The sequence below is a fragment of the Pseudoalteromonas sp. SMS1 genome, from assembly GCF_021530565.1.
GTDB lineage: Bacteria > Pseudomonadota > Gammaproteobacteria > Enterobacterales > Alteromonadaceae > Pseudoalteromonas.
In genome coordinates, this window is sequence record NZ_JAKGBI010000003.1 from 230,295 (window position 1) to 345,637 (window position 115,343).

Below are 115,343 nucleotides of genomic sequence, written 5' to 3' on the forward strand. Positions count from 1 at the left end.
CTGCCGCCACGACGGGGGTGCCGACTTTAGCTGCATAGTCAATGCCTCTGTGTGGACGAACTTGTTTGGTAACTGGGTGAAGCCTGCGAGGATTAAAATTAGAACTAATGTACTTAAAGTTTACAGGGGCGCGTAGGAAGGCTTTTTTCATACTGCGGCCTTCAGGTGTGTAAAACTCGCCGTTGGTATGCCTGATTGCGGTATATGTGTCGCCTTGGTTGATGAACTGTGCTGCAATAATTTTACCATTGCCGATCTCTTCGCCATCGACATAGTGCGTCTCATAAACAAGTGTGAAGGCATCGCCTTCACGAATATCGTTGGCAAAGTCCACATCCCAGCCAAAAATATTTGCAAAGTTCATAATTTGTCTTTGCGTTAAACCCGCGGAAATACCTGCCGTCCAAAATGAAGAGCGAATTTTTCCGCCTGCTGTTGCTTCTCTGGTCTCAATTTCTTTGCTGGTTATTTGGGTTTCGTATTTATTGTCATCACTTCGTGTGACATACAGTGTATCCGTTTTAGACAGTACATATTTGAGCTGTGCAAGGTTACCTTCTGCGTCACTGGCAAAGCTAAGAACTTCACCTGGGTGAATTTTAGTCAACTTACGTGTTTCGGCATTGGTGTTGACAAGATTGTGAAGAGTTTGTGCAGAGTACCCTGCGCGTTTGAACAAGATAGCGAGACTGTCGCCAGATCTCACTTTATGATCTACATAGTCATAGTTCACAACATCCGTTTTTTCTTCAGACGGCGTATGCTCAGCGCTTAATTCGGTGATTTGTTCTTGTTGTTCTTCCACCTTGATAGGAAGTTCATAGCGTTTGCCCACTTCTAGTGCATCATCTTTGTGATCTCTAGAGGCAGTGGCCTTTTCTGAAGGTATCAAGGCTATCCCGATCATTGCTGCCAACAAGCCGCCAATAAGCATTTTGTGTTTTTTGGGTAGCTTCTTTACTGCAGGTACCATAACGTGCCTTTTTCGCTGTCAAGAATTTTTATGAATAATAGTGCAGCATATACGTAATAAAGCGTTAATACCAGTATTTTGTGCATTTAAACTCCGTGAAATATAGGCTAGAATCGGGCGATAAACTGAATTTTGTGTTGGAGTAATAATGGTGGACATTGAAACTGCATTTGCTGAGATAAAGCGTGGTGCAGAAGACATACTGGTTGAAGATGAGCTAAAAGAGAAATTAAAGTCAGGGAAAAAGCTGCGTATTAAAGCTGGATTCGATCCAACAGCACCTGATTTGCATTTAGGTCACACAGTACTAATTAATAAATTAAAAACTTTCCAAGATTTAGGCCATGAGGTCATTTTCCTAATTGGTGATTTCACTGGAATGATCGGTGACCCAACTGGCAAAAATGTTACGCGCAAGCCACTGACGCGTGAAGATGTACTGGCCAATGCAGAAACGTATAAAGAGCAAGTGTTTAAAATCTTAGACCCTGAGAAAACAACCGTTGCATTTAATTCTCAGTGGATGGAGAAATTGAGCAGTGCGGAGATGATTAAGCTCGCATCGCGTCAAACTGTTGCTCGAATGCTAGAGCGTGATGATTTTAAAAAGCGTTATGCCGGTGGCCAAGCAATTGCGATTCACGAGTTTCTTTATCCACTTGTTCAAGGGTGGGATTCAGTTGCATTAGAGGCGGATGTTGAACTGGGTGGTACCGATCAGCGTTTTAATTTATTGATGGGTCGTGAGCTGCAAAAAGAAGAAGGGCAAAAACCACAAACCGTATTAATGATGCCACTGTTAGAAGGGACTGATGGTGTACAAAAGATGTCTAAGTCTCTAGGCAACTACATTGGTATTACAGATGCGCCAACAGAGATGTTTGGTAAGGTAATGTCCATTTCGGATGATTTGATGTGGCGTTATTATGAGCTACTGAGCGCCAAGTCTCTAGCCGAGATAGAAGCACTAAAGGGCGAAGTGGCCGGTGGTCGTAACCCTCGAGATATTAAAATCGATTTTGCTAAAGAAATGATCGCGCGCTTCCATAGCGAAGACGATGCACAAGCTGCGCATCAAGATTTCATCAAGCGTTTCCAAAAAAATGCATTGCCAGATGATATTCCTGAAGTAGTAATTGAGATAGAAGGGGAAACAACTTTTATCGCGAACTTGTTAAAAGAAGCCGGTTTAGTGGCAAGTACGTCAGAAGCGATGCGCATGATCAAGCAAGGCGCAGTAAAGCTAAACGGTGAAGAGAAAGTGACTGACACCAAACTAGAAATCGCAAAGGGCAGCACTGAAATTTATCAAGTAGGTAAACGTAAGTTTGCAAAAGTGACGGTCAACTAAACAGCACCGAGGCCAAGTAATATTTTATTACTTGGCCTAAATTAAATTAATTCCAGCCCAAATTAAACCGCTTAACCCTAACCAAAACCACCGCATTGTAGCCTGTAACTTGAGCATCTGTGTAATATCGTCAACCTGGGGTTGTCTATCACTGCCAATACGAATATTGTCAAAACGTTGGCCATGATAAAAGCGGGGTCCTGCTAATTGAATATTGAGACTGGCTGCAAATAATGCCGTGATCCAGCCTGAATGGGTGTTGCTGTAATGCTGCGCGTAGTGTTTTAGGTAATGGCGTGTCTTAGCAAAGCTTTGTGTCACTGACATAACAAGGACGAAAGCACGCAGTGGCAACCATTCCAATACATATATTGTTTGTTGCACTGGCTTCAAAAAAGGGTGATCAGGACTCAGTTGCTGCCGCCAACTGTGATCACAAAGCATCATCAGTTTGTAAGTGAGCGCAAGGTATGGACCGCCAATCAGATAGAAAATGAGAATTAAATAAAATTGTCTAAGTGAGTTGAGCGCTAAAGAGTCTAAACAGGCTTTAATAATGCCAATTTCTGATAGAGATTGCGTATCTCGCGCAACCATGGTGTCCAATAATTGTTTCGCAGACCCTTTTTGACCGACCTTTAGTAATTTCGCTATCCTTTGCACACGTTTCTCATAGTGTGTGTCTAAACAAAGAAACAAAATAAGCCCACCGAACCACTGTGGATAAAACGAAATATACGACAGGGCGTAGAGTAAGACGAGCAGGGTAACGCTAGGTAGGATAAACGCCAATGTCCCACAAAGTAGGTGATGGCTTACAGCACTATTACTTTTGACTACGCGTTTTGCTAGATTGCCAGTAATAAGCGTGAACAGTGTATTTGGATGATAAAGGTTAGACGGCCTAAAGTAAAAAGCGCAAAATAGTGCGATGTAGAATATCAGCAAGCCCTCTTGGGCTTGCAATATTTGGAGTATCACTTACAGAGAGACCTGTTGAAGTTTTGCCAGTAAAGCAACAACTAATTTAGATGAGTTTACTGATGCCACTTCCAAGTATTCCTCAAAAGACTGAGGTGACTCTTTGCCTGCAATGTCAGACATTGAACGGATCACCACGAAAGGCGTCGTCAATACATGGCAGGCTTGTGCAATGGCGGCACCTTCCATCTCAACAGCCAACATGTTTGGAAAATCTTGGCGAGTTTTTTCGATTCTTACTGGATCACACATGAATGAATCACCAGTACAAATTTGGCCTACCATAGTCTGAATGCCCTCAACTGCATGGATGCTTTCTTTAGCAGCTTGAATAAGTGCTGGGTGGGCTGCAAACCCCGCTGGCATCTGTGGCACTTGTCCAATTTCATAACCAAATGCCGTCACATCGACATCGTGATGGCGTACTTCATCTGAAATCACAATATCGCCCACATTCAAAGATGGCTCAAAACCACCGGCAGACCCAGTATTGATGACGCAATCAGGCGTAAAGTTATCAATGAGCAGTGTCGTTGCGACCGTCGCCGCCACTTTGCCAATACCAGATTGAACCAAGGTGACTTCATGGCCACCTAATTGACCCGTATAGAAAGTGAACCCACCTTTTTGAAGTGTCTTGGGTGCTTGCATTGTGTCGCGAAGAATGGTGACTTCTTGCTCCATCGCACCGATAATGCCAATTTTCATAATTTGTCTCTTCAGATTTAATTACTGCTCATTATATACATTCTTATTTTGAAAGCATTATTTTAGCCATTCAAATCTGCAAAGATTACTGCCTGAGATACCAGGCAGTATTGGGAAATATTAGATCTCTGCAAGTTGTGTACTTGCTGCTTTTGCTTGAGAAGGTGACAGTACCGCAGGTTTGTAGTTGCGCTTGCGAACGGGTTTCGTTTGTTCAGGTTTTTGGCCTAGTTTAAACAAAATGGCGGCACGTACTTCTGGGCTTTTGTATCCTGATTTGATCTTCATACGGATGTGAGGAATACCCGCAGACTCCAATGCTCCACTGACAAACCAATCTTTTTGCGCCTTGTGGCCATTTTTGTTTGCATTGTTAACTAAGTCGACAGCGGCAACAATATTCAAGGTGCTCTTGTCGACTAAGACGTAATCAAGCTGTTTGTTTTGTGCCTTTGTAATGGCCGAACGTCGTGCTTTTTTTGATAAGCCAGGTTTGCATTCAATGACATCAACGAGTTTTACTCGGCTAACTATTTTAAATCTATCGCCAACTGCACGTTCTAAAAGCTGTAAAAAAGACGCTTCAACGGTTGTGAAGACGGAATCTTTGCGATTGAACGGATATGGGTTTCCGCCCGCGTCTGTATATTTTGAAATTACGATTGAGGCAACTACTACGAGCGCTAAAATAGCTAAAAGTGTAAGTTCCATAAATCACTCCACGACAACAATTTGACTTTGTTTTTACTAAGCAAGGAGTATGCCGAAAAGTGATTTATGACGACGCGAAGGTTAAAAACCTTCGCTGATCAGGTTAGGCTTGATAGCCGCCTTGTATACCTTTAACCGCATAGGCGACGGCATCATGGGCATGTAGAGATTCGTAATGGTTAATCTTGACGTAAAAATCAAGATAGTTCTGTGCGTTTAGGAGTGCTTTTAATTTTCGTGCTGCATCTTCGCAGAACATCAAGTTTTGGCCATTTAATCTTGCGAACTCTTGTTCGTCCTCTCTTTTTACTGCCGTTTGAACAGGCGTTTTAAGCTCTTGCTCTAGTGCATCAACAAGCCCGAGAATATCGAATTCAGTTTCATCATGTGGTAATTGAACTTTAATATTGGCAATTGAGCGCTGAGAATGTGGGGTTGCAACAATCCCTTCTGTTGTACCCAACCAGCCCATGACCGTTTCATGATCTAATTGTTGTCCTGCAAACTTTTCTTCAAAGGCGTTTTGGATCAATTGTCTTGCCAGTGCTGCAGAGCATGGGCAAGTTGAAGAGTAGGTCACATCAACAGCCAGTTCCAATTTAACTTGATTGTCTCTGAGTACGGCCGTGATGGTAACCGGGTAGTTTTTCCATCCATGTTTGCCGCTTAATAAAGAAGCACGTCTCAATGGTAGCTCAAAGGTAATAACGACTTTTGCAGCCTGACTTAAATCTTTATGCGTTGTCAAAAACTGGTCAAGTAATGCTGTTAGCGTAACGGGTGTCAAAGTCTGTTCGCAAGATAACTGATCCAGCGCTAAAAATAATCGTGACATATGGATGCCTTTGGCATCGGCTTTGTCTAAGCTGACAAAAGCATCTGCTTTTGCCGTGACGGGTGTATCATTTAATCCCTTACTACCGAATTGAAGGGGTAGCTCTATGTTTCCCATTCCTACCCAGTCTAAAGTTCCTGTTTTTAGCGCATCTGCACAGTGCGCAATGTCTGGCATTGAAGTTGGCATTTAAACTCTCTTAAATCACGACCTAAAACGCTCGCATATTACACTAAAACAAGACGCTTTGCTGTTGATATTCTGATTTTGCATAAAGAAAATATAGGCTACTGTGCAATTTTTGATACATTATCACATAAATTTTATGGGTATTTATAAGCGGGTTTGTAACTGGAATTTTAGATTTTTCAACAAAGTTACAGTGTTAGGTCACTCGCATATGTGTTCAGCTGAGGTATAATAGCTGCGTTAACAAGGTGACTATTATTATGCTTGATTCTTCATTTGGGTCATGGGCTCGAATTCTTTCCAATTTGGTTCGTAAATACGGTGAACATAAAGCCGGCGCGATAGCGTATGCATTGGTGCTTATCGCTTCGTTGGTTTTGTCCTGTATGTTCTTTTATGTTGCACTGGGCGCTGTGAGTTTAGTCAATGTGTTGTCTGTTGTGATCTTCGCGGCTGTGACTTCGCCTTTACTGATCTCTGTTGCAGTATTTGCAATTCGTCAACTGGAAAGCTCGAAAGAGTATTTAGAGTCAGCAACGCAGCAAGAAAAGCTATTAAACCAGACACTCAAAGATAATATTAATCGCCTTAACAACGAAATCGATGAAAGAAAAATGGCATTGCACGCTAAACATCGGGCTATCGCAGAGCTTCGCAATGAAATTACTGAGCGTCGCAAAGCGGAGCAAGAGCTTGCCCAGCAAAGTATGTTACTGCGTTCAATTGTCGACTCTTCACCAGATCTGTTCTACTACCGTGATGAACATGGTGTATTTGCCGGTTGCAATAAAAAATTCGAACAGGTCATTGGTATTGAAAGTGAAGGGCTGATTGGTAAAACGGCCGATGAAATTTTTGCTGAACATCTGATTCCAAAAGTATTAGAGACTGATGAGCAAGTGAGTGCTACTCAACAGACGCTCTCACTGGATGTCGAATACCCCGTAAAAGACGAAAACCGCTGGTTTGAAATGCGTAAGCTTCCTTTTATCAATAATGAAGGAGAATACATCGGTTTATTGGCCTTTGGGCGAGATATCACCAGCCGTAAAGAAGCCGAGCAAGCGTTAGAAACGGCATACAAAGACAAGGGGAAATTTATTGCCACCTTGAGCCATGAGTTACGCACTCCACTTAATGGTATTGTAGGCCTTACGCGCATGCTGCTTGATACTGAGCTGACACAGCAACAAAAAAGCTGGTGCAACACCGTATTCTCTAGTGCCGAGACGCTGGGTAATATTTTCAACGATATTATCGATTTAGATAAAATTGATAGAGAGCAGCTTGATATTGCAACAGACAGCATCAACGTGTCTGATTTTATCAATGATGTTGTCAACTTTTCAGACTTAATCGCCGGACAGAAAGGTTTAGAATTTAAGATTAAGCGAACTGGTGTGTTAGATATTTATGCGCTATTGGATCCAACTCGATTGCGACAGGTGCTTTGGAACTTAATCAACAATGCCGTGAAGTTTACTCACAGAGGTAGTGTAACGCTAGAGTGTCGCCGAGAGAATCGAGCTAATGGCCCTTGGCTGACCATGAGTATAATTGATACGGGGGTTGGGATCTCTGATGAACAACAAGACAAGATCTTCGATATGTATTACAAAGCGCCAGATGCAGAAGGTAACAATGCCATCGGTTCTGGTATCGGCTTGGCTGTAACAAAAGCCCTCGTATTGGCAATGAAAGGCAATATTGAAGTGCGCAGCGAAGCTGGGAAAGGCAGCCGTTTTGATGTCGAAATACCGCTAGAGCTGTGTAGTGCGCCAAATCAGCAAAGTTATGCTGGGCGTGGGCTGTATATCCTGCTTGTGGAGGATGTACCTTTGAATGCTGAGATAGCAACCAACTTGTTAGAACAGCGCGGACATGAAGTTATCTGGGCGGAAACTGGGGAAGACGCATTGTCTTTAGTACAAACAGAGGATGAGTTGGACTTAATCTTATTGGACATGCAGTTACCTGATCTAAATGGAGATGAGGTTGCAAGGCAAATTCGTGAGGACAGTCATTTCGATTCGTTACCAATCGTTGCCTTGACTGCAAATGTCCGTAGTGCGGAGCAAGAGCTGCAAGGTATCAGTATTCAAGGGGCGCTGGCGAAGCCCATTAACACAACGAAACTCGATAAAATGTTAGCCGAGCTGTTTGGCATTGATAATGCGAAAGAGGACTGTGGCACTAATAAGCATGACGCCATTGAAGTGCTTGAAGTGGAGCGAAACCTCTTAGATATAGAAACAATTACAGATTTTGTGTCATCAATGGGCGTGGATACGTTTAAACGCAGTTGTGAGTTATTTGGGAAGCTAAACCCAACGTATTGCGGAGAATTAAAAGCGGCGAATCAGGCTGATGATGAGGAGGAGTATGGTTCTGTTGCTCATAAGTTGAAAGGTGCAGCAGGTTCAGTTGGATTAAAACTAGTGCAGCAGCATGCTAAAGTCATGGAAACGAAATCTACAGACTCAAATAAGGTTATGCGTGAAGCGTGGATTGAGGAACTTGAAGAATTAATAAGAGAAGGGCAGATAGCCCTTCACTCATTAATTGCAAAACTCGCTGAAAACTCGTAGCGATTGATTACGGTTGAGTGTTATCGATTTTGCCTATGAAACGATAGCCCTCACCGTGAATAGTGCTAATAAGCTCAGGTGTGTTGCTGTCAGTTTCAAAGTGTTTACGAATACGACGTATCGTTACGTCAACCGTACGGTCGTTTGCACGAAGCTCACGGCCAGTCATGTGCTTTATTAATTGCTCACGGCTAAAGATGCGGCCCGGAGAATCTAGCATTAGACGCAGTGCTCTGTATTCACCTTTAGGAAGACGCTTTGATTCACCTGTTGGTGACGTCAAGCAGCGGCTATTCTCATCTAGTTCCCAACCATTGAACGTGATCACACCGTTGCTGTCGATAGTCGACTCTTCTGGTGTTGAGCCTGTACGTGAAATTAAGTTGCGTACACGAATAGTGAGCTCACGAGGGTTGAAAGGTTTAGTGACGTAATCATCTGCACCGATCTCTAAGCCCAAAATTCTATCGACATCGTTGTCACGACCCGTTAAGAAGATTAGGCCGACATTTTTTTTCTGGCGTAACTCACGAGCCAAGATTAAGCCATTTCTACCAGGAAGGTTTATATCCATGATTACACAGTTGACATCGTCATTTGCTGTCAATTTTTCATGCATATCATCGCCATCAATGGCTTCAATTACCTTATGACCTTCGGCTTCAAATAAACTAACGAGGTTCAGTCGAGTTACGTCTTCATCCTCAACAATTAGAATGACTGGCGTTTGCATTATTAATTAACCTTTTCGGAATGTTTTATTTACAAAAACTTCGGTGTTATATAATAAAACCGAATGTTAACGATTATAGGAGTATATTCAATTGTTAACAAGTAAAATCAGTCAGGATAGAACTTAGAAACAGCGAGGAGTCTAGAGAGCACTTTGAAATTATGTTGTGCAACTTCTTGTCTGTTAATATATAACCGAATTTTACTCCCTTCTTGGACCAAGGACGCAATCCCACCCCCTTCCAAAAATTCGATACTTTCACCCACAGTTACCATGTTCAATGCAATTGTATCGGTCCAAGCGGATAGTATATCATCTTCCTTTGTTTCATCAATGTATGTGATATCACAGCGCTTAGAAAGTTCCCTAAAGGGGTCAGAAATATCGATTTTAATTATCTCAATCGGTTTTCCACGTATTTTTAACTTGTTATTTTTATTTAAAATTGCGCCCGGTCCATGATTTAAATCATAAAAGCAGAAGCGTGTCGCATTTTTATTTTTTTGTTCCGGAAAATCGATCAACTTTGCCATTTGATATAAAAAAGCCGACCGTATTTCATGAGTCGATTTTGCGTCAACTTTTAAACTACAAAAAATAAAAATAAATGCAGCTATTAGGTACATTATTTTCATTAAATTACCCCTTTTAGAGGCAAAATTATAATAAACTTTGTTCCTACTTTATTCTCTTCGGAGAGCGTTATTGAGCCACCGAGTGCTTGCGTAATTAAGTTGTAAACTAGATGCATGCCTAAACCGCTGCCGCCTTCTCCCCGCTTAGTGGTGACAAACGGATCAAAGATGCGTTTTTTAATGGCTGTAGAGACGCCCACACCATTATCCATATAGATCACTTCAAGCGATTGATTTCGAAGTTCGACATTCACGGAGATTTGATTGTCTTTTAAATCTAAAAAGCCATGGAGCAGAGAGTTTGATAAAAGCTGTTCAAAAACTTGTTGTAATAACCCTGCCTTTGTTCGAATATTCAGTTGTTCAGAACAAGTTAACTGCCAAGTTACATTTTTTAAGTCCATCTCAGCACGCATACTACGCACAATTGCATTAAATAATTTACTGATATTTACTTCAGAGCTTACTTCTACATCTTGACTCACAGCCACCTTCTTAAAGCTGGATATCAATTCTGCGGCGCGATTCAAATTGCGATAAATTAGGTCTAAATTTTCAATCCCATCGTGAATAAATCGTTCTAATTGTTTTGAAGTAAGGGTCTTTTGTTCAAAAGCAGCACTAATATCCGCGAGTTTATCTCTGAGCAAAGTGGAGCCCGTCACACCCAGGCCGATTGGCGTGTTAACTTCATGGGCAACGCCCGCAACCATTTGGCCAAGCGACGCCATTTTTTCGTTTTCGACAATCTGGTTTTGGTATTGATGCATTCGTTCAAGCGTGTTCAATAGCTCTTGGTTAGCTTCTCTGAGTGCAATAGTGCGTTGGTTAACCTTTTCCTCAAGGTTCTGATTAAGCTGCTTAATTTCAAGTTTATCGGCTTGGTGCCTTGCCAATTGGTTTTGCGTACGCGCCAGCATGATGTTGAGATTATTTGCCAGCATGTTGAGCTCTTCAATGTCACTTTTCGTCGCCCTAGCGGAGTAATTGTGATTTTTAGACACATCTTGTAGTAACGAAGATAGAGAATCTATTGGGTTTGCAATCCGTTTTTGAATGGCCCTAGCAACCAAGAGTACCAGCAATAACACAAAGAGCGTTAAGGCGATATCGACCAATATCTTTTGATTAATGTACTGGGATAATCGCTCAAGCCCACCGCGCACATAAACGTAACCTTCTATTTTGCCTTCGTACTCAACTGGAATAATGAGTTCCACGTAATCGGCTGATATTTTTGGCTCTTTGAGAGATTCTATATCATTAACCTTTAACGGAACTGGAGGCGTTTTACTGGCGTTGTAACTGGTAAAAAAGACGGGTTTATTCGTAACGTCATCAATGGCGTAAATATGAATGTTTTTTACTAAGTCGACTTTATTGAACGACTTTAGACGTTTTTCTTCAGTTTTCCTATCATCAAATATCAGCGTTATCTGGGCGTTAAACGCAATGATTTCAGCAATCATTTCCAGCTTGTTTACGATGAGCTTCTTTTGCTCTTTAACATCTAAATAGGTAGAAATAGAGATGGATAGAGAGAGCGACAGCGCTGTGACCAGCATGACAGCACTGATTAAAACTTTTCTTATACTTGTTTTTGTTGCGTGTTTTCCCATTGTGAGCTCATAGTTGGACCTCTTAACAGCTAACCTTAGTTTAGCAGCTTAGTTAAGTAAGTTAACAAAAAAGCGGACAATAACGAAGAACCCGTACATTAGTTGTAGATTAGCAGCGGCGAGCAGGCCGCTTTGTGCCAATTTTTTAAACTTTATCTGCTCGATACACCGCAAATTTTGTATTTTTAATTACCGTGCTATAGGTGCCAAAATATTGCTCAATGATTGGTTGGTATTTCAAAAAGCTGTTTGCTACGATTTGTAAACTCGCACGCTTATTCATGCTGTGTTTGGCGTTTTTGATAAAAGACTCTGAAATTGTGTAATCAGTGCTTAAGCCGGTATGAAATGGTGGATTACTAATAATAGCATCGTATTTTTCAGTCACTTCTGATAAACCATCACTCAAAATAAAACAGCCATTGTGGCCATTGAGCTTTAATGTTTGTTCTGACGCGTATACTGCGAGGGCACTGACATCTAAGCAATGCATTGATAATTTGGGATGCGCATTTAGTATAAAAGTTGCAATGAGCCCTGCACCACAGCCAAAATCGAGCACTTGCCCGCTCTTGGGTAAATCGAGGTTATTGAGAAGGAGTTCTGTGCCAATATCGAGTTTGCCATGGTTAAAAACACCCGGCACGCTTATGGCTTCAAATGTTTGTCCTGCTGCTTCTACACTAAACTGCTGATGGTAATCAGTAATATTAAAACGCTCTTCAAGTGTTAACTGATTGAATTCATATAGGATGCAATGTTTTGCACTATCGAGTTTATAGCTGGCTTGAGCGTGGTCTTTGAGCTGCTTTTCGACCGATTTAACCCCGCCTTTGTTCTCACCAACCACGAGCAGTCGTGTTTCGGAGGAACAAATTGCACGTATGTTCGTTAGCGTCATCAGAGCTTCAGGCTTGGACTTTGGGTAGTAATAAATAACCAAGTCTACATCCCCTAGTTCTGGTAAACGGTGGTCGACATAGCTTGTTACCGAATTAACCTTAGAGGCTGCCTTATAATCCGCAAAGTTATAGCTAAAAGCATTGATTTGGGCGTGTGGATTGAGGTGTGCCAATTGAGATAAAAAACCATCGTTACTGTGATTTATCACCAGTATGTTGTTGCCTGATAGTTCCTCTTCATTACGAAGTAATAAAAGGCTTGGGTTAGATAGTTTTTGCATATTGTATCTCTAATTCAAGGGCCGATTTAATCACAAAATTTAAAGCTAAAAAGCGGTATTTGGGGACCAAAAGGTCCCAATATAGCGCTTATGCATTACGCTCAAACATGAGGTCCCAAACGCCATGTCCAAGTCTATGTCCACGTTGCTCAAATTTAGTTAAAGGTCTGAAATCTGGTCTCGGGACATAGTCGTTGTTCTGTGATTGGTTACCATACCCAGGCGCTTGCTGCATAACTTCAAGCATGTGTTCTGCGTAGTTCTCCCAGTCTGTTGCCATGTGGAATACGCCACCGATCTTCAATTTAGCTCTGATTTTTTGTACAAAGTCAGGTTGCACAATACGACGTTTGTGATGACGTTTCTTGTGCCAAGGATCTGGGAAAAACAATTGTAACTTACTAAGGCTGCCATCAGCGATACAATCAGCCAATACTTCAACAGCATCATGCTCAAATACGCGAAGGTTAGAGATACCTTGTTCGTCAGCCTCCATTAAGCATGCACCAACGCCAGGGCGGTGTACTTCAATTCCAATGAAGTTTTGATTCGGGTTGTTTTTGGCCATTTCTACGAGAGATTTACCCATACCAAAGCCAATTTCTACAACTACATCATTGTCGTTGCCGAATACATCATTGAAGTTGAGTAAGCCTTGGCTATGCTCAAGTCCAAGTGTTGGCCAGCACTTTTCAAGCGCCGCCGCTTGGCCTTTGGTAAGGCGACCTTCACGCTTCACAAAGCTGCGCACTTTACGGATGTATTTACCTTCTTGCTCAGCCTGCTCTAGGGCTTGTTTACTCGATTCGTTCATTGTCATCATCTGCGGTGTAAAAATTGGGCGCACATTATCCCTGTTCACGCCGATAAGTACAAGAGCTTGACGTTTTTAAAAAGGTTCTTACACTGGCGGCTTAAAGCAAGAATATTGAGAACAAAGATGTCTATTGACCGTCAAGACGCAGACTGGTTTGCAACACAAGTTGTAGATTGGTATCACCTTCATGGTAGAAAAACCTTGCCATGGCAGATAGATAAGACGCCTTATAAAGTGTGGGTTTCCGAAGTGATGCTTCAGCAAACACAAGTTGTGACTGTAATTCCATACTTCGAACGTTTTATGTCTCGTTTTCCCACTGTTATTGAGCTAGCCAATGCCGAAGAGGATGAAGTACTTCATCATTGGACTGGGTTAGGGTATTACGCCAGAGCTAGAAATTTACACAAAGCGGCAAAACACATTCGGGACAAATATGCTGGCCAATTTCCCGAGACGTTTGAAGAGGTTATTGACCTACCCGGGGTTGGGCGTTCCACTGCAGGGGCTATTTTATCTCTGGCACTTGGACAACACCATTCAATCTTAGATGGCAACGTAAAGCGAGTGTTAGCGCGATTTTTTATGGTTGAAGGTTGGTACGGAGTAAAAAAAGTAGAAAATCACCTTTGGGAGCTGACAAACGCAGTGACACCATCAGGCAATGTTCGCGAATTTAATCAAGCGATGATGGATTTAGGGGCGAGTCTATGCGCACGGTCTAAGTTTCAATGTGAACCTTGTCCTTTGGTTGAAAAGTGCCTTGCGCACAAAAATAATGTGGTTAAGTCTTTTCCAAACCCAAAGCCGAAGAAAGACAAGCCCAAGAAAAGTGCCTACCACTTAATGATCAAAGCGGATGATAAGGTATTAATGGAAAAGCGTCCCAGTAGTGGCATTTGGGGCGGGTTATTTGGCTTCTTTGAATTTACTGAATTAGCGCATTTAGAACAGTTTTTAGCTCAACAAGGGCTTTCATCGAAAACCCGAACGCTCGAATCATTCGTGCATATTTTTACGCATTTTGAATTAACGATTCATCCAATCTGTTTGGAATTGAATGCAGTTCCAGATTGCGTACATGACAATCAACTACTTTGGTATGATGTAAATGAACCGCCCGAAGTGGGCTTGGCTGCGCCAACGAAAAAGTTAGTTAAAGTATTAAGAGCGATAGGGTAAACTTGCCTTAATAAACAAGACAGAATATAGGTGATAAAATGGCACGTACAGTTTTTTGTCAGAAGCTAAACAAAGAAGCGCCAGGGTTAGACTTTCAGCTTTACCCAGGTGAAGTGGGTGAGCGCATTTTCAATAATATTTCAAAAGAAGCTTGGCAGCAATGGCAGCATAAGCAAACCATGCTGATCAATGAAAAGCACTTAAATATGATGGATCCAGATCATAGGCAGCTACTTGAAGAACAAATGGTCGGCTTTTTGTTTGAAAACAAAGACGTTGAGATTGAAGGCTATAGGCCTCCAGAAAAGTAAAGAAAAGCTGCCTAGGCAGCTTTTTTAATGTGATTAATACTCTCTATCTACAGAGAGTTTAGCTAATGCAATGAGCGCCGTTTTGTAAGGTGAATCCGCTATGCACGCTAACTGTGCTATGGCTTTCTCTGACTCGAGCTTCGCCTTGTCCATCGTTTGCTTTAAAGATTGGGTTTCTTCGAGGGTCGCCAAAATGTCGGTCAAATGATCCATACCATTGCCAGTCTCAATGGCTGTACGTATTTGATAAACCTGCTGCTCAGAGCCAGACTTCATCGCATAAATAAGTGGCAGGGTTGGTTTACCTTCTGCTAAATCGTCACCAATGTTTTTACCGAGTAATTCTGCATTAGCGCTGTAGTCTAGGACGTCGTCAACCAGTTGAAAGGCTGTACCTAAATGCATGCCGTAGAGCTTTAAAGCTTCTTTGGTTTCTTCTGATTGATTTGAAACAACCGCAGGAAGTAAAGTCGCAGCTTCAAATAGCTTTGCCGTTTTACTGTAAATGACCTGCATGTAGCTTTCTTCGGTCGTATCTGGGTCGTTACAGTTCATCAATTGCAATACTTCACCCTCAGCAATGATGTTTGTCGCGTCGGCTAATATCTGCATTACTTCCATATTATTGAGGCCAACCATCAGTTGAAAAGAGCGCGTGTAAATAAAATCACCCACCAAAACACTCGCTGCATTGCCAAACTCAGCATTGGCAGTAGGTTCGCCGCGTCTTAAGTTAGACTCATCAACGACATCATCGTGTAGTAGTGTTGCTGTGTGGATAAACTCTATGATAGTAGCCAGTGTGATGTGCTTATTTTGTTGGTCTACTTCCAATGCTTTAGCAGCAAGTAAAGTCAACATGGGTCGAACTCTTTTCCCGCCACTGTTAACAATGTAAAGACCCAATTGGTTTACTAATGCAACATCAGATTGCATTTGATCAGAAATAAGTTGATTCACAGAGAGCATATCTTGCTCAATCAATGATTGGATAGCTTTAATATCCATAGTATACCGTGCTAAAGCCTCAATTAGAGATAAACGCCGCAGATTGTACATTAAAATTTAGCCTTACTCGAATTTTATGCGTGACGAGGATAAAAAAAGTCACTTTTCGGCTAATTAATGATCTAGTGACTGGTGGGTTCTCAAAAAAAATGATTTTGTCAATAGACACATTAAGTTAGTTTTATGAACAAAAAACAGTTTGGCAAAACGAACTTTTTAGCTAGAATGGGCAAAAATGAATTAATGCTCTCAAACAAGCCAATTTTTATTCATTATTTTGTCTTTAGGGTATTGCGTGTGTTACGACATTAGCGTAAACTTCGCGCCCTATTGAAGAATATTAAGTTGCGTCGATTTGAGGGCGCACAACGGAGTTAAGTTATGTACGCGGTTTTCCAAAGTGGTGGTAAACAGCACCGTGTGACTGAAGGTCAAACAATTCGTCTAGAGAAGCTAGACGTTGAGACTGGTGCATCAATTGAATTTGATTCAGTACTTCTAGTTGCTGATGGTGAAAAAATCGAGATCGGTGCACCATTCGTAAATGGCGGTAAAGTGACAGCTGAGGTTGTTTCTCACGGTCGTGGCGAGAAAATTAAGATTGTTAAGTTTAGACGTCGTAAGCATTCTCGTAAGCAGATGGGCCACCGTCAGTGGTTCACTGAAGTTAAAATCACTGGCATTAGCGCTTAATTTTAGAGGTACAGAAAGATGGCACATAAGAAGGCAGCTGGTAGTACTCGTAACGGTCGTGATTCAGAAAGTAAACGCCTAGGTGTTAAGCGTTTCGGTGGTGAATCAGTATTAGCGGGTAACATCCTTGTTCGTCAACGTGGTACTAAGTTCCACGCAGGTTCTAACGCAGGTATCGGTAAAGACCACACTATCTTTGCAAAAGCAGATGGTAAAGTTGTTTTTGAAACAAAAGGTCCTTTAAACCGTAAGTACGTTAGCATCGTTGCTGAGTAATCGGTAAAGAATCTAAAAACCCCGCTTAGGCGGGGTTTTTTGTTTTTATAGCAACATATAATTGATCAGCAGCTAAGCGTACCTTGCTATAATAGCTGTTGCTGTTCCAATCCATTAAGAGAGTAACCATGAAGTTTGTCGATGAAGTAGAGATCCGTGCTGAAGCCGGAGATGGAGGAAGCGGTGTTGTTTCATTCCGTCGAGAGAAGTTTGTCCCAGATGGTGGTCCAGATGGTGGAGACGGTGGCGACGGCGGCAGCGTGTTTCTTGAAGCTGATGAAAACTTAAATACTCTGATTGATTATCAATTTGAACGTTTCCATCGTGCCGAGCGTGGTACTAATGGCCAAGGTCGCAACTGTACAGGTAAAAAAGGCACTGATTTGGTTCTGAAAGTGCCTGTGGGTACTCGTGTAACTGATGTTGATACGCAAGAGAGTCTAGGCGATTTAACTCGTCATGGTCAAAAGCTTTTGGTCGCGAAGGGCGGTTACCACGGCTTAGGTAACACACGCTTTAAGTCGAGCACGAACCGAGCGCCAAGACAAAAAACCTTAGGCACACCGGGTGAGGTGAGAAACCTAAAACTAGAACTTATGCTGTTGGCTGATGTCGGCTTATTAGGTTTACCTAATGCAGGTAAATCCACATTTATTCGCAGCGTGTCAGCGGCTAAGCCAAAAGTTGCCGATTATCCGTTTACTACTTTAGTGCCAAATCTCGGTGTGGTTAGACCTGAAGCAAACAAATCATTTGTCATTGCTGATATCCCTGGTCTTATTGAAGGTGCATCTGACGGTGCTGGGTTAGGTATTCGCTTTTTGAAGCATTTGGAGCGCTGTCGCGTTTTATTACATGTTGTTGACGTAATGCCAATAGATGGTACAGATCCTGTTGATAATGCCTTTGCTATTATCAATGAGTTGCACCAATACAGCCCTAAGCTAGCTGAGAAGCCGCGTTGGTTAGTACTCAATAAAATTGATTTATTGGCTGAAGATGAGCTGGACGAAGTGTGTGAACGTATTGCACAAGAGCTTGATGCATCAAAAGTATATCGTATATCCGCTGCTAATAAATTTAATACTCAGCAGCTATGCTACGATATTCAAGGTCTATTGGATACTTTACCAAGAGATAAGTTTGAAGAAGATCAACAAGAAGAAGTTGAATTCAAGTGGGATACCTACCATCGACAAGCAACCCAAGACAGTCAAGATGACTGGGATGATTGGGATGAAGATGATTATGACGTAGAAGTTATCTACGAACGCTAATAAGGGGCCAATAGGCCCTTTTTTAATACAAAATTATGATTGGAGTAAATTGTGGTTATATCAATGATAGCGGCTATGGCAAAGGATAGAGTGATCGGTGATGATAATAAAATGCCTTGGCACTTACCTGCGGATCTTCAGCATTTCAAAAAAGTGACTATGGGCAAGCCAGTTATTATGGGCCGCAAGACGTTCGAATCGATAGGGCGTCCACTGCCTGGTAGAAGAAATATAGTCATCACAAGAAACTCTGAATATAAACAGGAAGGCATTGAGGTCGCATCATCTACAGAAGCTGCTTTAGCTATGGTGGATAAAATAGACGAAGTAATGGTGATAGGTGGTGGAAATATTTACGAACAGTTTCTACCCTTATGTGATAGGCTTTATCTTACTTACATCGATTTAGATGTAGGTGGCGATACAAAATTCCCTGATCATAGTAAAGTGGGGAATTGGGTTGAAGTTGAGAGTGAATCTCATATGCCTGATGAGCGCAATCCGTATAACTATAAGTTCGTAACCTTGCATAAAGGATTATGACTTTGTTGCTAACAATTGTATGGGTTGCTACAATAGTGTTTGTCCTTATGTAATAAAAAAGTGCTAGGTGAATTGGCAATGAAATTTGTACCTGTTTTGTTAAGTGTTAGTATGGGATTGGGCGCGTTTTCTTTAAGTTTTGAAACTAAAGCAAACGATCAGCTTGCAGTAACTCTATGTGAGTACATCGCTGTAGATGACAAAGGGCGTGTTCGTAAAGCGCTTAAGAGCTCACGTGTTAAAATTCGTAATGTTTTTGATGCGATTGAATGTAACGGCAATAACATGCTACGTCATGCAATTGTTAGCAATGCAGTTGAAACTGGCAAGCTTATTGTTAAAGGCCTTCCTAAAAGTGCACTGGCAGATGGTGCAGACATTGCTTGGGCTGAAAGTAATGGCCACGGTGGTTCGCCGTTAATTGCCGAAATTAAAAAGCGTGCAGGTTTATAAACCGAGCACTTTTTAAAAAAGCTCCCACGGTGGAGCTTTTTTGCATTTTGGACCAGCGAATATAGAATTTTTAGGTTTCCCACCCAGAAAAATATTCGCTTCGACATGGTAATGTGTAATACCGTATCACTATGCCGTATTAAGCCGTTTTGAAACCTGACCTAAATCAACTTTATAACAGCGTAATGACATTTTTCTTAATTTCCCCCTTGAGAATTGGATTAGTTGCTCCAATACTTATCTATAGGGTAAATAAAAAAAGGAAGATCCTATGAAGATTAATCTTTCTGGTCATCACGTTGACATGACAGATGCTGTTAAACAACACGTACATGAAAAGTTCGCAAAGATTGCGAACCACTTTCCATCGTTGTTATCTCTAGATATCATCATCACCAAAGAGCATAAAAAGTTTTATACGGAAATTAGTACAAATTATGCGGGTTCAAGAATTTCGGTAAAAGGTGACGATGATGTCATGTACCCCGCAATTGCAAGCGCTGCGAAAAAGCTGGATGCGTCACTCAAACATAGAAAAGGTCAGCTAAAGGCAAATAAACATGAAAAGCCGGTCAGTACGACACCACCCATCGCACATGAAATCATTCAAGAGATGAATTTAAATTAGTATAGAAAGGGGTCGATATAGACCCCTTTTAAATTAGAACTGCTCACTCTAACGCGTCGACTTTGGTTATGTATTTCATTACATTCATTAGTAAGATAAAATCGCGTATTAGATTTTCAAAACTATCAAAATTTTACAGCGAACATATATGAAAGCAGTGATCCCTGTTGCGGGTTTGGGAACTCGTATGTTGCCTGCAACTAAGGCAATACCAAAAGAAATGCTACCAATCGTAGACAAACCACTTATACAGTACATCGTAAAAGAATGTGTATCTGCAGGTTTGAAAGAGATTGTGCTTGTTACTCACTCTTCAAAAAATGCAATTGAAAACCACTTTGACACGAGCTTCGAACTAGAAGCAACATTAGAAAAACGTGTAAAAAGAACCTTATTAGATGAGATTAGAGGCATCTGCCCAGAAGACGTGACCATTATGCACGTCCGACAAGGGGAAGCGAAAGGCCTTGGTCATGCTGTATTGTGCGCAAAACCAATCGTAGGGGATGATGATTTTGTTGTGGTACTTCCTGATGTGATTTTGGATGAATATAGCGCAGATCAAAGCACAGAAAACTTAGCTGCAATGGTAAGAAGGTTTCAAGAGCACGGCCACAGTCAAATCATGCTTGAACCTGTACCAAACGAAGATGTCAGCAAATATGGTATCGCAGATATCAGCGGTATTGAGCTTTCTCCGGGTCAAAGCACGCCGATTAAGTCAATGGTAGAAAAACCAAAGCAAGAAGAAGCCCCTTCAAACTTAGCTGTGGTTGGACGATACGTATTGTCAGGTAAAATCTGGAGCTTGCTAAAGAAAACGCCTATTGGTGCTGGCGGGGAAATACAGCTGACAGATGCCATTGATATGTTGATGGAGAAGGAAACTGTCGAAGCATTCCACATGAGCGGTGTGTCGCATGATTGTGGAGATAAAATGGGCTATCTAAAAGCAATCGTTCAGTACGCAATGCGGGATGAGACGCTAGGTGCTGAATTTACAGAATACGTAAAATCTTGCTAAATAAAGCTTTTTAGGCAGTTGCTATGTTGCAGCTGCCATACTTATCGAATTGATAAATCCTTGTTCATACACCAGCCTAGTGACGATCTAGAAACCGTTGCCAACTAATTTTTGTGTTGATCACGCGCAATGGCTTAATCACCTTATGTAGCGTGTCAGCGTTTGGCTTACTGACCACATGACCTTCTTCTTTTAACCCCAGTAAATAGCTCATTGCAGAGCGTTGCCCCAATTGAATAGCTGAAATATAGATTTGCTGTTCAAAGTTCAAGCGTAAACTGCTGATTGCTGTTTTCATTCCATGCTGATCAATATTGGGCAAATCACATCGTTGCAAATAGCCTAACCGTTTCCCTTCGCCTGAAAACCAAATTCTGACTTTTTCGCTATACCTGCCTGACTTGGCGGGGAGATCAAAGAGTAATCTTTCATGGCCTAATTTTTTGACATACCCTATGTAGTCCTCTAATCCTGCGTGCCACAAAGCAGCATGGATTGGCACAATTCTGGACTGGATCTTTTCGTTAGTCGTAAAGTGGAAGGTATGGGTTAAATCAACTTTCTCGATGTCTGACAGTGTCAGGTTCCCGAGTTCATCACTGTAAGCGCCAGTATAGTAAGCTAAAAGTGGTAACCAAAAATGCCAGTGTTTGGGCTGTTCTCGTTTTAGTTTCTCATCGCCATATATGTAGCCGTTAAATAAACTATATAGCTCCATATGGGTGAAGGCGCGTCTACCAAAATGAGATTTCATGAACAAGTGCTATAACTTTCAGATAATTAATGGAATAGTCTATAAGCTTTGAAGAGATTGATAAAGCTTTGTTAGCATAATTTACGAGTTACGACATTGTAGTAGTGGGCTACTACCACATAGATCTTAGGTTTTTGTATTATTTAGCAGGTAAGTGATACAAGAAATACGAAGAAGAGAAGCAAGGTTATCCACTTTGCCATGTCGCTCGATCGATTCTTGATACAATGTTGAGATGAATTGGGGGACTGATAAGTTTTCCTGCTCCGCTATTTGCTTCAGCACTTGCCAAATTTTGTTTTCAAGCGCCAGACTGGTTACAACACCTTGAAGCCTAATCGACTTTTTACTGACATGATATAACTCAGGGCTTTGTGAGGCGTACAGTTCACACATAAATGAGAGGTTCCTTATGGCTAAAATGCTTCATTCAATGATCCGCGTAAAAGACTTAGCGCGTTCTTTACAATTCTATCATGATTTATTTGATTTAAAGGTGAAACGGCAAATTGAGTTTGAGCAATTTTCACTGACGTATTTAGCTAATGACAGCAGTGAGTTTGAACTTGAATTGACTCATAATAATGCGCAAACAGAGCCCTATAATATCGGAAATGGCTACGGTCATTTGGCATTGGGCGTGGACAATTTAGAGGCGTGTTGGCAAAAAGCCAGTCGATTAGACTTTGCACCAAAAGAGATAAAAACATTTTACAATCATACGCAATTTGTCGCTAAATTCTTTTTCATCACAGATCCAGATGGATATCAAATAGAAGTCATTGAACGCAACCATATTTATAAATAAACGCAGCGTTAAGCCATTGCAAATTCGCTACGATTGCCCATCCATCTCAAAATAAGTGGATCAACATGTTCGGTATGATGTTTGAGTAAGTCGAATGCAAGGCTTCGAATACTGGGTAGCATGTGTTTGTCTCTGGTTAGATCTGCGATTTTGAGGTCAACGAGCCCTGTTTGTTTGGTGCCAAGTACTTCACCTGGCCCCCTGATTTCGAGGTCTTTTTCAGCGATGACAAATCCATCGTTGCTGTCGCGAAGGACACCCAAGCGCTTTTGAGCGGTGTTGGACAGTGGCGCATGGTAAAGAAGTAGGCAATGAGAGGCGATATCACCTCGTCCAACCCGACCACGCAGTTGGTGTAGTTGAGCCAGTCCTAGTCGTTCAGGATTTTCGATAATGATTAAACTGGCGTTGGGCACATCCACCCCCACTTCAATGACCGTTGTTGCGACTAAAACATGATATGAACCAGCTTTGAAGTCAGCCATTATTTGCTGCTTTTCTTGCGCTTTCATTCTCCCATGTACGAGTGCAACCTTAAGCTCCGGAAGTTGTTTACTAAGCTGTTGGGCAGTCTCTTCTGCTGCTTGACATTGCAATGCTTCAGATTCATCAATTAACGTACATACCCAGTAAACTTGGCGTTGTTGCGATAAACAGGCACTTTCAACCCGTTGTATCACTTGGTCTCGCCTCGTATCAGGTACCGCAACAGTCGTGATAGGCGTTCTTCCTGGCGGCAACTCGTCAATGATAGAGGTTTCTAAATCCGCATAGGCGGTCATTGCAAGAGTACGGGGGATGGGAGTTGCGGTCATCACTAGCTGATGAGGGTAACAATCTCCAAACTTGCCTTTTTCCCGCAAAGATAAGCGCTGATGAACACCAAAGCGATGCTGTTCGTCGATAATAATCAGCGCCAGATTTGAGAAAACAACTTGTTCTTGGAACAACGCATGGGTCCCAACAATCATTTGCGCTTGACCAGTGGCTATTTTCTCAAGTGTTTGAGTTCGTTCTTTCCCTTTTGTTTTTCCGCCCAACCAACATGTTTCAATGCCTAGTTGTGTAAACCAAGTCTTAAAATTGTGCGCGTGTTGCTCTGAGAGTATTTCTGTGGGTGCCATCAGTGCAACTTGATAGCCTTTGGCGATGGCCGTCAGGGCACTTAAAGCGGCGACGAGTGTTTTCCCTGAGCCTACATCACCTTGCACTAGCCTGAGCATTGGCTCTGACTTTTGTAGATCTTGTTTTATTTCACTGACCACGCGACTTTGTGCATTCGTTGGCTTAAAAGCAAGTTGTGCTAGAAACTCTGGTTCCAATAGGTTGGTGGGAGGTAACGAAACAGCATTGACCGCTTGGCTTTTTTGTCTCAACTTTAACAAACTTAAGTTTTGAGCAAGCAACTCTTCAAATGCCAGCCTTTGCTGTGCAGGATGCTGACCTGTTTCAAGTTGTGTGAGGTTGACATCTTGCGGCGGGCAGTGAAGTAAGAGTAATGCGTCTTTCAAGCTTAACTGGTTTGGTCTGTACTTTTGCGGTAAATGGTCCTCGATGTCATACTTTCTTAGTAATTCAACAGCTTGCTCTGCTATGGCGCGTATGCTGAGCTGTTTAAGCCCTTCAGTTGTTGGATAGACGGGAGTCAGTGATTCTGTATTCGAACTACTTTCTTCGAGGCTATCCAATATGCTGTACTCGGGGTGTGCCATTTCTGGGCCTACTCTGCCACGGCGGACTTCACCAAAACAGCGCATAATCTTGCCCGGTTGCATTGCATTTTTTTGCGCGGCAGAAAAGTTAAAAAACCGCAGGGTTAAACGGCCTGTACCATCATTAATCTGACACACTAACATCTTGCGTTTACCAAACGTAATATTCGCCTGTTCAATCTCTCCTTGTGCTGAGACATGCATATGCGGCATAAGGGTCGCAATAGAGTAAGTTTTTGCTCTATCTTCGTACCGTAAGGGCAAATGAAAAAGCATGTCTTGAACACTGGCGATCCCTAACTTAGCAAGGCGCTCAGCTGCTTTTGGGCCTACACCTTTCAAGTCTGTAATGGCATATTGCGCTAAATTAGGGCTCGACATAGTATTCCTTACGCTTTGCTAAACTTAAGAGTATTCCAAAATGCGTCATCTGCGATGATTTCACCTTCATCATCCAGCTGCGGATAGGGTAACCCTTTCTCGTTACAGCGATTTGCAATAATAGGATGGCACCCTTCGAACAACAGTTTATGTTTAACCTGTAGATCAATCATATCTTTGCGTTCGTACATGCCTGCTGCTTCTCTTTGTCTTTGTGCTTCATATAAAATAAGCGCCGCAGCAACCGATACATTCAAAGATTGCACCATACCAGCCATCGGTATCACGATATGTTGGTCGGCGTGCTGGAGAGCGCGGTCGGAAATCCCAAGCCTTTCTTGACCCACGATAACTGCTGTCGGTTTCGTATAATCGATGTCTCTAAAATCTACCGCGCTGTCACTGAGGTTAGTGGCTAATAATTGTATGCCTGGGTTTTGTTCACGGATTGCACAGACCGCGACATCAATGTCATCATGCATTTGTGTGTCTACCCAGTTTTTGCTGCCACCTGACGTATTATTGGTTAAACGCCTTTGATCTTGTGGCCATACAGCATGAACATAATGACAGCCAACGGCATCAGCAGTACGTACAATAGCTGACAAGTTATGGTGCTTATGTACTTCATCAAGACACACAGTTAAATCTGTTTGACGTTGTTCCAAAATACGTTTTACGCGTTGAAAGCGATTTTCTTTCATCAAGTACTGCTCATTAATACAAAATTGGGCGCATTATATCAAATTTATTACTGTATAAGTACACACCCTTGTCGTGTATCCATGTGGGGCATTAAGGGGATACTTCGCGTACAATCGGGGCTTGTAAAGAAATTAGGGTTTCCGTGGATTGGATGGCCTCAATGGATTGAATTTTGTTAACGAGAACATCGTGTAAATGGTCCATTGAGCGACTGAGCACTTTTATGAATATGCTGTAGTTACCCGTCGTATAGTAGGCCTCCACAACCTCTTCAAAGCTTTCTAATTCAGCAATTGTATTTTGGTAGTCTCTCGCATGCTTTAGGTTAATGCCGATAAAGCAACAAACGTCATACCCTAATTTTTTGGCATTGATACATACTTTCGTTCCCTCGATGATCCCCGCTTGTTTCATTTTTTCGATTCTGACATGAATGGTCCCTGCACTGACTTTGAAACGTTTCGCCAATTCTGCGTACGGTGTCCTCGCATCAGCCATTAATGCGTGCAAGATAGATTTATCGAGATTATCGATTTGATAATTTTCCATGTAATATTGGGGTGTTAATTATTGATTCAATAAATATATAGCTATTTTTTTGATGGTTAAAGTAATCTTTTGATGTTTTTGCTTTTGAATATTGAATTTATTTCGAAATTTGTTGACGATGGATATATCAGCACTGGCTGCACACAATTATCAACAGTTTGGAATGAGGTTCAAAATGAAAGCAGATTACTTGGTAACACAGCAACAAATAGCACGCGTTAAAAGCGTTTTTTCGGCTCAATTAACAGAGCGCCTAGGTTTGGTTGAAGTACAAGCTCCTATACTGGCAAAAGTGGGAGATGGGATTCAAGATAACCTCAGTGGGACAGAGCAGGCGGTCGCTGTAAAAGTGAAAGCATTGCCTGAATGTGAGTTTGAGGTGGTTCACTCATTGGCGAAGTGGAAGCGCAAAACCCTAGGAGATTATGGTTTTTCTATAGGGGAGGGACTGTACACTCATATGAAAGCACTGCGTCCTGATGAAGCGCGATTATCGCCAATTCACTCCGTGTTTGTTGACCAGTGGGATTGGGAAAAAGTGATTTGTGGTAAAACACAAAGAAGCCTAAGTACATTAAAAGATACCGTTAGTACCTTGTATCAATGCATTAAAGCGACCGAACAAGCGATGTCAGACGAGTTTGGGGTTGACCCTTTTTTACCTGAGAGCATCAAGTTTGTACATGCAGAAGAGCTACGTAGTATGTACCCTGATTTTAGTGCAAAGCAAAGAGAAAAGGCGATCGCACAAGAGTATGGCGCTGTATTTCTGATAGGTATTGGTGGGGCGTTAGAAGACGGAAAAATCCATGATGTACGCGCGCCGGATTACGATGATTGGTCAACGCCGACTTGCGATAAATACCAGGGTTTAAACGGAGATATCATTGTGTGGAACCCAGTGCTACAAGACGCATTTGAGATTTCATCTATGGGCATTCGTGTTAGTCCTGAATCTTTGGCACATCAACTTGAATTGAGCGGTGCACAAGCGCGTAAAGCGTTTGATTGGCACCAAGCACTCTTGGCGGGCGAACTACCGCAAACAATTGGTGGTGGCATTGGTCAGTCGAGGTTGGTGATGTTATTGCTTCAAAAAACACACATTGCGCAAGTACAGGTGGGGGTTTGGCCTGACGCACTTAAACAGTCAGTTGAAGGTGTTTTATAATCTCATGACGGGGCCGCAGGCCCCTATGTTTTAAACTCTATTTCGATTTTGCCTTCTAACAACTTAGCTGTACAGGGAGGGTAACTACGATTGGTCCGGTAAGTCTTGTCAAAAATATGAAGCTCAACCCCTGAATGGAGTGCATTCGTTGCTTGTAACTGTGTCCCCTCTAACAGTTCGTGTAAAGTGTGATCCAGCTCACTCAGCTTGTTTTCCAAAGCTTCTGCTTGTTGGCTGTAGTGGTTTTGTGTGGCGCTGATTTTTGTCATCAGCATCTTTTTCTTCTCAGCGTCTTTTAATTGATCGGCCTTCTCAACCGCTTTTTGCAAATTGTCTATTTGTTCATCTGTTTCACCAAGCTCGCGAATGCATTGGTCAGTTTTATTGGTAATTTCGATACCTGACGTGGCTAAGTAGACCGACATTGTTGCGCCGGAAGGGCTGCCTATTTCTCCTGCGGTAACGGATTGCGCATCGAAAATTGTGCCGCCAATGAGTTTTCCTCGGGGGTTATCCTCTTGCCCTACGAGGACTTTTCGCAGTGCTTTTATATCGCAGTGGTTAGCTTGTTTTTGGATAAAAACATTACGCCCCTCTAGGTAGGTGTACTGACCGTGCACAATATTGATATCGCCTTTGGCAATTAGTTTGCTGGTTAGACTTTGGTCATTGTCGCTGTGGTCTAAATGGCCGATTACTCCGCCACGCACTTCAATATTACCATCGCTAGTTATCTCTCCCGAGTCAACTGTGCCCATAATTGTAACATCCCCAGAGGCCTTTACTTTCATGCCCGGTTCAACATTGTGGGTCACAATGACACTGCCACTAAAGTCAATATGACCGCTTTTGACATTGACGTCATTGATGGTAAAAATGTCATCAACACGCATGCCATTGGGGATATCTGAGGGGCAGCCTGCAATGGTGGCAATGAGTTCAAGAGGGTTTGTGGGGGATATTTCAGTGCCATCACCGGCGACCAACTGAAATGTTTCACCCGGCGTCGGTTCAATGGTTTCTCCGGTCACGGTAAAGCCTTCTTTTCCTGGGGTTGCAGGTCTTTGGGTGATGAGCAAAGTGCCGGGGGAAACACTCGATAATGCGCCAAAGTCGCGCATATCTACTGTCCCATCTTCGCGCATTTTTGGCTGTTTTAAACGCTCTTTTAAGGTTAAAACATGAGATATCAGTTTTGCAGGCAACCCATTTTCCGGCGGTCTTCCTTGGGCGACGACCCCTGAAAATTCTTCACCGGGCGATGCGTCAAACTGCTTTGCGAGGATTTTCTCTAACAACGCTTGTTTGTACCCACGGCATACGCCCGCTTTCACAATAATTTTTTTAGCTTGATCTAAGCTGATCAGACTGCCACCTTTTGCGGTGACAAGTGTTGCAGAAGCTTGCATTTTGTCTTCTGAAATTGCAATACGCATTTCAGCGTCTTTTTGTTTGGCAACAAGTAATTGGTGCTCGGCAACTTCACTTTGAAAATAGGCCGCGATAGAGTCATGATCTACCTCACAGTCAGCGTAAGGAGAGCACTCTAGTGCCTCAACAATAAAAGCTTGGCTAGGCGGTGTCGCTGTAGCAACATCCATTAAAACTTGGCCATTTTTAGTGACTTTAAACACAGGCTTTTCCTTATCGACTGAGCGGCCTTGTGCCAAGGCGCGCATATAATCTAACCCTTGTAAGTTCGCAATCGTAATGCCTATCTCTGCCTTAATTTCTTGGTGGCTATTCTATAAGACAGGCTTGAGCCAGATAAATTCCATAACGCACTGTTAGGTGCGATTTATTATTTTAGATTTGTAGTGCCTCTTTGCTGGTTTATCTTTGTACTTAATGCCAGCTTGCTTAATTAATATTATGTAGTCAAGTGGTTAAGATCAAAGTTAAAACTGCAAATAAATAAGATTTGTATAGAAAGTACTGTTTTTGCTTAACATCGAATTTAAAAAAGCCCACAAAACGTGGGCTTTTTTAATTCTGAGGTGTGAGAAGAGATTTAGTTAGTGGATGGGAGCTCCATTATGCCATCTATCTCAATTTGAACATTTTTCGGTAGTTCTTTGACGCCAATTGCCGCACGTGCAGGGTAGGGAGTTCTGAAATATTGGCTCATAATCTCATTTACTGTCGCAAACTGGCTCAAATCGGTCAAAAAGATATTTACTTTAACCATATCTTGAAGTTCTCCACCTGCTGCTTCACACACAGCTGATAAGTTCTTAAACACCTGATGCGTTTGTTCCGAAAAGTCTTCTGAAATGACTTCCATTGTATCTGGCACCAATGGAATTTGGCCAGATAAATACACGGTGGTACCTACTTTAATCCCTTGATTATATGTGCCGATTGCAGCAGGTGCCTGATCGGTGGATATGATAGCTTTAGTCATAATACGTTCCTCTAGCGTTTACGATAAACGCGTTGTACATCTGGCATTACTCGGATTTTTCGCATGATATTGGCAACATGGACCCTATCTTTAACGGTAACGCCTAGATCAATAATATACAGATTGCTTTCTTTTTCTTCGGTGGCAATCTCAACAATGTTGGCTTGGGCACTGGCAACGACATTGGTTAACTTGGCAAGTGCACCTTGATGGTTGATGATTTCAACGCGCAGTGCTGCAATGTACTCTTTTTCAGGATTATCTTCCCACTTGACGACACAGTATTTTGCACGTTCACTTTCCCAGCCTTTAATATTTCGACATTCTTGCCTGTGTACCATTAAGCCTTTACCTTGGCTCACATATGCAGCAATGGCATCCCCTGGTACAGGACGACAACACTTTGCATAGGTAACAAGCATACCTTCAGTCCCAATGATGGCGGCTTTAGCCTGTTTGGCAAAGTTTTCTATGCCGTCATCGGCTTGCAGTAGTCGCTTAGCAATGAGGACACTCATGATATTGCCATTGCCTATTTCTACCAAAAGTTCGAGCAGAGAGTTTAAGTTGTGCTCTTCAAGCACTCGCTCAATTTGTTCGGCTGAAATGTCATCTAGTTTTTGTTCACCCAGTGCTGAGTCTAAAAGGCGACGTCCCAATTGAATGGACTCTTCTTGGTGTTGGCTCTTTAAGTAGTTTCTGACGCCAAGCCTTGCTTTGCCTGTCACGATGAAGTTCAACCAAGTTGCATTAGGGTGAGCGCCTGAACTGGTTATGATTTCAACGGTTTGGCCTGTATCTAGTTCTTTGCTCAGCGGGTAAGGCTTGCGGTTGACGCGAGCACCAACACACGTGTTACCGACATCTGTGTGTACAGCATAAGCGAAGTCGACCGCGGTTGCCCCCATTGGCAATTCAATGATCCGGCCATCCGGTGTGAACACGTAAATTTCTTCTGGGAAAAGTTCGGTTTTGACGTTTTCGACAAATTCGAAAGAGGATCCCGCACTTTGTTGCAACTCTAATAAGCTTTGCATCCACTGACGCGCACGTTGTTGTGCGGTGTGGCCTGCACCATCGCCAGCTTTCTTATACATCCAATGTGCAGCAACCCCTTTGTCTGCCATATGATCCATATCATGAGTACGAATTTGGATCTCAACGGGAATACCATGTGGCCCAACAAGCGAGGTGTGCAGTGACTGATAGCCATTTGTTTTGGGTACAGCGATATAGTCTTTGAAGCGCGTTTCGATGGGCTTATAAAGGTTGTGTGCAACCCCTAATACACGGTAGCACGTATCGATATCATCTACGTTAATTCTAAATGCATAAATATCCATGACTTCATTGAAAAGCAGTTCTTTGTTAAGCATTTTACGATAGATGCTGTAGAGGTGCTTTTCTCTACCTTTCACTGAAGCTGAAATCCCTGCTTCTGCCAATCTTGATTCGATCTCAGTTTGAATATTGCTGATGACTTCTTTTCGATTGCCACGGGCTTTGGCAACTTCTGATTTTAAAGCGCGGTGGCGCATTGGGTATAACGCCTGAAACCCTAAGTCTTCGAGCTCATTTTTTATATCATGGATACCCAAACGGTTAGCTATTGGTGCGAATATCTCAAGGGTTTCTCTGGCAATTCTTCTGCGTTTCTCAGGTCTTAAGAAACCTAAAGTACGCATATTGTGAGTACGGTCAGCGAGTTTGATCAGAATAACGCGAATATCCTGCGTCATTGCCATAATCATTTTGCGATAGTTTTCGGCTTGGAATTCTTTTTTATCTTTAAAGTCGAGCTTATCTAATTTACTGACACCAGCAACGAGTTCAGCTACCGTTTCACCAAAAATTTCAGCCAAATCAGCCTGACTAAAATCAGTGTCTTCAATAACATCATGCATCAAAGCAGCCATAAGTGTCTCATGGTCTAGCTTCATGCTCGCAAGTATTTGCGTGACTTCTACCGGGTGGGTGATATAGGGTTCACCGCTAGAGCGAGTCTGTCCTTCATGTGCTTCGCGAGCGACAACATAGGCTTTTTGCACCAGCTCAACGTCTTCTGGTGATAAGTACTCTGAAATTTTTTTCTTGAGGCCTTCAAATAGATACATTCACACTCCAATGTTCCAGTGAAGTTAATAGATAGTTATTATTGAATATACGATGAATTGGCTCGGAAGCCAACGCAAAGGCAGCATGCTTTTGCAATATAATGAAAAAAAACGCCAGCTAAATGCCGGCGTTGATTCAAACTTTTAAAAGACTTTGGCGAAATTAGCCGTCTTCAGTTTAATTTAGCGGTTACCACCCACAATGGCTGCTACTGCTGCTAGCTCAGCTGCCTCTTGGTTTTGTTGCTCTTCACGGTCAATCATGTCTAAAGAGTCTGTTGTTACCAGACCTTCTTCAATTTCACGTAGCGCGATAACCGTTGGCTTATCATTTTCGGCTTCAACCATAGGGTCTTTACCACCAACAGAAATCTGACGAGCGCGACGCGCTGCAACAAGGATTAAATCGAAACGGTTACCAATTTTATCTACTGCATCTTCTACAGTTACGCGAGCCATCGAAGCACTCCAAAAATATTATACATTTAGCAAAGGGCTAGTGTACTGTAAACTGCCGACTTCGCCAAGTAAATGGTTAAAATTTATCGAAAGCAACCACCTTGGTTGGTCGCCTTTCAATGTATGTTATGCCAACAGCTGTGCAATCAAATCTTTGTGGCGAATTTGCTGCGCAGTGGTTTGAAGCCTTGCTGCAACGACAATATGCTCAAGCTCTGTAAGGGCAGTGTTAAAGTCGTCATTGACAATGACATAGTCAAACTCATTGTAATGGCTACTTTCTGACTTCGCTTCAGCCATACGACCTGCGATCACTTCCTGAGAATCTTGGCCGCGATTATTTAGTCTTTTCTCTAATTCTTGTCGCGAGGGGGGCAATATAAAGATCGTTTTTACATCAGGCATCAGCGCACGAACTTGTCTTGCGCCTTGCCAATCAATATCTAAGAAAACATCAATTCCCTTGTTAAGCTGATCTTCAATCGCTTGTTTTGATGTGCCATAGTAGTTCTCGAAGACTTGTGCCCACTCAAAGAAATCGCCTTTGTCGATTAGAGCTTTAAACTCATCAACATTAACGAAATGGTAATGTTCACCATTGTGCTCGCCTGGACGTGGAGCGCGAGTAGTATGGGATACAGAAACTTTAATGTTTGCTTGTTTTTCCAATAAAGCTTTGATTAAGCTTGATTTACCAGCGCCAGAAGGGGCGGATAAGATAAACAGATTACCACGTGTCATTGTCATAGTGAGACCTTTGTGTACTCAAAAGGAAATAAAATAGAGCTTGATACTGCTCGTAAAAAGCCCCATTTTAAATCTTTGAGCGCAGAGATACCAGCTTCGTTATCAGCGTAATCTAAATCGACTAACGAGTGTTGCTAATTCCTCGGCTTGTTTGTTTAGCTCTTGTGCTGAGTGTGCAGCAATTTGTGTGTCTTGCAAAGAGCTTTGGCTCGACTGTTCAATTTGTGAAATATCTCGCGCCATTTCACTGGCCACCACCGATTGCTCTTCGGTTGCAGTTGCGATGGATTGGATCATCGCTGCAATTTCACTGGCGCCTGTGACAATGCCTTCGAGTTGCGTGCCTGCGTCTTCAGCCATAGAAACACTGTGGTTTACCTGAGATACGCTATTTTCCATAGATTTCACGGCGTGTTCTGTTTGCGATTGAATGGACTGTACTGTACTCACCACTTCTTCAGTGGCTTTTGAAGTGCGTTCTGCCAATGTCCGGACTTCATCAGCAACCACCGCAAACCCTCTGCCTTGCTCACCAGCGCGAGCGGCCTCGATTGCGGCATTTAATGCGAGTAGGTTTGTTTGCTCTGCGATACTGCCTATCACGCCAATAACATTACCAATTTGGCTGCTGAGTTCCCCTAAATGCGTCACGTTTTCTGCGGTGTCTTGCACTTCATTGGAGGCCGATTTGATTTTATCAACGGTAGAGGTCACCGTTGAGCCGCCCTCAGAAGCCAGGCTTCTAGCTCCTTCAGCGTGGCTTGCCGCCACCTGACTTTGTGATGCCACTTCTGAGACGGTCGCGCTCATTTCTTCAATTGCTGTTGCAACTTGGGTGGATTGATCGGCGGAAGCTTGACTTCGAGAAGCAATTTGATTGTTGGTCTCTGCAATGTCATGGCTAGAGGTTTTAACGTCATTGACCACATTGCTAATTGCTTGCAACAAACTATTGAGTGAATTAGACATTTTGTTAGTTGCCTCGGCTAGGCTATCAATTTCATCTTTGCCTTGATGTTGGATTAGTGGTCTGGAGATATCTCCCTCACCGATGCCTTCAGCGATGGTCAACACTTCACTGATGCGGGTTACAATTGAGCGGCTGATTACGTATGCCACCGCAATCGCGATAATCGCGGCTATGAGCGTGATAATAATGATGATCACCAAGGTGGTATTCAAGCCTTCAACTAGGTGGTCGAGTGCGTTGGTGGCGTCGACTTTTTCCTCTTCACTTGACACACTGAGGATGTCTGACAATTCCACCATTTGAGTGGAAGTTAACTCCTTAAGTTTTTGCTGTGCTTTTACGTAGGCAGTCGAATCGTACGTTTTGAAAATCTCTTTTGCTTCACTTTGAATCGTCGTGAACATAGCTTCAATACGGGCTATGTCTCTTAACTCATTCGGCTTTTGCTCAAGAGGCTTGAGCAAATCTAAATAGTACCGAAAGCTCTGCGCGTCATCATTAAAGTCGGCTTCAGCAGCTGGAGCGCCAGTAGTGTGAGAGATGATGGCTGCTATCATATCACCCGCTTCATCTACAAGCTCTAGGTAATAGCGTACACCTGGGAGGTCATCATTGAGCGATTCCTGCAGATCGGAAGACTTCATTGCGTCATTGAATTCTTGCTCTTTTAGTGTATCGAGTAAATCTTCGAGCTCTTCGCCGGTACCTTTGTCCAGCCGATCAACGCGTTCTTTTACCTGTTGATAGGCTCGAGGGTCATACTTGGCAAAAATGTCGTTATTGACACCACGATGAAACTGTTCGGCAAGCGCCATAATTCGCGCCATTTTCTCGCGATCAGATTGCTTGGCGGATTCATAGCCATATAACTCTTTTTGCGTCGTTTTAAAGCGCTCAAAAAGTTGATTGAATTGTCCTACTTTGCTTACGTCACCATTGAGGTATTCAAGTGCGGTGTTACTGAGTTGGTATTCTAGGTGTAGCAAGCGGTTGTATAGAATCATCCCCGGTAGGTCATCACCTTTCACTTCAAATGCGCGTGCCGTTTCTGTAGAGACCTTAAACCATACGATGGTGCTTGAAAAAACCATCAACGCGATAAGGCAGCCAAAGGCCAAATATAGCTTTTTGCTCAAGTTCATATTGTTACCCAAGAAAGTTGTGTACTCCAATTCCTTGGAATATCAAATTTGCCTTTTCAAATTATTATTTAAGGATAAGAAAATTGCGAATTTACGAATTAATTTATACGTCAATTGTCCCTTATTTGGTTATAAAGTGGTTCATAAAGGCCATCATTGGGTATTTTTAATATTCAATAGCGCCTGAAGGTTTGCCAAAAGACGTGTTGCAAGAGCGATACTTGACTTGCAAATGCTGTTTTTCTCATTAAAACGGGCTGACTGATACGTAATCGCAGGGGCAAATTCATGTTATTTTGAGCCAGTTTATACTGTCTAATGTACTTTACTCTCTTCGCCTCAACCTACCCGTAAATAATGACACTATAATAGTGAGGACCTGACAAACCGAGGGGAGATAAGTGTTGGTATTACAGGCTCTATTATAGAGCAAGTGGTTGCGCCCACTCATCAATTGGTAGTGTTCAGAATGAGTGTGAATTTGGTAGTTTGAGTTGCAGCAAGGCGCTATTGATATACATGTGTGGGTTTTAATGATGCCAATGGTGAGGATGAAACATGGTTAAGTCTTCGCGATGAAACACTATATAGTCAAGCCATAACGCCTGGCTTGACTAAGTGTTTGCTAAGCCGAATTAACTTGTGCTTTGAGGCTTTCTTGAATGAAAAATTGCCAGTGCAATATACACGCAAGTCGCATACATGTTAATTAACGGAATACATGCAGTAAAAACAGCCAAAACTTTACTGTAACTAAACTTATGTGCCACAAATATATTTACCAGAAGGCAAATTAAAATCTGCATGGCTAACAGCACTGGTGCCAAATGTAAATCGCCGTTTCTAAGCATTTCTATCATATTCTAAGTCCTTTGAATTGGGACAATAATGACTCTGCCCCTTACTCCAGTTTGAATTACTCTTACTTCAATACCGTACTGCGAAGCCTTTTCTAAATACTCATTAAGCTTTGCTTGCGACGAAAACTCATAGGTACCTTGAATCGAAATACCCGCATCTGGGATCCGGTTACCTTCAGAGTCAGTCGCACTTTCACTTGCGTACGATAATCTTAGTTTAGTCCCTGAGCGTAAAGTTGCCGCTTTCATTTTAAGTTGAGAGCCATCTTCAAACTCAAAGAGTAGCTCTATTCCAGCGACTGGATCGTAAAACAGTCCGCCAAACGCTGACACAATCTGTGTTGCCCAATATTTTAAAGACTCGTTTTGTGCGGCCCAGTCGTCAAATCGGTCACGACTACTGCTATTCTGTGCCATCTCCCAAGCTGAGCGATATCCACTGCTACCTGGCACCAATGTCTTTCTGGCCATGTGCATGTATGATTGTGCGCGTCTGGCTTTTTCAACCAAGCTTTGAGGGGTGGTTGCCCTGCTGGCCGTAACCACGGTTTCTATTTCGCCAAATCTGTCGAGTATGGGCCTTGAAGAAACACGAAATGAGCCTGCCAACCCATGAGGGATACTGACGAGATGCACGGTATAAGATGACGACATGCTATCGCCATTAGTCCGATCAAAAATATAAGACTGTGCCTGTTGTTGCATTGATGTCATCGAAGCGCAACTTGAGCAGGTAAGGTAATCATCGGCACTGGCTTTTAAACTCCATACGAGCATTAAAGCCGCAATTGAAACAGAGTGAAATAGAACTTTAATCATATTGATATCTCCTTTATTAAAATGCCGTTTAAATGTTGTCTAAGCGCACAGAACTCGCAATTAATTTGAAGTGAATAAAAAGCAGGTTAAATAAACTTAAAAATTAACTCATTAATGTTGTATTACTTGCGGGTAAATGCGGTGCTTGACATATGTCATAAATTCGGAGATTTCGTGTTGATTTCTATATTAACTCAATGAAAGAAAAGGGTATTTGTTTTTCTAATTAAGATTATTTGATATTTAATATTTTTTTTATGCATATTTTAATGATGATTTTTGCTTATTTTAATATTAATTAAATCACCTATAGCAGGCCGATTGATGCCTTAAATCTTTAAGAGACGTTATATAAAGGTTGAGAGAAGCGGTGTTTTGATTGCGATTGAACGACTTTTGAGGGAGTTTACAGGGGGAAAAGAAATCATTTTCCCCTGCATTTGCGCGCCAATCGCTATTGGCAGCATTCAGGATGGGATTGCTTATTCGATATTCTGGATCTGTTCACGCATCTGCTCAATTAAGACTTTCAACTCAACAGCCGCATTGGTGATCTCTGCATTGATAGATTTAGAGGCTAGAGTGTTCGACTCGCGGTTAAACTCTTGCATCATAAAGTCTAAACGACGGCCACATGCACCGCCTTTTTTCAAGATTTTATGCGTCTCTTTAACATGTGACTTCAAGCGGTCAAGTTCTTCAGCGACATCTTGTTTTTGCGCAAGATAAATAAGCTCTTGTTCAAGGCGAGATTCATCGATTTCAGCTTGAAGCTCTTCCAGTTTTTGAGTGAGCTTATCACGCTGCCACTTAGAGACTTCTGGCATATGGCCTTCAACCACCGCGACTTGCTCTAATATCGCATCTAAACGGGTTGTGATCATCGTTTCAAGGTTGGCACCTTCGCTGGCTCTTGCCGCTTTAAAGTCGGTGACTAATTCATTAAAGCCTTCAAGTAACGCGCTGTTTACTTCATCTAAATCAACTTCTTCGGCTTCCATTACGCCAGGCCAACGTAAAATATCCGCAGGGTTGATGTCACCACCACTTTGAGATTGAACCCATTTTGCGTTGTCGATCAGTTGCTTTGCTAATGTTTCATTAATCGACATTTGACCAACGTGTGCGGGGTTTGCTGCAAACTTTAAATAGACCTCAACTTTGCCTCGTTGTAGCTGTTTACGAAGGCGTTCGCGTACTACTGGCTCTAATGCCCTAAATTGTTCCGGTGCACGGATAAACGTTTCAAGATAGCGTTGATTGACTGAGCGGATCTCCCAAACCCCAGTGCCCCAATCTCCTTTCACCTCTTTTCGAGCGTAGGCGGTCATACTATGGATCATATAAAGTTCCTATTTTATTAAGTTAGCGTGGCCATTATAGCCTAAGAAAAACGCTGCTCGATAGGTAAAGCTAAGATTTCTTTTGGTATTGCGTGGCATAGCGCAGAGGATCCCTTTATAATATCGCGAAACTTTGATGATAGGGGAACGTGGATGCGTCCAAGTGAAAGAACTGCGAATCAGATTAGACCTGTAACATTTACCCGTAACTATACAATGCATGCAGAAGGCTCAGTGCTTGTAGAGTTTGGCAATACAAAAGTGCTGTGCACAGCAACAGTGGAAGCGGGCGTCCCGCGTTTTATGAAAGGACAGGGTAAAGGTTGGATCACCGCAGAATATGGTATGCTTCCTCGCTCTACTCATACCCGTAATGGTCGAGAAGCTGCCAAAGGCAAGCAAGGCGGCCGTACGATGGAAATCCAACGCTTAATCGCACGTGCACTACGTGCAGCGGTTGATTTGTCTGCCCTTGGCGAAAATACAATCACGATTGATTGTGACGTATTGCAAGCAGATGGTGGTACACGAACCGCTTCTATCAGTGGAGCCTGCGTTGCTTTGGTTGATGCGCTTACGCATATGCGTACAAAGGGCATGATCAATGCTAACCCGCTTAAGTTCATGATTGCAGCTATCTCGGTTGGTGTATATAACGGTGAAGCAATCACAGATTTAGAATACCTCGAAGATTCTGAAGCGGAAACCGACATGAATGTGATCATGACGGAAACAGGCAAGCTTATTGAAGTTCAAGGCACTGCGGAGGGCGAACCATTCTCGTTCGAAGAACTTGATGAGCTTTTGGCACTGGCTAAACACTCTATTCGCGAAATCATCGATATGCAAAAACAAGCTTTAGCGTAAATATATAAAGGTGAGTTATGAAACAGTATCAAAAAGAGTTTATTGAATTTGCACTAGAAAAGCAGGTGCTCAAATTTGGTGAGTTTACGCTTAAGTCAGGCCGTACAAGCCCTTACTTTTTTAATGCCGGCTTGTTTAATACTGGTCGCGATCTGGCGCGCTTAGGGCGTTTCTATGCTGCGGCGCTAGAGGATGCGGGGATCGAGTATGACGTATTATTTGGCCCTGCATATAAAGGCATTCCAATCGCGACGACGACGGCGGTCGCACTGGCAGACCACCATAATAAAGATGTTCCTTATTGCTTCAATCGCAAAGAGAAAAAGCAGCATGGTGAAGGCGGTAACCTAGTAGGGTCTGAGCTAAAAGGTCGCATTATGTTAGTCGACGATGTGATTACAGCGGGCACCGCTATTCGCGAGTCGATGGAAATCATTCAGGCGAATGAAGCAGACTTGGCAGGTGTACTGATTGCGCTGGATCGTCAAGAAAAAGGCAAAGGTGAACTTTCTGCTATTCAAGAAGTTGAGCGCGACTTTGGTACTGAAGTTGTTTCCATTGTAAAACTTGCAGACCTTATTACTTATCTTGAGCAGCAAGGCAGTGCATCTGAGCACTTAGCTGCGGTTAAAGCTTACCGTGATCAATACGGCGTAGCGTAATCTTTTCGAGATTATAAAAATACCAGCCAAGGGGCTGGTATTTTTTTGTCTGTGCAAAAGTGTTTTGCACACAAAGTCAGCCTAGGCTCATGGGAGTGTGTTACCCTAAGGGCAAATTTAATAACTAGCTGAACTTATGCATATTCATATTCTTGGGATCTGCGGCACCTTTATGGGTGGTATTGCAGCCATCGCACAATCTTTGGGCCACAAAGTGACTGGCTCAGATCAAAACGTTTACCCGCCAATGAGTACACAACTTGAATCTTTGGGTATTGAGCTGACTCAGGGCTACGACCCGGCGCAGTTGGAACCTCAGCCGGATGTAGTTGTGATCGGTAACGCAATGAGCCGCGGCAATCCGTGTGTTGAATATGTATTAGAGAAAGGCTTACCTTATACATCAGGGCCTGAATGGTTAAAGCACCATGTTTTACAAGATGCTTGGGTATTGGCGGTGGCTGGTACTCATGGCAAAACCACTACAGCCAGTATGTTGGCTTGGCTACTTGAGTACGCGGGGTTAAAGCCTGGATTTTTGATTGGTGGTATTGTTCAAAACTTTGGTGTGTCAGCACGAGTGAGCGATACGCCATTTTTTGTCATTGAAGCGGACGAATACGATACCGCGTTTTTCGATAAACGCAGTAAGTTTTTGCACTACTTACCACGTACATTGATCTTGAATAACCTTGAGTTTGATCACGCAGATATCTTTGCTGACTTAAGCGCAATTCAAACCCAGTTCCACCACCTTATAAGAACCCTGCCAGGCCAAGGCAAAGCCATTTACCCAGCGCAAGACATTGCAATCAATGAAGTCATTGAACGCGGTTTTTGGAGTCAAAAAGAATCGTTAGGGAAAGATTGGTCGTATCAACTAATCAATCCAGATGGCAGTCGATTTAAAGTCGTGCTGGAAGGAGACATTGTTGGTGAGGTGAACTGGCAAGCAATTGGTGAACACAACGTAAAAAATGCCATTATGGCGATTGCTGCAGCACGGCATGTCGGTATTCCTGTGAGTGTGAGCATTGAAGCTCTGGGTGAATTTAAATCCCCGAAAAGGCGCATGGAACTAAAAGCTGAGATTGCAAACATTTGTGTCTATGATGATTTTGCTCACCATCCTACAGCGATAGAAACGACGCTTGCTGGCCTTAGAGCCAAAGTCGGGAAAGAAGAAATTATTGCGATTCTTGAACCTCGCTCCAATACCATGAAAATGGGGGTTCATCAGGAGACGTTGATGAATGCATTAGAGGTGGCTGATAAGGCATTCGTTTATGAGCCTGAGGGCTTGTCTTGGTCCCTTCAACATGCGGCAGACGAGGCGGGACGTCAGTGTTTTTCAAGCACCGATGATATTGTGGCGCAGGTGGTAAAGCAAGCTAAGCCTAACCAACATATATTAATCATGAGTAATGGCGGATTTAATGGCATACATGATGCCTTAATCGCTGAGCTTAACAAGGTAATGTCATAATCACATGTCAAAATATAAAGATCCCATCACGTTAGCATTTAGTGGCGCATCAGGCGCACCTTATGGCTTGCGCTTATTAGAAGTGCTTGTTGAACTTGATTATCAAGTATATGTACTTATATCTAGTGCTGCGCGAGTGGTGTTAGACACAGAGTCTAACGTCAAGCTGTCTGGCAATGAAGAAAAAGCCACGGAACAATTAAGTGTGCTTTGCAAAGCCAAAGATGGACAGATAAAAGTATTTGGTAAAGACAACTGGTTTAGTCCGGTGGCTTCTGGTTCGGCTGCACCTAAAAAAATGGTGGTATGTCCATGCAGTGCGGGCAGTGTGTCAGCCATTGCACTGGGGGCGTCAGATAACTTACTGGAGCGTGCAGCAGACGTGGTGATTAAAGAGCGAGGGCAATTGATTTTAGTGCCTCGTGAGACGCCATTTAGTCCAATCCACTTGGAAAACATGCTGAAACTTAGCCAGCTAGGCGTGACGATTATGCCAGCCGCTCCGGGCTTTTATCACCAACCACAGTCAATTGAAGATCTCGTGGATTTTATGGTGGCGCGCATTTTGGACCATTTGAATATTGAACACACGCTCGCCAAACGTTGGGGTTATGGCGATTAAATAAAGTGAAACACATCTAGGGGATTGGGGATCCAAAATACATGACAACTGCATTAAGTATAAAAGGCTTGCGAAAAGTCTATAAAAACGGTGTCGAAGCTGTAAAAGGGATTGATTTAGAAGTACAGCAGGGCGACTTTTTTGCGCTGCTTGGTCCAAATGGGGCCGGAAAATCGACGACTATTGGCGTGATAGCTTCACTGGTCAATAAAACTGAAGGCGAAGTTACGGTATTTGGCCACTCAATAGATTCAGCGCTAGAAGCCGCTAAATCTGAGCTTGGTCTTGTTCCGCAGGAATTCAATTTCAGTCAGTTTGAAACGCTGAATCAGATCTTAGTAAATCAAGCTGGTTATTATGGTGTACCGCGCCAAGTGGCCCATGAACGCGCTGAAAAGTATCTGAAGCAATTAGGTTTATTTGATAAAAAAGATAAGCAAGCGCGTACTTTATCAGGAGGTATGAAACGCCGCTTGATGATAGCCCGAGCTTTGATGCATGAACCAAAACTGCTGATTTTGGATGAACCAACCGCAGGTGTTGATATTGAACTAAGACGCTCTATGTGGGATTTCTTACGTGAAATCAACAGTCAGGGTGTGACGATTATTTTGACTACGCACTATTTAGAAGAAGCCGAGTTATTGTGTCGCAATATCGCCATTATTGATAAAGGGGTCATTGTTGAACACACCACAATTAAGGCGCTACTAGCAAAGTTAGACAAAGAGACGTTTGTTCTGGACTTACAGGCGCCAATTAAGCCTGTGTCACTTGAGGGCTATCAGTTTAACCTTGTTGACGATCATACGCTCGAAGTAGAGGTCGAAAAGTCACAAGGCTTAAATGGGGTGTTTACTCAACTTAGCGAACAGGGCAATACCGTGCTGAGTATGAGAAATAAAGCGAATCGATTGGAGGAGCTATTTGTTGGTCTATTAGAGCAGGGGCGCAGTAAATGAGTATTGTAAAGTATCGAGTGGCACTGAAAAGTATCTGGATTAAAGAGTGTATTCGTTTTTTGCGGATCTGGGTGCAAACACTGGTGCCACCAGCCATAACGATGACGCTCTACTTTATTATTTTCGGCAGTTTAATCGGCTCTCGAATTGGTGAAATGGGTGGCTTTGGTTATATGGAGTTTATTGTTCCCGGTCTTATCATGATGTCGGTGATCACCAACTCTTATTCTAATGTGGCTTCGAGCTTTTATTCGACTAAGTTTCAAAAAAGCATTGAAGAACTGTTAGTTGCACCAGTGCCCAATTACATTATTGTACTTGGTTATATGGGTGGCGGCATGGCACGAGGCATGCTGGTGGGCCTTATCGTGAGCATCGTGAGTTTGTTTTTTGTAGATATTCAAATTCATAATATTGCGGTGATTGTGGCGACGGTGGTATTAACTTCAGCGGTGTTTGCTTTAGGTGGCTTAATCAATGCTGTTTACGCAAATAGCTTTGATGATATCAGTATTATTCCAACATTTGTGTTAACGCCTTTGACCTACCTAGGTGGTGTTTTTTACTCAATTCAATTATTGCCTGAGTTTTGGCAAGGTGTGTCACAGATAAACCCAATCATCTATATGGTTAATGCGTTCAGATATGGCTTTTTAGGTGTTTCTGACGTCAATATTTACGTCGCTTTTGGGGTATTGATTGGCTTTATTTCAGTGCTGTTTACGATTGCATTGACACTGATTAAACGTGGTGTTGGTTTGAGACACTAGTATTTATCTGTTTAGCACCGCCCACAATAGGCGGTGCTCTATAACGAGACATATCATTCTCAATACAGTCAACTCCCTCAAAATAACCCTTCTCACTTTTCTCTTCTTAACAGCAACGATCTTCATGGTAAGAAAGCTTAGTGCTAATACTCAAATTTAAATATTACTGCAAATTATAACCAGTACTTTTTTCTATAATTCAATACTTTATGATTGAGTCTGTAGTTTAATATGAAGGTTAACAGTATAATTTGGTTATCGGAATAATAAATTACCAACCAATAGTCAGAGGGAATAAGGATGACTAAAAAAGCTCTACTTGCGCTATGCATTTCTTCAGTTTTTACCGCTCAAGCGGTGGAACTGCAAACTAACCAAGTGAATGACCAAGGCATTGCTGTGAACAAAAGCGCACAGCAGGCTATTTTTACAGGTGTGCCAACCTTGAATGATGTAAGTCCAGGTACCGTATCTGTCGTAGACAATAACGATGGCACCGTGGCAGTTAAATTTTCTGAGTGGTCTTATTTAGATGGTGCTCACCAAGATGAAACCGTTCCAACGATGGTAATGGGCATTGGCCGCCATCAGCAGCTGGATGGTTCTATTTGGGAGGTAGGCGTAATTGATCTTGATGCTGCGAGTAAAATGGTTTCTTTCCAAGAAAAGATGCCGCAGGTGCCATATGTATTTTTAACGGGTCAAGCACTTAATGGTACAGAGCCATACACAGCGAGAGCGAGTCACGTCACCCGAGAAGGCTTTAACGCGCAAGTTCAATATCAAGAAAGTAGCAAATCAACAACGGCCCAAAAAGTTGCTTATTTAGCAGTCTATGCGCCGAATAATGCAGGTGCTTTAGATTCAGGAATTAACTATAAACTGGACCAGACGAGAGTAACGGACCAGCTTACTTCAGTTGGTACACATGATATTCAATTACAAGAAGAGCAATCGAGTGACTCGGAAGTAACCCATACGACTGAAGTAATTAACGTACTTGAATTGAATGAGCACTTATTTGCACAGGATATTACCACCTTAGGTGGAGATACCATGACCATTCGAGCAAACTTGAATGTACGTGAGCCAAGTGTACCTGTACCACAAAGTTGTCAGGCTATTCTAAGCTCAGACCCTTCTGCTCAGTCGGGTTATTACAAACTTGATGTAGATGGCGAAGGTGGATTAAGCGAGTTTACAACCTACTGTGATATGGAATATCAAGGCGGTGGTTGGATGCTTGTGAGTCTTAGGTTTGTTCCAAATAAAAACTACAATGGCTGGCCAAATGATCTGACAGGCTTTTTTGTAGAGGCGCAGAACATCACTTCATTTGATGATAACTACTACTTACCTGATGCGCACTGGAAAACTATCAAAGATACGTTCCAAGAGTTAATGATCACAGCGCCTACGGCAAATGGAGCATACGCGATTGCTGATATTGCGGTATTAAAACAGGCTAACTGTATGCCATTACAAGAAACACTGGGTTTGATCCCTGGAGAGTCGGGCGAGAGAAGATACAGACTATTCTGGCATGAGAACTCAGGTTGTTCAGGTTCTGGTAGTGATTATTCTATGCTTAACTACCAAAATATCTATGGTTTCTCAAGCATATACAAATCAACAAACATTAGCTCGTATGTATCTCAGCATACGTCGTATGTTTATGTAAGATAAGCCTTACCGTTCTGCATGGCTGTTTGGGGACACAAAATTATTGTGCTCTTCAATCGGCCATGAAACTGATACCAAATATACCCCAGTAGGAACAAAAGGGTATTTAATTTGACGACCAGTCTAGAGAATCGCCTGCACAGCCCTATTAATTTGACAATACGCTATTTACTTTGCTCACCAAGCTTCTAAAATTGCTCCATTTACAGATAAAAATACGAGTACCATGGCTGACGCAAACTCTCGAAGTATCACCACTAACCAGACTGAACTGCATGAAAAGCTGGATGAAATTGTCCAAAAGCACCTTAATTCAGAGTTCAAAAAGCCTATCGCAGCGCATACTTTAAACGCATTTAATGAAGTGAATGAAAAGGTTCAGGCTTTTAACGGGCCAATTATTTTGGACTCCTGTTGTGGGGTGGGTGAAAGCACAGCTAACTTAGCAGCATTACATCCTAATGCGCTCGTCATTGGTATCGACAAATCTTCCCACCGACTTGATAAGCACGATGTGGAGTATAAACAGGATGAGCATGGGCAGTATATTTTAGTGCAAGCGGACTTGAATGACTTCTGGCGTTTAGCGTGTGAAGCGAACTGGCAGCCAACCCATCACTATTTACTTTATCCAAACCCTTGGCCCAAGGCGAAGCATATCCAGCGTCGTTGGCATGGTGCTGCGGTTTTCCCATATATCGTTAAATTGGGCGGCTGCTTAGAGGTACGAAGCAATTGGAATATTTATGTAAAAGAGTTTGCCCGAGCATTGCATCTTGCAGGTATAGAAGCTGATGTGCAGCCATATCAAAGTGACAACGCTATCACGCCATTTGAACGAAAGTACTGGGCTAGCGGTCAATCCAGTACGCGCTTAGTGGTAAAGATCAAACAGTAAAAAGGCACCTTATGGTGCCTTTTAGCTATCAAAAATAGGTGCTTCTTGTGGTTCTTTAATATGCGGTGCAGCAGCACCGATATAGGAGCCCTCAAACATCGTAATATGAGTTTCTTCAAGTTGTTGTAGCTGTGTTTTGCTCGTAATCCCTGACACAATTAAAGATATTTGACTGTCTTTACATTGTTCCCCGATATGTTTTACGAGCCCTCTTACTTGTGGGTTATCAGCGAGTTGCTCAACAAGCGTCTCTTCAAGTTTGACTGCATTAATCGACATTTTTAGCATTCTGCTGATGGTGAGTAGGCCGCTGTTACGTGAATTTACAAGGATATTTACCCCCTTACTGCGCAATATACTGATGATTGCTGACATATCATTAAACTGGCTGATCAGGGCTTGTTCATCTAATTCAAACGTAATTAGGTTCGGCTGTGGGTAGCGGTTAATCGCTTGGCTAATGCACTCCATCATTTGGGGATCGCTTAAATCCTGAGGCGTCAGCGCTAGACTCCAAGCGATATTCGTTTTTCTAAACTGAGTGACACATAACTCCAACATTTGCTTTGTAAGTTGAGAGTTTAGACGCGAATGCTTGATGACCTCGCCAAATGCTTGGGACTTAAGAATGACGCCCTGTTCGGTCAATACGCGTGGAGCACAGTGATACTGTACAATCTTGCCGTCATGAATACGTGCCCTTGGGGTAAAGTATGGAATGATACGGTGTTGGTCAAAGGCACTTTGCACTGTTTTTGCGATGGCCAAGTTGGACTCTTGTAGCAATTTGGTTTTTTGTGTTTGCTGACCATAAATGTACGTTGTTGGACGTAATTGCTGAGCTTGGCGGCATGCGATAAATGCATTTTCCAATAGGAGGCCTTTATTCCCTTTAGCGATACCCGCCTTGAGTTGAATGTATAACAGTGGTTCATCTAATATAGGTCGAGAAAAAGGAAATTCAGAGATCAAATTATTCAGGTAATGTTCGCCATTTGGCGTGTCACACAGTAAAACAAGCTTCGAGGTCGCCAGTCGATAAACCTTAAATGGTTTTGTAAAACCCTGAAAGTAGCGCATGACATTTTGAATAACGTTGTCGCCAACTGCCGCGCCGTAAAAACTGATGATTTCTTCTAGTTCGCAAATTGAAATAATTGCCAGACTTAAATGTTGGCGTTTGGCGTTGAGTAAATCTTGTTCTAGGGCCAAGCGGTTGGCAAACCCTGTTCTGGCATCTGTTGTTAAAGTACGTCGATAGACCAGCAAATACATACCAGCCACGAGCAACGCAATACAAAAGAAAAAGCTGGCAGACAGGGCTGCTTGGGCGACGTTGTCTTGCAGTTGCGACTCAATGTGAGAAATGGGGATGTCAGCACCGGTTAAATAGATTTGTCCTTTAGGCGTAATATGCGGGACGAAAATAGTTTTAAAATGTCCCCACTTGTCAGCGGACACCTCAAACACAGCCTTTGTAGAACGAAAAGCGCCTTTATTAATCGTTGTTGCTTCTGGGTAGATATCTCTAAATAAGGTAATGTTACCGTTGGTAATGTCATCTACGGTATAGCTGGACGCTGTGAAACGAACATGTGGCGAGTCATATACCATAGTGTAGACATATTCGACGCCAACCGCTTGTGCGAGCTTGGTCAGTTGTTCACTTGCATGTTTAAATTCGGCTTCGCTGATGTTGTTGAGGTTATCGTGATAATCAGCACCGACAAATAGGTTGGCACTTTGTGCTGCGATCCGCAGTGTTTCATCGATGTCTTCCATGATCACTGTTTTGGTATGATGGTAGGTGTAGTAAACGTACCCTGCCAGCGATATCACGAAGGTAAAAAAACCCACCAACACCCAAGTAAAAGAGGGAGGACGGCGAGCAAAGTTCCATTTTTTCATTGCAGTTCCGATTGCCTGAGCATTAACAATATTGCAAATTTTATAGGCTTGGTGAGGATTTTACAAAGTATTTCATTAAATGACGGTTAAGTATGTTCCTAAAAAGCCCTATTTCATCAATTTATATAGAAAATAGCGTTTAAGATTACTTTTTTACTCCCTATTTGCAGACTTTCCCGTAACTTTAAAGTAGAGTTAGTCATTTCGTAATAAATTAGCAAGGTAGATGTGCCTATCAGACGCAGCCTCGTGGCGCACACATCTGCCTACTCTTTTGTGATTGGGAATTAGAATGGGTCCAAAGCGTTGTGCAGTCGCTTCTGAAGAAAGCTTAATGCGAATCTTTACCGTACCAGAAGCGCCAGGCTCTACACTCAGTAAAATAGAACAAGAAATCTCACATAACCTAGCTGGGTTTTTGAATGAGAACATTGCTGCTGTTGAGAAGCCATTACACGAGATAGAAAAAGATTTTCAATCTGCTTCTATCCCTGAAGAGCCGACTTTTGTTTCGGATTATGCTCAAGATATCATGGAGCAGTTAGTCGCGCATTCGGTTCATACCGCGTCACCAAGCTTTATTGGCCATATGACGTCTGCATTGCCGCATTTCTTGCTGCCGCTCTCTAAATTGATGGTTGGGCTAAACCAGAACTTAGTAAAGATTGAAACTTCAAAAGCTTTTACGCCACTTGAAAGGCAAGTTCTGGGCATGATGCACCACTTAACTTATGGCCAAAATGATGCCTTTTATCAAAAGTGGATGCACAGTGCTAAAAATGCACTAGGCGCCTTTTGTTCAGGTGGCACGATTGCGAATATTACTGCTCTGTGGATTGCGAGAAACCGCCTGCTTAAGCCAGATGGCGATTTTAAGGGGATCTCTTCTCAAGGTATGTTTGCAGCCATGATGCACTATGGCTATAAAGGGCTGGCAGTCTTGGTATCTGAGCGAGGACACTACTCGTTGGGTAAAGCGGCGGATGTATTGGGTATTGGCCGAGAGAACTTTATTGCTATCGGGACGGATAACAACAACAAAGTAGACATGGTTGCAATGCGAGCAAAGGCATTAGAGCTAGAGTCACAAGGTATTAAAGTAATGGCCATTGTGGGCGTTGCAGGGACTACTGAGACGGGTAGCATTGACCCGCTCGTTGACATGGCACAGTTGTGTGAAGAATTAAATTGTCATTTCCATGTGGATGCAGCATGGGGGGGCGCCACATTATTGTCCAATACATACCGGCATTTGTTATCAGGCATTGAAAAGGCTGACTCAGTGACGATCGATGCACATAAGCAAATGTATGTGCCGATGGGGGCTGGTATCGTATTATTCAAAGATCCTGCTGCGACGGATGTGATTGAACACCACGCTGAATATATTTTACGTAAAGGTTCAAAAGACTTAGGTAGTCATACCTTAGAGGGGAGCCGCCCCGGCATGGCAATGTTAGTGCATGCGTGTTTGCAAGTAATAGGTCGCAAAGGCTATGAAATGTTGATAGATCATAGTATAGAAAAAGCACAATACTTTGCTGATCTGATCGTCAATCAGGATGATTTTGAGCTGATCTCTCAACCTGAACTGTGCTTACTCACCTACCGTTACGTGCCTAAAGCGATTAAAGCCGCGCTAGAGACAGCGGATGCGCAAGAAAAGTTGGACATCTATGCTGCTTTGAATCGATTAACGGCGAGCATGCAAAAAAGGCAGCGTGAAACCGGTCGTTCATTTGTATCGCGGACGCGCTTGACGCCAGAGCAATATGATAACCAGCCTACGGTTGTATTTAGAGTTGTGTTGGCAAATCCATTGACCTCTTACCAAATGCTGAATGATATTTTGGAGGAGCAGCGTGAAATGGCGCAGCATGACCCAATTATGAAAAAGTATTTACTAAAATACTTGTGATAAAAAGGAGCTTTCAGCTCCTTTTTATTTTCCACACAATGCAAATTGAACGTCCCACTTTAGGGGGCTTCTTGTAAATCAATGCCTTAGCTTTCTACATCGAAATATCCCAAATAATAAAATGTTTATAGGGGATGACGTTGGTCGCATTTTTTGCAAAGAAGCATTGCCAGTGAGATAAAAATGGGTGATTTTTTATCTCACTGGCGTATTATTATTCAAAGCAGTGGCTTAGTTGTTTTACCCCAAAACAAAGGTATCTGGAAATTGGTAAAACAGAACCAATGAAATACTTGGTACCAACTTTCTATTGGTAAGTTGCGAGATGACTTGGAAACAAGTACAAAACGAGATGTATTTGGGTGAATAAATTGGCTGTAGATAGTAGAGAAAATGATGATTTGTCTAACCATAGGCATAATGAGCTCACGCACGTTACGCAAAGGCTGAGGCGTGTTTTATCCAAAGAAGTCGATGTCTCCGTTGGCCATCAACAATTTCTCGCTGATATTATTTCGGAAGGTAAGGCATTACTTAATGTGAGTCGTGTATCGGTGTGGCTGTTCGATGATGCGGCTCATCCCACCAAATTAATAAACTATGCCAACACAGATTGGAATGCTGTCTTTTCAGGGTCTATGCCTGAACTTCTTGTGACCGACTATCCCATATATTTTCGTACTATTGTGAGTGGTGAAACCATCTCGGCGCGCAATGCATTAACCGATTCTCGGACCTGTGAATTCAGAGAAGGGTATTTAAAACCGCAACAGATATCTGCGCTACTTGATACTGCTATTTTTCAAAATGGTTTAGCAATTGGTGTAGTGTGTTGCGAAGGCCGCTTTCATCCTCGAGATTGGTTGTCGTGGGAAGTGGTTGCTGCGGAACTCATTGCGGATTGTTGCAGCCGTCGATTATTGGTCCATGAGCTGTGGCATATGCAGCAAAAGTTAACTGAAATGGCGTTTCAGGATGTGCTTACCGGACTGAAAAACCGTCGATATTTAATGGACTATGCAAAGAGTGAAATGAGTCGTCATCAACGCTCTGATAGGCCTTTGAGCTTGCTCATGATTGATTTAGACCGATTCAAGGGGATTAATGACAAGTATGGGCACGATGGTGGGGACGAAGTATTAAAACGTTTTTCTGACTGTTGTACTAACTTAGTTAGGGCAGAAGACTGCGTGTGTCGGCTAGGAGGCGAGGAGTTCATTATTCTGCTGCCAGAGACGGAAGTTGCGTTGGCTATTAACGTCGCACAGCGACTTCGTGAGGAAGCTGCTGCGCTTACAGTACCGTATGAAGGACAACAGATATCTTTTACCGTCAGTATCGGTGTTGCAGATGTCAATTTAAATATGCCTTTTAGTAAGTCTCTAAAAGCGGCTGATCAGGCTGTCTATCAGGCCAAAGCCGCAGGTCGTGATCAGATCAAGTTAGCGCTCTGACATAGTCAGTAAGAATGATTGAATAACGCTTTTAGTTTTGCAGGCTTCAAAGGCTTCGTTAAATAGTGAATTTGGCATTCTTTTACGTGTGTTTTTAGTGATTGATCGCGCACCGCGGTAATGAGTACTGCCGGTATGTCACTTTGCCATATCTCGCGCAAGGTCTTGATCAAGGTAATGCCATCGCAGTGTGAATCCAATTGGTAATCGACTAAAAGCATATCGGGTGCTTTGTTGTCTTTTGCATACTGTATCGTCTCTTCGACTTGACTAAACAAGTTGTGCTGAAGCTGCCACTTTGTGAGTAAGCTCGACATAGCCGATAAATTGTTAGGATCGTCATCTATGACCATCACCTTGAGCTTACGTTTGTTGTCAGTCTGATTCACCTGATTGGGTGAGACCACTTGACTCTCATCTCCCAGCGGTACATCAATATAAAAGCGGCTGCCTTTTGTGGGCACTGATTTAATAGCCAGTGGAATACTCATCAAGTCGCATAGTCGCTTCACAACACCAAGGCCTAACCCAACTCCTCGGTTGTCTCCCGCTTCAATGCGATAAAAGTCATTAAAAATCTTTTGTTGTTCATGATGGGTAATACCGGGACCCGTGTCCCAAACCTCTATACGTAAACTGTGCGCGCGTTGTCTACAGGCAATTAAAACACGACCTGATTCCGTGTACTTCACGGCATTGGAGACTAAGTTTTGAACGACTCGACGTAAATACGTGATATCACTGTGCACGGTAAACTCGCTGTTCCTGACTTTCAGCTTGAGGCCTTTATCCTGACATATGATTGCGTACTCATTTTCCAGTGGCGCTAAGATGTCTGTGATTTTAAAGTGACGTGGCGTCGGTTGCATGGCACCTTGCTCTAACTTAGCGATGTCGAGTAACGATGACATCAAGTGCACAGTAGAGTCCAAGCTGTCACCAAGTTTGTGAAGGTTACTGCGCTCAGCGTCAGGTAAATGCTTTTCCTCTATAGCACCTAAATATAATCTGGCGGCATTTAAGGGTTGTAAAATATCGTGACTTGCGAGCGCCAAAAAGCGTGTTTTACTGTCATTGGCTTTTTCGGCTTCTTTTTTAGCCGCCACTAAATCCTGTTCAATTTTTTCTCTGGTGGCGATCTGGGCTTTAAGGTCTTGGTTGATCGCACGGATTTCTAGCATTCTGGCCTCAATGCGATTTTCAAGATCCATATTGATTTCTTCTAACGCATTTTGTGTGGCCATGTGCATCGTGATATCAGAAAAACTTGTTACAAACCCGCCGCCGGGCAATGGGTTACCTGTCATCTCAAACACTTGGCCATTCTCTCTGTGACGAATATAATGGTGTGGTGTCCCATTTTTAAGATGTTGTACACGTTTCTCTACTAGCTTCTCTAGTGCGCCGGGACCACATTCACCACGTTGTGCGTTATAGCGAATAATTTCTTCAATATCTTGTCCCACTTGTAAATATCCCTTGGGGTATTCAAACATCTCATGGTATCGCTTGTTCCAAGCAACAAGCTTTAAATCTTTGTCGACAACAGAAATACCATGGCTAAGGTTTTCCAAAGAGGTAAATAGCAAGTTTTGATTAAACTGCAGGGCTTGTGTGGTTTCATCGAAGAAAGTGACGACTTCTTCAAATGCCATTTGCTTTCCTGAAGACACGGCATGGATCAGAGCCTGTGCGGATGATGCGCCTAATACACCGGTTAGGGCACGTTCACAAAAGCTAATAAAATCAGCCGTTGGGGAAGCGTTGTTATTATCGATATCTTCATTGAGAGCATAGTGACCAAGCAATTGCTGGCTACGTTGGATCCCCAAGAACGTTTGCAGTAAGACCTTAAAGTCATAGACTGTGGCCTTGACTTCTTTGTTGAGCTTCTTAGCCAGTGCCGCTTGTTCTTTAGGCTTAACAAATGCAGTTGCCTGCAATTTGTCGATTAAACGCTCATATGCACCTAAGGAAAAACTGATATAACAGCTGATATTGGCCAATAAAGCGAGGAGTGTACCGCGTGTTACAATGGATTGTTGAGTTTGGTAGTCCAACAATTCTGGCGTAGATATAATGGGTAGTAATAAAAATAAGGCCCAGCAAATGAGACCCGCAGTGAGCCCCGCGTATACACCATAGGCATGCCCTTTACGCCAATAAAGCCCACCGACTATTGCGGGCAGTAATTGCGTGACTAGCGAAAAGGCAACCAGCCCCATACTCGCCAGTGCGGCGCCATGCCCGACCCATTGTTGATATAAATAGGCCAATAATAATATGGCGCCAATGATAAAACGTCGAACCAAGAGAATTTGAGATTTGTAGTTGTTGGTTAGGAGGCTTCTTTTAAACCGTCTCTTTAGTAACAAGGGCAGAACAATATCATTGGATAGCATGGTACTGAGTGTCAGTGTTGCAACGACAATCATAGCTGTTGCTGCTGACAACCCACCGATAAAAACGAATGTTGAAATGACGGGGTATTCAAGATTCAGTGGCAATGCCAATACAAAGCTATCGGCTGAAATTTGCTGACCTATTTGTGGGTGAATGGCCGCGCTAGCAATGGGGATAATCATCAATGCTATGAGCATTAAATAGAGAGGGAATGCCCATCTGGCAGTATTTAAGTGATTACTATTTTGATTGTCGACCACGGTAACGTGAAACTGTCTTGGCAAGCATATAATGGCAGCAGCAGCCATCAATGTCTGGCCAATAAAATTGAAGTTAGAAAAGTCAAAATCTTGCCAATGCGCCCACACAAAATCAGTATTTTTTTGGACCACAATGGCTTGAAAAGATAGATAAGCAACCGCAATTAAAGCCAGCAGCTTTATCACTGATTCAAAAGCAATGGCCAGCATTAAACCAGATCGATACTCCGTGACATCCACTTTTCTTGCACCAAAAAAGATGGCAAACAGTGCCATCATCAAGGTGCCGGTGAGCGCCAAAGCTGCGCCTGAAATATCGTCATTATTACGCAGTAGTTCAAAACTGTTGGCGAGGGCTTTGAGTTGCAGTGCGATATATGGAATGGTTGCGAGCAGGGCGATTAGTGTCACCATGATAGCTGTGGTTTGGCGTTTTCCATAGCGGGCACTGATAAAGTCGGAAATGGTTGTAATATTTTGCTTTTTACTGACTAAAATCAGCTTGCGTAAAAAGCCATGACCAAACAAAAACAGCAAGGCTGGGCCTAATAAAATTGGGAAAAAGTGCCAACTGCTCGCTGCTGCAGTGCCGACAGAGCCATAATATGTCCACGAGGTGCAATAAATCCCCAATGCGAGTGCATAAACAAAAGGGTGATGACTGATTTTTTGTGCCAAAGGGGTTTGTTTGTCACCCCAATTAGCTAACCAAAATAGCAATCCGATATAGCTAAGAGCAACGAGTATGAGGGCTGCAGTCATCTTGAATCCTAATAGATGTTTTTGATTGTATTGTTAATTTCTAGCCTTAGTGCTGATTTATCATATCTGGCTTAGTTTCTATAAGCCAGTCATCGCGAATGAAGAATATAATACACTGATTATTAAGGAATAATGCTTGTTTGTTGTGCTATTTAGACTAATGTCTTATATAGCATGGATTGTTAATACTAAATGTATGAGAAGCATAATAATTTCATAACTATCTGATTTATATAACTATTAAAGTTATTCAAGTTCGGTTTTCTTGCAGTTTACGTAAACGTAAGATTGGTTTTACGACTAAGGTCTCAATTCAATAATCCAAAGCCATTGCTACAGTCAAAAGGTCAATTAATACCAACACATTCATTTTGAATGAGTTAAAGGGGGAGTAAATAATGGCCTTTAAAAGTGAAGAACAAGCAAAAGCATATTGGTCAGAAAATCTAGCCTTGATGTTTAAACTGCTGACAATTTGGTTTGTCGTATCATTCGGTTTTGGCATTTTACTGGTAGATGTCTTAAATGAAATACGTTTTTTCGGGTTTAAATTGGGCTTTTGGTTTTCCCAACAAGGTGCAATTTATACGTTTGTTGCTTTGATTTTTGTCTACGTATCAAAAATGGATGCGCTTGATAAAAAATACGGCGTGGATGAATAGGGAGCAACATGATGGATGTTCAATCGTTTACATTTTTAATCGTTGGGCTGAGTTTTGCCCTCTATATTGGTATCGCAATTTGGGCACGTGCAGGTTCAACGAATGAATTTTATGTTGCCGGTGGCGGTGTGCCGCCATTGGCCAACGGGATGGCAACCGCCGCTGATTGGATGAGCGCAGCCTCGTTTATTTCTATGGCGGGAATTATTTCTTTTGCAGGGTATGACGGTGGTGTTTATCTCTTAGGGTGGACAGGTGGTTACGTGCTTTTGGCGCTGTGTTTGGCACCTTATCTACGTAAATTTGGTAAATTTACCGTGCCAGATTTTATTGGCGATCGTTACTACTCTCAAGTCGCGCGTGTGGTCGCTATTCTGTGTGCCATTTTTATTTGTTTTACTTATATAGCTGGCCAAATGCGCGGCGTTGGTGTGGTATTTTCACGCTTCTTAGAAGTTGATATTGAAACCGGCGTGTACATCGGTATGGTGATCGTATTCTTCTATGCTGTCCTCGGCGGTATGAAAGGGATCACATATACCCAAGTCGCACAGTATTGCGTATTGGTATTCGCTTATCTTGTACCAGCGATATTTATTTCGATGATGATGACAGGCCACTTGCTACCACAAACTGGGTTTGGTGCAACACTCGCCGATGGTTCAGGCACGTATGTATTGGATAAGCTTGATGGGTTGAGTGCGGAACTGGGCTTTGCGCAATACACCGAGGGCTCAAAGAGTATGATTGATGTCTTTGCCATCACCGCAGCATTGATGGTGGGTACGGCGGGTCTACCTCACGTCATTGTGCGCTTCTTTACGGTACCAAAAGTAAAAGACACACGTATTTCAGCAGCTTGGACATTGGTGTTTATCGCAATTGTATACACAACAGCTCCAGCCGTTGCATCGTTTGCACGCGTCAATATGATTGACACCATCAATGGTAAAGATGGCAGCGGTACCGCGTATGCTGAAGCGCCTCAGTGGGTTAAAAATTGGGAAAGAACAGGGCTTATTACTTTTAACGACAAAAATGGTGACGGCAAGATGTTCTACTCAGCAGGTAAAATTGACGACCCTGCGAGCACAAACGAAGTAAAAATTGACCGCGATATTATGGTACTTGCAAATCCTGAAATTGCTGACTTGCCAGCATGGGTAATTGCATTAGTGGCGGCGGGCGGCATAGCGGCTGCATTGTCAACAACGGCTGGACTCTTGCTGGTAATTTCTACCTCAGTTTCCCATGATTTGCTCAAGCGTACATTGAAACCTGACATCAGTGATAAACAAGAATTACTGGCAGCAAGGCTTGCAGCAATGGTGGCCATCGGTATCTCTGCGTATTTCGGTATTAATCCTCCCGGGTTTGTCGCCTCAGTGGTAGCCTTTGCATTTGGTTTGGCGGCGGCAAGTTTCTTCCCGGCAATTATCATGGGTATTTTCTCTAAACGCATGAACAAGGAAGGCGCAATAGCCGGTATGGTTTCGGGTATCGGCTTCACTGCGGCTTACATTATTTACTTCAAGTTTATTAGCCCTGAATTGAATGCGCCAGCCAACTGGTTGTTTGGGATTTCACCTGAGGGTATTGGGATCATAGGCATGGTTGTAAACTTTGTGGTGGCTGCTGTGGTTATGAAGTTGACAGCTGAAACGCCAGAAGAAGTCAAGCGTATGGTTGATGGGATCCGTAATCCAAAAGGGTCTAGTGCTGCTCACGCACACTAATATTCAAACCGCAAAAAATAGCCCAGTTTTTTAGCTGGGCTATTTTGCTTTGAGATGATAAAAATATGACGCAAACAGGAATGACAGTAGAACATCAGGATGTTTTAGGCTTTGTATCAAAGCAGTCTCCATTTAATGCGCTTCCAATAGCGAGTGCACATTATTTTGTTAATCATGCTGAGGTAATTTATCTCACGGTACATAATCAAGCAGATGCTTTACAGGACGAAGAGAAATATTTATACCTCGTAAGGACGGGGATATTTGACTTGGTTGACACGACGGGAGAGGTGGTGACCCGGTTGTCTAGTGGTGATTACTTTGGCTATCCGTCGCTATTGACTGGGGAGGAAATCAAAAACCGTCTTGAAGTGCAAAGCCCTGGGCTCATACTCATATTGCCACAAGCAGGTTTTGATTTTTTGCGACATGAATACAAGCTATTTGAACAACACTTTGTGAGGGCGCATAAAAAACGTTTGCTATCCAGTCATTACCAAGAACGTGGCAAAGGGTGGTCCGAGCGAAAAATCTCAAAACTAATGACCAAGTCAGCGGTTGTATTAGAGCCTACAGCCAGTATTGTTGAAGCTGCGCAAGTCATGCAATCTGAAGGGGTCTCCTCAGTGATGATAACCGAGGGAGGACAATTGCATGGCGTTGTCACGGACAGAGATTTGCGCAATCGCGTATTGGCGAGTGAACTTGACCCTGCTATGCCGGTAGCATCGATCATGACACCTGAACCTAAGTTTATCTTTGAGAATAATCGAGTATTTTCTGCTTTACACCTCATGCTAAAGCACAATATTCATCACCTACCGGTGCTAAATGAGGCGAGAGTGCCGTTAGGAATGGTCACCAGCACCGATCTATTGCGACTCCAAAACAGCAATCCCGTGCAACTAATAGGTCAGTTGTACAAAGCAAGTAGCGCACAAGAATTACAACTTTTAGCTAAAGAGATCCCAGTCCTATTGCGAAGCTTCTCAAATACGGTGGAAGATATTTCATTTGTGGGAGCACTGCTAAGCGGGTTGACGGATGCCTTGATGAGCAGACTCACAGAGCTCTTTATCAAGCAGCATGGTGATGCACCTTGCGCATTCAGTTGGATATGTTTTGGCTCTCAAGCGCGAGAAGAGCAAACGCTGGACTCTGACCAAGACAATGGGCTGATCTTGGCGAATGATATTAGCCCTGCCGAGCGAGCATATTTCGCATCTTTAGGTGAATTTGTGACTCACCAATTGGTTGCGTGTGGAATTCGAGCATGTCCTGGTAATATTATGGCAAGTAATGAGTTGTGCAGAGGCACCGTGGATGAATGGGCAGCACGGTTTTATGGCTGGATGATGTCACCGACGCCGCAAGCAATGCTCAATTGCAAAATATTCTTTGACCATCGATACATCTGTGGCGAGCAATCGCTATACCAAAAATTGACGACACAACTTAGTGAGATCAGTCGAAAGGAGTTATTTTTTGCTGCAATGGCAACGGATATCAGCACCAATAGCGTGCCAATAGGACTGTTTCAACAGTTTAAATTGCAGCGCAGCAAAGATAAAAGCAAATACTTAGATTTGAAAACGCGAGGAATCGCAATCATCAATGACTTGGTAAGAATATACGCGCTCAAGTGTGGGATTAACCAAGCCAATACGCAAGCGCGTTTAAAAGCACTGAAAGCGCACACTCAGCTAAATAAAAGTGATATTTATAATTTACAAGATTGTTGGCGATTTTTAACTCAACTCAGGCTTCGCAGCCAAATTGAGCAGCATCAATTACCGGCAAATTGTATTAACCCCGAGACCCTCAGTTCTTTAGAGCGACACCAGCTAAAAGAAGCATTCCATTTAATTAAGCAAGCGCAGCAGGCATGTGTTTTTAAGTTTGCGAGAGGAAGTTTGTAAAATGATGCGATGGAAACTCCCTTGGTTTTTTAAACATGGTGCAGCAAAAGGCTTATGGATTGAACGTGAATTCGTTGTATTAGATTTAGAACTCACGGGGTTAGACTCTGCGCAACATGAAATCGTCTCCGTGGCTTGGGTTATCATCAAGCGAGGAAAAATTGTCCTATCTCAATCACGGTATATGCTAAATCGCGGCGTAGAATGTTTAGATCAAAGTCCCATTTTTCATGGTATTGATGACGTTCAGCTGGAAGCTGGACATGATATTGACGACATCATGCATGCGTTGGCCAAGGTCCTTGAAGGGCGGGTTTTGGTGTGCCACAACACGCCGCTTGATTGGTCGTTTATACACGCATCATTTTTGGCGATGGGCATAACGACACGTCCCACGCATATGATAGACACCCTGAAAATAGAAAAGTCGAAGTTGCTTCGTCAGCATCCACAGTTAATTCAAGATCATTTGCGCTTGCCTGCATGCAGAGCACGATATGGATTACCGGATTATCAAAGCCACCACGCGCTGAGCGATGCGTTGGCGACTGCTGAGCTTTTACTGGCGCAAGTAAATCATTTGGGCGCCCAAAAGCATATTAAGTTAAACGCGTTACTTTAGACGTCGTTAATATGAGTTTTATAGTGGCTCACCGTATAACCAAGAAAAATTTTTGCATATCCCTTACACATTTGTTCAAGGTCGATTACAATAGCGCCATCTTTATAAGGGAGCGTCGATAACTCCTTTTTGCACTTAGAAATGGGTCTTCTAATTAATGACAATCAAACTGGCAATCAATGGTTTTGGTCGCATAGGTCGCAATATTGTCCGAGCCCTCTATGAATCAGGGCGTCACAATGAAATTCAAGTCGTAGCTATCAACGAGCTTGCCGATCCTGAGGGGATTGCGCACTTGATGAAATATGATACCTCTCATGGGCGTTTTTCCTTCCCTGTCGCGCTCAATAAACCATACTTAGAAGTTGCTGGTCAGCAGATTCAGATTTTCAATGAACCCGATCCAAGCCACCTACCATGGCATGCGCTGGATGTTGATGTCGTACTTGAATGTACAGGGGTATATCACTCTCGGCAACACGCTGCTGCGCATATCAGTGCGGGTGCAAAAAAAGTGTTGTTCTCTCATCCAGCGGATGCTGATGTCGATGAAACCATCGTATATGGTATCAACGATGACAATTTGAAGGCGCATCATAGCGTTGTTTCAAATGGCTCTTGTACTACAAACTGTATTGTTCCTGTCATAAAAGTACTGGATGATGCTTTTGGGATAGAGTCAGGAGCAATCACCACGATTCATGCTTCTATGCATGATCAACAGGTGATAGATGCCTACCACAAAGACTTAAGACGTACGCGTGCGGCAAGCCAATCGATTATCCCAGTTGACACAAAGCTGGCTCGTGGTATCGAGCGAATTTTACCCAAATTTCATGGCCGCTTTGAAGCGATTGCCGTCAGGGTACCTACGATTAACGTCACGGCTATGGATTTGAGTGTGTCTTTAGATTCAGATGTGACTTTAGAGCAGGTCAATCAAGTCTTGGAAAAAGCAGCTGTAGGCAGGCTTCAAGGCATTTTAGATTACACAGAAGAGCCTTTGGTTTCAGTCGATTTCAATCATGACCCACACTCGAGCATTATTGATGGTACGCAGACGAGGGTGAGTCACAAGCGTTTGGTAAAAGTTTTAGTATGGTGTGATAACGAGTGGGGGTTTGCAAACCGTATGCTCGACACCGCAATGGCAATGATGAAGGCCAAATAATTTTAGTATCGTTCTTTTAAGGAGATGTCCATGTCAGTCATCAAGATGGCGGATTTAGATTTAAACGGCAAACGCGTGCTTATTCGTGAAGATTTAAACGTGCCAGTGAAAGACGGCAAAGTAACGTCTGACGCACGTATTAAAGCATCTTTGCCAACCATTAAGTTAGCACTTGAAAAAGGCGCGAAAGTAATGGTTATGTCTCACCTTGGTCGCCCAACGGAAGGGGAATACGATGCTCAGTATTCACTGCAACCCGTTGTTGACTACCTCAATGAAGCACTAGCGCAAAGCGTACGCTTGGTAACTGACTACTTAGATGGCGTCGCGGTTGCAGACGGCGAAGTGGTTGTTTTTGAAAATGTGCGCTTTAATAAAGGTGAGAAGAAAAATGACGAAGCACTGTCTAAGCAACTTGCTGCATTGTGTGACGTGTATGTGATGGATGCTTTTGGTACGGCTCACCGTGCACAAGCTTCAACACATGGTGTTGGTCTATTTGCAGAGGTTGCATGCGCAGGTCCTTTGCTAGCTGCTGAATTAGATGCACTGGGTAAAGCGTTAGACAATCCGGCGCGTCCGCTTGTGGCGATTGTTGGTGGTTCGAAAGTATCGACTAAACTAACGGTACTAGACTCGTTGTCTACGATTGTAGATCAACTGGTAACTGGCGGTGGTATCGCGAATACGTTCATTGCAGCGTCTGGTAGCCCGGTTGGTAAATCTTTGTATGAGGAAGACCTTATTCCTGAAGCGCAAAAGCTTAGCGCAGCTGCACAGGCAAACGAGGGGGCTATTCCTGTGCCAACGGATGTTGTAGTCGGTAAAGAATTTTCAGAGACTGCTGTAGCAGTGATTAAGGATGTTGCAGAAGTACATAGTGATGACATGATTTTTGACATTGGTCCAAATACGGCAAATGAATTGGCAAAAATCATCGAACAAGCGGGCACTGTCGTGTGGAATGGCCCAGTTGGTGTATTTGAATTTGACCAGTTTGGCAATGGCACAGAAGCTATCGCGCACGCAATTGCGAAGTCAAAAGCGTTTTCAATTGCGGGTGGTGGCGACACATTGGCAGCCATAGATAAGTATGGTGTTGGTGATGAAATTTCATATATCTCTACTGGTGGTGGTGCTTTCTTAGAATTCTTAGAAGGTAAAAAACTACCAGCAGTTGATATGCTTGAGCAAAGAGCAAAAGCATAAGTTTATATGAGGCGCTTGCGCCTCAGACTATTTATTAAACACTCTCTCACTCTTTGTTTAGTAAATAGCGGTTGTTAGCAACCACAAAAATATCTATCCCGTTCAAATAGATGGTGAAAAGCCATCAAAAATTGGAGAAAAGCAATATGGCTTTAATCAGTATGCGTCAACTTCTCGATCATGCGGCTGAGAATGGATACGGCGTTCCTGCCTTTAATGTGAATAATCAAGAGCAAATGCGTGCCATCATGGAAGCGGCTGATAGAACAAACAGCCCTGTGATCGTACAAGGCTCTGCAGGGGCTCGACAGTATGCAGGCGCGCCTTTTATTCGCCATATGATCCTTGCAGCAGTTGAAGAATGGCCACATATCCCGGTTGTTATGCACCAAGATCATGGTACCTCACCAGCAGTGTGTCAGCGTTCAATTCAACTTGGCTTTTCATCTGTCATGATGGATGGCTCTTTACTAGACGATGGCAAAACGCCTTCGACTTATGAGTACAATGTAGATGTTACACGTCGCACAGTTGAAATGGCACATGCGTGTGGTGTATCAGTAGAGGGTGAACTCGGTGTATTAGGGTCTCTAGAAACTGGTGAAGCAGGTGAAGAAGATGGTATTGGTGCTGTGGGTAAATTAACCCAAGACCAGTTACTGACAGATCCAGAAGAAGCGGCAGACTTTGTTAAGAAGACAGGTGTTGATGCACTTGCCATTGCTTGTGGTACGTCTCATGGCGCATACAAATTCACGCGTCCACCTACAGGTGATATTTTAGCGATTGATAGAATTAAAGAAATCCATGCGCGTATTCCTGATACGCACTTAGTAATGCACGGATCTTCCTCTGTACCACAGGAGTGGTTAGCGGTGATCAATGAGTTTGGCGGTGAGATCCCAGAAACTTACGGTGTACCAGTTGAGCAGATCGTTGAAGGCATCAAACATGGCGTTCGTAAGGTAAACATTGATACGGATCTGCGTTTAGCTGCAACAGGTGCAATTCGTCGTCACCTTGCTCATAACCCGGCAAACTTCGATCCACGCAAATACCTAGCTGAAGCAACAAAAGCAATGACAGACATTTGTATTGCGCGTTATGAGGCTTTCGGTACTGCTGGTCAAGCCGCAAACATCAAAGCTATTTCTTTAGATGACATGCACTTAAAGTATCTTTCAGGTGAGTTAGCACCGAAAGTAAAGTAATACATTGTGTAATATAACGACACGAAATTAGTAAAAGCCCCGAGTATCGGGGCTTTTTTGTGGCTGGTAAGTGCCTTCATGAGGCGGCTATGGACTTACGAGTGGGCAGGTGCATGAATCATGGTCATGGGACTTGCAGATCTCACATATCATATTTTGGGATCATGATTTAACTAAGTTCTTGATGAGGGATCAAGATCCTACCAACTCATATCGCATTCAGATCAGAGTTATACTTACCTGTGCCTCAAGGATCGTATTTTTACCAACATGCGTTTTAAAGGATCTGATTTATACCAACTGATCACCATCGAAACTCGGGAACTGCGCGGATGTTAGGTGGGAGGTCTATTTCCTAAATATAAATATCAATAACTTAGGAATTGTAAGGGAGGTGAGTTTTGAGATGAGTCAGTAAAAACATGATCCAAGTGAGATCCACTAGGTAAGAATTTGATCCCCCATCGTCACAGTTAGAAAAATACTGATCTCACAAATTTGAGAAATTTTTTGTCCTATAAATGGTCTTTCAAATACTAAGCTATTCGTCTCTAATTGCATCAATTTGAAGAGAATTTAGGGACAAAGTGCATCTAACTCATTGAAATTATGTTCTAGAGAAATGAATATACCTGAGATTTATCAGGTAAACTTTCATAAAACTGTCATACTTAGTCATAATAATGAAACCGACTTCGGTAACGTAAGAGATAAATGGGAATGTCACGTAGAGTACTAGTAGTTGATGACGAAGCACCGATCAGAGAGATGCTGGTGTTTGTGTTGGAACAAAACGGCTTTCAAGCAATTGAAGCTGAAGACTATGATTCGGCAATTGCGGCCATGGTAGAGCCATACCCAGATATGGTACTGCTGGATTGGATGTTACCGGGAGGTAGCGGCATCCAAATTGCGAAAAAATTCAAGCAAAGCGAATACACACGTCAAATCCCAATCATCATGTTGACAGCACGTGGTGAGGAGGAAGACAAAGTTAAAGGATTAGAAGTAGGTGCAGATGACTATGTGACCAAGCCTTTTTCTCCTAAAGAACTCATGGCACGGATCAAAGCTGTCATGCGTCGTGTATCACCCACTTCATTGGAAGAAGCGATTGAGGTACATGGTTTACGACTCGATCCTATTTCGCATCGTGTTACCTCAGCAGGTAATGAGTTAGATATGGGTCCAACGGAGTTTAGACTATTACACTTCTTCATGACGCACCCCGAGCGCGTGTATAGCCGCGAGCAGTTATTGGATCATGTTTGGGGAACCAATGTTTATGTTGAAGACCGTACAGTAGATGTACATATTAGACGTTTGAGAAAAGCGATTGCACCATTAGGTCATGACCGACTAGTACAAACTGTGCGTGGTGCTGGTTATCGTTTTTCTAGTAAGGTATAAAGTAATTATGTACGCGCTGTGGTAGCGTTATCCTAGCGCTTAAATTTTAGGATCATTTTATATGTATAGAGTGATTGATAAACAGGCGTTATTAAAACGCCTGTTTTTGTATTTTCTTCCCCTAACCTTGATTGGGATTTTACTGGGTGCACCATTCGTATTGTTGTTTTTGGGAGCATCCGTTCTGCTATTTTGGCATTTTAAACAACTCTATAAGTTGAGTGATTGGTTGATCAACCAGCGCAGTTTTAACCCACCTGAAGGATCTGGTGCTTGGGAGCAGATTTTTGAAGGGATTTATCATCTACAACATCGCAATCGTAAAAAGCGCAACGAATTGGCTGTATTGATCCGCCGTTTTCGCGAAGGCGCAGAAGCGGTGCCTGATGCGGTGATCGTGATGCAGCAAGATCTCAGCATTATTTGGTGTAACCAATTGGCACTTAAGATCTTGGGGTTGCAATGGCCGACAGATCATGGGCAGCGTCTAGATAATTTGATCCGTGATCCGAAGTTTGTAAAGTATATGCAAGAGCACGACTTTACGGATCCATTGGAATTGGAGAGTGGTCAAATTGGAGAACGTGTTCTCGAGTTTCGTGTTATGCCCTACGCTGAGCAATTAATGATGGTGGTCAGGGACATTTCAAGACTGAAAAAACTTGAACAAATGCGCAAAGATTTCGTCGCCAATGTCTCCCATGAATTACGTACGCCATTGACTGTGGTAACGGGTTATCTAGAGATGATGGAAGGCGATCAAATGCCGCCGCCAGCGATGTGGAATAAAGCGCATAATACGATGATCGAGCAATGTAAGCGTATGGACAGCCTAGTGAATCAACTGCTGTCTTTATCTCGTATTGAAGGGGACCGTGATCAAGGCAATGACAAGGCGGTCAATGTGCCTGACATGCTCAAGCTTATCCATACAGAAGGACTGTCTCTCAATCAGGACAAGCACCACGATATTACCTTTGAGGTAGACGAAAGCTTGGACATAAAAGGGTGTATTGATGAGCTGCGCAGTGCATTTTCTAACTTGGTGTTCAATGCCATTCACTATACTAAACCCAATGGGAAAATAGTTGTAAAGTGGTATTTAGATGGAGAAAGCCCAGCATTTTCAGTAACAGACAATGGCGATGGTATTGCGCCTGAACACATTAATCGTTTAACAGAGCGCTTTTACCGTGTCGATAAGGCCCGTAGCCGTAAAACCGGCGGTTCGGGACTCGGGTTGGCTATCACTAAACATGTGCTGAGCAGGCATGACTCACACCTAGAGATCCAAAGTACACTGGGAGAGGGATCTTGCTTCTCGTTCTCTTTCCCCAAAGAAAAACGTATTTTTATGACATCTACAGAAAGTCATAAAAGTGTCATTTAAGAGTAATTTTATTGTAATTAACTGAGCGCACAATGAGCACCAGTTAAACAAATGGGACGAACAATCGGAGTGACCCCAATGAAATTTAAAAGCTTAGTTGCCGCAATGGGTGTGGCTGTAACAACATTGGTATCTACACAAGTTTCTGCACTTGATAAAAACTTACCTGAGTACAACAAAACCAGCGGAATCTCGGGTAATTTTTCATCTGTGGGTTCAGATACGCTAGCAAACATGATGACGTTTTGGGCTGAAGAATATAAGCGTATTTACCCTAACGTGAATATTCAAATCCAAGCGGCAGGTTCTTCAACGGCACCTCCTGCTCTAACTGAAGCAACGGCAAACTTCGGCCCAATGAGCCGTAAGATGAAGTCGAAAGAAGTTGAAGCATTTGAAAAGCGTTACGGCTACAAACCTACTGAAGTACGTGTCGCAATCGATGCATTGGCAGTATTTGTACACAAAGATAACCCAATCAAAGGACTTCGTATCGACCAAGTTGACTCTATTTTCTCATCTACTCGTAAGTGTGGTGGTGATAAGCAAGTTAACCGTTGGAGCGATGTAGGCCTAAATGGTAACTGGGCTGCGAAAGACATTCAGCTTTATGGACGTAACTCAGTATCAGGTACTTACGGTTACTTTAAGAAAAAGGCACTTTGTAAAGGTGACTTCAGAAACAACGTAAACGAGCAACCAGGTTCTGCGTCTGTTGTACAGTCAATCTCTTCATCAGTGAACGCGATTGGTTATTCAGGTATCGGTTATAAGACGTCAGGTGTACGTACTGTACCACTGGCGAAAAAAGGCGACAACTTTGTTGATGCAACTTTAAACAATGTTGCAACTGGTAAGTATCCACTTTCTCGCTTCTTATATGTTTATGTAAACAAGCACCCGAACAAGCCGCTTTCACCAATCGAAGCTGAATTCTTAAAGATGGTTCTTTCGAAAGAAGGCCAGAAGATTGTAGAAAAAGACGGTTATGTGCCACTTACTAACAAAATGGCAAGCCGCGAGCTTAAGAAGCTAGGTCTTCTATAAACTCAAATTTAAATTAAGCCGCTCATCTGAGCGGCTTTTTTGTGCCCATAAATTAAGTCTGTGGCACTGTTAATATTGGCCTGTCCTAATCTTTGAGAGCTCGTCAGCTTGGGCCTTACAACTATTGTATTTCTCGACACATTCACCACTACAAATTTGTCTTGTCATCGTTTGCTCTGTCGAACTGAGGCTACAGTTTTGCTCACATTGATAGTTTTGTTGTGCACACTGATTCAACTCAGGCGAATTATTTTGATTGCTACAGGCCGCAAGTGTAAAAAATATAATCAGAAGAAGCGCAGTTCTCATAGTATTTCCTAATATGGCGTGATTTTAGAGGGTGTGGTTAATATTTATTATTAATACTTTGTTTAATTTAGCACACTTTATATTTACAAGCGTGGCTACGCGCAGAATACTTGAATAATTTCAGTAAAGATGGGGAGTTTTAAAGATAAAAAAGCGCCCTCTAAGGCGCTTAACATCGGTTTTTTTGGATTGAGCGTTAAGCGACTTGAATATTGTCGATCAGCCTAACGTTGCCCAAAAAAGCAGCCGCTAAAATGACAAACTGGCTGTCTTCTTTCATTGCGGGCTTAAGCGTAGTGCGGTGCGCGATAGAGAAATAATCCGGTGTCAGCCCGGCGTTTTCCAATTGCGATTTCGCTTCTAGTTCAAGATGATGAAAGTTACGTTCTCCTGCCTTTAATGCATCTGCTGCAAGGTTTAATACTTTATACAGTACTTTAGCAATGTCTTTTTCTTGCTCTGACAAGTAACCATTTCGGGAGCTCATTGCCAAACCGGACACTTCGCGTTGTGTCGGTACACCAATGATTTCAATTGGCATCGACAGATCATGCACCATCGTTTTGATCACTTGGAGCTGCTGGTAATCTTTCTCACCGAAGCATGCAAAGTCCGGTTGTACTAGGTTAAATAACTTAGTGACGACGGTTGCAACGCCTCTGAAGTGACCAGCACGGCTACCACCACAATATCCCTCAGATACACCGGGTACATCGACAAAACTTTGAGTGTTGAGTCCATTGGGGTATATGGTTGCTACACTGGGTGTGAAAACGATGTCTGTTTCCAGCTCGGCAAGCCCTTGTTTGTCTTGAGATAGGGTTCTCGGGTAGTTGTCTAAATCTTCGTTTTGGCCAAATTGCATTGGATTGACAAAAATGCTCACAACGACCTTGTCCGCAAGGGTTTTAGCCTTTTCAACCAAAGAGAAATGTCCTTGATGAAGATTGCCCATAGTTGGTACAAACGCGATGCTTTTACCTTGTTGACGCCATGCTTTTATTTGGCTTCTAAGAGACTTTATTTCAGTAATAGATTGCATTAGTTAAACTCGTGTTCACTGCCTGGGAAAGCGCCTGATTTAACATCATCGCAAAACTTTTTCACGGCATCTTGCATATTGCCTGTTTCTGCCAAGAAGTTTTTGGAGAACTTAGGAATATAGCCTGCTGAAATGCCTACTAAATCGTGCATTACCAAGATTTGGCCATCCACTTCTTTACCTGCACCAATCCCAATTACTGGGATGTTAACAGCGGCAGTAATACGTTTAGCGAGACTCGGTGGCACACATTCGATGACCAGCATTTGTGCACCAGCGGACGCCAGTGCTTGTGCATCTGCAATCATTTGCTGTGCTTGTTCTTCTTCGCGACCCTGAATTTTAAAGCCGCCAAAGACATGGACAGATTGAGGCGTGAGGCCCAAATGACCACATACAGGAATGCCTTGTTGAGTGAGCATCTGAATTGAATCCGTAAGCCAAGTGCCACCCTCTAATTTCACCATATTGGCGCCGCTGCGCATCAGTGTCGCTGCATTTTCGCAAGCATGTGTTGGATTCGAATAGCTCATGAACGGCATATCAGCAATCACAAATAACTCTTTACTGCCTGCTCGCACACTGCGTGTATGATAAGCAATGTCAGCGGTGGTAACAGCGAGTGTATCTTCGCCACCTTGTAGTACCATACCAAGCGAGTCACCCACGAGCACAACATCAACGCCATTTTCATGAAAAAGTTTAGCAAAACTAGCATCATATGCCGTTAAGGCGGTTATTTTTTCGCCTTGTTGCTTTTTCTTTGCGAGTGTTGAAACTGAAACTTTTGCCATTTTATGTCTCCTTATTATGGGTCATGGGCAGCGATGTTAAACCATTACGTGGCAGGGTGGCTGCGATGTCTTTTAGTGCAGTACCATTTGGCAGGCATAACAGGGGGTCTAGTTCTAACAATGGAAATACAACAAACTCTCTGTCGCACAATCCATAATGCGGCACTGTTAGTCTTGGCGTGTCAATTGTTGTGTTATTAAACAACAAGATGTCCAAGTCTAATGTACGAGGACCCCATCTATTTTCTTTTCTTACTCGACCTTGCTGCTGTTCAATCATTTGAAGTTGGTCAAGTAGTTGCTCTGCGTCTAACGAAGTTGAGAATGTAGCAACAGCATTGACATAATCAGGCTGATCTTGAGGTCCCATTGGCTTTGAGCCGTAAAAACTAGAAACCTTCAATTCTGCTATATCAGGGTGGTTATGCAGCGTTTCGACCGCTTTATGTAACTGTGCCTGAGGCGCATATAAATTTGCCCCAAGCCCTATGTAAACTATGTTCATGTATCTTGTTTAGGTTTTCTTCTTGGCTTATTACGATAACGACGCTTTGGGCGATCTTTTTGACCGAGGTTTTTCACCATATCCTTCTGTCCAGAGACATCTTGCTGGAGGTATTCAGTCCACCAGTCAGCCAGTGTTTGTTGCTCTGTTTCACCACTCTCAACGCGTAATAAAAGAAAATCGTAAGACGCTTTAAATTTAGGCTGCAAGCTCAGTCTATACGCTCTTTGGCCACTGCGTCTATCGAGTCTTTGTTGAATATGCCAAATATCTCGAGCACCTAATGTAAAACGTTTAGGTACTGCAACGCGCTGGGCATTTTCACTCAATACTTGGCTAATGGCCTGCATAAATGCATCGTATTCAGAAATACCTTGCTGTTGCAGATGCGCAGCACGATTTCTTAGCGGGAACCACAACAACGCAGCATAGATAAATGCGGGAGTGACTTTCTTATTGCTATTAATCCGTGCATCAGTGTTAGCAAACATTTGTTGTACAAAGCGGCGTTCAAATTCACTGTTTTCTTGCGCTAAAATTTCTTCAAGGCTTGGGAACAACTCTTTAAATAATCCAAGCTCTCTGAGCATAAGGAAGTTTGCTTCTGCCTTACCATTTAAAAATAGCTTCAACGTTTCCTCAAACAACCTGGCAGGAGGGATATTACCAAGCAGCGGAGATAGTTCTAAAATGGGTGAAAGTGTGGCTGGCGCAATGTCCATATCCAATTTAGTGGCAAAACGCACTGCGCGTAACATGCGCACTGGATCTTCCCTATATCGGGTTTCAGGGTCACCGATTAATTCAATCCTTCTTGCTTTAATGGCATCGATACCACCTGCAAAGTCTCTCACGCCAAAATCTTTGACCGAGTAGTAAAGGGCGTTAATTGAAAAGTCTCTGCGCTGTGCGTCTTCTTCAATGGTGCCGTAAACATTGTCACGCAGCAGTTGCCCTTGTTCACTTGCCTTACTTGTTGGGTCGCCCTCACTGTTAGTCGACATATGGTGTCCACGCATGGTCGCGACTTCGATCACTTCTCGACCAAAAACGATGTGGGCCAATCTAAAGCGGCGTCCAATCAGACGACAATTTCTAAAAAGGCGTTTAATTTCTTCTGGCGTTGCATTTGTTACAACATCGAAATCTTTGGGTTCAATACCTAACAAAATATCCCGAATACAACCACCCACAAGATAAGCGTCGTAACCGCCATCTTTGAGCCTATAAAGCACTTTGATTGCATTGGGGCTAAATTGTTTGCGTGAGATATTATGCTCACTACGAGGGATTATCTGAGGTTGCGATTTTGCTTCCACGGTTCCCCTGTCTTGCTTTGACCCAACAATTTGCCGGCACAGCTTAAAAATTTTAGAAATAATAACCACTCTCCTAACTACTCTGAGTCCCCACCCGTAGCATCATTTATTGTAACTATCGAACGCCAACTATCGCTTTATTTTTGTAAAGTGTAGGCGAATTCATAAGGCTCGCTATGATATACGCAAACGCTTCTAAATTGAAGTTTCCCATGTGAATTAGCGATTAAATTTTCATCCAAGTTTTATCAGTCTGTTTTTGTAAAATGCGGATGGGGTTTATTTTCAAGATAGCAATGATAGATTGCTGTTACTTCGCGTAAAATTTCAAGCAAGATTTTCCCAAGTTTGAGCGTGAATATGGGAGATTTAAAGAGGGGTGAAGGTGTAATGTAAATTATCTTGCTGAATAACTTGGATCTCTTTGTTATGGGGAAGATTAGCGCGTTGGTAATTGGAAATGGCCCACGTGAGCAGGGCATCGATACTATCAAACTGCAAATCAGAGAGACTAAAACCGAGAAATGTCAGCGCAGCCATTAAGGCTGGCAACGGGTTTTGATTATCGATTGCTGGCGCGTGGTTTTGTTTGGATAATTTAAACCCAGGTGTTGCGACGGCCAATGGCACGTGTGTAAAGTGTGGGGTGGGATAAGCGAGCTGCTTAAACAGGCTGATTTGTCGAGCCGTGGGCTCAAGTAAATCCGCACCGCGAACCACGTGAGTGATGCCTTGATCATGGTCATCGACAACGACCACGAGTTGATAGGCGAAAAGACCATCTCTGCGCTTAATGATATAATCTTCGCGCGCAATGTCATCCGGGATTTGCACATGACCTTGCAAACCATCCTCAAATTCCATTACGGGGTAATTTTGCTGCAAACGCAATGCATTGCTATCAAAACGATGATGTTCGGCTCGACAGTGGTTATCGTAATATCCTCCGCGTGCTTTAATTTGTTTTCTAGTACAAGTACAAGCATAAACATGCTGACAACTGACCAATGACGACAAGACATCTTGATAGAGCGTATGTCTTTGGCTTTGATATTCTACTTTGCCATCCCAGTGCAACCCATAGGCATCTAGGGTAGTTAGAATTGCATCGTCAGCTCCGGCTACGACTCTGGGGGTATCAATATCCTCTATTCTTACAAGCCATTGACCGTTATGTGCCTTAGCATCTAAATAACTGGCAAGTGCGGCAACTAAAGAACCGAAGTGAAGTGGGCCTGATGGAGAGGGGGCAAAACGGCCGCGATAGCCGTTGTGTTGAATACCCAGAGCTGCACAATCGCCTTGCTCCGGGTGTGTATCTTGTGAAATTTGCATTTTCGGCGAAACTTAACCTTTGCTAACCGCTTTCTATCGCGTTTGACTAGCCTCGGCCTTGTTGCTTTTCTCTAATTTCAGCAAGTGTCTTACAGTCAACGCAAAGGTCAGCTGTTGGCCTCGCTTCTAAGCGACGAATACCAATTTCAATACCACAAGAGTTACAGAAACCGAAATCATCTTCTTCAATCAACTGCAGTGTTTTTTCGATTTTCTTGATCAATTTACGCTCACGGTCACGTGTACGCAGTTCGAGAGAAAACTCTTCTTCTTGTGCTGCACGGTCTACAGGATCAGGGAAATTTGCCGCTTCATCTTGCATGTGGTTCATGGTGCGATCAACTTCATTACGAAGGTCATTGCGCCACGCTTCTAATATTTTTTTAAAATGAGCTAGCTGTGCCTCGCTCATATATTCTTCGCCCGGCTTTTCTTGGTAAGGTTCTAAACCGGCCTGAGCCAATAACCCTAGTTTTTTCTGGTCTGGCATAGCATTCTCCTAAATCCTTAATAAACAACCCCAGCTAACGCCGGCGGCTATAAATAGCAAAATCTTCACCCCTTAGCAAACACTTTTTAATCATTTACTGTTCTCAGACAAGCCTTTGACATGAAGTTTTTAACGCCAGAGATATAAGGGTGAACTTATTTTTTTCAAGTGTCTAAAACAGATAGTTGCTTAATAACTTTGACTTCGTTAGGTGTAACTTGCGCTTTATAGGCATAAATTTCAACCCCTTGCAGTCTTGCATCGGCAATTAACTGCGCATACTTTTTATCAATGTGTTGTGCTGGCGTCACCGTTTCAATGCCATTATGCATGACGATAAATAGCAACACTGCTCTTTGATTACGTTGTTTTATGTGCATAAGCTCACGCAAATGCTTTTGCCCTCGTACTGTTTCTGCATCAGGAAAGAAGCCCGCACCATCAGATTCCAATAAAGTCACTGACTTCACTTCTACATAGCAGTCAGGTTTCCCTTCTGTGCTTAATAAAATATCTATTCGGCTATTCTCATGGCCATACTTTATTTCGCTGGCAAGGCTTTGGTATCCAGTTAATTCTGAGATTACATCTTGCTCTATTGCCTCAATAGCCACTTTATTGGCCATGTTGGTATTGACACAAATAAGATGACCTTGCTCGTTTTCGGTTACTTCGAGAGAGTGCGGATATTTGCGTTTAGTATTGTCACTGGTCGAATAGTATGCGCGAAATCCAGCGTCTGCACACCCTGTCATTTTTCCCGTATTTGCGCAGTGAACGGTAAACTCTTCTCCGTTATCTTTACGTAAGTCGACGAGAAATCGTTTATAACGTTTTAACAGGGTTGCACTTTTCAGCTCAGATGAAAATTTCATAGTTTAATCGCATTCGTTTGGGGCTGTTGTGATGGTGGTGTACACTGACCATAATCTACAAGCGTAAGAGTGAAAATCTATATGTCTGAAAAATTTATTGTTCGCCTAAGTGAACAAGCACCAGCTGCACATTGGGGCAGCAATGCATCACTGTCATTTGACGAACAGGGTGCAACGATTCATTTAGTCGAGCAAGAAACCTTAAAGCATATTCAAAAAGCGGCTCGTAGCCTAGCACAACAAGGTATTCCAGCGGTAGAGCTAAGTGGTGAAGCTTGGTGTACTGAATCCCAGTGGGCTTTTTATCAAGGCTATGTGAGCCCTAAGCAGCTTGACCCTGTCACTTTTGTTGACAACGCACAATCAGATCTTAAAGAGCTCGTCGCGTTGCAGCGTGCTGCAATTTGGACGCGTGAGATGATCAACGGCACAGCAGAAGACATCTATCCAGAAAGTCTAGCAGGAAAAGCGGCAGAGTTTATACAATCTTTAGCTCCAGAACATGTTAGCTACCAAATTATTAAAGGTGATGCGCTATTAGAGCATCAGTGGATTGGTATTCATGAAGTTGGTCGGGGTAGTGAAAGACCTCCTGTATTGCTTGAGCTTGACTTCAATCCGACAGGCGATGAAGATGCGCCGGTAAGCGCAGCATTAGTTGGTAAAGGGATTACCTTTGATTCGGGCGGCTACTCAATTAAGCCGAGCGAAGGCATGTTAACAATGAAATGCGATATGGGCGGCGCGGCAACAGTTACAGCTGGCCTTGCTTTGGCTATTCAGCGTGGCATTGAGAAGCGCATCAAGCTATTTTTGTGCTGTGCAGAAAACCTGATCTCTGGTCATGCCTACAAGCTTGGTGACATTTTAACCTATAAGAATGGGACTACCGTTGAAATCGTAAACACCGATGCCGAGGGGCGTTTGGTACTTGCGGATGGCCTCATGGCTGCTGGTGAGACTGGTGCGCCGTTAATCATTGATGCTGCAACGCTGACGGGCGCTGCATTGGTTGCGGTTGGTCAAGAATATAATGCCCTGTTTGGTTTGGACAAAGAGCTTGTAAATGAGGTCCAACAATTTGCAAGCGAAGAGTTTGAAGCGGCGTGGCCACTGCCTCTTGAAAAGTGGCACCAAAATAACTGTCCTTCAGCATACGCTGATACGGCAAATAGCCGTGCGCAAAAAGGAGGGGGCTTTGGCGGCGCTTCCAATGCAGCGGGTTTTCTATCACGCTTTGTGCCAAATGAAGGTCAAGGCTGGGTACACATCGACCTTGCTGCGTCTTTCCAAAACAGCGCGGGTTCACAATGGTCCTCAGGTGCAACGACATTAGGGATGCGCACTGTCGCGCGTACTTTAATAGCAAAAGCCTAATCGCTGCATAAAATAAAGAGCCTCCCTAGTGTGAGGCTTTTTTATTGCTGTGACATTAAGACAATAAAGCCGCGGCTAAACGGACAAAGTCTGAAGACGTCAAAATACCTAAGAGCTTATTGTTATCATCCACGACCGGCATGCAGCCGTGGCGATTTTCCACAAAAAACTTCACGACTTCATGAAGACTTTGCTCTGGGGTGACACTGGCAAAATCTTGCGTCATAACATCAATGACTTTCTCTTGTTTTTCTTTTCGCTCGAGCGCTAAAGTTCCGTACGTAGCGAGTATATTCATGACTTTGGCAATCATGATTTTTTGTGTCAACATCCCGACTAATTGACCTTCTTCATCAATCACTGGAATATGGCGAATGTTCTTTTCGCGCATAAGATTGTGGGCGTCGTGTAATGTGTGTGATGCTTTTACCGCCAGCGGATCTGCGGTCATCAGTTGCTCAACTGTGTGCAGCATAATATTTTCCCGTTAGTTCATCTTACTAAGGTATAACTGAAAGTGCGTCAGTTTGCCTGTGGCTAGATCAAGAAAGTGGGAGAAACGAGTCGCGCTATTGATTAATCTGTTTGTCTTTTTGCAGTGCGACCAAGCGTATGTATTTATTTTCTACGAGTTCAGAGAGGGGGACCAATTCAAACCCTTCAGCCGTCAAATCTTGCAATGCTTGCGCTAGAAACTGCTGTGTTTCTGGGTAGGGGTGAGCAATGCCGATCGCATAACCTTGCGTTTGTGCGACGCTTTTTAGCTGAGCAAGCTGTGCTTGAAGCTGTGCTGTTTGTAGTTCATTGTCTAAAAATACATGACGTGCGATATTGTCGACACCATAGAGGTTTGCCACTTTTTGCGCTTGGCTGTAAGGCGTTGTTTTACTATCGAGAAAGTAAAGGGAACGCTTTTTTAGTACTTCCATTGTCCATTTCATTGGTTCATCGTGTTGTGTCAATGCGGAGCCCATATGATTATTTACGCCTTTGACATAGGGTAAGCTTGCCAATGCGTGCCCCAGTGTGCGCTGAAGTTGCCATTTTGGCATATCGAGTGTTAAACCACCGGGACCAAGTGCTTTATTATCCAGTGCTTGCATCGGTATATGTAAGATAATTTCTTTGTTCTGCTTGGCTGCTTGATAGGCAAAATGTTGTGAAAAAGGCGTGTGCGGAAGCACTGCATAAGTGAGTTCCCCAGGCAGAGATAAAAACGCGAGATCGCGTTGGTGGTTGCCTATATCATCAATGACAATCGCGATTTGTTTTGCATAACAAATGATTGGCAATAGATAGAGTAAAACGATAGGTACAACTTTTTTGCGCACAAAGTAAATCACAATTATTTAATTATTTTATGGTTATATGTTGTTGGCATTAATCGCCGACGCTTTTATCGTCTAACCTAGCACGTTTTTTGTTCATATAAAAGCGTCGGTATGTACATTAATTGATCACAGGTTGTTGTTTTGTCACCAACTTTTTAGCCTCTTTCCAATGTTTAGATAGCCGTGTGTAGAGATCTTTATTGACCTCATCGTTTGACATTATAGCTGCTTTGTTCAGCACCGATAGGGCGTTATTACTATATTTTATGTCCGGCTGTATGCCCGTTCCTTCAATTGATTGGCCTGACGGTGTGTAGTAGCGGGCTGTGGTTAGCTTTAACGCGCTTGTCCCATTGCCAATTGGAATTAAGGATTGCACAGATCCTTTACCAAATGACTCTTGTCCTAGGATTAATGCACGTTTGTTATCTTGTAGTGCTCCAGCCAAAATTTCCGCTGCAGATGCAGATTGCTTGTTAATGAGCACAAGAATGGGCGCGCCGTTCAGGATATCCCCTTGCACCGCATAAAACTTTTGGTTGGCATCAAAAAAGCGCCCTTTGGTGGTGACGATGACACCGCTTTGTAAAAAGAGGTCTGATATAGCTACAGCGCTATTCAATGTGCCCCCAGGGTTATCTCTCAAATCAATAACCAACCCTTTAAGAGAAATCCCGCTATGGGCAAATAGCATATTAATATGTCTCGCAACATCATGATAGCTATGGTTATTAAAGGATGAAATAGCCAGATATCCAATATGCCCGTTGAGCAATTTACTGGAAACACTTTCAAGCGTAATTTCTTGACGTCTTAATGCCAGCGTTACCAGCATTTCTGAGCGTTCTACGGTGATGTGAATAATGGAAAGTTTTGCTTCTCTAAGTAGCTTGGAGACTTCGGAAATGGTTTTATTGGTGACATCATGGGTATTAACCGCGACCAGCATATCACCGCCTTCAATACCTGCCTGCTCTGCGGGTGAACCGGGTAAAGTATCCACGATAACGATACGATTCTCAATTTCCTCAACCTCAATTCCCAACCCTGTGTATCGCCCGTTCGTCGCGCTAAATAGCGTCTCTAATTCATACTCATTTAAGTATTTTGAGTAGGGATCGAGCTGCTCAAACAACTCGTTAAAGTTGTCACGCTTGATATGATTTAACTGCACTTCCTCCACATAATAGGTTTGGATATGATAGAGGACCTCTTCCATGTGCGCATGACTGATCTGTTTAGCTTGAAGGGGGCTTGCAAACAGCGTAAATAACAATAAAAAAATACTTACTACAGTGTGGTAGTAGTGTAAGGGCGGGGAAATAGAGACGAAATATTTCATATGCTGCTCCTAGTGACGGGCAGCATAGGTTATTCATTTAACTTGATCTGCACCATTTAACTGGATTCACAGCGCTTCCTTTATGCCGTATTTCGAAGTATAGCCCAGGATTCTGTTGTCCGCCGCTTTGCCCAACTAATGCGATTGAATCGCCGGGGTTTACATAGTCGCCCACATCTCTAAGTAAGGTCTGTGCATGCCCATAGAGGCTCATAAAGCCTTCTCCGTGGTCAAGTACAATCACCCAACCAAATCCATTCAACCAATCTGCATAAACGACGTGCCCAGGGGCAACACTGGTAATCTCATCGCCGTTTTTGCCGGCAATCATCACGCCTTTCCAGCTCATGCCTGCATGCTTTCTTTGTCCATAGCGTTTGGTTAGCTTACCTTTGAGAGGCCAGGCAAGTTTGCCTTTGAGTCTTCGCAACCCATCTAGTTGTGCAATGAATACCTCTTCACTGGGGGCTTGGACGTCGGCCAGTGCTTCTAAGGTTGTTTTTAATGTGGTTTCGTTTTCTTCTAAGTAGGCGATTGCAGACTGAGTTTGTTGCAACTTATCATTGAGGTTGTTCAAATGCGTTTGGCGTTGTCTTTGTGCCAACTGAAGTTCATTTTGTCTTACTTGTTGCTGGGCGAGCAAATCAACCAATTGTTGCTGCACTTTTTCAAGTGCACGCTGGTTTTTTTCGAGCTCTAAAAAGATGTCTTTTAAATCTTCGAGCTGATTGATACGGGCTTTATTAAAGTAGTCATAGTAACTAATTGTGCGTTCTAACGCCGACGTTTTTTGTTGGTTCAGAAGCATTTTTGAATAGTCATGACTGCCTGTGACGTAGGCGCTTTTCAACTGTGCAGCGAGCAGTTTCTGAAGGGTTTTCTTACGCCGATTTAGCTGTTGGCTTTCTGTTTTTAGGGTGTACTGTTGCTGTTTGTTTTCACTGATCCCTTGCTTTGTAAAAGCGAGGGCTTTTGCACTGCGCGCAATTTCCAGCTCGAAAGATTTTAACCGCTGTTTAAGCGAGGTAAACGACTTTTTTTGTTTGTCGTAGGCGGCCTGACTTTTTTTAAGCTCAGCTTGCACCGCAGCGAGATCAGCCTTGGTTTGGGATTCATTAGCAGCGCTTGGAAGCACTGCTAACAAACAGATAAAAGTCAGGCCAGTGATGAGTCCACGTCGCATATTATTTTAAACGCATAATCGGTGAACCCGTCATTTCTTCTGGCTGCGCCATACCCAATAGGTGCAGTATGGTTGGTGCAACGTCACTTAACGTTTTAGCCGCTTGAGGCTCGGCATCGCGCCCCACATAGATAAATGGCACTGGCTCACTGGTATGTGCTGTGTGCGCTTGGCCCGTGCTTGGATCTTGCATTTGTTCTGCATTCCCGTGGTCAGCGGTGATAAGTGCTTCACCACCAGACGATTCAAGCGCTTTAACAACGCGCCCAATACAGTGATCAACCGCTTCACATGCTTTAACCGCGGCGTCGAAAACGCCAGAATGGCCTACCATGTCTCCATTTGGGTAGTTACAAATAATGACGTCAAATTCACCACTATGAATCGCGTCTACCAACTTGTCTGTGAGCATCTCAGAGTTCATTTCTGGCTGCAGGTCGTAGGTGGCAACTTGTGGTGACGGGATCAGTTCGCGTTTTTCGCCTTCAAACAAATCTTCGCGCCCGCCACTAAAGAAGAAAGTCACATGTGCATATTTTTCGGTTTCAGAAATACGCAACTGTGTTTTGTCATGTTTTGCAAGCCACTCACCTAACACATTATTTAGCTTTTCAGGTGCAAAGGCGATGGGCGCTTTGATGTCTGCGGCATATTCCGTCATCATAACAAAACTGCTGAGTACCGGTGTTTTTTGCTTGTCAAAGCCATTAAAATCAGCGTCAACAAAAGCGCGCGTCATTTGCCTTGCTCTGTCTGCGCGGAAGTTTAGAAATAATACCGCGTCGCCATCATTGATGGTTGCAGCTTGTTGGCCTTGTGGCACGATAGTAGATGCTTTAACAAATTCATCATTTTCATCACGCGCGTAGGCGGCTTGAAGTGCTTCAACACCATCCACGAAAGTAAACTCTGACTCACCGCTTACCATCAGGTTGTATGCTAATTCAATGCGCTCCCAGCGATTGTCCCGGTCCATGGCATAGTAGCGGCCAATGAGCGTCGCTAAGCGACCACGGCCAAGTTTTGCGAATACAGATTGAATGCGTTCGATAGATGCCTGCGCACTTCTTGGTGGTGTGTCACGGCCATCTAAAAATGCATGGAAGAAGATATCTTTCGCGCCACGCTGTGCAGCTAGTTCTATCGAGGCAATGATATGGTCTTCATGGCTATGAACACCACCTGGACTCAAAAGGCCCATTAGGTGAACCGCTTTACCTTGCGCGACGGCATCATCGATACTTGCTACTAACGTTGGGTTATGCGCAAACTCACCATCATCAATTGCTTTTGTGATCCGTGTAAAGTCTTGATAGACAATACGCCCAGCGCCGAGGTTTACGTGCCCAACTTCAGAATTTCCCATTTGACCATCTGGCAAGCCAACATCTAAACCAGAACCTGAAATCAGTGTTTTAGGTTTTGTTTGCCAAAGCTCATCAAGTACAGGTGTATTAGCAGCGAGGACCGCATTACTCTGTGTTTCTTCTCTGTATCCCCAGCCATCTAAAATCATAAGTACTAGTGGTTTTTTCTTCGCAGTCATTTGGGCTCCTGAAAAATGCACGATAGATGGGCATAGAATACCTTGTTTTGCGTAAATATTCAGCCCTGTGCTGGTGATTTATGTTCAACTTTGATTAATGCAATGGTAACAACCGCATCGGTATACTCATCCGTTGGATTGAAGGGCTTATGTTGTCCTGAATGGTCACGAGGGTTATTGCGTCTTAACAAGGAAGCTTAAGATGGGTTTGTACCATGAGACGTAAAAAAGTATACTCGCTGCACTGTAAGTTTTATCTCCCAATAAGTGGCAAGGTCCATGGAACAATATATAGCTTTTTTTTCAAATCACCCAGTATTGAGTATCATCTGGGTTGTGTTGGCGATTATGCTGGTACATAGCTGGTATAAAAGCCGCTTCTCTGCAATTCGTCAAATTAACCCTCAACAGGTTACTTTGCTGATTAACAAAGATGATGCGCAAGTACTCGATATGCGTGGCAAAAAAGACTTTACAGCAGGTCGTATCGCGGGCGCCGAGTTGATGAGTGCAGACAAAGCCAAACTAAATGACTTCGGTGGACTTGAAAAGTACAAAACCAAGCCCATTATACTTGTGTGTAATACAGGTATGACTGCAAACAATATTGCCGAAAGAATGCATCAACAGGGTTACGAACAAGTTTATGTTCTTTCAGGTGGCATGAGCTCTTGGCAAAGTGCAGGCCTACCAACGACTAACGGAAAGTAATCGGAGTGGTTTATGAGTAATGATGTAATTATCTATACAAAAGATTATTGTCCTTTTTGTCATCGTGCCAAAGCCTTGTTAGATAGCAAAGGCGTAACATACACAGAGTATGATATTGGTGTAAAGCCAGAGCTGCGTGAAGAAATGATCGAAAAAGCAAATGGCGGTTACACGGTGCCACAAATATTTATCAATGGGCAGCACATTGGCGGTTGTGATGATATGATGGCGCTGGAAGCCCAAGGCAAACTGGTATCTTTACTGAACTAATCGAGCAAGATTAAGTATTAACAGCGTCAATACTGACAACGATATTCGTCATGGATGCTGATTAAACAATATATATAGGAATAATAATGACTGAACAAAATCAAAACGCGGCAGCAGAACAACAAGAAGGCCCACAATTCAACATCCAACGCATCTATGTAAAAGATGTATCGTTCGAGACGCCTAATTCTCCAGCTATTTTTCAAAAAGAGTGGACGCCTGAAGTTAAGCTAGATATGGACACGCGTTCAGCTAAATTAGACGAAGGTGTATTTGAGGTTGTTTTAGCACTCACAGTTACTGCGTCAATCGGCGAAGAGACTGCATTCCTATGTGAAATTCAGCAAGCAGGTATTTTCTCTGTTGGTGAACTTGAAGAAATCCAACTGGCGCACATGTTGGGTGCATTCTGTCCTAACATCCTATTCCCATACGCGCGTGAAGCCGTTGCTAGCCTAGTTAACCGTGGTACGTTCCCACAACTAAACTTAGCGCCAGTTAACTTTGATGCATTATTTGCTCAATACATGCAACAACGTGCAGCGCAAGAGCAAACAGCTGACGCATAAGCTATGAATACATCACAGTCTGCTGTGACCGTATTAGGGGCGGGGTCTTATGGCACCGCCCTTGCTATTTGTTTTGCTCGCAACGGTCACCGAGTTACCTTATGGGGACGCAACCAAGCGGATGTTGAAGCATTGGCTGTCGCGCGTCAAAACCAACGTTATTTACCAGATATTACGTTTCCAGACTCACTGCAACTGGAAGCGGACCTTGAACGTGCCGTAAAAGCAAGCCAAATCATCTTGGTTGTTGTGCCTAGCCACGCGTTTGCACAAACATTGCATCAGGTAAAGACCCATTTACAGCCAGGCGCTCACGTAGCTTGGGCTACAAAAGGGTTAGAACCCAACACGGGTCGTTTATTAGAAGAAGTAGCGAAAGATGTGCTGGGTGGATCCGTGCCACTTGCTGTATTGTCGGGACCGACTTTTGCAAAAGAGATGGCCGCTGGGCTTCCCACTGCAATATCGGTGTCTGCTCGAGATGAATCATTGCGCGATGAGCTTGCCAGTTTACTACACTGCAGCCGCTCTTTCCGTGTTTACAGCAATGATGATTTTATCGGTATCCAATTAGGTGGTGCGGTCAAGAATGTGATTGCCATTGGGGCAGGTATGTCAGATGGCTTTGGCTTCGGCGCAAATACACGTACGATGTTAATTACACGTGGACTGGCTGAACTTTGCAGGTTGGGATGTGCATTGGGTGCGCGCACTGAAACTTTTATGGGTATGGCGGGACTTGGCGATCTGATATTAACGTGTACCGACAACCAGTCTAGAAACAGGCGGTTTGGTTTGGCCCTTGGTAAAGGGCAAACGGTAGAAGAAGCCATGGACAGCATAGGTCAAGTAGTAGAGGGCTATCGCAATACCAAAGAAGTTTATTTGTTGGCAAAACGCAGTGGAATTGAAATGCCAATAACAGACCAGATTTATCAGGTACTCTATGAAAATAAAGATGTCAAAGAGGCCGCGATGGCGTTGCTTGGTCGAGAGCAAAAGTCTGAATAGACATCGCTAAAAAAACCACCTTGCGGTGGTTTTTTTGTGTCTCTTAAAATGCGTATTTTACCGACAATTGAAGCCTATTTAGGTCGCCATCGGCCCCACTTTCTGTTTCTCTGTTTGCCATTTTATATTCGGCGCCAAAAGTCAGCTTTTTAACAGGAGAGTATAGAATGTTAGCGCTGTAGCTCACCGTTGACTCTGTCGGATCGCCAGTCACTGAGAGTAGAGCGGTGTCGTTGTCTGCGCTAAAGAACGAGTATAGGAAAGTTGAACGCCATTGGTCATTCCAATAGTGTTGGTAGGCAACAAAGCCAGAGGTTGAGTCAATGGCGTGTAGTGCATTGCCATCATAAACCCCGCCATTCGCTACATTCAAGCCAACGTAACGCCCTAACCCCTGGCCATGCGTCACCATAAACTTCAAATTATGCTTACCAAAATTAACACGACCTGATGCACTCACCCCAAAGGATGTTTCTGACTCGTCGGCTGCACCAATCTTATAGGTAAGTTGCCTGCCTAGCGCGGCAACTGTTAAGTGTCCCCAATCTGCTTTGTAATTGTATCGAGCTGTGAAATCTGGCATTTGCGCATCATCGGTCACAGTGCGCGCGCCTCCGGCAACCGTTACTGTGCTTTCCGGATTTTCGGCTGAGAATGACCAGTTACCAACCGTATATTTTGCCATGGCTTGTCTGACAAACACGGTACCTTCTGCGGGCCCAACAAAGTCAAGCGTTTCCGGCAATGCCCCGACATTCTGAAAGTTTGACCAAGCTTGTCCAAATAGCCAGCCTTTATAGGTCACAAAGGCTTGCCTAATACGCGGCGAATATGAATTACTTACACGTTCATTGCCGCCAACAGATGCGATGAAATCCAATTCAATTTTAGTTTTAATGGTACTGCCATCATCAAGCTTGGACGCGGTGCCAAAATTAAACCTCGATTGACGGGCATGCATATCAAACACAGCGTCTTCGCCAGTACTGGGAGTTACGGGGGTTGTGCCTGGTACATAAAAGTCACGTCCGATATGTTGTGAACTTAACGTACCATCAGAAAAGTCACTCCAAATTGCGTCCAGTTTAATATATCCGCCATAACTGACTTCGGTGTTACCAATGTTTGCGGCGAGCGCCTGACCTGAAAGCAATGAAGATACTGCAACAGCAGCAAGATTTTTTTTCATATTAATTTTAGTTGTCATAATGTTGTTCCTATATTACTGCCTATTCAGTTGCATTGCAGAGAAAGTATTTCATCATCCACTTTTGATGATGGTTGTTAAATGCTCAATTACCCATTGGTCTATAAGACTAAGGTTTAATAAGCTCATGTATATTTTGAAAAAACCTTTGGCAATAAATAATTACACTAAAATTTGGGCCCTTTTACGGCCTTTCTAGCTTTAATTTGCAAGAGCCAGTATGCTAGTTCTGGTTAATTTATAGTTAACACTTAGATATTTGAGTAAAGTTAGAGCAACAATTACAACTAAGGTCTAATACTTAATCGCGTAGTTGTAAGTGATCCTTGAGTGAAGCCGTAAGGCAAGTAATTAATATGGAGATAAGTATGTCACAGAGCATTTATCCGGTCCCTGAAGCGATCAAAAAGGCTGCACTGGTAGATAACGAGCAATATCAATCATTATATAAGCAGTCTATTGACGACCCTGAGGGGTTTTGGGCTGAGCACGGTAAACGCCTAGACTGGTTCACACCGTATAATAAGGTAAAAAATACGTCTTTTGATAAAGGCCATATCAGTATCAAATGGTTTGAAGACGGTGTCCTTAATGCTTCCTATAACTGTATTGATCGTCACCTAAAAAATAATGCCGATAAAGTGGCAATGATTTGGGAAGGTGACAACCCTGACCAAAGTGAAAATATCACATTTCAAAAATTACATGACGAAGTTGCTAAACTCGCAAACGGCTTGAAGAAGTTGGGAGTTGAAAAGGGTGACCGAGTCGCTATTTATATGCCAATGACGCCACAAGCTATTTATGCCATGCAGGCTTGTGCACGAATTGGCGCAATTCATTCGGTGGTTTTTGGCGGCTTCTCTCCTTCTGCCATTGCCGATAGAATCAAAGATTCCGGCGCAAAAGTGGTGATCACCTCTGATGAAGGTCGACGAGGTGGCAACTCCGTGCCACTAAAAGCAAACGTGGATGAGGCTGTTGCTCAAGCGTCGGTAACAACAATTGAGCATGTTATTGTGCATCAATTAACTGGCGGTGAAGTTGAATGGAACAGTCACGACGTATGGTGGCATGAACTAACCGCCGATGTCGCTGCTGAGTGCGCTCCAGAGCCAATGAATGCAGAAGACCCACTCTTTATTCTTTACACATCGGGGTCGACTGGTCAGCCCAAAGGCGTTGTACACACGACCGGTGGTTACTTGGTCTACGCATCCATGACGCATGAATATGTATTTGACCTAAAAGATGACGATGTATTTTGGTGTACAGCTGATGTGGGTTGGATCACAGGCCATAGTTATATGGCTTATGGGCCGCTTGTAAATGGCTGTACGCAAGTCATTTTTGAAGGGGTACCGACTTACCCTAATTCGGGTCGTATTGGGGAAGTGGTTGATAAGCACCAAGTGACAATTTTATACACAGCCCCGACCGCCATTCGTGCTTTAATGGCGAAAGGTGATGAACCGACAGCAAGCTCTAAACGGACGAGTTTACGTATCATGGGATCTGTCGGAGAACCGATTAATCCAGAAGCGTGGGCTTGGTACTACGAGCAGATTGGAAATAGTGAGTGTCCGATTGTAGACACTTGGTGGCAAACTGAAACAGGCGGAATCATGATCACGCCGTTGCCTGGGGCAACAGATATGAAGCCAGGTTCAGCGACACGTCCATTCTTCGGAATTGCACCCGCTTTGTTTGATGCTGAGGGTAATACACTCACTGGTGCGACAGAAGGTAATTTGGTTATCCTAGATAGCTGGCCTTCACAAGCTCGCACCGTGTATGGCGATCATGAGCGTTTTGAACAAACCTACTTCTCTGCATATCCAGGCGTGTACTTTACGGGTGACGGCTGTCGTCGTGATGAAGACGGTTATTACTGGATAACCGGTCGTGTAGATGACGTCTTAAATGTCTCTGGTCATAGACTGGGTACCGCTGAAATTGAGAGTGCCTTGGTGGCACATGAAGCGGTTGCTGAAGCTGCGGTTGTAGGGTATCCGCATGATATTAAAGGCCAAGGCATCTACGTTTATGTAACACCTAATGAAGGGGTCATCGTGACTGAGGAGTTGACCAAAGAAGTACGTAGCTGGGTCAGAAAAGAGTTAAGTCCAATTGCGTCACCGGATATGATCCAGTGGTCTCCGGGGTTACCTAAAACGCGCTCAGGTAAAATTATGCGCCGAATTCTTCGTAAAATCGCTGCCAATGAGTATCAGCAGCTAGGTGACACTTCTACACTTGCAGACCCTGGAGTAGTAGACGAGTTGATTGAAAATCGTTTGAACCGTTAATTGAGCGTTAAAAACTTGAAATTTAGCGAATTCTAAACGTACTATATCGGCTGTCTTTACAACAAAGACAGCCGATTTTTTAGGAGCTATGCATGAATCAGTTTTTAATTGCGGATGATCACCCCTTATTCAGAGAAGCGTTAAAAGGGGCATTGCAAAATCAGTTTGAGGGACTTGAAGTCATTGAGTCGGAAAATTTTGAACAGACATTAGAACGGCTGTCTGAATACGATGACTTGGACTTGTTGCTGTTAGATTTACACATGCCTGGCAACGGCGATTTATATGGACTTATTCGAATTCGAGAAGATCACCCAAGCTTGCCCATTGTGGTGGTGTCGGGCAGTGAAGATCTGAATACCATCTCCAAGGTAATGGGTTATGGTGCGATGGGCTTTATACCTAAGGCGTCCTCCTCACAAGATATCGTCACTGCACTGCTACAAGTGCTGGAAGGGGAAACTTGGCTACCCTTTGACATAAAAGAGAAAATAAAAGACCTCGACGGTGAAGAGAGGGAGTTGGCACAACAGGTTGCATCGCTCACGCCACAGCAATACAAAGTGCTGCAATATTTGCACGAAGGTTTGCTCAATAAACAAATTGCTTATGAATTGAATATTTCTGAGGCAACAGTCAAAGCGCATATCACAGCAATATTCAGAAAGTTAGGGGTTTATAACCGTACCCAAGCCGTGTTAATCGCTTCAAAATTACAATTAGAACCCATTGAGGCCGCAAAGTAGCTTTTGGCTACTTTCGCCCCTTCTGTACCTCATTACTTAAATACGACCGTTTTATTACCATTGATAAACACTTTATATTCAGAGGCGAGCTGAAGTGCTTTACAAAAAACGGTTTTTTCTATGTCTCGACCAATTTTAGCCATGGATTCCGCATTATTCGCATGCGTTACCTGAGTAACATCTTGGACAATAATGGGGCCCTCATCGAGCTCATTATTGACAAAATGTGCAGTTGCACCAATGATTTTTACACCGCGTTCAAAGGCTTGATGATAAGGTTTTGCACCAATAAAAGCGGGTAAAAACGAATGGTGAATATTAATAATTTTGTCTTCAAACCGAGCGACAAACTCAGGGCTTAAAATACGCATGTATTTTGCGAGCCCAATTAAATCCGGTGAGTATTTTGAAATTAAGTCGCCCACTTTTTTATCATGCTCACTGCGGCTCAAACCTTCGTGAGATATGCAGTGAAAAGGCACATTAAAGGCGTTCGCCAAGGGGGCTAAGCCTGGGTAATTTGCGATAACAGCTTGCACATCGATGTTAAAGGCATTTTCAAATTGTTTGAGGAGCACGCCCCCAAGACAATGGGCTTCTTTGGTGGCAAGTAGTACTACTTTCACTTTTGTTGGGCTATGTAAGTGCGTGATAGCGCCTTCAGGCAAGCTTGCCTGCAATTGTGAAAGAAAGCGTTCGCTGGGTGTTCCTGTCAGTTCAGTACGCATAAAAAAGCGCTTTCCTTCGGTGTCTACGAACTCATTGTTGCGCACAATATTTAAGTTATGTTCATGACATAAACTGGTAATTTTGGCTATCAAGCCTATTTCATCACGACACTGTGTCGTTAATATATAACTCATGGTCCTCATTCCATTCATTTGGCGGTCTTTCAGATTAACCTAACCGTATGTAAATGCAATGCGACTTTTGAATCGATTATTCGGATACATGCGCTCAATCAAATTACATCGTACATGGTTTGTTTTGAACACTTTATACACTTATGTACTACACTCTTATTTCGATAAAATTAGCCCAAGTCTACAGGTGCGTATGGCTCGAATAAAAATATTGATCGCGGATGATTCAAATACAATGAGGCAGTTAACTTTACAGACATTGAGAGCGCTTGGTTATCGAGAACTGGATGAAGCCAGAGATGGTCGGCAAGCGTTAATGAAACTGAATACCTACCATTATGATGTGCTTGTCACGGATTGGAATATGCCTGGTTTAAACGGGTTTGACTTGGTCAAAATTATGAAAGCAGATGAACGCTTAAGTCGAATAAAAGTGATTATGCTGACTTCAGAAACATCCTTATATAAGGTAAAGCAAATAGTCGAGTTGGGGATTAACGAGTATATTTGCAAACCCTTTTCACCTGATATGCTAGCCAAGAAAATTTCGCGCCTGAATTTGATTTAGACGTCGGGAGAGTCGTATTCAAACACCTAGCCTCCTGCGAATGCGGCTCAATGCAATCGGTGTAATGCCGATATGAGACGCAATCATTTTAAGCGGGACTTGATTACAGAGAGCCGGGTTTCGATCAATAAAATCCAGATACCGTTGTTCCGCACTATGTTGTACAAAAGCATATTCACGCTCTTCTTTTTTTATAAACAATGTCTCCAATAACTGTGTGTAAGCTTCCAAAAAGCCTGGTTGTATTTTCATTGTGTTAAAAAAGCGACGCCATTCAAACTCTAAGCAAATAACGTCGTCCAAAGCTTCAATATTAAAAAGAGCGGGGGTATTTTGTGTCATTGCGCGGGTTGAACCGGCGATACTGGGCGCACTGGCAAATGACTGCGTAAACTCTTTCCCCTCGGCAGATACATTAAAATACCGTACATGACCTTGCGTGATAAAAAACACATTGGGCGCGGGGTTACCCTGAGTCATTAGCAATGCCCCCTTTTGATAGTGTTTTAGTTTGCCTTGAAGGCCAAACCGTTCAAAGTGCGCAACAGAAAGAGGGTTTTGATCGTGACAAAAAAATGCGAACAATGTTTCTAATTGTTGATGTGTATTCACGCAATGGGTCCTGATTGGCGTGGTGAGTATGGTGTTCATCCTATGCGTCTCGCGCGATCAAGTAAAGTGCCAGCCCCGTGAGTAAAAAAGCGGGCGTACAAGCCATGAATACACTCGCCTTTGAATCACCTTCAAACAGAATAACGAGCACTGGGACCAGATAGGTGGCGGCTATAAATGCATTGGGACTCAGGGATTTGAGTAAATACTGCTGCAAAAAGAAAGTGCCCAAAGTCGTGAAAAGCGTTAAGTACATAATACTAAACCAAAATAGTTCACTACCTTTGGTGATATCTTGAGGTGAATTCGATAAGAAAAGAAATGGCAGTAATAACACACAACCCAAGGAGAGAATGAAAAAGCTACTCAACAAAGCGGGCTGATCACTCGCCCACTTTTTTGTGAGTACAACATGTACTGCGAGACTGAAGCAAGAGAGTAGGAATAGGGTGTCGCCTTCAAACCACTCTGTTAAATTCACCATTTTGTTATTTGCCGCGAGTAACGTCCAAATAGCCCCGCACACGCCCAGTAGAAAGCCGAGTAATTGCATTGCTTTTGGCACTACTTTCAACAATAAGTAACTGAGTAATACACATAGTAGCGGGAGCACGGTATATATAACAGCAGTCCGCTGAGCGGTAGTGGTTTTGAGAGATTCGAACAATCCAACAAAGAAAAGTACGAGAAACAAACTGATTGTCCCATACTGAAGCAGCTGCATACGGCCAATTTTAAAACCAGATCTGATCCCTACAATGGGCAACAGGCATAGGCTAGTAATAAAAAAGCGCAGCCATGTGGCAACGATTGGTGACGCGTAAGGCAATACGTACTCTGAAACTACAAATGAGGAAGCCAATAGGCTAACCCATAACAATAACAAAAATTTGTGTAAGTGATGGGTATGCATCAGTCTCCCCTTATTTTATGGTGTCGGCTGCACGTACTTTCTGAAAAGATATGTCGAGACCGCAAAGTCCAAGTTGAGGTGGAAAAGGTCATTTAATAGTTGATGTAGTTGTTTTTCACTGGTGATGGTGGTGATCTCTTTGTGATGTGGCGTGATATGGTGGTATTGCTGATTTCTGAGAGAGTGTGTTACGTAGAGCGTTTTTTGACTGACAACTAAATTATTCACAAAGGCGGCATCGGGGTGTGCATGTGAGTAAAAGTGGCTTAAGTCACAGTCTGCTTCCGTAAAGTGACCCAACTCAAAAGTGTAGAGTGTGAAGAACATATCATCTTTTAAGATCTGAAAGTGATACTCTGTGCGTCTTTTTTGAAGTATTCGGAAGGTGTCATTGCCTTGGCGTTGAGGCTTGTTTGGCACCAGTGCCAATGGATAAAGCGCGCCTTGAGGGCCAAATCCAACATCGATTACGTAGTGAGTCCCTTGATAGGTGACTAAGGTTGCTCTATGCGTGTTTGGTACATCAATATCGCGGTTATATACGACCCTAGCCAGCAGTCGCTTAACTTCAAAACCAAGGTTTTTCAGTATGTGATATACCAGCTTATTGTGTTCAAAACAGTATCCACCGCGTCGCTTCGCAATGAGTTTATTGAATAAGTGTGGCAAATCCAAAGGCATAGGCTGATTGAGCAAGACCGAAATACTGTTAAAGCTATAGTGAGCAATATGCGCGCGTTGTAATTGATTTAAAAATGCGAGATCGAGCGTGTCGTTCGAGAGGCCTAACTCTGCTAAGTATCGCTGTGTAATCTGAGAGATGTTCATAGGAAGCTCTTTGTCTTTTATATGGTCGCATCAAGGGTAAAGCGCATCACCCAGGTTGTAATGAACCGAGGTTTATTTCTGAAAAAAAGCACGGCAACTAAACCTCGGTTAATGCCTCATGGTAAGTCACATTCTATAGTGGGCACTCGGTAATACAGAGCACAGAGCATAATCAAAGGAGAATCATATGCGTATTACAGTTTTTGGTGCGACAGGAAACATCGGCCAAGTGGTGGTGTCAGAGGCGCTTAAGCGTGGTCATCATGTGGTGGCCGTGACGCGTGGCGCAATGAAAGCGGCCCAGTTACCCTGCGCTGCACACACCGTGGTAGGAGACGTAAACAATATTGCAGATGTCATTCGGTTGAGCCGAGGTCAAGACCTTGTGATAAGTGCAACCAGACCCGCAGCGGGCCAAGAGCAACAATTGGTCACTATTGCAGACACTTTATTGAATGGGCTTTTAGAAACGCGGACTCGATTGCTGCTTGTTGGTGGCGCGGCGTGCCTAACGGTACCCAACAGCGGAGGCCGGTTGGTGCTTGATGACGAGTCATTCGTTCCCAAACCGTGGAAAGCCATCGCACAAGCTTGTTTTGAGCAATATCAGCACTGTGTTTCACACAGTAATCAAAATTGGACCTATATGAGCCCTGCTGCATTAATTGGCCCAGGGAGGCGCACTGGCCAATTTAGAGTCAGCAATGGAGAGTTACTCATTGACAAACAAGGTAAGTCGCATATTTCTTGGCAAGACTTTGCCGTGGCGTTACTCGATGAGGCGCAGTCTCCGCAATTTTTGGCACAAAAATTTACGGTCGGGTACTAACCTTCTCAGAGACAATGAGTCACTTTTGTTTGAAGTTCAGAGTGACGGTACCTATGTGGTGTACTCATAAAGAGAGATTTAAAAGCTTGAATATAAGCGGCATCCGATGCAAAGCCGAGGCTTAAAGCGATGTCATTTATTGAGCGGCGCGTGGTGAGCAGCTCCAAAGACAATACCAGCCTTAAATGTTGACGCCATGCACTGAATGAGCGATTGAATTCTTTCGCAAATAAACGACTCAAGGTGCGTTCAGAAGCACCTACGTGCGTTGCCCATTGGGCCAAGGTCAAGCGTGTTGAAGGCGCTTTAATCAACGCCTCAAAAATTGCCTGAATGCGCCGGTCGGTTGGTAATAATAGCGGGATTTCATAGTGTAAAGCGGCCTTAACTTGATCATTTAACACACGTAATAAATTCGAGGTAGCTTCACTATCGGTATGTTCAGCTGTGTTGAGCAACAGCAGCACCAGTTCCTTAAGGAATGGCGTGACCAAACATGACTTTGGTGAGTGATCAAAGGGGGGTTGAGCTGCGGGGTTTAAATACAATGCGACAAACTCGGTATGGGTGATAGCCACGGATTTATGACAGATACCTGCTGGGATGTATAGTAGTGCATTGTGTGGGAGCACCACACTGTGGCGTTCTATATCCGATTGCAATAATCCAGCAACTGGAAAAATTATTTGATGCCAACTGTGCTGGTGATAGTCATCGATGTAGCCAGCTGGCATGTTGATGGTTTTCGCGACCAGAGGTTTTTGCGCATTGTTAGCGATAAGTGTATTGGCGTCCATGCATGGCGGATTTTATATATTTTATGTCTTATAGCTTAAACTAAGCCAATGCAAATTGTTATACGATGACCTTATATTTATTTAAAAAGGGTGGGTTAGATATGCATCTTCATTTTGTCATTCATGAACATTTTGAGGCGCCGGGTGCCTTTGAATTATGGGCATGGCAGGCGCAGCATCAAGTAAGTTATTCTCGTCTATATCAAGGAGACACACTACCAAGTAATGCCAATGGACTTGATATGCTGGTGGTCATGGGTGGACCGCAAAGCCCGGCAACGACAGTCGCGCAATGTGCGCACTTCGACTCAAAAGCTGAACAGGCTTTGATCTTGCAATGTATTGAAGCGGGCAAGTTTGTGATTGGTGTGTGTTTGGGGGCTCAGTTGATCGGTGAAGCGCTGGGGGCTCCCCACCAATCAAGCCCTGAAAGAGAGATAGGTAAATATCCAATCCACTTAACTGCGGCGGCAAGCACACATCCGCTTGTCAGTCATTTTGGTGATACGTTAGAGGTGGCGCACTGGCATAGTGACATGCCAGGTCTCACATCAGAGGCGAGTGTCTTGGCTTACAGCGAAGGTTGTCCAAGGCAAATTATTCAATATCAAGATAGGGTGTTTGGTTTTCAATGTCATATGGAGTTCAATACTGACTTGGTTCAGCAGCTTAGTGACCATGAAGATTTTAGCCAAGCTGACCAACAGCCTTTCGTTCAAACGCCAGATGCATTATTGAATCAAGATTACACACACATGAACGGCATGCTGTATATCTTTTTGGATAAGCTTACAGCGCCAACAGCACGCGGTTTGCATCTTGACAGTGCTGATTTATAGCTCAACTGATTAAATGTGATTATACTGCGCTTGTCGTTGTATTTACTGGTCAAACAAAAATGGAAAAGTACGAAGAACTCTTGGTGTCGATAAGAAAAGTAATTCGCGCCATAGATTTACATTCAAAGCAGTTAAATAAGTCGTCGGGCTTGACTGGACCGCAGCTGCTTATTATGCAAGAAATAGCTCGAGTAAAAGGGGTGACAGCTAGTCAAATCGCAAAAAATGTCAATTTAAGTGCGGCGACAGTGACAAATATTCTTGATCGCTTAGAGAGTAGAAACCTCGTTGAGCGTGTACGCAGTTCGCAAGATAAAAGGCGCGTGAGTTTGTTTTTGTCTCAACAGGGCAAAAGTTTATTGATCGATGCGCCACAACCGCTACAGGAACATTTCATTCAAAACTTTTGTGAGTTAGAGGCATGGGAGCAATCTCTATTGCTGTCGTCGATGCAGCGTATAGCGACAATGATGGATGCAAATGAACTCGACGCGGCACCCGTTTTAGAAATTGCACCAATGAGCCAAAATGAATCTGGCAAATAACCCAATGTGCTACTCGCGTAGCACATTTAAAAAGTGTAGATGTTTCTGATACTGAGATAATACGTCATTGATTATGGCTGTCTCTGACCAGCCCATAATGTCGTAATTTTGCCCACCTTCACTTAAATACACTTCTGCACAATAATATGAATCATTGTCGGTTACATCGCTCTGCGTAAAGTCGGGTTGTAAGCGTTTGTTTTTATAGACACCATATATAAAATCGTGCTCATCACCATGATGCACAGTTAACACAATGGCGGAGTTTTTCACTGTCACTTCAGCATCCACTTGGTTGTTGTCAAATTCATCTCTGATTTTTTTCAATGCGGGTTTAACTTCTTTTAAGATGAATTTATCTACTTTCCCTTTAGCTGGTGTGGCAATGAGTAACGCGAGACTTTCTTGCCAAGTTTGTTCGTCATTGACCTGATTTTCAAAAGTCATTGGCATCGTTTGTGCGCTACGTTTGGTATCGTCGATTCGAAGTGCTTTGATCAGGCCATAACAGGCAATCAATAACACCACAGAAAACGGTAGGGCACTCACAATCGTGAGGGTTTGTAGAGCGTCTAAACCACCAGCAAGGCTCAGCGCTGCTGCGACGACGCCAACACCGATGGACCAAAATAACCGCTGCCACAATGGGGTATTGTTGTTGCCATTTGAACACAGCATATCAATGACCATCGCCCCCGAGTCGCATGACGTCACAAAAAATACCACAATCATAATAATCGAAAGACCAATTAAGAACTGTGATAGCGGGTAGTTTTCTAAAAATACGAATAAAGCAACTGCTGAGTTATTACTCACCATTTGTGAAATATTGGTAAGCCCTTGCTCAAAAATCATCGCCAGCGCAGAGTTGCCAAAAATCGTCATCCATAACAGCGTAAAAGCTGTGGGAATGCATGTGACGCCAATCACAAACTCGCGAATAGTACGTCCCTTAGAAATACGCGCGATAAAGAGTCCTACAAAGGGCGCCCAGGCGAGCCACCAACCCCAATAAAAAATCGTCCAGCCACCTATCCAGTCTTTCTTTTCATAGGCAAATAAATTGAAGGTCGTTGATACGATGTCAGAGAGGTATTCACCCACATTCTGAACATAAGCTTGCAGTAAAAACACACTTGGACCAATCAAAAAGATTAAGCCCAAAAGCACCACGGCTAAGATCATATTGGTCTGAGATAAAATTTTAATGCCTTTGTCTAGCCCAGTTGCTACGGAAATGGATGCCAGTGTTGTAATCGTAACCATGATCAATACTTGGTTGAGTGTGCTTATCTCAATAGAAAATAGGTAAGCCAACCCAGAGTTGACCTGTGCAGCGCCTAACCCAAGTGAGGTTGCGACACCAAACACCGTGCCAACGACAGCAAAAATATCAACGGCATGCCCGGCCCAGCCATTTATTTTATCACCAATGATCGGGTACAACGCTGACCGCAGCGTGAGGGGGAGGCTGTGCCGATAGCTAAAGTAAGCAAGGATCATAGCAACAATGGCATAAATGGCCCATGCGTGAAAACCCCAATGAAAAAATGTGATCTTCATGGCTTCTTTGATTGCTTCGAGAGAGCTGGCTTCTTGGGAAGGAGGGGAAACAAAGTGCATAACCGGTTCTGCCACACCAAAAAACATCAAGCCTATTCCCATACCCGCAGCAAACAGCATTGCAAGCCAAGTAGAGAAGCTATAGTCGGGATCGGAGTGGTCCGGTCCAAGCTTTATCTCACCAAAGCGAGATATGCTCAAATACAGTACCAGACCCAAAATAATGGCCACCGTTAAAACGAAAAACCAGCTTGCATTTTGGGTGATGGCTGACTGGGTGACAGAGAAGATAGACGATGCCGTCGAAGGGCTGAGTACAGCAAAAATGACCAATGCCAGTACCATGGCCGACGAAGTATAGAATACAGGTAAGTTTAGAGACGAGTTGTCTTTGTTCATAATGAAACTCAATCTTTTAGATCACAAATTAATTTGAATTGACGCCATCGCACCTAAGCAGCGACTGGTTTCCCGTCTTTATGGGAGAGTGGTTGCTTGCTTATTGTGATATATAAAGCGCCAGTATTTTTAGAGCTCTAACATTTAGTAGTGTAACTTTTTGCCACGCAGAGATAAAGCCGCTATTGGCTTTAAGAAGGAGGTGGGCTGTAAAACGCATGGAGTGGCGTCCTTGTGGTGACTTAAATAGTTTTAGTTGAAACTAATTTTGTGATGGTTATTTATTCTCAGCGACAACCTGAAGTGCTGCACGTGCAGATTCTCGTAGCTGCTCCTCGAGTTTTTGCGTATAAAAGGGCGCATAACGTTGAATAATTTCGAGTCGTTTATTGGTTTGGTTGAGTTGGTCCAGTGCCAATTGCCACTGCGCAATAATATGGTCTGGGGTATCGAGCGAAAATGCCATATATAAGCCATGTGCGGGCAATGTAATATTCATGGCCTTGAGGTGTGACAAGGGATGTCCTGCCGCACTGAGCACTTCTCGCGTATTCATGACCGACAACATAGTGCAATCGAAGCGGCTTTTTGGTTGCAATAGTAGTTGTATTGCACGCTCTTGGCTTTGCGTTTCATGAAATGGGATTTGGTGTTGAGTATAGAGTTCAGTGTCCCTCACTCTGTGTTGGGTAATGCAGGTGGCTTCGTTCTGTTTCACATCCTCCAGACTATTAAATTCTCTGGTATCTTTTGATCTTTGATAGAGTACCGGACCATCAAATAAAAACGGTCCGACCCATTTAAATCGAGCGAACCTGGCTGGGGTTTGGGCGACAATTAAGTGCGCTCGATGATACACTGTGGTTTGCCGATATTGCGCGCGTACGACTTTGGAGCCTTTTTCTAACATTTTGATCCCGCGAGCAAAGGAACTGATTTGAACGGAGTGCTTACGGCCATTGATCCGTTGTAACTCTTCGAAAATATCGACGACAAACCCGCTTTGTACTTCCCCTTGTTCAGTTATGATAAACGGGTCAAGGGGGTGCATTGATACCAGTAATTTATGTCTCACATTTTGTGCGTTGGCATGCTCGCTCATTACCCACAGGCACAAGAAAATAGTCAACCACTGTACTTTCATAACGCTTAAAATTAATCCAACCTATGTATGAGTATTGTGTCCACAGGTTGATTTGTCTAATTTGGCGCATTTTAGAAATAGAATATGTGCTTTATGATGTCAGCGTAAATGGCTTGGCATTGAAGAAGGGCGTTGAATTATGCGCAAGGCGCGTCCAATGGGACCAACCAAAGCAGAGGTTGCTGTCAGCTACGACGAGATGGACTAAGCATGAGTGTTAGTCCATCGATAAAAACGCTTAGCGCATAGTCACAAACTCTTCAGAGCCTGTTGGGTGAATCGCCACGACAGAGTCAAAGTCGGCTTTGGTTGCGCCCATTTTCATCGCAACACCAAAACCTTGGATCATTTCATCAACGGCGAAACCAATACCGTGAAGTCCCACGATTTTCTCATCTGGGCCCGCGCAAACGAGCTTCATTCGACAAGGTTGACGGTGTTGAGTCACTGCCGTGTACATGGCTGCGAAAGTTGAGTTGTACACTTTAACGTTGTCCTCACCATACTCTGCAATCGCTTGTGGCTCAGTAAGTCCAATGGTCCCAATGGGTGGATGACTGAATACGACTGTTGGTACAAGACTGTAGTCCATTTTGGCATTCGGTAATTCTGGGTTGAATAGACGCTCAGCAAGCATACGACCGGCTTTGACAGCCACAGGCGTTAACTCGATACCGCCTTCCATGATATCACCAAGCGCATAAATACCAGACACGGAGGTATTTTGCCACTCGTCAACTTTGACATAGCCCTTGTCTGTGGTTTCAACATCCGTTGCAGCCAAATTGATTCTATCTGTAACAGGTTCACGGCCGATTGCCCAAATGACCTGATCTACAGTATGTGACTCACCGTTTTCAAGATGCAGAGTCACCGAGCCATCTTCTTCTTTGATAAGCTCCTTAGGTGTTGCATGGGTATGTAAGCTCGGCCCTTCTTTTTCCATCACTTCAGTCAGTGTTTCAACGACCATAGGGTCAAAATTACGCAATGGCGCATGTTTACGCACAAACAAGTGGGTCTCAGTACCTAAACTGTGCAGTACACCAGCTAATTCAACAGCGATGTAGCCTGCGCCAATAACAGCAACGCGGCGTGGCTGTTCGTTTAGTTCAAAGAAGCCATTTGAGTCGATGCCGTATTCCGCGCCTGGAATGTTTGGAATACTCGGGCGACCACCTACGGCAATACAAATATGGTCTGCAGTATATTGCTCGCCATTGACTTCAATGGTTTTATTATCAATGAACTTGGCAAAACCATTGATCACCGTGACGCCATTACTGGCAAGGTATTTATTGTAACCCTGATGAATACGGCCAATATAAGCTTCACGACTTTCGACTAATTTAGCCCAGTTAAAGTTTTTAAGCTCAACATCAAAGCCGTAGTCTGGTGCATATAGTTTAATGGCTTCAGCGACTTGAGCCCCATGCCACATTACCTTTTTAGGTACACATCCTACGTTCACACACGTGCCACCCATATGCTTTGCTTCGACAAGTGCGACTTTTGCGCCACGCATTGCCGCACGGTTAGCCGATGCGATGCCGCCACTGCCACCACCAATGGCAATGTAGTCAAAATGTTGAGCCATAATTTTTCCTCTTCTGAATTCGCTGAACTAGTCTTATATGACAGGCTAAATACGTCATAACTTTCAACTAGGTTAGTAAGTTTTACTTGTATTTGCGCTATTAGCCCCTATTTCAAGTTTAATTAGGAAATAAAAATTGAAGAGAGACACTATGAGCAACCCATTAATTGGCTTAGAAGGCTTACCGCCATTTTCACAAATCAAGCCTGAGCATATTGTTCCTGCATTAAAAGCGGCCATAGAGCACTGCCGAGAGACGATAGAGAGTGTCGTGGTGCAGCAGCAATTTACATGGGAAAACTTTGTTCTACCTCTTGAGGAAGCAGACGATAAACTGTCGAGAATGTGGTCTCCAGTCTCTCATATGCACTCAGTTGTGAATAATGAGGAACTGAGAAAGGCATATGATGAATGTCTGCCGCTTATTTCCGAGTATTCGACATATGCTGGTCAGCATCAAGGACTATATAGCGGCTACCTCGCGTTACACCAAAGCAGTGAGTTTGCAAGCCTCTCCAGTGCGCAGCAAAAGACCATAACCAATGCACTTAGAGATTTCAAACTATCAGGTATTGCATTGGATGACGCGGGTCAAAAACGTTACGGTGAAATCAGTGCCAGATTGTCTGAACTGGGTGCTAAATTTGGTAATAATGTCATGGATGCGACTCAAGCTTGGCATCTGCACATTCGCGATGAAAGTGAATTGAGTGGCTTACCTGAGTCGGCATTGGCATTGGCTGCGCACACAGCCCAAAGCAAATCGTTAGAGGGGTGGGTGTTTACCTTAGACATTCCGTCTTATCTGCCCATTATGACGTATGCTGATAACCGTGAACTGCGTGAACAAATGTATCGTGCTTTTGTGACACGTGCATCCGATCAAGGTCCAAATGCCAATGAATTTGATAACTCTGCACTGATGACTGAATCGCTTGCACTACGTCATGAAATTGCACAGTTATTGGGCTTTGAGAGTTATGCCGAAAAATCATTGGCGACCAAAATGGCCGAGTCTCCAGCACAAGTGTTTGAGTTTTTGGGGGATTTAGCGAAAGCTTCAAAATCACAAGCGCAAACAGAGCTTGCCGAGCTGCAAGCGTTTGCCAAAGAGCAGCATGACGTTACTCAACTTGAAGCATGGGACTACGGCTATTATGGCGAGAAGCTTAAACAGGCTAAATACGCCATTTCAGATGAGCTACTACGCCCTTATTTCCCGGCAGATAAAGTACTCAGTGGGCTGTTTGAGACCGTGAAACGTTTGTTTGGCATCTCTGTGACGGAAGTCAATGACTTTGATACCTACCATGAAGATGTCCGTTTCTTTGCTATTCACGATCGACAAGGGACGTTGCGTGGCAATTTCTATTTAGACTTGTATGCTCGTGAGCACAAGCGAGGTGGTGCGTGGATGGATACCTGCAGAGGGCGCCGAATTACGGTTGAGGGGGCACTGCAAACGCCGGTTGCATACCTTGTGTGTAATTTCAATAAAGCTGTAGGTGATAAGCCTGCTTTGTTTACACATAACGAGGTAACAACGTTGTTCCATGAGTTTGGTCATGGTATTCACCATATGTTGACCCAAGTAGACGCACCGGCCGTGGCGGGTATCAATGGGGTTGCATGGGATGCTGTTGAATTGCCGAGTCAATTTTTAGAAAATTGGTGTTACGAAGAAGATGCATTAAGCTTTATTTCTGGCCACTATGAACAGGGTGAGGCACTGCCAAAAACGCTATTAGATAAGCTACTTGCAGCAAAGAACTACCAGTCAGCAATGCAAATGCTTAGACAAATTGAATTTTCGCTATTTGATTTCCATATTCATGCGGATTACACCCCGTCAGAATCTTGCCAAATACAAGCGACGTTAAATACAGTACGTGAACAGGTTGCAGTGATTAAAGCACCTGAATTTAATCGTTTCCAACATGCGTTCAGCCATATTTTTGCTGGAGGGTACAGTGCTGGTTACTATTCGTATAAGTGGGCCGAAGTATTGTCTGCCGATGCATTTTCTCGCTTCGAAGAAGAAGGGATTTTTAATGCGCAAACGGGTAGGGCGTTCATGGAAAATATTTTAGAAATGGGTGGCGCTGAAGAGCCTATGGCGCTATTTCAGCGTTTTAGAGGCCGCGCTCCCAAAGTGGATGCGTTACTGCGCCACAGTGGAATAGGTAAAGCAGCTTAATCGAGGCTTGTCGTTTTGTTAATGCACAAGGCGCCCAAGTGGGCGCTTTGTTGTTTTTGCACTCGCAAAATAAGCAGTACCGTCTATGCTTTGGTAAAGACCTGATCTTGTAGGGAAAGCCATATGACCAACTTAGTGCTTGCCATTGACGATGACAAGCTGATCCACCATGTTATCGAGCAGTCACTATCTCAAAACTGTAAATTGATCCATGCTAAAAATGGTGAACAAGGCTTAAGGTTGGCGATAAAGTATCAACCAGATATTATCTTACTTGACGTTGAAATGCCCGGCATGTCTGGGTTTGAAGTGTGTGAACGGTTAAAAGGCGGGGAACATACCGCTGATATTCCTGTGATGTTTTTGTCTTCCAAAGGTGACATCAGTGAGCGTATGCGTGGCTACAACGCGGGAGCCGCAGACTATATCGTTAAGCCTTTTGAGGGCTCTGAGTTACTTGCGCGTATTAAAGTGCTAGACGATTATCGACGCCAATCGGTGGCCTTAAAGCAAGACATGCAGCGCGCGCAAATTACTGCTGAAATTGCGATGACAGACTCCGGTGATATGGGGCGTATCATGCGCTATGTCGGCCAGTCTTATCACGCTCATGACTTAAATACGCTATCAGACTACTTCTTGGAGTTTTTCACGCCCCTTAACTTAGAGGTTGCTTTGGCGTTTTGGTATCACAACCATGCCGTGTTTTTTTCTCAAGAGGGAGCGATACAACCCATTGAGCAAGAGCTATTGGAAACCAATAAAGATGGCAGCCGCTTTGTTGACTTTGGCCGGCGCACGATCATTAATTACCCTAAAGTATCGTTGTTGATCAAAAATATGCCCACAGACGATCCTGCGTTGTACGGGCGGTTTAAAGATTTATTGCCACATATTCTAGAAGCAACGAATGCCAAAATTAAAGATATGGAAGTGAGTGAAGTTGCGCTAAATAAAGTGGAAGAGATCGGTCTCGCTTTTGCACAGCTTAGCGAGCAGCTTAGCTGTATCGGCGAGGTATATGGTAATAAAGTGTCTGAGCTGGAAGCATTTGTAAAACAAGATGCCGTTAAAGAAGCGTTAGGTGACGATTACAAAGCGTCGATGGAAAGTTTGTGTGAGCACTTTGCTTTTGTAAACGATGAGTTTTCCATTATCCGATTTAAACTCTCAGAGATCACCCAAGTTCGTCAGGAGCTTATTCAAAGCCTTAATCAGATGGCAAAACCTTGGGGCGAGGAAGAAGTCCCAGCACAAACGGATATTGAGCTTTTTTAACATCATGGTGTTGATGCGTTCTTTTTTATCTTATTAAACGTTATACTCTGCAGGCTTAAACAACAGGAGTCTGCAGTTGTACATTCATACGCCATTTACTGAAAACCGCGCTTACCTCGATGAGTTAACTCAGCGTTTTAAACTCGACACATTGATTGAACTCGATAATGATTTTCGTCTTGTTTATGATGAAGATGGCTTGCAGCTGTTTAAAAAGGATGAGCCTAAACTTGGCGCAATTCGTGTGGATTTTGTGACCGGTGCCAGTGCGCATAGGCGCAAGTTTGGCGGTGGTAAAGGGCAAGCGATTGCCAAAGCTGTTGGCTTGAATAAGGGGGTGACTCCTGTTGTACTAGATGCAACAGCTGGGCTTGGTCGAGATGCGTTTGTGCTGGCATCGCTGGGGTGCAAAGTACGAATGCATGAAAGGCACCCAGTGGTTGCGGCGCTTTTGTATGATGGATTACAACGGGCCTACCAAGACTCAGAAATTGGCGATTGGATGAAAGCCAATATGTCCATTGCATTCGGTTCTAGCCATGACTTACTCGAACAGGCGGCGTCTAATGCAGCGTCAAAACCTGATGTTGTGTATTTGGACCCGATGTTTCCCCATCGAGAAAAGTCAGCACAAGTTAAAAAAGAAATGCGCGTGTTTCAGTCGCTCGTAGGGGCTGATGAAGATGCCGATGCCTTGCTACCATTTGCGACTGAGCTGGCCACAAAACGCGTGGTTGTAAAGCGACCTGACTACGCCCCGTTTTTGAACGCAAAGACACCAAGCATGCAGATCACCACCAAGAAAAACCGTTTCGATGTCTATGTGAATGCTGCCATGAAATAGTGACATTGGGCTAAAAAGTAAAAAAATTCACCTTATCAGCATTAAAGCTTCAAAAAACTGTCAAAGTTGTACACAAAAAGCATACGTAAAAAGTATGCTTTTTCACTTGGGTGAACAGTAAATGTACAATTTACATTAAATTGTCATAAAACATTAATAGTCTAGCGCCGAAATCAACTGATAAGGCCTGTAGTACATATGCGTGTTTCGTCTTTCACCCGGTTGCTTGCTATTTTATTAGCAACAGCCAGTATCATTCTTGCGGTAACTTTATTTTGGGCAAGCCAAGTATTTAGCAAGTTGGATCAACAGGACAGTGCGTATACGCAGTTAAAAAATACGGTGTTGATTGATCTCGCTGGCACCATCGAAGACTATTTAAGTGCAGGAGACAGCCAATATTTAAACCAGGCAAGTGAGCAGATCAGCACCATTAAACGTGTTCACTTGTCTAAAATATCCTCAGATACCATGTCGATGATGACGCAACAGCTCGATGAGCTAGATGCGGATATACAGGGCAAGTATCGGGCTTTGGGTAAGTTGTCTGGTAATGAACTGGCGCTGCTTGATAATGCCTTGAGACAAATGGCGGGTTCAGCTTCTTCACTAATGAATTATGTGGCAGAGGCAAATGGGCATACATTGAGCGCGCGTTACTATTCGTTGGCCTCTGATTATTATTTTGAGACGACTAATTTAAGTATCTATACCTACCAGTTAGTATTGCACTATGACAATACAACCCAGCAAAGTCTTAATCAATCACTGAGTCGACTGCAAGACTTGGCACGACAAATAGCGCGCCTTGAAGACTTGGGGGTGATGAGTGAAGTCGATGAAGATGAGCTATTTTTGGGAGAGGAGCCGGAAGATTTAGCGCAAGAAATAAAAGCTGAGCTGACCAGTTGGCCCAATCGATTCAGTCGCGACTTACAAAACACCCTCGTCCAAGCGCAGCAGCGACAACAGGGAATCACCGCATTGAGAGATGACATCAAGCAGCTATCCGCATTGATGTTAGAAGCCGGCGAACTGCTCAAGAATCAGCAAGTGGCAGTTAAATCTCAAGTGTTTACGATTTTTGGTGTGGCCATTGGCTTGTTGGTCTTGCTAGCAGGTGGTATGTATTGGGTTCAGTTTAGCCAAGTACTGACCCCACTTCGCAATTTGCGTGACGGCTTTGCGTTCTTGATTGAAAGCAATGAGCTTAAACAGATTAAATGTAAACGTGCCAACACTGAAGTGGGTGAAATTGCTCAGTACTTTAATCAACTCATTGAAAGGCAACGCACCGAAGCGCAAGAGCGTGAGCAAATGCTGCAAGTGATCAACGATTTTATGCAAGGTATGAATCGTAATTTAGCCAGTATTGGTCATCAATCTGAAAATACCTATGAGCAGGTTGAACACAATCAAACACAACTCGAAGAGATTAAAGTGATCGGCGGCGAGGCAAGTCATATTAACCAACAAGTCGCAGACAACGCCAGTGATACTTACAATGCGATGACGCAGAGTGTAGGTTTTGCAGAGTCTATGCTGAAAGCGAGTTCGAGTACGCAGCAACGTGTAGAGCAGGGGTTAATCAGTTTGAACGAACTATTAGTCGGTGTTGAAGATGTGGGTAAAGTTATTGAAATGATCCACACCATTGCGGAGCAAACTAATCTATTGGCATTAAATGCTGCGATTGAGTCGGCGCGAGCGGGCGAGCATGGAAGAGGGTTTGCAGTCGTGGCCGATGAAGTGAGAAAATTAGCACGTCAAACTCAAGACTCACTCACCGATATCAATGAACAACTGAACATTTTGAGTGACAATTCAAGTAAAGTGTCGAATCAGATCAGCGCGCTGGCCTCTGAAGCTCAACAGCAAACAGAACATGCACAGGAACTGAAGCGCAACTCTGAAGGCGTGGCAGAGCGGGCACAAGGTGCAAGCCAAGTCGCAGCAGATGCGATGGCTTTATCAAATCAACAAACCGAGCTGGTGGACAGCTTCAGCAGTTCCATGGCGTCCATGAAGCAACAGGTCAGCAGTTCAAACCAGCAAATTCAACAAATTCAACAAAGCTTAGAGCAACAAATGGCGCAGATCAGAGACAGCTTAGGTTTGTAAACAACAGTATTAACGTGAGAGTAAGCGAAAGGCCAAACGTTTGTTTGGTCTTTTTTTATGTAGGGTAAAAGAAAACGCCGCACAGTGTGGACTTTATCGCGGTGTCTTGTAACTACTTAAACAGACCTAACTGAATTTGGATAAAAAAAGGGGCCGAACGATGTCCGGCCCCACATTTACTGCAAGTTGTAGGGGATTACTTGTATTGTGCGTCTAGTGTCACACCTGAGAAAGTGCGGTACGCTCTTACACCGAAGTGCCAAACACCTGCTGCTGGGTTTGTGATAGTACATGTTTCAACGTTACCACTTTCGTAAGGACGACATTGGTATGTTGAAGTAGACGGTGCAGCGCCTGGGTTAACATAAAGGTCAGCATCACCTGAGCCACCAGAGATTTTAACTGTAAGGCTAGACATGCCAGCAGGAACAGTTAATTGGTGACGGCTCCAGCTACCTGTAGACGCTGAAAGGTTGTTTTCTGTAAGGCCACCTGGTTGTGCAGTACCAGAAGTTTCTGCGTTAGCAACAAGACTTACACCGCTGTATGCTGAATAACCGCGCATCATTACATGGTAAGTACCTGATGGGTTGTCGATTGTACATACTTCGTTGTTACCACTTTCGTAAGGACGACAGTCGTAAGTTGACGTTGTAGGTTTAGCACCCGCTCTTACGTGTAGGTCCGCATCACCTGTACCACCGCTCATTGTGAAGGTGATTTTGCTTGCATTTGCAGGTGTTTCAAACGTGAAGAATGCTTCAGAGTTTCTCGCACCGCTTAGGCCTGTTTTCGCTTCACCATCAACAAGCGCGTTGTCACCTGGGTTTGTGTTACCGTTACCCAGTGCCATATCTACCGCAGCACTTGCATCTACAATACCAGTACCACAGTTAGTACATGTCGCAGGGAAACTACGAGTCGTATCTTTTAGAATTGTTTCGATTTCATCTGGCGTTGCAGTTGGTTTCGCTTGCTTAATGAGTGCCGCAATACCCGCTACATGAGGTGCAGCCATTGAAGTACCTTGCGAGTACGAGTAGCTGTCAGTAGTCGGTGTTGTTGAACCCGCATTGTAAGTTGAAAGAATACCTTCAGGGTCGTTCGCGAAACCTTGTGCGCCACCAGGTGCTGCAACATCGATTGAAGAACCATAGTTTGAGTAGTACGCACGGCCACCGTTACGACCAACTGATGCCACGTTAACTACGCCAGCACAGTTACCAGGGTTATAGTTGTTTGCATTGTCGTTATCGTTACCTGCTGCGATGACAACCACTGTGCCGTTAGCACGTGCTTGGTTGATTGCACTTTGTGTTGTAGAGCTACATGCACCACCGCCACCTAAACTCATGTTGATTACGTCAGCTGGGTTTGCGTTTGCAGGTACACCAGATACAGAACCACCTGATGCCCAGATGATGCCGTCTGCAATATCAGAGGTTAAACCACCACATTTACCTAGTACACGTACCGGTACAACTTTAGAGTCGTACGCAACACCCGCAACACCTTCACCGTTATTTGTTACTGCTGCAACGGTACCTGCAACGTGTGTACCGTGCCAGCTTGAACTTCTGTCACTGCTCGGTACTGGTCTACCTAGGCTATCTGTACCACACTCACCACGCGTTGTCGCATCACCAGGGTCACGTGCATCGCTATCACGACCGCCACCATCATTTGCTACAGATAGGTTAGAGATCATATCGTAACCTTGTAGGATGTTCGGGTTTAAATCAGCATGTGGACGGTAACCTGTATCTAGTACCGCAACTACAACGCCACTACCTGTTGCTTTGTCCCACGCTGCCGGTGCGTTGATACCGCCCGCTGCTTCAAAGTAATGCCACTGTGAGCTGTAGCTAGGATCGTTTGGTGTCGCAAATGGTTGTAACATTTGGTCAACTTCGATGTGTTCAACGTTACCTGATGCAATCATGTCTTGCATGAACTGTTGTGTTTCAGCTGCGCTTAGCTTTTTGTCTGCACGCATTACGTGGTGATTTGAAAGTGCCATTGGACGAACATACTGTGCTTTCGCTGATGCACGTTTACTGTTAAAGCCTTTCACGAAACTACGAGCGCGTGTGTTCATCATTGCTGGTGACATATCAGCGCTTGAAAGCGACATAATGTCATTGTTGTTATTTTTATACTTGATGATGAACTGAGTGCCAAACCCGCTTTGTGATTCTAGTTTTTCTGCGAGTTGTGCTTGGCTAGGCACGCTAGGACCAAATTGTTCTGCTTGCATGTTTGCCAGCTCTGGCAATGCCATTGCTGCGTTTGCAGAAAGTAGTCCTGTTACTGCCATAGAAAGAGCAGCTAATTTAAAATTTCTTGTTGTCATCTTTTTTACCCTTGTTTTACTTGTTGTTATCTTGGCAACCTTTATCGCCAAGAGGTTAACAAAAGTAAACTTGGTGTGATTTGTGTGAAAGTATTGTTTTGTTATTTACACTATTGTTTTGGTTATAAGGGGATGGATGAAAGTCTTTATTATTTCATTATCATTATGTTTTTATTACATTTTATCAAAATATTCCTGGTTAAAGAATAAACTATTTCATAATGTAAACGATTGTAAATGATTTATCTCATATTCTAAAAAGTGATAAAACTATGTCTTTTTGATTGTCTTTTGAACTATAAACTCCCCCTTAAGCTTAAAAATAGTTATAATCACGACATAAGTTTTTCGTTTCAGAGTATACAATGTTGCAATATGACGTAGTGATCATCGGTGCTGGTGCGGCCGGACTAATGTGTGCGGCACAAGCGGGCTATCGTGGACGTAAGGTGGCCGTCGTTGATATGGGTAAAAAAGTGGGAAGAAAAATTCTCATTAGTGGCGGTGGGCGTTGCAATTTTACCAATGAAAATGCCAGCCCAGAAAACTACCTATGCGCAAATCCCCACTTTGTGAAGTCCAGTTTAAGTCGCTACACCCAACATGACTTTATTGAGTTGGTTGACCGTCATGGGCTTGCCTATCACCATAAAACGCTTGGCCAGCTCTTTTGTGACAACAGCGCACAAGACATTGTGGATATTCTGATGACTGAATGTGAATGGGCAGGGGTCGAAGTTTTCTTGCGTAACGAAGTACTTAAAGTGTCCTCTGATGAGCAAGGTACATATATAGTCACAACGTCTGATCATACTTTTACCTGCGAATCTTTGGTCGTGGCGTCTGGCGGACTCACTATGCCAAAGTTGGGCGCATCTCCAATTGGGTATAAAATTGCGGAGCAATTTGGCTTACAGTTACTACCTACCACCGCTGCACTGGTGCCTTTTACGCTGCACGATCATGACAAAGCGCGTTTTGAAGGGCTTTCTGGGATCAGTGTAGACAGCTTAGTGACCAGCGACGATGGCACACAATTTAGAGAAAACATCTTATTTACACACCGAGGCCTATCCGGTCCGGCTATTTTACAGATCTCCTCATTTTGGGAAGCGGGGCAAGCTGTGAGCATCAACTTGCTGCCAGATACGGACATTGCAGCGCTATTACATGATTGGCGCCAAAATCAAGGGCAAAAGTCAGTGAAAAACTTACTGGGTCAACTACTCCCTAAGCGTTTTGTTGAGGTATTAATCGCAGAAAATACGGTACCAGATAAACCCGCTAACCAGCTTTCTCATGGCGAGATTGACACCATCGCTAACACATTAAGCCACTGGCAAATCAAACCTAATGGCACCGAAGGCTATCGTACCGCCGAGGTCACATTAGGCGGCGTTAACAGTGATGAACTGAGTTCCAAAACTTTTGAAGCGAAAAAAGCCAAAGGCCTCTACTTTATTGGTGAGGTGACCGAAGTCACCGGCTGGCTTGGCGGGTACAACTTCCAATACGCCTGGTCAAGCGGCTGGGCATGTGGGCAGGTGTGTTAGTTTAATAAGCGTCGCTACACACTCGTTGTGTGCTTTGTGTCAGAGGTTTAAAGCTGGCTGGTCTTAAGTACAGAATAATCTACTTTGGCGTAAGCCCTGTTTTGTTTTCCATAACCGGAGTGTCAGGTTGAACACTCCTTTCAAGTTCATGCCTTATCAAGAGAATACTTTGTACTAAAAAAACTTTCCCTGACTTTTTAAGTCTTATAACAGATCTTGACTATCTCGCTTGTGTAGTTCGAATACTGCAATCTGCATAATTTATACCTTTTTGTTTTTTGGCTTGGGCAGGGGTGTCCGAGCATTTAATCATAGCGGCTTGTTTTTCACATTTTATGTTGTCGAGAGGTGAGTAAAAAGCTTCTTGAAATAAATTAAATAATGGCTTGGTTTCTCACAATTAAAGCGTTCTCACATCTCTGGGTAGATTATTACCATACCTTCAATTATTCTAGTGTGTAAGTACATACTTTTAAATTTTGTCATATATTAAAAGGGGTTTTCACTTCATTTTTAATTTGTAATGTGTTTTTTATAACCAAAATAAATTAACATATACTTAAATGTTATACACTAAATAGGAACGCTCCTATTTGCATAGATACCTGCATGGATTGATTTTTTATCCGCTATATCCTCAAAGTACCGAAATTACATTCATCTTGGTGCATTGGTATTTTTTATGCGTTTAATTTTTGTACTTGTCATAATTGTATATTTTATACATTCTTGTTTTGCTTCATCAAAATGTAACAAATTTCATTACATCAACAAGGGGAGCCTCCAGCCAGTTTGGAGGTGGGAATAAAATGCGAAATACATTTATAAGAAAAACCATCTTGGGCATTGCGATTAGTAGCGCTTTGGGCATGTCACAATATTCATTTGCGCAGGAAAGTGGCGCTGATGACGAAAAAATTGAGAAAATATCGGTTACGGGAAGTCGGATCTTAAGACAAGGCATGACCACCGTTGCACCCGTTATGGTGATAAGCTCTGATGAACTGAACGTCGGTGGCAACCTGAATGTGGGTGATGTACTTGCGACATTACCGCAGTTTGCGCAGGGGATTGAATCTACAGACAATGCCTACAATCCCGCCAACGCTGGCTTGTCAGTTCCTGATTTGAGGGGGCTTGGTGAAATTCGTACCTTGGTGCTGATTAATGGTCGCCGCCCGGCGCAAACGGTAGATAGCAGTGGCTTGTTGGTCACTGACGTCAGCAATATTCCCGCAAGACTTATTGAACGAGTGGAGATACTCACCGGTGGGGCTTCGTCAATTTATGGCTCAGATGCAGTTGCTGGCGTGATCAATGTCATTTTAAAAGAAAGCTACAATGATTTTACTGTGGATGCGCAAGCGGGTACGTCCGAGCGAGGAGATGCCGAATCACAAAGCCTGACATTAACCTATGGTAAAGAAATCGATGGGGGCAACATTATGATGAGCGTCGATTTCTTTAATCAAGAGAACCTAAGGGTTGTCGACCGTAAAGGTGCTAGAGGGCAGACAAGTTATATTCGTAACCCAGATGGCGACAATCCAAGAAACATTATTTTAAATAACGTGGGTTGGTCGGACTATAACATTACGCCCGATCGTCCAACCTTTATGATTGATAAAACCTACAACTATTATCAATTTCAACGTCAGGACGACGGTCAATTGGGAGAAGGGTATCTCGCCATTTTAGACTCCGAGTTACATTCATATTACAAGCAGTCTCACGATTTAAACCCTAATTTGTATTCCAGCGCAGGCCCGACAGAACCCATTCAGCCATATCAGCGCCACAGTGCCTATGTGACGGGCAACTATGAATTGCCGGCTGACATCTACATGACGGGCAGTGTGTCATATAGCAAAGTCAGTGCGACTACCCAGCTCGATCCTGAGTTTATCTTTAGTAACAAGGGTTGGATAGATATCACCGATGCGCCATTTACCGTGCCGCAGCAAGTTATCGATACGGTAAAACAAGCGGATACGGGTTCAAACTGGATTGCCATTCCTTATACGTTTAATGACTTTGGCAATCGCACCACCGATACCGAGAGAGAGTATTTTGGTGCATCATTGTCTTTTGAAGGAGAATTGGAGAATGGCTGGGTGTGGGACGCATACGTCGCAAGCGGCCAAACAACCTCTCAAGCGACGTCATTGAATCGTATCAACAGTGAACGGTACGACGGCGGCTACACATTGATTGGAGAATGTGAACCCAACTGTCCTGAATTCAACCCCTTTATGCCTTTGAGTAAAGAGGTGGTGGACTACTTGCGCTTGGACCCTTTCACCGATGAGCGGGTGATCTCGCAGCATACATTCTCGGCAAATATTACGGGTGACATTCTTGATTTACCGGCGGGTTACCTCTCTTTTGCAACCGGTGTCGAAATACGCAAAGAAGGCATGGAAGTTAACTTGTCAGAAACCATATTATTGGGGTTGAACCGGAACAAGAAAAGCCAGAACAACGACGTGGACCGTACGGTGAAAGAGGCATATGTTGAATTGGTTGTGCCTGTATTGTCTGATGCGCCAGCGGTGAAACAGCTTGATATTGAAACCGCCTATCGTAAGGCGAACTATACCTATGCGGGTACAACGGATAGCTGGAAGTTAGGGATCAACTGGGCTGTCACCGATGATCTTCGTCTGCGCGCAGTTAAATCAAAAGCCGTGAGAGCACCTCAGTTAACCGAGCTATTGAGTCCTAGTTCGATTACCTTTATTCGCGGCGATGATCCGTGTGATGCAACGGAAATCGATACCATATCGACAGACAAACAAGCGATCCGTAAAGCCAATTGTCAGGCTTTGGGCTTGCCTGCGGATTTCAATGCCGCGACGAATGTCACAACCGGTGTGGATGTTACCGTATCTGGCAACGCGCAATTAGAAGTTGAAACGGCTTACACAAAAACAGTTGGCTTGGTGTTCACACCAAGCTTTGTTGAAGACTTAAGTTTGACCGTGGACTACTTTGATATTGATCTGAATGGTGGTATTGCGCGATTTGGTGCATTCGATACCGCAGAAATGTGTGTTGACTCTGCAACCATTAATAATGGCTTTTGTGCGCAGGTTACACGCGCAGCAGATGGCAATATCACCAATATTAATGATACTTGGGTGAACGCGAACCTACTTTCTCGCCGAGGTGTGGATGTCGGCGTTTACTACCCGTGGAAGTTAGGAGGTTACGGCAACCTGCAGTTGAGTGCTTATGCAACACGGATTATCAACTCTACTTTTGTCGACTCTCCGTTAGAGGGAGAAACCGTCTTTGAATATGCAGGCGCCTCTGGCACGCCTGAATGGAAAGGCAGCTTTGTCGCAAAATACAGTCTAAATGACTTATCGGTGCGTTGGAAAACCAATTACGTACATTCTGTCTTATATAGAAGGGATGTTACAGCTGAAGACTACGAGCAACATGTTTTGCCAACGTCTGTTCTTCATCATTTGCGTGTCGGTTATTACTTAAATGATGACTTTGAGGTTTATTTTAACGTAAACAATGTGATGGATAAGGATTGGTTAGGTCACCCTGGCACAAGCTCTGGTGGCAGCACCTATCCAATCACAGGGCGCAGCTTTAGCTTGGGGCTGAGTTACACCCTTTAGTGACTTATTAGAGCGCCGTGCTCCGTCACAGATATTCCCCTGTGCGTAAATGCCAGCAAGCAACCTTGCTGGCATTTTTCGGTGATCAGCAAGCAGCGTAATGTACAAAGTTGTTTAAGACGAACTCCTTGAACGCCGTCACTCTTGAAGGCGGGCGCTTATCTTGTAAGTAAACAAGATACAGTGGAGAGGGCCTTGGCTGCCAATGTTCAAACACGGGTAGCAGTTTACCTTCTTTGATTTCAGTCGAGCAGTAAATTTCTGGTATGCGGATAATGCCATTCCCTCGTATGGCTGAATAGAGCATCACTCTGCCATTTTTACACGTCAGGTCGCCTTTGATGTTGACCTCTTGTGTCTCGAGCGCTTGTGTATTTGTAAACGCCCATGTTTTCATGCTACCGGTGATGCACTTATGTGTTATGAGATTTTTAGGGTGCTCGGGTTTGCCGTATAGCTCAATATATTCAGGGCTGGCGTATGTGCCAATAGTGAGGTCCATCAGCTTTCTGGCTATCAAGGCGGAGTCGGTGAGTTCCCCCATCCGAAATACAAAATCGAATTCACCAGCAATGAGATCGACTCTTCGGCTACTAAAATCAAGGTTAACGGTGACTTCGGGATGTTGCTGCATAAAGTCCGCGACAAGCGGGCCAACTATATTCTCGCCAATAAAGCCGCCAACACAATTAATTTTAATTTCACCAGAAAGGCGACTCGTTGCCTCAATGGTATTGTCTATCGCTTTGTCTATGCCGACAAATGCGCGTTTACACTGCGCATAAAATACCTGACCGGAGGAGGTTAAATGCTGTGTTCGGGTTGTTCTAACGAGCAGGCTTACGCCTAAATTGGCCTCAAGTTGAGAGAGTTGTTTAGAAACTTGTGAGCGTGAACATTGCAGCTTTTCAGCCGCGTTTGTAAAGCTGCCTTCTTCTACCAATACCAAAAAGCTGTTTATATCCGCGTAATTTACTGCTTTTCTCATACCATTGACCAACTGTGAGCATGTTTAAATCATAACCATTAGTCATTATTTGTAAACAGTGATGTGAATTTGGCTGTATATATCATCAATAACGACTGCCTTAAAATACTCTCCTAAGTTTGAGGGACGATATTTATTTGAGTAGACAAGCTCAGGTTTATCCGTCGTCAAGCAAACTTCTTTATAAGAAACAGGCATAGTCAAAGAGGTCAGTATGAAAAAGTTAGTGGTTATTACAGGTGCAAGTTCGGGCATTGGTGAGGCGATAGCTAAGCGTTTTAGCGAAGCAGGCTACCCGTTATTATTAGTTGCTAGACGTGTCGAGAGATTAACGGCGCTAAATTTACCTAACTGTCTTTGTGCACAAGTTGATGTGACAGACCGCACTGCATTTGAGCAGGCCCTAAAACTCGCTGAAGCAACGTATGGCCCAGTTGAGTGCCTCATTAATAATGCGGGTGTGATGTTGCTTGGCCAAATAGATAATCAAGACAGCAATGAGTGGCACAAAATGTTTGACGTCAATGTGTTAGCACTGATGCACACCATGCAACCCGTGCTTGCACCGATGAAAGCGCGACGCAGCGGTACCATTATCAATATCAGTTCAATTGCGGGTAAGAAAACGTTTCCAAACCATGCCGCATATTGCGGCACTAAGTTTGCGGTGTCTGCTATCAGCGAAAACGTGCGAGAAGAGGTTGCGGACTTTGGCGTGCGGGTGAGTAATGTATGCCCAGGAGCCGTCGAAACTGAGTTACTCAGTCATACAACGTCCGATGAAATTAAAGACGGCTATGAGGAGTGGAAGCAAACGATGGGCGGCGCTTTGCTTGCCGATGATATTGCGCGCACCGCGCTGTTTATTCAAGCGCAACCTCAGCAAGTGTGTATCCGAGAAATTCAAATTGCAGCGACCCGTCAGCAGCCTTAATTTTTAGTGTTTTGGCCCATCAATATTGCGCGTGCGGTAGACGGGCCAAACTGTTGCACATAAATTAGCGTGACAGGGGTTGAATAACGTGTCTTAGGCTGGCTCAGCGCAACTAAAATCACACTAAGATGATGTAACTCAGTTCACAAATTAAACAAGCACTTGGATGTGTTGTGTCTATACTTACTGGTATCGAATCATAGACGAAATAAGAGTTCAGCAAGGATGTATAAATGAGTACAAGATATGTGTTGCTGATCACTGGGCTGCTACTTTGTATTTGCCTTAGCCTCGTACTTCAGTTCTTTACGGCAGAGCAAAAATATCGTTGGAAGCAAAATACAGAGCGCAGCGCCATCAAAATGCGATTTTTGGCGCGTGACGTCGATGCGCCGATCCAGCCATTACCTAAGGTGATGGAATACGACTTAGCTTGGGCAAAACTCGGCAAGGCGCTATTCAAAAGCCCACTGCTGTCGGCCGATAACTCCACGTCTTGTGCCTCGTGTCACGACTTGTATAACGGGGGAGATGATGGGTTTCCTGTTTCAGTGGGTATCAAGCAGCAACTGGGCGACCGCAATTCTCCAACGGTGATAAATGCGGTTTTCAACTTTCGCCAGTTTTGGGATGGACGTAGTTCTGACTTATTAGAACAAGCACCTCAACCTATCCATAATCCACTTGAAATGGGCACTAACTGGGCACAAGTAATTGAAAAGCTCAGTGCTCAGCCTGGTTTTGTCAGTAGCTTTAATGCCCTCTCTGAAGAGGGGATCACAGAACACAACATTATCAAAGCCATTGTGGCTTTTGAAGAGTCTTTGGTTTCCGAAAATACCCCGATTGATGCGTTTTTACTCGGTGATACCAATGCGCTGAGCCCTCAACAAAAAAGAGGATATGACAAGTTTGTAAATTATGGCTGTGTCACTTGCCATCAGGGGCGCAATATTGGTGGCAATCTGTATCAAAAAATAGGTC

General features: G+C 43.5%; 101 protein-coding genes (2 of these 101 cut by a window edge). 52 read left to right on the plus strand and 49 right to left on the minus strand.

From position 1 onward, the window contains the following. Window positions 1-973, minus strand: the 5' portion of a protein-coding gene (locus L1286_RS04725; RefSeq protein WP_235405759.1) for a peptidoglycan DD-metalloendopeptidase family protein. Its footprint begins 359 nt before the window's first position; the window shows 973 of its 1,332 coding nt (coding positions 1-973); its start codon is at window positions 971-973; its stop codon lies beyond the left edge, outside the window. 151 nt (window positions 974-1,124) lie between these two features. Between L1286_RS04725 and tyrS the strand changes: the two genes are divergently transcribed. Further along, window positions 1,125-2,324: a tyrosine--tRNA ligase gene (gene tyrS / locus L1286_RS04730; protein ID WP_235405928.1), complete on the plus strand. Its 1,200-nt coding sequence runs from the start codon at window positions 1,125-1,127 to the stop codon at window positions 2,322-2,324. A gap of 36 nt (window positions 2,325-2,360) precedes the next feature. Here tyrS and L1286_RS04735 read toward each other — a convergent pair whose 3' ends face one another. The 4 genes from L1286_RS04735 to folE2 form a co-directional block, all read right to left on the minus strand. Further along, window positions 2,361-3,305: a cobalamin biosynthesis protein CobD/CbiB gene (locus L1286_RS04735; RefSeq protein WP_235405760.1), complete on the minus strand. Its 945-nt coding sequence runs from the start codon at window positions 3,303-3,305 to the stop codon at window positions 2,361-2,363. Then, window positions 3,306-4,013, minus strand: coding sequence for a 5'-methylthioadenosine/S-adenosylhomocysteine nucleosidase (gene mtnN, locus L1286_RS04740; protein ID WP_235405761.1), 708 nt, complete (start codon window positions 4,011-4,013; stop codon window positions 3,306-3,308). It abuts the gene before it with no gap. A 120-nt stretch (window positions 4,014-4,133) separates the two neighbouring features. Then, window positions 4,134-4,724, minus strand: a complete 591-nt coding sequence (locus L1286_RS04745) for a DUF2726 domain-containing protein (protein ID WP_235405762.1) — start codon at window positions 4,722-4,724, stop codon at window positions 4,134-4,136. 103 nt (window positions 4,725-4,827) lie between these two features. Continuing rightward, a complete protein-coding gene (folE2, locus tag L1286_RS04750; protein WP_235405763.1) occupies window positions 4,828-5,748 on the minus strand; it encodes a GTP cyclohydrolase FolE2 in 921 nt (306 codons plus the stop codon). 260 nt (window positions 5,749-6,008) lie between these two features. Between folE2 and arcB the strand changes: the two genes are divergently transcribed. Further along, window positions 6,009-8,336 carry an aerobic respiration two-component sensor histidine kinase ArcB gene (arcB, locus tag L1286_RS04755; RefSeq protein WP_235405764.1) on the plus strand — a complete coding sequence of 776 codons (2,328 nt, stop codon included), beginning with the start codon at window positions 6,009-6,011 and terminating at the stop codon, window positions 8,334-8,336. A 7-nt stretch (window positions 8,337-8,343) separates the two neighbouring features. On the opposite strand, the gene arcA is transcribed toward arcB, so the two are convergent. The 5 genes from arcA to trmB (L1286_RS04780) all read right to left on the minus strand — a co-directional run bounded on the left by arcA (window position 8,344) and on the right by trmB (L1286_RS04780) (window position 13,320). Then, window positions 8,344-9,069 carry a two-component system response regulator ArcA gene (gene arcA / locus L1286_RS04760; protein ID WP_023399731.1) on the minus strand — a complete coding sequence of 242 codons (726 nt, stop codon included), beginning with the start codon at window positions 9,067-9,069 and terminating at the stop codon, window positions 8,344-8,346. Between the two features lie 107 nt (window positions 9,070-9,176). Next, a complete protein-coding gene (locus L1286_RS04765; RefSeq protein ID WP_235405765.1) occupies window positions 9,177-9,704 on the minus strand; it encodes a YfiR family protein in 528 nt (175 codons plus the stop codon). Then, the gene (locus tag L1286_RS04770; protein ID WP_235405766.1) at window positions 9,704-11,323 is read right to left on the minus strand and encodes a sensor histidine kinase; all 1,620 of its coding nucleotides are present in this window, start codon (window positions 11,321-11,323) and stop codon (window positions 9,704-9,706) included. The genes L1286_RS04765 and L1286_RS04770 overlap by 1 nt, the downstream gene beginning before the upstream one ends. Window positions 11,324-11,468: 145 nt before the next feature. After that, window positions 11,469-12,506 (minus strand): methyltransferase, encoded by a 1,038-nt coding sequence (locus L1286_RS04775; protein WP_235405767.1) that lies wholly within the window; start codon window positions 12,504-12,506, stop codon window positions 11,469-11,471. Between the two features lie 88 nt (window positions 12,507-12,594). Continuing rightward, on the minus strand, window positions 12,595-13,320 hold the full coding sequence (trmB, locus tag L1286_RS04780; protein WP_235405929.1) for a tRNA (guanosine(46)-N7)-methyltransferase TrmB: 726 nt from the start codon (window positions 13,318-13,320) through the stop codon (window positions 12,595-12,597). A gap of 126 nt (window positions 13,321-13,446) precedes the next feature. On the opposite strand from trmB (L1286_RS04780), the gene mutY reads away from it, so the two are divergent. Together mutY and L1286_RS04790 are read left to right on the plus strand one after the other, a co-directional pair. Continuing rightward, window positions 13,447-14,505: an A/G-specific adenine glycosylase gene (mutY, locus tag L1286_RS04785; protein ID WP_235405768.1), complete on the plus strand. Its 1,059-nt coding sequence runs from the start codon at window positions 13,447-13,449 to the stop codon at window positions 14,503-14,505. A gap of 38 nt (window positions 14,506-14,543) precedes the next feature. Continuing rightward, window positions 14,544-14,816: an oxidative damage protection protein gene (locus L1286_RS04790; protein WP_235405769.1), complete on the plus strand. Its 273-nt coding sequence runs from the start codon at window positions 14,544-14,546 to the stop codon at window positions 14,814-14,816. A 33-nt stretch (window positions 14,817-14,849) separates the two neighbouring features. Here the strand turns inward: L1286_RS04790 and ispB are convergent, their stop codons facing one another. Then, entirely contained in the window at window positions 14,850-15,824 is a 975-nt protein-coding gene (ispB, locus tag L1286_RS04795) for an octaprenyl diphosphate synthase (protein WP_235405770.1), read from the minus strand. Window positions 15,825-16,205: 381 nt separating this feature from the next. On the opposite strand from ispB, the gene rplU reads away from it, so the two are divergent. The 7 genes from rplU to galU all read left to right on the plus strand — a co-directional run bounded on the left by rplU (window position 16,206) and on the right by galU (window position 20,718). Continuing rightward, the gene (gene rplU / locus L1286_RS04800; protein ID WP_023399739.1) at window positions 16,206-16,517 is read left to right on the plus strand and encodes a 50S ribosomal protein L21; all 312 of its coding nucleotides are present in this window, start codon (window positions 16,206-16,208) and stop codon (window positions 16,515-16,517) included. Between the two features lie 18 nt (window positions 16,518-16,535). Then, a complete protein-coding gene (rpmA, locus tag L1286_RS04805) occupies window positions 16,536-16,793 on the plus strand; it encodes a 50S ribosomal protein L27 (protein WP_023399740.1) in 258 nt (85 codons plus the stop codon). 128 nt (window positions 16,794-16,921) lie between these two features. Beyond that, window positions 16,922-18,070, plus strand: a complete 1,149-nt coding sequence (gene cgtA, locus L1286_RS04810) for an Obg family GTPase CgtA (protein ID WP_235405771.1) — start codon at window positions 16,922-16,924, stop codon at window positions 18,068-18,070. Between the two features lie 51 nt (window positions 18,071-18,121). Then, window positions 18,122-18,613 carry a type 3 dihydrofolate reductase gene (folA, locus tag L1286_RS04815; RefSeq protein ID WP_235405772.1) on the plus strand — a complete coding sequence of 164 codons (492 nt, stop codon included), beginning with the start codon at window positions 18,122-18,124 and terminating at the stop codon, window positions 18,611-18,613. 111 nt (window positions 18,614-18,724) lie between these two features. Next, a complete protein-coding gene (locus L1286_RS04820; RefSeq protein ID WP_442961677.1) occupies window positions 18,725-19,066 on the plus strand; it encodes a DUF3718 domain-containing protein in 342 nt (113 codons plus the stop codon). Window positions 19,067-19,337: 271 nt separating this feature from the next. Beyond that, the gene (gene hpf / locus L1286_RS04825) at window positions 19,338-19,694 is read left to right on the plus strand and encodes a ribosome hibernation-promoting factor, HPF/YfiA family (RefSeq protein WP_235405774.1); all 357 of its coding nucleotides are present in this window, start codon (window positions 19,338-19,340) and stop codon (window positions 19,692-19,694) included. Window positions 19,695-19,842: 148 nt separating this feature from the next. Next, window positions 19,843-20,718 (plus strand): UTP--glucose-1-phosphate uridylyltransferase GalU, encoded by an 876-nt coding sequence (gene galU / locus L1286_RS04830; protein WP_235405775.1) that lies wholly within the window; start codon window positions 19,843-19,845, stop codon window positions 20,716-20,718. Between the two features lie 76 nt (window positions 20,719-20,794). Here the strand turns inward: galU and L1286_RS04835 are convergent, their stop codons facing one another. Together L1286_RS04835 and L1286_RS04840 are read right to left on the minus strand one after the other, a co-directional pair. Beyond that, the gene (locus L1286_RS04835) at window positions 20,795-21,472 is read right to left on the minus strand and encodes a hypothetical protein (RefSeq protein WP_235405776.1); all 678 of its coding nucleotides are present in this window, start codon (window positions 21,470-21,472) and stop codon (window positions 20,795-20,797) included. 126 nt (window positions 21,473-21,598) lie between these two features. Further along, complete coding sequence (locus tag L1286_RS04840) at window positions 21,599-21,868, minus strand: ribbon-helix-helix domain-containing protein (RefSeq protein ID WP_235405777.1); 270 nt, start codon at window positions 21,866-21,868, stop codon at window positions 21,599-21,601. Window positions 21,869-21,884: 16 nt separating this feature from the next. Here L1286_RS04840 and L1286_RS04845 point away from each other — a divergent pair, with 16 nt between their 5' ends. Further along, window positions 21,885-22,280, plus strand: coding sequence for a VOC family protein (locus L1286_RS04845; RefSeq protein WP_235405778.1), 396 nt, complete (start codon window positions 21,885-21,887; stop codon window positions 22,278-22,280). Between the two features lie 8 nt (window positions 22,281-22,288). Here L1286_RS04845 and recG read toward each other — a convergent pair whose 3' ends face one another. The 3 genes from recG to asnC all read right to left on the minus strand — a co-directional run bounded on the left by recG (window position 22,289) and on the right by asnC (window position 25,627). Beyond that, a complete protein-coding gene (gene recG, locus L1286_RS04850) occupies window positions 22,289-24,373 on the minus strand; it encodes an ATP-dependent DNA helicase RecG (protein ID WP_235405779.1) in 2,085 nt (694 codons plus the stop codon). Between the two features lie 8 nt (window positions 24,374-24,381). Then, window positions 24,382-25,077 carry a tRNA (guanosine(18)-2'-O)-methyltransferase TrmH gene (gene trmH, locus L1286_RS04855; RefSeq protein WP_235405780.1) on the minus strand — a complete coding sequence of 232 codons (696 nt, stop codon included), beginning with the start codon at window positions 25,075-25,077 and terminating at the stop codon, window positions 24,382-24,384. Window positions 25,078-25,168: 91 nt separating this feature from the next. Next, window positions 25,169-25,627, minus strand: coding sequence for a transcriptional regulator AsnC (gene asnC / locus L1286_RS04860; protein ID WP_235405781.1), 459 nt, complete (start codon window positions 25,625-25,627; stop codon window positions 25,169-25,171). 175 nt (window positions 25,628-25,802) lie between these two features. Between asnC and asnA the strand changes: the two genes are divergently transcribed. Then, a complete protein-coding gene (gene asnA, locus L1286_RS04865; protein ID WP_235405782.1) occupies window positions 25,803-26,798 on the plus strand; it encodes an aspartate--ammonia ligase in 996 nt (331 codons plus the stop codon). 23 nt (window positions 26,799-26,821) lie between these two features. Here the strand turns inward: asnA and L1286_RS04870 are convergent, their stop codons facing one another. The 8 genes from L1286_RS04870 to L1286_RS04905 form a co-directional block, all read right to left on the minus strand. After that, complete coding sequence (locus L1286_RS04870) at window positions 26,822-28,432, minus strand: DUF342 domain-containing protein (protein ID WP_235405930.1); 1,611 nt, start codon at window positions 28,430-28,432, stop codon at window positions 26,822-26,824. Between the two features lie 377 nt (window positions 28,433-28,809). Beyond that, window positions 28,810-29,202, minus strand: a complete 393-nt coding sequence (locus L1286_RS04875; RefSeq protein ID WP_235405783.1) for a RidA family protein — start codon at window positions 29,200-29,202, stop codon at window positions 28,810-28,812. An 11-nt stretch (window positions 29,203-29,213) separates the two neighbouring features. Next, entirely contained in the window at window positions 29,214-31,316 is a 2,103-nt protein-coding gene (gene spoT, locus L1286_RS04880; RefSeq protein WP_235405784.1) for a bifunctional GTP diphosphokinase/guanosine-3',5'-bis pyrophosphate 3'-pyrophosphohydrolase, read from the minus strand. A gap of 183 nt (window positions 31,317-31,499) precedes the next feature. Next, a complete protein-coding gene (gene rpoZ / locus L1286_RS04885; RefSeq protein ID WP_039611918.1) occupies window positions 31,500-31,775 on the minus strand; it encodes a DNA-directed RNA polymerase subunit omega in 276 nt (91 codons plus the stop codon). 126 nt (window positions 31,776-31,901) lie between these two features. Next, window positions 31,902-32,522, minus strand: a complete 621-nt coding sequence (gene gmk, locus L1286_RS04890) for a guanylate kinase (RefSeq protein WP_235405785.1) — start codon at window positions 32,520-32,522, stop codon at window positions 31,902-31,904. Between the two features lie 102 nt (window positions 32,523-32,624). Then, entirely contained in the window at window positions 32,625-34,634 is a 2,010-nt protein-coding gene (locus L1286_RS04895; protein ID WP_235405786.1) for a methyl-accepting chemotaxis protein, read from the minus strand. A gap of 863 nt (window positions 34,635-35,497) precedes the next feature. Further along, entirely contained in the window at window positions 35,498-36,313 is an 816-nt protein-coding gene (locus tag L1286_RS04900; RefSeq protein ID WP_235405787.1) for a hypothetical protein, read from the minus strand. 482 nt (window positions 36,314-36,795) lie between these two features. Beyond that, the gene (locus L1286_RS04905) at window positions 36,796-37,656 is read right to left on the minus strand and encodes a YicC/YloC family endoribonuclease (RefSeq protein WP_235405788.1); all 861 of its coding nucleotides are present in this window, start codon (window positions 37,654-37,656) and stop codon (window positions 36,796-36,798) included. 153 nt (window positions 37,657-37,809) lie between these two features. Between L1286_RS04905 and rph the strand changes: the two genes are divergently transcribed. From rph to trmB (L1286_RS04945), 8 genes are all read left to right on the plus strand, one after another. Then, complete coding sequence (gene rph, locus L1286_RS04910) at window positions 37,810-38,523, plus strand: ribonuclease PH (protein WP_235405789.1); 714 nt, start codon at window positions 37,810-37,812, stop codon at window positions 38,521-38,523. A gap of 17 nt (window positions 38,524-38,540) precedes the next feature. Beyond that, a complete protein-coding gene (gene pyrE / locus L1286_RS04915) occupies window positions 38,541-39,185 on the plus strand; it encodes an orotate phosphoribosyltransferase (protein WP_235405790.1) in 645 nt (214 codons plus the stop codon). Window positions 39,186-39,321: 136 nt separating this feature from the next. Next, a complete protein-coding gene (gene mpl / locus L1286_RS04920; protein WP_235405791.1) occupies window positions 39,322-40,671 on the plus strand; it encodes a UDP-N-acetylmuramate:L-alanyl-gamma-D-glutamyl-meso-diaminopimelate ligase in 1,350 nt (449 codons plus the stop codon). A 4-nt stretch (window positions 40,672-40,675) separates the two neighbouring features. Continuing rightward, the gene (locus L1286_RS04925; protein WP_142052506.1) at window positions 40,676-41,293 is read left to right on the plus strand and encodes a flavin prenyltransferase UbiX; all 618 of its coding nucleotides are present in this window, start codon (window positions 40,676-40,678) and stop codon (window positions 41,291-41,293) included. Window positions 41,294-41,334: 41 nt separating this feature from the next. Then, a complete protein-coding gene (locus L1286_RS04930; protein ID WP_235405792.1) occupies window positions 41,335-42,255 on the plus strand; it encodes an ABC transporter ATP-binding protein in 921 nt (306 codons plus the stop codon). A gap of 2 nt (window positions 42,256-42,257) precedes the next feature. Next, window positions 42,258-43,025 carry an ABC transporter permease gene (locus tag L1286_RS04935; RefSeq protein ID WP_063356805.1) on the plus strand — a complete coding sequence of 256 codons (768 nt, stop codon included), beginning with the start codon at window positions 42,258-42,260 and terminating at the stop codon, window positions 43,023-43,025. A 300-nt stretch (window positions 43,026-43,325) separates the two neighbouring features. Then, on the plus strand, window positions 43,326-44,711 hold the full coding sequence (locus L1286_RS04940) for a fibrinogen-like YCDxxxxGGGW domain-containing protein (RefSeq protein ID WP_235405793.1): 1,386 nt from the start codon (window positions 43,326-43,328) through the stop codon (window positions 44,709-44,711). A gap of 223 nt (window positions 44,712-44,934) precedes the next feature. Beyond that, window positions 44,935-45,606 (plus strand): tRNA (guanine(46)-N(7))-methyltransferase TrmB, encoded by a 672-nt coding sequence (gene trmB, locus L1286_RS04945; RefSeq protein WP_235405794.1) that lies wholly within the window; start codon window positions 44,935-44,937, stop codon window positions 45,604-45,606. A gap of 21 nt (window positions 45,607-45,627) precedes the next feature. Here the strand turns inward: trmB (L1286_RS04945) and L1286_RS04950 are convergent, their stop codons facing one another. Next, window positions 45,628-47,514: a bifunctional diguanylate cyclase/phosphodiesterase gene (locus L1286_RS04950; RefSeq protein ID WP_235405795.1), complete on the minus strand. Its 1,887-nt coding sequence runs from the start codon at window positions 47,512-47,514 to the stop codon at window positions 45,628-45,630. 292 nt (window positions 47,515-47,806) lie between these two features. Between L1286_RS04950 and panP the strand changes: the two genes are divergently transcribed. Continuing rightward, a complete protein-coding gene (gene panP, locus L1286_RS04955) occupies window positions 47,807-49,432 on the plus strand; it encodes a pyridoxal-dependent aspartate 1-decarboxylase PanP (protein WP_235405796.1) in 1,626 nt (541 codons plus the stop codon). A gap of 371 nt (window positions 49,433-49,803) precedes the next feature. Continuing rightward, on the plus strand, window positions 49,804-50,886 hold the full coding sequence (locus tag L1286_RS04960; RefSeq protein ID WP_235405797.1) for a sensor domain-containing diguanylate cyclase: 1,083 nt from the start codon (window positions 49,804-49,806) through the stop codon (window positions 50,884-50,886). Window positions 50,887-50,891: 5 nt separating this feature from the next. On the opposite strand, the gene L1286_RS04965 is transcribed toward L1286_RS04960, so the two are convergent. Further along, window positions 50,892-54,311, minus strand: coding sequence for a hybrid sensor histidine kinase/response regulator (locus L1286_RS04965; protein ID WP_235405798.1), 3,420 nt, complete (start codon window positions 54,309-54,311; stop codon window positions 50,892-50,894). Between the two features lie 398 nt (window positions 54,312-54,709). Here L1286_RS04965 and L1286_RS04970 point away from each other — a divergent pair, with 398 nt between their 5' ends. The 10 genes from L1286_RS04970 to L1286_RS05015 all read left to right on the plus strand — a co-directional run bounded on the left by L1286_RS04970 (window position 54,710) and on the right by L1286_RS05015 (window position 66,688). After that, complete coding sequence (locus tag L1286_RS04970; protein WP_235405799.1) at window positions 54,710-54,973, plus strand: DUF4212 domain-containing protein; 264 nt, start codon at window positions 54,710-54,712, stop codon at window positions 54,971-54,973. An 11-nt stretch (window positions 54,974-54,984) separates the two neighbouring features. Beyond that, window positions 54,985-56,709, plus strand: coding sequence for a sodium:solute symporter family protein (locus L1286_RS04975; protein WP_235405931.1), 1,725 nt, complete (start codon window positions 54,985-54,987; stop codon window positions 56,707-56,709). 80 nt (window positions 56,710-56,789) lie between these two features. Continuing rightward, a complete protein-coding gene (locus L1286_RS04980) occupies window positions 56,790-58,628 on the plus strand; it encodes a DUF294 nucleotidyltransferase-like domain-containing protein (protein ID WP_235405932.1) in 1,839 nt (612 codons plus the stop codon). Between the two features lies 1 nt (window position 58,629). After that, window positions 58,630-59,250 carry a 3'-5' exonuclease gene (locus L1286_RS04985; protein ID WP_235405800.1) on the plus strand — a complete coding sequence of 207 codons (621 nt, stop codon included), beginning with the start codon at window positions 58,630-58,632 and terminating at the stop codon, window positions 59,248-59,250. Window positions 59,251-59,407: 157 nt separating this feature from the next. Then, window positions 59,408-60,421 (plus strand): erythrose-4-phosphate dehydrogenase, encoded by a 1,014-nt coding sequence (epd, locus tag L1286_RS04990; RefSeq protein WP_235405801.1) that lies wholly within the window; start codon window positions 59,408-59,410, stop codon window positions 60,419-60,421. A 30-nt stretch (window positions 60,422-60,451) separates the two neighbouring features. Further along, complete coding sequence (locus tag L1286_RS04995; RefSeq protein WP_235405802.1) at window positions 60,452-61,630, plus strand: phosphoglycerate kinase; 1,179 nt, start codon at window positions 60,452-60,454, stop codon at window positions 61,628-61,630. Between the two features lie 146 nt (window positions 61,631-61,776). Then, window positions 61,777-62,841: a class II fructose-bisphosphate aldolase gene (gene fba, locus L1286_RS05000; RefSeq protein WP_235405803.1), complete on the plus strand. Its 1,065-nt coding sequence runs from the start codon at window positions 61,777-61,779 to the stop codon at window positions 62,839-62,841. 720 nt (window positions 62,842-63,561) lie between these two features. Beyond that, entirely contained in the window at window positions 63,562-64,251 is a 690-nt protein-coding gene (gene phoB / locus L1286_RS05005; RefSeq protein WP_235405804.1) for a phosphate regulon transcriptional regulator PhoB, read from the plus strand. 61 nt (window positions 64,252-64,312) lie between these two features. Further along, on the plus strand, window positions 64,313-65,641 hold the full coding sequence (gene phoR / locus L1286_RS05010) for a phosphate regulon sensor histidine kinase PhoR (protein ID WP_235405805.1): 1,329 nt from the start codon (window positions 64,313-64,315) through the stop codon (window positions 65,639-65,641). Between the two features lie 78 nt (window positions 65,642-65,719). Further along, window positions 65,720-66,688, plus strand: coding sequence for a PstS family phosphate ABC transporter substrate-binding protein (locus L1286_RS05015; protein WP_235405806.1), 969 nt, complete (start codon window positions 65,720-65,722; stop codon window positions 66,686-66,688). A 505-nt stretch (window positions 66,689-67,193) separates the two neighbouring features. Here the strand turns inward: L1286_RS05015 and panC are convergent. The 7 genes from panC to sfsA form a co-directional block, all read right to left on the minus strand. Further along, a complete protein-coding gene (panC, locus tag L1286_RS05025; protein WP_235405808.1) occupies window positions 67,194-68,039 on the minus strand; it encodes a pantoate--beta-alanine ligase in 846 nt (281 codons plus the stop codon). Continuing rightward, a complete protein-coding gene (gene panB, locus L1286_RS05030) occupies window positions 68,039-68,833 on the minus strand; it encodes a 3-methyl-2-oxobutanoate hydroxymethyltransferase (RefSeq protein WP_235405809.1) in 795 nt (264 codons plus the stop codon). Before panB ends, panC begins: the two co-directional genes overlap by 1 nt. 1 nt (window position 68,834) lies before the next feature. Continuing rightward, a complete protein-coding gene (folK, locus tag L1286_RS05035; RefSeq protein WP_235405810.1) occupies window positions 68,835-69,338 on the minus strand; it encodes a 2-amino-4-hydroxy-6-hydroxymethyldihydropteridine diphosphokinase in 504 nt (167 codons plus the stop codon). Next, window positions 69,335-70,687, minus strand: a complete 1,353-nt coding sequence (pcnB, locus tag L1286_RS05040) for a polynucleotide adenylyltransferase PcnB (RefSeq protein WP_235405933.1) — start codon at window positions 70,685-70,687, stop codon at window positions 69,335-69,337. Before pcnB ends, folK begins: the two co-directional genes overlap by 4 nt. Window positions 70,688-71,026: 339 nt before the next feature. After that, a complete protein-coding gene (gluQRS, locus tag L1286_RS05045) occupies window positions 71,027-71,992 on the minus strand; it encodes a tRNA glutamyl-Q(34) synthetase GluQRS (RefSeq protein ID WP_235405811.1) in 966 nt (321 codons plus the stop codon). A 46-nt stretch (window positions 71,993-72,038) separates the two neighbouring features. After that, window positions 72,039-72,482: an RNA polymerase-binding protein DksA gene (dksA, locus tag L1286_RS05050; protein ID WP_235405812.1), complete on the minus strand. Its 444-nt coding sequence runs from the start codon at window positions 72,480-72,482 to the stop codon at window positions 72,039-72,041. 164 nt (window positions 72,483-72,646) lie between these two features. Then, on the minus strand, window positions 72,647-73,357 hold the full coding sequence (gene sfsA / locus L1286_RS05055; RefSeq protein ID WP_235405813.1) for a DNA/RNA nuclease SfsA: 711 nt from the start codon (window positions 73,355-73,357) through the stop codon (window positions 72,647-72,649). 81 nt (window positions 73,358-73,438) lie between these two features. Here sfsA and pepB point away from each other — a divergent pair, with 81 nt between their 5' ends. Then, window positions 73,439-74,734, plus strand: coding sequence for an aminopeptidase PepB (gene pepB / locus L1286_RS05060; protein WP_235405814.1), 1,296 nt, complete (start codon window positions 73,439-73,441; stop codon window positions 74,732-74,734). A gap of 55 nt (window positions 74,735-74,789) precedes the next feature. Here pepB and L1286_RS05065 read toward each other — a convergent pair whose 3' ends face one another. The 5 genes from L1286_RS05065 to gpmM all read right to left on the minus strand — a co-directional run bounded on the left by L1286_RS05065 (window position 74,790) and on the right by gpmM (window position 80,136). Next, on the minus strand, window positions 74,790-75,209 hold the full coding sequence (locus tag L1286_RS05065) for a CBS domain-containing protein (RefSeq protein ID WP_235405815.1): 420 nt from the start codon (window positions 75,207-75,209) through the stop codon (window positions 74,790-74,792). A gap of 94 nt (window positions 75,210-75,303) precedes the next feature. Further along, complete coding sequence (locus L1286_RS05070) at window positions 75,304-76,065, minus strand: divergent polysaccharide deacetylase family protein (protein ID WP_235405816.1); 762 nt, start codon at window positions 76,063-76,065, stop codon at window positions 75,304-75,306. Between the two features lie 118 nt (window positions 76,066-76,183). After that, the gene (locus L1286_RS05075; protein WP_235405817.1) at window positions 76,184-77,407 is read right to left on the minus strand and encodes a S41 family peptidase; all 1,224 of its coding nucleotides are present in this window, start codon (window positions 77,405-77,407) and stop codon (window positions 76,184-76,186) included. A 37-nt stretch (window positions 77,408-77,444) separates the two neighbouring features. After that, entirely contained in the window at window positions 77,445-78,590 is a 1,146-nt protein-coding gene (locus tag L1286_RS05080; RefSeq protein ID WP_235405818.1) for a murein hydrolase activator EnvC family protein, read from the minus strand. 1 nt (window position 78,591) lies between these two features. Beyond that, window positions 78,592-80,136, minus strand: coding sequence for a 2,3-bisphosphoglycerate-independent phosphoglycerate mutase (gene gpmM / locus L1286_RS05085; RefSeq protein WP_235405819.1), 1,545 nt, complete (start codon window positions 80,134-80,136; stop codon window positions 78,592-78,594). Window positions 80,137-80,415: 279 nt separating this feature from the next. On the opposite strand from gpmM, the gene L1286_RS05090 reads away from it, so the two are divergent. From L1286_RS05090 to gpsA, 4 genes are all read left to right on the plus strand, one after another. Next, window positions 80,416-80,847, plus strand: a complete 432-nt coding sequence (locus L1286_RS05090; protein ID WP_235405820.1) for a rhodanese-like domain-containing protein — start codon at window positions 80,416-80,418, stop codon at window positions 80,845-80,847. Window positions 80,848-80,859: 12 nt separating this feature from the next. Then, window positions 80,860-81,117: a glutaredoxin 3 gene (grxC, locus tag L1286_RS05095; protein WP_235405821.1), complete on the plus strand. Its 258-nt coding sequence runs from the start codon at window positions 80,860-80,862 to the stop codon at window positions 81,115-81,117. An 86-nt stretch (window positions 81,118-81,203) separates the two neighbouring features. Continuing rightward, window positions 81,204-81,686, plus strand: coding sequence for a protein-export chaperone SecB (gene secB / locus L1286_RS05100; RefSeq protein ID WP_235405822.1), 483 nt, complete (start codon window positions 81,204-81,206; stop codon window positions 81,684-81,686). 3 nt (window positions 81,687-81,689) lie between these two features. Next, entirely contained in the window at window positions 81,690-82,697 is a 1,008-nt protein-coding gene (gene gpsA, locus L1286_RS05105) for an NAD(P)H-dependent glycerol-3-phosphate dehydrogenase (RefSeq protein ID WP_235405823.1), read from the plus strand. Window positions 82,698-82,740: 43 nt separating this feature from the next. Here gpsA and L1286_RS05110 read toward each other — a convergent pair whose 3' ends face one another. Beyond that, window positions 82,741-83,904, minus strand: coding sequence for a DcaP family trimeric outer membrane transporter (locus L1286_RS05110; protein WP_235405824.1), 1,164 nt, complete (start codon window positions 83,902-83,904; stop codon window positions 82,741-82,743). Window positions 83,905-84,272: 368 nt separating this feature from the next. On the opposite strand from L1286_RS05110, the gene acs reads away from it, so the two are divergent. Further along, a complete protein-coding gene (acs, locus tag L1286_RS05115) occupies window positions 84,273-86,213 on the plus strand; it encodes an acetate--CoA ligase (RefSeq protein WP_235405825.1) in 1,941 nt (646 codons plus the stop codon). A 92-nt stretch (window positions 86,214-86,305) separates the two neighbouring features. Continuing rightward, complete coding sequence (locus L1286_RS05120) at window positions 86,306-86,959, plus strand: response regulator transcription factor (protein WP_235405826.1); 654 nt, start codon at window positions 86,306-86,308, stop codon at window positions 86,957-86,959. A gap of 32 nt (window positions 86,960-86,991) precedes the next feature. Here L1286_RS05120 and purU read toward each other — a convergent pair whose 3' ends face one another. Further along, window positions 86,992-87,822, minus strand: a complete 831-nt coding sequence (gene purU, locus L1286_RS05125) for a formyltetrahydrofolate deformylase (RefSeq protein ID WP_235405827.1) — start codon at window positions 87,820-87,822, stop codon at window positions 86,992-86,994. Between the two features lie 193 nt (window positions 87,823-88,015). Between purU and L1286_RS05130 the strand changes: the two genes are divergently transcribed. Next, a complete protein-coding gene (locus L1286_RS05130; protein ID WP_235405828.1) occupies window positions 88,016-88,390 on the plus strand; it encodes a response regulator in 375 nt (124 codons plus the stop codon). An 18-nt stretch (window positions 88,391-88,408) separates the two neighbouring features. On the opposite strand, the gene L1286_RS05135 is transcribed toward L1286_RS05130, so the two are convergent. Genes L1286_RS05135 through L1286_RS05145 form a run of 3 tightly spaced genes read right to left on the minus strand, consistent with a single transcriptional unit; the run spans window position 88,409 to window position 90,743 of the window. Continuing rightward, on the minus strand, window positions 88,409-89,002 hold the full coding sequence (locus L1286_RS05135; RefSeq protein ID WP_235405829.1) for a Crp/Fnr family transcriptional regulator: 594 nt from the start codon (window positions 89,000-89,002) through the stop codon (window positions 88,409-88,411). 40 nt (window positions 89,003-89,042) lie between these two features. Further along, complete coding sequence (locus L1286_RS05140) at window positions 89,043-89,915, minus strand: DMT family transporter (protein ID WP_235405830.1); 873 nt, start codon at window positions 89,913-89,915, stop codon at window positions 89,043-89,045. Between the two features lie 15 nt (window positions 89,916-89,930). Next, window positions 89,931-90,743, minus strand: a complete 813-nt coding sequence (locus L1286_RS05145) for an arylamine N-acetyltransferase family protein (RefSeq protein WP_235405831.1) — start codon at window positions 90,741-90,743, stop codon at window positions 89,931-89,933. Between the two features lie 187 nt (window positions 90,744-90,930). Between L1286_RS05145 and L1286_RS05150 the strand changes: the two genes are divergently transcribed. Beyond that, window positions 90,931-91,572: an NAD(P)-dependent oxidoreductase gene (locus L1286_RS05150; RefSeq protein WP_235405832.1), complete on the plus strand. Its 642-nt coding sequence runs from the start codon at window positions 90,931-90,933 to the stop codon at window positions 91,570-91,572. A 5-nt stretch (window positions 91,573-91,577) separates the two neighbouring features. Here the strand turns inward: L1286_RS05150 and L1286_RS05155 are convergent, their stop codons facing one another. Next, entirely contained in the window at window positions 91,578-92,369 is a 792-nt protein-coding gene (locus tag L1286_RS05155) for an AraC family transcriptional regulator (protein WP_235405833.1), read from the minus strand. 101 nt (window positions 92,370-92,470) lie between these two features. Between L1286_RS05155 and L1286_RS05160 the strand changes: the two genes are divergently transcribed. Both L1286_RS05160 and L1286_RS05165 read left to right on the plus strand, forming a co-directional pair. Continuing rightward, complete coding sequence (locus L1286_RS05160; protein WP_235405834.1) at window positions 92,471-93,208, plus strand: glutamine amidotransferase-related protein; 738 nt, start codon at window positions 92,471-92,473, stop codon at window positions 93,206-93,208. A 59-nt stretch (window positions 93,209-93,267) separates the two neighbouring features. Next, complete coding sequence (locus tag L1286_RS05165) at window positions 93,268-93,753, plus strand: MarR family winged helix-turn-helix transcriptional regulator (RefSeq protein WP_235405835.1); 486 nt, start codon at window positions 93,268-93,270, stop codon at window positions 93,751-93,753. Between the two features lie 9 nt (window positions 93,754-93,762). On the opposite strand, the gene L1286_RS05170 is transcribed toward L1286_RS05165, so the two are convergent. The 3 genes from L1286_RS05170 to gorA form a co-directional block, all read right to left on the minus strand. Further along, complete coding sequence (locus tag L1286_RS05170; protein WP_235405836.1) at window positions 93,763-95,715, minus strand: BCCT family transporter; 1,953 nt, start codon at window positions 95,713-95,715, stop codon at window positions 93,763-93,765. Window positions 95,716-95,992: 277 nt separating this feature from the next. After that, entirely contained in the window at window positions 95,993-96,859 is an 867-nt protein-coding gene (locus tag L1286_RS05175) for a substrate-binding periplasmic protein (RefSeq protein ID WP_235405837.1), read from the minus strand. Between the two features lie 238 nt (window positions 96,860-97,097). Next, window positions 97,098-98,456: a glutathione-disulfide reductase gene (gene gorA / locus L1286_RS05180; RefSeq protein WP_235405838.1), complete on the minus strand. Its 1,359-nt coding sequence runs from the start codon at window positions 98,454-98,456 to the stop codon at window positions 97,098-97,100. 151 nt (window positions 98,457-98,607) lie between these two features. Between gorA and prlC the strand changes: the two genes are divergently transcribed. From prlC to L1286_RS05200, 4 genes are all read left to right on the plus strand, one after another. Beyond that, complete coding sequence (gene prlC / locus L1286_RS05185; RefSeq protein ID WP_235405839.1) at window positions 98,608-100,653, plus strand: oligopeptidase A; 2,046 nt, start codon at window positions 98,608-98,610, stop codon at window positions 100,651-100,653. 123 nt (window positions 100,654-100,776) lie between these two features. After that, window positions 100,777-101,931: a response regulator transcription factor gene (locus L1286_RS05190; RefSeq protein WP_235405840.1), complete on the plus strand. Its 1,155-nt coding sequence runs from the start codon at window positions 100,777-100,779 to the stop codon at window positions 101,929-101,931. 76 nt (window positions 101,932-102,007) lie between these two features. After that, window positions 102,008-102,775 carry a class I SAM-dependent methyltransferase gene (locus L1286_RS05195; protein ID WP_235405841.1) on the plus strand — a complete coding sequence of 256 codons (768 nt, stop codon included), beginning with the start codon at window positions 102,008-102,010 and terminating at the stop codon, window positions 102,773-102,775. 198 nt (window positions 102,776-102,973) lie between these two features. After that, entirely contained in the window at window positions 102,974-104,896 is a 1,923-nt protein-coding gene (locus L1286_RS05200; protein WP_235405842.1) for a methyl-accepting chemotaxis protein, read from the plus strand. Between the two features lie 196 nt (window positions 104,897-105,092). On the opposite strand, the gene L1286_RS05205 is transcribed toward L1286_RS05200, so the two are convergent. Beyond that, the gene (locus L1286_RS05205; RefSeq protein ID WP_235405843.1) at window positions 105,093-107,249 is read right to left on the minus strand and encodes a S8 family peptidase; all 2,157 of its coding nucleotides are present in this window, start codon (window positions 107,247-107,249) and stop codon (window positions 105,093-105,095) included. A gap of 365 nt (window positions 107,250-107,614) precedes the next feature. Between L1286_RS05205 and L1286_RS05210 the strand changes: the two genes are divergently transcribed. After that, window positions 107,615-108,802 (plus strand): NAD(P)/FAD-dependent oxidoreductase, encoded by a 1,188-nt coding sequence (locus L1286_RS05210; RefSeq protein ID WP_235405844.1) that lies wholly within the window; start codon window positions 107,615-107,617, stop codon window positions 108,800-108,802. Between the two features lie 809 nt (window positions 108,803-109,611). Next, window positions 109,612-112,437: a TonB-dependent receptor plug domain-containing protein gene (locus tag L1286_RS05215; RefSeq protein ID WP_235405845.1), complete on the plus strand. Its 2,826-nt coding sequence runs from the start codon at window positions 109,612-109,614 to the stop codon at window positions 112,435-112,437. 85 nt (window positions 112,438-112,522) lie between these two features. On the opposite strand, the gene L1286_RS05220 is transcribed toward L1286_RS05215, so the two are convergent. Beyond that, complete coding sequence (locus L1286_RS05220; RefSeq protein ID WP_235405846.1) at window positions 112,523-113,425, minus strand: LysR family transcriptional regulator; 903 nt, start codon at window positions 113,423-113,425, stop codon at window positions 112,523-112,525. Window positions 113,426-113,639: 214 nt separating this feature from the next. Here L1286_RS05220 and L1286_RS05225 point away from each other — a divergent pair, with 214 nt between their 5' ends. Next, entirely contained in the window at window positions 113,640-114,359 is a 720-nt protein-coding gene (locus L1286_RS05225) for an SDR family oxidoreductase (protein ID WP_235405847.1), read from the plus strand. Window positions 114,360-114,592: 233 nt separating this feature from the next. Then, a protein-coding gene (locus L1286_RS05230) for a cytochrome-c peroxidase (protein WP_235405848.1) crosses the window boundary here: on the plus strand, window positions 114,593-115,343 show its 5' portion. 278 nt of this gene lie beyond the right edge of the window; only the first 751 of its 1,029 coding nucleotides appear in the window; it begins with the start codon at window positions 114,593-114,595; its stop codon lies beyond the right edge, outside the window.

Excerpts from the sequence above, each read along its gene's own strand:
- mtnN (WP_235405761.1), bottom strand. The coding sequence starts at position 4,013 with ATGAAAATTGGCATTATCGGTGCGATGGAGCAAGAAGTCACCATTCTT.
- L1286_RS04745 (WP_235405762.1), bottom strand. The coding sequence starts at position 4,724 with ATGGAACTTACACTTTTAGCTATTTTAGCGCTCGTAGTAGTTGCCTCA.
- folE2 (WP_235405763.1), bottom strand. The coding sequence starts at position 5,748 with ATGCCAACTTCAATGCCAGACATTGCGCACTGTGCAGATGCGCTAAAA.
- arcB (WP_235405764.1), top strand. The coding sequence starts at position 6,009 with ATGCTTGATTCTTCATTTGGGTCATGGGCTCGAATTCTTTCCAATTTG.
- arcA (WP_023399731.1), bottom strand. The coding sequence starts at position 9,069 with ATGCAAACGCCAGTCATTCTAATTGTTGAGGATGAAGACGTAACTCGA.
- L1286_RS04765 (WP_235405765.1), bottom strand. The coding sequence starts at position 9,704 with ATGAAAATAATGTACCTAATAGCTGCATTTATTTTTATTTTTTGTAGT.
- L1286_RS04770 (WP_235405766.1), bottom strand. The coding sequence starts at position 11,323 with ATGGGAAAACACGCAACAAAAACAAGTATAAGAAAAGTTTTAATCAGT.
- L1286_RS04775 (WP_235405767.1), bottom strand. The coding sequence starts at position 12,506 with ATGCAAAAACTATCTAACCCAAGCCTTTTATTACTTCGTAATGAAGAG.
- trmB (WP_235405929.1), bottom strand. The coding sequence starts at position 13,320 with ATGAACGAATCGAGTAAACAAGCCCTAGAGCAGGCTGAGCAAGAAGGT.
- mutY (WP_235405768.1), top strand. The coding sequence starts at position 13,447 with ATGTCTATTGACCGTCAAGACGCAGACTGGTTTGCAACACAAGTTGTA.
- L1286_RS04790 (WP_235405769.1), top strand. The coding sequence starts at position 14,544 with ATGGCACGTACAGTTTTTTGTCAGAAGCTAAACAAAGAAGCGCCAGGG.
- ispB (WP_235405770.1), bottom strand. The coding sequence starts at position 15,824 with ATGGATATTAAAGCTATCCAATCATTGATTGAGCAAGATATGCTCTCT.
- rplU (WP_023399739.1), top strand. The coding sequence starts at position 16,206 with ATGTACGCGGTTTTCCAAAGTGGTGGTAAACAGCACCGTGTGACTGAA.
- rpmA (WP_023399740.1), top strand. The coding sequence starts at position 16,536 with ATGGCACATAAGAAGGCAGCTGGTAGTACTCGTAACGGTCGTGATTCA.
- cgtA (WP_235405771.1), top strand. The coding sequence starts at position 16,922 with ATGAAGTTTGTCGATGAAGTAGAGATCCGTGCTGAAGCCGGAGATGGA.
- L1286_RS04820 (WP_442961677.1), top strand. The coding sequence starts at position 18,725 with ATGGGATTGGGCGCGTTTTCTTTAAGTTTTGAAACTAAAGCAAACGAT.
- hpf (WP_235405774.1), top strand. The coding sequence starts at position 19,338 with ATGAAGATTAATCTTTCTGGTCATCACGTTGACATGACAGATGCTGTT.
- galU (WP_235405775.1), top strand. The coding sequence starts at position 19,843 with ATGAAAGCAGTGATCCCTGTTGCGGGTTTGGGAACTCGTATGTTGCCT.
- L1286_RS04835 (WP_235405776.1), bottom strand. The coding sequence starts at position 21,472 with ATGAAATCTCATTTTGGTAGACGCGCCTTCACCCATATGGAGCTATAT.
- L1286_RS04840 (WP_235405777.1), bottom strand. The coding sequence starts at position 21,868 with ATGTGTGAACTGTACGCCTCACAAAGCCCTGAGTTATATCATGTCAGT.
- L1286_RS04845 (WP_235405778.1), top strand. The coding sequence starts at position 21,885 with ATGGCTAAAATGCTTCATTCAATGATCCGCGTAAAAGACTTAGCGCGT.
- recG (WP_235405779.1), bottom strand. The coding sequence starts at position 24,373 with ATGTCGAGCCCTAATTTAGCGCAATATGCCATTACAGACTTGAAAGGT.
- trmH (WP_235405780.1), bottom strand. The coding sequence starts at position 25,077 with ATGAAAGAAAATCGCTTTCAACGCGTAAAACGTATTTTGGAACAACGT.
- asnC (WP_235405781.1), bottom strand. The coding sequence starts at position 25,627 with ATGGAAAATTATCAAATCGATAATCTCGATAAATCTATCTTGCACGCA.
- asnA (WP_235405782.1), top strand. The coding sequence starts at position 25,803 with ATGAAAGCAGATTACTTGGTAACACAGCAACAAATAGCACGCGTTAAA.
- L1286_RS04875 (WP_235405783.1), bottom strand. The coding sequence starts at position 29,202 with ATGACTAAAGCTATCATATCCACCGATCAGGCACCTGCTGCAATCGGC.
- spoT (WP_235405784.1), bottom strand. The coding sequence starts at position 31,316 with ATGTATCTATTTGAAGGCCTCAAGAAAAAAATTTCAGAGTACTTATCA.
- rpoZ (WP_039611918.1), bottom strand. The coding sequence starts at position 31,775 with ATGGCTCGCGTAACTGTAGAAGATGCAGTAGATAAAATTGGTAACCGT.
- gmk (WP_235405785.1), bottom strand. The coding sequence starts at position 32,522 with ATGACAATGACACGTGGTAATCTGTTTATCTTATCCGCCCCTTCTGGC.
- L1286_RS04895 (WP_235405786.1), bottom strand. The coding sequence starts at position 34,634 with ATGAACTTGAGCAAAAAGCTATATTTGGCCTTTGGCTGCCTTATCGCG.
- L1286_RS04900 (WP_235405787.1), bottom strand. The coding sequence starts at position 36,313 with ATGATTAAAGTTCTATTTCACTCTGTTTCAATTGCGGCTTTAATGCTC.
- L1286_RS04905 (WP_235405788.1), bottom strand. The coding sequence starts at position 37,656 with ATGATCCATAGTATGACCGCCTACGCTCGAAAAGAGGTGAAAGGAGAT.
- rph (WP_235405789.1), top strand. The coding sequence starts at position 37,810 with ATGCGTCCAAGTGAAAGAACTGCGAATCAGATTAGACCTGTAACATTT.
- pyrE (WP_235405790.1), top strand. The coding sequence starts at position 38,541 with ATGAAACAGTATCAAAAAGAGTTTATTGAATTTGCACTAGAAAAGCAG.
- mpl (WP_235405791.1), top strand. The coding sequence starts at position 39,322 with ATGCATATTCATATTCTTGGGATCTGCGGCACCTTTATGGGTGGTATT.
- L1286_RS04925 (WP_142052506.1), top strand. The coding sequence starts at position 40,676 with ATGTCAAAATATAAAGATCCCATCACGTTAGCATTTAGTGGCGCATCA.
- L1286_RS04930 (WP_235405792.1), top strand. The coding sequence starts at position 41,335 with ATGACAACTGCATTAAGTATAAAAGGCTTGCGAAAAGTCTATAAAAAC.
- L1286_RS04940 (WP_235405793.1), top strand. The coding sequence starts at position 43,326 with ATGACTAAAAAAGCTCTACTTGCGCTATGCATTTCTTCAGTTTTTACC.
- trmB (WP_235405794.1), top strand. The coding sequence starts at position 44,935 with ATGGCTGACGCAAACTCTCGAAGTATCACCACTAACCAGACTGAACTG.
- L1286_RS04950 (WP_235405795.1), bottom strand. The coding sequence starts at position 47,514 with ATGAAAAAATGGAACTTTGCTCGCCGTCCTCCCTCTTTTACTTGGGTG.
- panP (WP_235405796.1), top strand. The coding sequence starts at position 47,807 with ATGGGTCCAAAGCGTTGTGCAGTCGCTTCTGAAGAAAGCTTAATGCGA.
- L1286_RS04965 (WP_235405798.1), bottom strand. The coding sequence starts at position 54,311 with ATGACTGCAGCCCTCATACTCGTTGCTCTTAGCTATATCGGATTGCTA.
- L1286_RS04970 (WP_235405799.1), top strand. The coding sequence starts at position 54,710 with ATGGCCTTTAAAAGTGAAGAACAAGCAAAAGCATATTGGTCAGAAAAT.
- L1286_RS04975 (WP_235405931.1), top strand. The coding sequence starts at position 54,985 with ATGGATGTTCAATCGTTTACATTTTTAATCGTTGGGCTGAGTTTTGCC.
- L1286_RS04980 (WP_235405932.1), top strand. The coding sequence starts at position 56,790 with ATGACAGTAGAACATCAGGATGTTTTAGGCTTTGTATCAAAGCAGTCT.
- L1286_RS04985 (WP_235405800.1), top strand. The coding sequence starts at position 58,630 with ATGATGCGATGGAAACTCCCTTGGTTTTTTAAACATGGTGCAGCAAAA.
- epd (WP_235405801.1), top strand. The coding sequence starts at position 59,408 with ATGACAATCAAACTGGCAATCAATGGTTTTGGTCGCATAGGTCGCAAT.
- L1286_RS04995 (WP_235405802.1), top strand. The coding sequence starts at position 60,452 with ATGTCAGTCATCAAGATGGCGGATTTAGATTTAAACGGCAAACGCGTG.
- fba (WP_235405803.1), top strand. The coding sequence starts at position 61,777 with ATGGCTTTAATCAGTATGCGTCAACTTCTCGATCATGCGGCTGAGAAT.
- phoB (WP_235405804.1), top strand. The coding sequence starts at position 63,562 with ATGTCACGTAGAGTACTAGTAGTTGATGACGAAGCACCGATCAGAGAG.
- phoR (WP_235405805.1), top strand. The coding sequence starts at position 64,313 with ATGTATAGAGTGATTGATAAACAGGCGTTATTAAAACGCCTGTTTTTG.
- L1286_RS05015 (WP_235405806.1), top strand. The coding sequence starts at position 65,720 with ATGAAATTTAAAAGCTTAGTTGCCGCAATGGGTGTGGCTGTAACAACA.
- panC (WP_235405808.1), bottom strand. The coding sequence starts at position 68,039 with ATGCAATCTATTACTGAAATAAAGTCTCTTAGAAGCCAAATAAAAGCA.
- panB (WP_235405809.1), bottom strand. The coding sequence starts at position 68,833 with ATGGCAAAAGTTTCAGTTTCAACACTCGCAAAGAAAAAGCAACAAGGC.
- folK (WP_235405810.1), bottom strand. The coding sequence starts at position 69,338 with ATGAACATAGTTTACATAGGGCTTGGGGCAAATTTATATGCGCCTCAG.
- gluQRS (WP_235405811.1), bottom strand. The coding sequence starts at position 71,992 with ATGCAAATTTCACAAGATACACACCCGGAGCAAGGCGATTGTGCAGCT.
- dksA (WP_235405812.1), bottom strand. The coding sequence starts at position 72,482 with ATGCCAGACCAGAAAAAACTAGGGTTATTGGCTCAGGCCGGTTTAGAA.
- sfsA (WP_235405813.1), bottom strand. The coding sequence starts at position 73,357 with ATGAAATTTTCATCTGAGCTGAAAAGTGCAACCCTGTTAAAACGTTAT.
- pepB (WP_235405814.1), top strand. The coding sequence starts at position 73,439 with ATGTCTGAAAAATTTATTGTTCGCCTAAGTGAACAAGCACCAGCTGCA.
- L1286_RS05065 (WP_235405815.1), bottom strand. The coding sequence starts at position 75,209 with ATGCTGCACACAGTTGAGCAACTGATGACCGCAGATCCGCTGGCGGTA.
- L1286_RS05075 (WP_235405817.1), bottom strand. The coding sequence starts at position 77,407 with ATGAAATATTTCGTCTCTATTTCCCCGCCCTTACACTACTACCACACT.
- L1286_RS05080 (WP_235405818.1), bottom strand. The coding sequence starts at position 78,590 with ATGCGACGTGGACTCATCACTGGCCTGACTTTTATCTGTTTGTTAGCA.
- gpmM (WP_235405819.1), bottom strand. The coding sequence starts at position 80,136 with ATGACTGCGAAGAAAAAACCACTAGTACTTATGATTTTAGATGGCTGG.
- L1286_RS05090 (WP_235405820.1), top strand. The coding sequence starts at position 80,416 with ATGGAACAATATATAGCTTTTTTTTCAAATCACCCAGTATTGAGTATC.
- grxC (WP_235405821.1), top strand. The coding sequence starts at position 80,860 with ATGAGTAATGATGTAATTATCTATACAAAAGATTATTGTCCTTTTTGT.
- secB (WP_235405822.1), top strand. The coding sequence starts at position 81,204 with ATGACTGAACAAAATCAAAACGCGGCAGCAGAACAACAAGAAGGCCCA.
- gpsA (WP_235405823.1), top strand. The coding sequence starts at position 81,690 with ATGAATACATCACAGTCTGCTGTGACCGTATTAGGGGCGGGGTCTTAT.
- L1286_RS05110 (WP_235405824.1), bottom strand. The coding sequence starts at position 83,904 with ATGACAACTAAAATTAATATGAAAAAAAATCTTGCTGCTGTTGCAGTA.
- acs (WP_235405825.1), top strand. The coding sequence starts at position 84,273 with ATGTCACAGAGCATTTATCCGGTCCCTGAAGCGATCAAAAAGGCTGCA.
- L1286_RS05120 (WP_235405826.1), top strand. The coding sequence starts at position 86,306 with ATGAATCAGTTTTTAATTGCGGATGATCACCCCTTATTCAGAGAAGCG.
- purU (WP_235405827.1), bottom strand. The coding sequence starts at position 87,822 with ATGAGTTATATATTAACGACACAGTGTCGTGATGAAATAGGCTTGATA.
- L1286_RS05130 (WP_235405828.1), top strand. The coding sequence starts at position 88,016 with ATGGCTCGAATAAAAATATTGATCGCGGATGATTCAAATACAATGAGG.
- L1286_RS05140 (WP_235405830.1), bottom strand. The coding sequence starts at position 89,915 with ATGCATACCCATCACTTACACAAATTTTTGTTATTGTTATGGGTTAGC.
- L1286_RS05145 (WP_235405831.1), bottom strand. The coding sequence starts at position 90,743 with ATGAACATCTCTCAGATTACACAGCGATACTTAGCAGAGTTAGGCCTC.
- L1286_RS05150 (WP_235405832.1), top strand. The coding sequence starts at position 90,931 with ATGCGTATTACAGTTTTTGGTGCGACAGGAAACATCGGCCAAGTGGTG.
- L1286_RS05155 (WP_235405833.1), bottom strand. The coding sequence starts at position 92,369 with ATGGACGCCAATACACTTATCGCTAACAATGCGCAAAAACCTCTGGTC.
- L1286_RS05160 (WP_235405834.1), top strand. The coding sequence starts at position 92,471 with ATGCATCTTCATTTTGTCATTCATGAACATTTTGAGGCGCCGGGTGCC.
- L1286_RS05165 (WP_235405835.1), top strand. The coding sequence starts at position 93,268 with ATGGAAAAGTACGAAGAACTCTTGGTGTCGATAAGAAAAGTAATTCGC.
- L1286_RS05170 (WP_235405836.1), bottom strand. The coding sequence starts at position 95,715 with ATGAACAAAGACAACTCGTCTCTAAACTTACCTGTATTCTATACTTCG.
- L1286_RS05175 (WP_235405837.1), bottom strand. The coding sequence starts at position 96,859 with ATGAAAGTACAGTGGTTGACTATTTTCTTGTGCCTGTGGGTAATGAGC.
- gorA (WP_235405838.1), bottom strand. The coding sequence starts at position 98,456 with ATGGCTCAACATTTTGACTACATTGCCATTGGTGGTGGCAGTGGCGGC.
- prlC (WP_235405839.1), top strand. The coding sequence starts at position 98,608 with ATGAGCAACCCATTAATTGGCTTAGAAGGCTTACCGCCATTTTCACAA.
- L1286_RS05190 (WP_235405840.1), top strand. The coding sequence starts at position 100,777 with ATGACCAACTTAGTGCTTGCCATTGACGATGACAAGCTGATCCACCAT.
- L1286_RS05200 (WP_235405842.1), top strand. The coding sequence starts at position 102,974 with ATGCGTGTTTCGTCTTTCACCCGGTTGCTTGCTATTTTATTAGCAACA.
- L1286_RS05205 (WP_235405843.1), bottom strand. The coding sequence starts at position 107,249 with ATGACAACAAGAAATTTTAAATTAGCTGCTCTTTCTATGGCAGTAACA.
- L1286_RS05210 (WP_235405844.1), top strand. The coding sequence starts at position 107,615 with ATGTTGCAATATGACGTAGTGATCATCGGTGCTGGTGCGGCCGGACTA.
- L1286_RS05215 (WP_235405845.1), top strand. The coding sequence starts at position 109,612 with ATGCGAAATACATTTATAAGAAAAACCATCTTGGGCATTGCGATTAGT.
- L1286_RS05220 (WP_235405846.1), bottom strand. The coding sequence starts at position 113,425 with ATGAGAAAAGCAGTAAATTACGCGGATATAAACAGCTTTTTGGTATTG.
- L1286_RS05225 (WP_235405847.1), top strand. The coding sequence starts at position 113,640 with ATGAAAAAGTTAGTGGTTATTACAGGTGCAAGTTCGGGCATTGGTGAG.